Annotated in this window: 102 protein-coding genes, 3 tRNA genes and 1 other RNA gene (2 of these 106 cut by a window edge); 68 read left to right on the plus strand and 38 right to left on the minus strand. The window is 66.4% G+C overall.

Features of this window, described 5'->3' with window-relative positions; translation table 11 throughout:
* Positions 1–223, plus strand: the 3' end of a protein-coding gene (locus FHT19_RS07185) for a glycoside hydrolase family 68 protein (protein ID WP_169474422.1). It extends 938 nt beyond the left edge of the window; the window shows 223 of its 1161 coding nt (coding positions 939–1161); its start codon lies beyond the left edge, outside the window; the stop codon is at positions 221–223.
* A gap of 38 nt (positions 224–261) precedes the next feature.
* Here the strand turns inward: FHT19_RS07185 and FHT19_RS07190 are convergent, their stop codons facing one another.
* Positions 262–1308, minus strand: a complete 1047-nt coding sequence (locus FHT19_RS07190; RefSeq protein ID WP_168554893.1) for a LacI family DNA-binding transcriptional regulator — start codon at positions 1306–1308, stop codon at positions 262–264.
* Positions 1305–1541: a hypothetical protein gene (locus FHT19_RS07195; RefSeq protein WP_169474423.1), complete on the minus strand. Its 237-nt coding sequence runs from the start codon at positions 1539–1541 to the stop codon at positions 1305–1307. Before FHT19_RS07195 ends, FHT19_RS07190 begins: the two co-directional genes overlap by 4 nt.
* Before the next feature lie 13 nt (positions 1542–1554).
* Between FHT19_RS07195 and FHT19_RS07200 the strand changes: the two genes are divergently transcribed.
* Positions 1555–4029 carry a TonB-dependent receptor gene (locus tag FHT19_RS07200; protein WP_169474424.1) on the plus strand — a complete coding sequence of 825 codons (2475 nt, stop codon included), beginning with the start codon at positions 1555–1557 and terminating at the stop codon, positions 4027–4029.
* A gap of 122 nt (positions 4030–4151) precedes the next feature.
* Here the strand turns inward: FHT19_RS07200 and FHT19_RS07205 are convergent, their stop codons facing one another.
* Positions 4152–5096, minus strand: a complete 945-nt coding sequence (locus FHT19_RS07205; RefSeq protein WP_169474425.1) for an ROK family protein — start codon at positions 5094–5096, stop codon at positions 4152–4154.
* A 336-nt stretch (positions 5097–5432) separates the two neighbouring features.
* On the opposite strand from FHT19_RS07205, the gene zwf reads away from it, so the two are divergent.
* The 7 genes from zwf (at position 5433) to FHT19_RS07240 (ending at position 11565) form a co-directional block, all read left to right on the plus strand.
* Positions 5433–6881, plus strand: coding sequence for a glucose-6-phosphate dehydrogenase (zwf, locus tag FHT19_RS07210; protein WP_169474426.1), 1449 nt, complete (start codon positions 5433–5435; stop codon positions 6879–6881).
* Complete coding sequence (locus FHT19_RS07215) at positions 6874–7503, plus strand: 6-phosphogluconolactonase (protein ID WP_169474427.1); 630 nt, start codon at positions 6874–6876, stop codon at positions 7501–7503. Before zwf ends, FHT19_RS07215 begins: the two co-directional genes overlap by 8 nt.
* The gene (gene edd, locus FHT19_RS07220) at positions 7500–9323 is read left to right on the plus strand and encodes a phosphogluconate dehydratase (protein WP_169474428.1); all 1824 of its coding nucleotides are present in this window, start codon (positions 7500–7502) and stop codon (positions 9321–9323) included. Before FHT19_RS07215 ends, edd begins: the two co-directional genes overlap by 4 nt.
* Positions 9324–9351: 28 nt before the next feature.
* Positions 9352–10320 (plus strand): glucokinase, encoded by a 969-nt coding sequence (locus tag FHT19_RS07225; protein WP_169474429.1) that lies wholly within the window; start codon positions 9352–9354, stop codon positions 10318–10320.
* A 68-nt stretch (positions 10321–10388) separates the two neighbouring features.
* Entirely contained in the window at positions 10389–10760 is a 372-nt protein-coding gene (locus FHT19_RS07230; protein ID WP_169474430.1) for a tRNA-binding protein, read from the plus strand.
* A complete protein-coding gene (locus tag FHT19_RS07235; RefSeq protein WP_169474431.1) occupies positions 10757–11209 on the plus strand; it encodes a DUF488 domain-containing protein in 453 nt (150 codons plus the stop codon). Before FHT19_RS07230 ends, FHT19_RS07235 begins: the two co-directional genes overlap by 4 nt.
* Before the next feature lie 5 nt (positions 11210–11214).
* Positions 11215–11565, plus strand: coding sequence for an ankyrin repeat domain-containing protein (locus tag FHT19_RS07240; protein WP_248290383.1), 351 nt, complete (start codon positions 11215–11217; stop codon positions 11563–11565).
* 155 nt (positions 11566–11720) lie between these two features.
* On the opposite strand, the gene aroB is transcribed toward FHT19_RS07240, so the two are convergent.
* A complete protein-coding gene (gene aroB / locus FHT19_RS07245) occupies positions 11721–12827 on the minus strand; it encodes a 3-dehydroquinate synthase (RefSeq protein WP_169474433.1) in 1107 nt (368 codons plus the stop codon).
* Positions 12818–13399, minus strand: a complete 582-nt coding sequence (locus FHT19_RS07250) for a shikimate kinase (protein ID WP_168554903.1) — start codon at positions 13397–13399, stop codon at positions 12818–12820. Before FHT19_RS07250 ends, aroB begins: the two co-directional genes overlap by 10 nt.
* A gap of 59 nt (positions 13400–13458) precedes the next feature.
* Here FHT19_RS07250 and FHT19_RS07255 point away from each other — a divergent pair, with 59 nt between their 5' ends.
* Genes FHT19_RS07255 through FHT19_RS07270 form a run of 4 tightly spaced genes read left to right on the plus strand, consistent with a single transcriptional unit; the run spans position 13459 to position 17493 of the window.
* On the plus strand, positions 13459–13695 hold the full coding sequence (locus FHT19_RS07255) for a hypothetical protein (protein WP_169474434.1): 237 nt from the start codon (positions 13459–13461) through the stop codon (positions 13693–13695).
* Positions 13692–15581, plus strand: coding sequence for a hypothetical protein (locus tag FHT19_RS07260; RefSeq protein ID WP_169474435.1), 1890 nt, complete (start codon positions 13692–13694; stop codon positions 15579–15581). The genes FHT19_RS07255 and FHT19_RS07260 overlap by 4 nt, the downstream gene beginning before the upstream one ends.
* 56 nt (positions 15582–15637) lie before the next feature.
* The gene (locus FHT19_RS07265; RefSeq protein WP_348981774.1) at positions 15638–16495 is read left to right on the plus strand and encodes a tyrosine recombinase; all 858 of its coding nucleotides are present in this window, start codon (positions 15638–15640) and stop codon (positions 16493–16495) included.
* 50 nt (positions 16496–16545) lie between these two features.
* Positions 16546–17493, plus strand: a complete 948-nt coding sequence (locus tag FHT19_RS07270; RefSeq protein WP_169474436.1) for an acetyl-CoA carboxylase carboxyltransferase subunit alpha — start codon at positions 16546–16548, stop codon at positions 17491–17493.
* A 174-nt stretch (positions 17494–17667) separates the two neighbouring features.
* Here the strand turns inward: FHT19_RS07270 and FHT19_RS07275 are convergent, their stop codons facing one another.
* Entirely contained in the window at positions 17668–17850 is a 183-nt protein-coding gene (locus FHT19_RS07275; RefSeq protein ID WP_168554907.1) for a Flp family type IVb pilin, read from the minus strand.
* 98 nt (positions 17851–17948) lie between these two features.
* Positions 17949–18131 (minus strand): Flp family type IVb pilin, encoded by a 183-nt coding sequence (locus tag FHT19_RS07280; RefSeq protein ID WP_168554908.1) that lies wholly within the window; start codon positions 18129–18131, stop codon positions 17949–17951.
* A gap of 111 nt (positions 18132–18242) precedes the next feature.
* Between FHT19_RS07280 and FHT19_RS07285 the strand changes: the two genes are divergently transcribed.
* From FHT19_RS07285 to FHT19_RS07320, 8 genes are all read left to right on the plus strand, one after another.
* Positions 18243–18719, plus strand: a complete 477-nt coding sequence (locus FHT19_RS07285; RefSeq protein WP_169474437.1) for an NUDIX domain-containing protein — start codon at positions 18243–18245, stop codon at positions 18717–18719.
* A 50-nt stretch (positions 18720–18769) separates the two neighbouring features.
* A tRNA-Arg gene (locus tag FHT19_RS07290) sits at positions 18770–18846 on the plus strand.
* Positions 18847–18903: 57 nt separating this feature from the next.
* Positions 18904–18980, plus strand: a tRNA-Arg gene (locus FHT19_RS07295).
* Between the two features lie 73 nt (positions 18981–19053).
* Positions 19054–19130, plus strand: a tRNA-Arg gene (locus FHT19_RS07300).
* A gap of 534 nt (positions 19131–19664) precedes the next feature.
* Positions 19665–20675: a pyruvate dehydrogenase (acetyl-transferring) E1 component subunit alpha gene (gene pdhA, locus FHT19_RS07305; RefSeq protein ID WP_246866014.1), complete on the plus strand. Its 1011-nt coding sequence runs from the start codon at positions 19665–19667 to the stop codon at positions 20673–20675.
* A gap of 1 nt (position 20676) precedes the next feature.
* Positions 20677–22050 carry a pyruvate dehydrogenase complex E1 component subunit beta gene (locus FHT19_RS07310; protein WP_169474438.1) on the plus strand — a complete coding sequence of 458 codons (1374 nt, stop codon included), beginning with the start codon at positions 20677–20679 and terminating at the stop codon, positions 22048–22050.
* Between the two features lie 23 nt (positions 22051–22073).
* Entirely contained in the window at positions 22074–22640 is a 567-nt protein-coding gene (locus tag FHT19_RS07315) for a hypothetical protein (protein ID WP_169474439.1), read from the plus strand.
* Positions 22641–22719: 79 nt separating this feature from the next.
* Complete coding sequence (locus FHT19_RS07320; RefSeq protein ID WP_168554913.1) at positions 22720–23193, plus strand: hypothetical protein; 474 nt, start codon at positions 22720–22722, stop codon at positions 23191–23193.
* 13 nt (positions 23194–23206) lie between these two features.
* Here FHT19_RS07320 and FHT19_RS07325 read toward each other — a convergent pair whose 3' ends face one another.
* From FHT19_RS07325 to FHT19_RS07345, 5 genes are read right to left on the minus strand one after another with little or no spacing between them, the layout of a single operon-like run.
* Positions 23207–24055 (minus strand): HAD hydrolase-like protein, encoded by an 849-nt coding sequence (locus FHT19_RS07325; RefSeq protein WP_248290304.1) that lies wholly within the window; start codon positions 24053–24055, stop codon positions 23207–23209.
* Positions 24052–25524: a biotin carboxyl carrier protein gene (locus FHT19_RS07330; protein ID WP_169474440.1), complete on the minus strand. Its 1473-nt coding sequence runs from the start codon at positions 25522–25524 to the stop codon at positions 24052–24054. Before FHT19_RS07330 ends, FHT19_RS07325 begins: the two co-directional genes overlap by 4 nt.
* Positions 25521–26873, minus strand: a complete 1353-nt coding sequence (locus FHT19_RS07335) for a biotin carboxylase N-terminal domain-containing protein (protein ID WP_169474441.1) — start codon at positions 26871–26873, stop codon at positions 25521–25523. The genes FHT19_RS07330 and FHT19_RS07335 overlap by 4 nt, the downstream gene beginning before the upstream one ends.
* Before the next feature lie 12 nt (positions 26874–26885).
* Entirely contained in the window at positions 26886–27347 is a 462-nt protein-coding gene (locus FHT19_RS07340; RefSeq protein ID WP_211184757.1) for a biotin/lipoyl-containing protein, read from the minus strand.
* Between the two features lie 19 nt (positions 27348–27366).
* A complete protein-coding gene (locus FHT19_RS07345) occupies positions 27367–28614 on the minus strand; it encodes a Tm-1-like ATP-binding domain-containing protein (RefSeq protein WP_169474442.1) in 1248 nt (415 codons plus the stop codon).
* Between the two features lie 123 nt (positions 28615–28737).
* On the opposite strand from FHT19_RS07345, the gene FHT19_RS07350 reads away from it, so the two are divergent.
* The 13 genes from FHT19_RS07350 to FHT19_RS07410 all read left to right on the plus strand — a co-directional run bounded on the left by FHT19_RS07350 (position 28738) and on the right by FHT19_RS07410 (position 42267).
* Positions 28738–29625 carry an IclR family transcriptional regulator C-terminal domain-containing protein gene (locus FHT19_RS07350; protein ID WP_168554916.1) on the plus strand — a complete coding sequence of 296 codons (888 nt, stop codon included), beginning with the start codon at positions 28738–28740 and terminating at the stop codon, positions 29623–29625.
* 90 nt (positions 29626–29715) lie between these two features.
* Positions 29716–30729 (plus strand): NAD(P)-dependent alcohol dehydrogenase, encoded by a 1014-nt coding sequence (locus FHT19_RS07355; protein ID WP_168554917.1) that lies wholly within the window; start codon positions 29716–29718, stop codon positions 30727–30729.
* 138 nt (positions 30730–30867) lie between these two features.
* Positions 30868–31440: a VOC family protein gene (locus FHT19_RS07360; RefSeq protein ID WP_248290305.1), complete on the plus strand. Its 573-nt coding sequence runs from the start codon at positions 30868–30870 to the stop codon at positions 31438–31440.
* Positions 31437–32714: an MFS transporter gene (locus tag FHT19_RS07365; protein ID WP_169474443.1), complete on the plus strand. Its 1278-nt coding sequence runs from the start codon at positions 31437–31439 to the stop codon at positions 32712–32714. Before FHT19_RS07360 ends, FHT19_RS07365 begins: the two co-directional genes overlap by 4 nt.
* 31 nt (positions 32715–32745) lie before the next feature.
* Positions 32746–33675: a helix-turn-helix domain-containing protein gene (locus FHT19_RS07370; RefSeq protein WP_169474444.1), complete on the plus strand. Its 930-nt coding sequence runs from the start codon at positions 32746–32748 to the stop codon at positions 33673–33675.
* 148 nt (positions 33676–33823) lie between these two features.
* Positions 33824–36385, plus strand: coding sequence for a TonB-dependent receptor (locus FHT19_RS07375; protein WP_168554920.1), 2562 nt, complete (start codon positions 33824–33826; stop codon positions 36383–36385).
* Positions 36386–36441: 56 nt separating this feature from the next.
* On the plus strand, positions 36442–36975 hold the full coding sequence (locus FHT19_RS07380) for a 2,4'-dihydroxyacetophenone dioxygenase family protein (protein WP_168554921.1): 534 nt from the start codon (positions 36442–36444) through the stop codon (positions 36973–36975).
* Positions 36976–36991: 16 nt separating this feature from the next.
* Entirely contained in the window at positions 36992–37528 is a 537-nt protein-coding gene (locus tag FHT19_RS07385; protein ID WP_168554922.1) for a 2,4'-dihydroxyacetophenone dioxygenase family protein, read from the plus strand.
* Positions 37529–37538: 10 nt separating this feature from the next.
* On the plus strand, positions 37539–38072 hold the full coding sequence (locus FHT19_RS07390; protein ID WP_168554923.1) for a 2,4'-dihydroxyacetophenone dioxygenase family protein: 534 nt from the start codon (positions 37539–37541) through the stop codon (positions 38070–38072).
* A gap of 16 nt (positions 38073–38088) precedes the next feature.
* Complete coding sequence (locus tag FHT19_RS07395; RefSeq protein WP_169474445.1) at positions 38089–39180, plus strand: aromatic ring-hydroxylating dioxygenase subunit alpha; 1092 nt, start codon at positions 38089–38091, stop codon at positions 39178–39180.
* A gap of 29 nt (positions 39181–39209) precedes the next feature.
* Positions 39210–40049: an SDR family NAD(P)-dependent oxidoreductase gene (locus tag FHT19_RS07400; RefSeq protein WP_169474446.1), complete on the plus strand. Its 840-nt coding sequence runs from the start codon at positions 39210–39212 to the stop codon at positions 40047–40049.
* Positions 40049–41056, plus strand: a complete 1008-nt coding sequence (locus tag FHT19_RS07405) for an alcohol dehydrogenase catalytic domain-containing protein (protein ID WP_169474447.1) — start codon at positions 40049–40051, stop codon at positions 41054–41056. Before FHT19_RS07400 ends, FHT19_RS07405 begins: the two co-directional genes overlap by 1 nt.
* A gap of 77 nt (positions 41057–41133) precedes the next feature.
* Positions 41134–42267 (plus strand): ThuA domain-containing protein, encoded by a 1134-nt coding sequence (locus FHT19_RS07410; protein ID WP_169474448.1) that lies wholly within the window; start codon positions 41134–41136, stop codon positions 42265–42267.
* Here FHT19_RS07410 and FHT19_RS07415 read toward each other — a convergent pair whose 3' ends face one another.
* Positions 42268–42996 carry a glutamine amidotransferase gene (locus FHT19_RS07415; RefSeq protein WP_169474449.1) on the minus strand — a complete coding sequence of 243 codons (729 nt, stop codon included), beginning with the start codon at positions 42994–42996 and terminating at the stop codon, positions 42268–42270.
* A gap of 20 nt (positions 42997–43016) precedes the next feature.
* Positions 43017–45338 (minus strand): aminotransferase class III-fold pyridoxal phosphate-dependent enzyme, encoded by a 2322-nt coding sequence (locus FHT19_RS07420; protein ID WP_169474450.1) that lies wholly within the window; start codon positions 45336–45338, stop codon positions 43017–43019.
* A gap of 171 nt (positions 45339–45509) precedes the next feature.
* Here FHT19_RS07420 and FHT19_RS07425 point away from each other — a divergent pair, with 171 nt between their 5' ends.
* On the plus strand, positions 45510–46805 hold the full coding sequence (locus FHT19_RS07425; RefSeq protein WP_169474451.1) for an MFS transporter: 1296 nt from the start codon (positions 45510–45512) through the stop codon (positions 46803–46805).
* On the opposite strand, the gene FHT19_RS07430 is transcribed toward FHT19_RS07425, so the two are convergent.
* Positions 46771–47703: a LysR family transcriptional regulator gene (locus tag FHT19_RS07430; RefSeq protein ID WP_169474452.1), complete on the minus strand. Its 933-nt coding sequence runs from the start codon at positions 47701–47703 to the stop codon at positions 46771–46773. The genes FHT19_RS07425 and FHT19_RS07430 overlap by 35 nt on opposite strands.
* 100 nt (positions 47704–47803) lie before the next feature.
* Here FHT19_RS07430 and FHT19_RS07435 point away from each other — a divergent pair, with 100 nt between their 5' ends.
* Positions 47804–48916, plus strand: coding sequence for an S-(hydroxymethyl)glutathione dehydrogenase/class III alcohol dehydrogenase (locus FHT19_RS07435; RefSeq protein WP_168554932.1), 1113 nt, complete (start codon positions 47804–47806; stop codon positions 48914–48916).
* A gap of 79 nt (positions 48917–48995) precedes the next feature.
* Here the strand turns inward: FHT19_RS07435 and FHT19_RS07440 are convergent, their stop codons facing one another.
* A complete protein-coding gene (locus tag FHT19_RS07440; protein WP_169474453.1) occupies positions 48996–50060 on the minus strand; it encodes an aromatic ring-hydroxylating dioxygenase subunit alpha in 1065 nt (354 codons plus the stop codon).
* 98 nt (positions 50061–50158) lie between these two features.
* On the opposite strand from FHT19_RS07440, the gene FHT19_RS07445 reads away from it, so the two are divergent.
* A complete protein-coding gene (locus FHT19_RS07445; protein WP_169474454.1) occupies positions 50159–50827 on the plus strand; it encodes a TetR family transcriptional regulator in 669 nt (222 codons plus the stop codon).
* Here FHT19_RS07445 and FHT19_RS07450 read toward each other — a convergent pair.
* Positions 50817–53126 carry a TonB-dependent receptor gene (locus tag FHT19_RS07450; protein ID WP_248290306.1) on the minus strand — a complete coding sequence of 770 codons (2310 nt, stop codon included), beginning with the start codon at positions 53124–53126 and terminating at the stop codon, positions 50817–50819. The genes FHT19_RS07445 and FHT19_RS07450 overlap by 11 nt on opposite strands.
* 108 nt (positions 53127–53234) lie before the next feature.
* Here FHT19_RS07450 and FHT19_RS07455 point away from each other — a divergent pair, with 108 nt between their 5' ends.
* Both FHT19_RS07455 and FHT19_RS07460 read left to right on the plus strand, forming a co-directional pair.
* Positions 53235–54167, plus strand: coding sequence for a LysR substrate-binding domain-containing protein (locus tag FHT19_RS07455; RefSeq protein ID WP_169474455.1), 933 nt, complete (start codon positions 53235–53237; stop codon positions 54165–54167).
* 43 nt (positions 54168–54210) lie between these two features.
* Positions 54211–54678 carry a hypothetical protein gene (locus FHT19_RS07460; protein ID WP_169474456.1) on the plus strand — a complete coding sequence of 156 codons (468 nt, stop codon included), beginning with the start codon at positions 54211–54213 and terminating at the stop codon, positions 54676–54678.
* 22 nt (positions 54679–54700) lie between these two features.
* Here the strand turns inward: FHT19_RS07460 and putA are convergent, their stop codons facing one another.
* From putA to FHT19_RS24745, 6 genes are all read right to left on the minus strand, one after another.
* Positions 54701–58363 (minus strand): trifunctional transcriptional regulator/proline dehydrogenase/L-glutamate gamma-semialdehyde dehydrogenase, encoded by a 3663-nt coding sequence (gene putA, locus FHT19_RS07465; RefSeq protein WP_169474457.1) that lies wholly within the window; start codon positions 58361–58363, stop codon positions 54701–54703.
* A gap of 104 nt (positions 58364–58467) precedes the next feature.
* Complete coding sequence (locus tag FHT19_RS07470) at positions 58468–58818, minus strand: RidA family protein (protein ID WP_169474458.1); 351 nt, start codon at positions 58816–58818, stop codon at positions 58468–58470.
* Positions 58819–58844: 26 nt separating this feature from the next.
* Positions 58845–59262, minus strand: an RNA gene (gene rnpB, locus FHT19_RS07475) — RNase P RNA component class A.
* Between the two features lie 10 nt (positions 59263–59272).
* Entirely contained in the window at positions 59273–59977 is a 705-nt protein-coding gene (locus FHT19_RS07480; RefSeq protein ID WP_168554939.1) for an N-acetylmuramoyl-L-alanine amidase, read from the minus strand.
* Between the two features lie 15 nt (positions 59978–59992).
* Positions 59993–60634 (minus strand): histidine phosphotransferase family protein, encoded by a 642-nt coding sequence (locus FHT19_RS07485; RefSeq protein WP_168554940.1) that lies wholly within the window; start codon positions 60632–60634, stop codon positions 59993–59995.
* 75 nt (positions 60635–60709) lie between these two features.
* Complete coding sequence (locus tag FHT19_RS24745) at positions 60710–61519, minus strand: Mov34/MPN/PAD-1 family protein (RefSeq protein WP_348981751.1); 810 nt, start codon at positions 61517–61519, stop codon at positions 60710–60712.
* Positions 61520–61577: 58 nt separating this feature from the next.
* On the opposite strand from FHT19_RS24745, the gene FHT19_RS07500 reads away from it, so the two are divergent.
* Both FHT19_RS07500 and rpoH read left to right on the plus strand, forming a co-directional pair.
* The gene (locus tag FHT19_RS07500) at positions 61578–62522 is read left to right on the plus strand and encodes an RluA family pseudouridine synthase (protein WP_169474459.1); all 945 of its coding nucleotides are present in this window, start codon (positions 61578–61580) and stop codon (positions 62520–62522) included.
* 115 nt (positions 62523–62637) lie between these two features.
* A complete protein-coding gene (gene rpoH, locus FHT19_RS07505) occupies positions 62638–63552 on the plus strand; it encodes an RNA polymerase sigma factor RpoH (RefSeq protein ID WP_229814998.1) in 915 nt (304 codons plus the stop codon).
* A gap of 117 nt (positions 63553–63669) precedes the next feature.
* Here rpoH and FHT19_RS07510 read toward each other — a convergent pair whose 3' ends face one another.
* The 4 genes from FHT19_RS07510 to FHT19_RS07525 form a co-directional block, all read right to left on the minus strand.
* Positions 63670–66846 carry an error-prone DNA polymerase gene (locus FHT19_RS07510; protein ID WP_169474460.1) on the minus strand — a complete coding sequence of 1059 codons (3177 nt, stop codon included), beginning with the start codon at positions 66844–66846 and terminating at the stop codon, positions 63670–63672.
* The gene (locus FHT19_RS07515; RefSeq protein ID WP_169474461.1) at positions 66843–68441 is read right to left on the minus strand and encodes a DNA polymerase Y family protein; all 1599 of its coding nucleotides are present in this window, start codon (positions 68439–68441) and stop codon (positions 66843–66845) included. Before FHT19_RS07515 ends, FHT19_RS07510 begins: the two co-directional genes overlap by 4 nt.
* Positions 68326–69081: a hypothetical protein gene (locus tag FHT19_RS07520; protein ID WP_169474462.1), complete on the minus strand. Its 756-nt coding sequence runs from the start codon at positions 69079–69081 to the stop codon at positions 68326–68328. Before FHT19_RS07520 ends, FHT19_RS07515 begins: the two co-directional genes overlap by 116 nt.
* A gap of 159 nt (positions 69082–69240) precedes the next feature.
* Positions 69241–70743 carry a CoA-acylating methylmalonate-semialdehyde dehydrogenase gene (locus FHT19_RS07525; protein ID WP_169474463.1) on the minus strand — a complete coding sequence of 501 codons (1503 nt, stop codon included), beginning with the start codon at positions 70741–70743 and terminating at the stop codon, positions 69241–69243.
* Positions 70744–70846: 103 nt separating this feature from the next.
* Here FHT19_RS07525 and FHT19_RS07530 point away from each other — a divergent pair, with 103 nt between their 5' ends.
* Both FHT19_RS07530 and FHT19_RS07535 read left to right on the plus strand, forming a co-directional pair.
* Complete coding sequence (locus FHT19_RS07530; protein ID WP_211184755.1) at positions 70847–71737, plus strand: LysR family transcriptional regulator; 891 nt, start codon at positions 70847–70849, stop codon at positions 71735–71737.
* Between the two features lie 74 nt (positions 71738–71811).
* Entirely contained in the window at positions 71812–73854 is a 2043-nt protein-coding gene (locus FHT19_RS07535; protein WP_169474464.1) for a M3 family metallopeptidase, read from the plus strand.
* Positions 73855–73929: 75 nt separating this feature from the next.
* Here the strand turns inward: FHT19_RS07535 and FHT19_RS07540 are convergent, their stop codons facing one another.
* The 7 genes from FHT19_RS07540 to cyoA all read right to left on the minus strand — a co-directional run bounded on the left by FHT19_RS07540 (position 73930) and on the right by cyoA (position 80922).
* Positions 73930–74523, minus strand: a complete 594-nt coding sequence (locus FHT19_RS07540) for a response regulator transcription factor (RefSeq protein ID WP_169474465.1) — start codon at positions 74521–74523, stop codon at positions 73930–73932.
* A complete protein-coding gene (locus FHT19_RS07545) occupies positions 74523–75827 on the minus strand; it encodes an ATP-binding protein (protein ID WP_246865910.1) in 1305 nt (434 codons plus the stop codon). Before FHT19_RS07545 ends, FHT19_RS07540 begins: the two co-directional genes overlap by 1 nt.
* Positions 75824–76537 carry an SURF1 family cytochrome oxidase biogenesis protein gene (locus FHT19_RS07550; RefSeq protein WP_169474466.1) on the minus strand — a complete coding sequence of 238 codons (714 nt, stop codon included), beginning with the start codon at positions 76535–76537 and terminating at the stop codon, positions 75824–75826. The genes FHT19_RS07545 and FHT19_RS07550 overlap by 4 nt, the downstream gene beginning before the upstream one ends.
* Before the next feature lie 2 nt (positions 76538–76539).
* On the minus strand, positions 76540–76947 hold the full coding sequence (cyoD, locus tag FHT19_RS07555) for a cytochrome o ubiquinol oxidase subunit IV (RefSeq protein ID WP_168554949.1): 408 nt from the start codon (positions 76945–76947) through the stop codon (positions 76540–76542).
* Complete coding sequence (gene cyoC / locus FHT19_RS07560) at positions 76944–77606, minus strand: cytochrome o ubiquinol oxidase subunit III (protein ID WP_169474467.1); 663 nt, start codon at positions 77604–77606, stop codon at positions 76944–76946. The genes cyoD and cyoC overlap by 4 nt, the downstream gene beginning before the upstream one ends.
* The gene (gene cyoB / locus FHT19_RS07565; protein WP_168554951.1) at positions 77603–79648 is read right to left on the minus strand and encodes a cytochrome o ubiquinol oxidase subunit I; all 2046 of its coding nucleotides are present in this window, start codon (positions 79646–79648) and stop codon (positions 77603–77605) included. The genes cyoC and cyoB overlap by 4 nt, the downstream gene beginning before the upstream one ends.
* 71 nt (positions 79649–79719) lie before the next feature.
* The gene (cyoA, locus tag FHT19_RS07570; protein ID WP_169474468.1) at positions 79720–80922 is read right to left on the minus strand and encodes a ubiquinol oxidase subunit II; all 1203 of its coding nucleotides are present in this window, start codon (positions 80920–80922) and stop codon (positions 79720–79722) included.
* Positions 80923–81089: 167 nt separating this feature from the next.
* Here cyoA and FHT19_RS07575 point away from each other — a divergent pair, with 167 nt between their 5' ends.
* Positions 81090–82403, plus strand: a complete 1314-nt coding sequence (locus tag FHT19_RS07575; protein ID WP_168554953.1) for an MFS transporter — start codon at positions 81090–81092, stop codon at positions 82401–82403.
* A gap of 178 nt (positions 82404–82581) precedes the next feature.
* On the opposite strand, the gene folD is transcribed toward FHT19_RS07575, so the two are convergent.
* Both folD and FHT19_RS07585 read right to left on the minus strand, forming a co-directional pair.
* Complete coding sequence (gene folD, locus FHT19_RS07580; protein ID WP_168554954.1) at positions 82582–83433, minus strand: bifunctional methylenetetrahydrofolate dehydrogenase/methenyltetrahydrofolate cyclohydrolase FolD; 852 nt, start codon at positions 83431–83433, stop codon at positions 82582–82584.
* 449 nt (positions 83434–83882) lie between these two features.
* On the minus strand, positions 83883–85520 hold the full coding sequence (locus tag FHT19_RS07585) for an FAD-dependent protein (protein WP_169474469.1): 1638 nt from the start codon (positions 85518–85520) through the stop codon (positions 83883–83885).
* 92 nt (positions 85521–85612) lie between these two features.
* Between FHT19_RS07585 and FHT19_RS07590 the strand changes: the two genes are divergently transcribed.
* From FHT19_RS07590 to FHT19_RS07680, 19 genes are all read left to right on the plus strand, one after another.
* A complete protein-coding gene (locus FHT19_RS07590) occupies positions 85613–86812 on the plus strand; it encodes a dipeptidase (RefSeq protein WP_169474971.1) in 1200 nt (399 codons plus the stop codon).
* Between the two features lie 69 nt (positions 86813–86881).
* Positions 86882–87076: a hypothetical protein gene (locus tag FHT19_RS07595; RefSeq protein WP_169474470.1), complete on the plus strand. Its 195-nt coding sequence runs from the start codon at positions 86882–86884 to the stop codon at positions 87074–87076.
* The gene (locus FHT19_RS07600) at positions 87073–88437 is read left to right on the plus strand and encodes an AtzE family amidohydrolase (protein WP_169474471.1); all 1365 of its coding nucleotides are present in this window, start codon (positions 87073–87075) and stop codon (positions 88435–88437) included. Before FHT19_RS07595 ends, FHT19_RS07600 begins: the two co-directional genes overlap by 4 nt.
* A complete protein-coding gene (locus FHT19_RS07605; RefSeq protein ID WP_169474472.1) occupies positions 88434–89759 on the plus strand; it encodes an NCS2 family permease in 1326 nt (441 codons plus the stop codon). Before FHT19_RS07600 ends, FHT19_RS07605 begins: the two co-directional genes overlap by 4 nt.
* Positions 89756–90718 (plus strand): 5'-methylthioadenosine/S-adenosylhomocysteine nucleosidase, encoded by a 963-nt coding sequence (locus FHT19_RS07610; RefSeq protein WP_248290307.1) that lies wholly within the window; start codon positions 89756–89758, stop codon positions 90716–90718. The genes FHT19_RS07605 and FHT19_RS07610 overlap by 4 nt, the downstream gene beginning before the upstream one ends.
* Before the next feature lie 5 nt (positions 90719–90723).
* Positions 90724–92313, plus strand: coding sequence for a gamma-glutamyltransferase (locus tag FHT19_RS07615; RefSeq protein WP_169474473.1), 1590 nt, complete (start codon positions 90724–90726; stop codon positions 92311–92313).
* Positions 92307–93536 (plus strand): allantoate amidohydrolase, encoded by a 1230-nt coding sequence (locus FHT19_RS07620; protein ID WP_169474474.1) that lies wholly within the window; start codon positions 92307–92309, stop codon positions 93534–93536. Before FHT19_RS07615 ends, FHT19_RS07620 begins: the two co-directional genes overlap by 7 nt.
* Positions 93537–93579: 43 nt before the next feature.
* Entirely contained in the window at positions 93580–94773 is a 1194-nt protein-coding gene (locus FHT19_RS07625; protein WP_211184830.1) for an alanine--glyoxylate aminotransferase family protein, read from the plus strand.
* Positions 94770–95666: an allantoinase PuuE gene (puuE, locus tag FHT19_RS07630; RefSeq protein ID WP_169474476.1), complete on the plus strand. Its 897-nt coding sequence runs from the start codon at positions 94770–94772 to the stop codon at positions 95664–95666. The genes FHT19_RS07625 and puuE overlap by 4 nt, the downstream gene beginning before the upstream one ends.
* Complete coding sequence (gene hpxZ / locus FHT19_RS07635) at positions 95663–96043, plus strand: oxalurate catabolism protein HpxZ (RefSeq protein ID WP_169474477.1); 381 nt, start codon at positions 95663–95665, stop codon at positions 96041–96043. The genes puuE and hpxZ overlap by 4 nt, the downstream gene beginning before the upstream one ends.
* Positions 96040–96480, plus strand: a complete 441-nt coding sequence (uraD, locus tag FHT19_RS07640; RefSeq protein ID WP_169474478.1) for a 2-oxo-4-hydroxy-4-carboxy-5-ureidoimidazoline decarboxylase — start codon at positions 96040–96042, stop codon at positions 96478–96480. Before hpxZ ends, uraD begins: the two co-directional genes overlap by 4 nt.
* On the plus strand, positions 96477–97931 hold the full coding sequence (locus tag FHT19_RS07645) for an NAD(P)/FAD-dependent oxidoreductase (RefSeq protein ID WP_169474479.1): 1455 nt from the start codon (positions 96477–96479) through the stop codon (positions 97929–97931). Before uraD ends, FHT19_RS07645 begins: the two co-directional genes overlap by 4 nt.
* Positions 97928–98254, plus strand: coding sequence for a hydroxyisourate hydrolase (gene uraH, locus FHT19_RS07650; protein WP_169474480.1), 327 nt, complete (start codon positions 97928–97930; stop codon positions 98252–98254). The genes FHT19_RS07645 and uraH overlap by 4 nt, the downstream gene beginning before the upstream one ends.
* Before the next feature lies 1 nt (position 98255).
* Positions 98256–99686, plus strand: a complete 1431-nt coding sequence (gene xdhA, locus FHT19_RS07655; RefSeq protein WP_169474481.1) for a xanthine dehydrogenase small subunit — start codon at positions 98256–98258, stop codon at positions 99684–99686.
* Positions 99679–101994 carry a xanthine dehydrogenase molybdopterin binding subunit gene (xdhB, locus tag FHT19_RS07660; protein WP_169474482.1) on the plus strand — a complete coding sequence of 772 codons (2316 nt, stop codon included), beginning with the start codon at positions 99679–99681 and terminating at the stop codon, positions 101992–101994. Before xdhA ends, xdhB begins: the two co-directional genes overlap by 8 nt.
* On the plus strand, positions 101991–102944 hold the full coding sequence (gene xdhC / locus FHT19_RS07665) for a xanthine dehydrogenase accessory protein XdhC (RefSeq protein WP_168554968.1): 954 nt from the start codon (positions 101991–101993) through the stop codon (positions 102942–102944). The genes xdhB and xdhC overlap by 4 nt, the downstream gene beginning before the upstream one ends.
* Positions 102937–104247, plus strand: a complete 1311-nt coding sequence (gene guaD, locus FHT19_RS07670; protein ID WP_248290308.1) for a guanine deaminase — start codon at positions 102937–102939, stop codon at positions 104245–104247. Before xdhC ends, guaD begins: the two co-directional genes overlap by 8 nt.
* Positions 104240–105253, plus strand: a complete 1014-nt coding sequence (locus tag FHT19_RS07675; protein WP_248290309.1) for an adenosine deaminase — start codon at positions 104240–104242, stop codon at positions 105251–105253. The genes guaD and FHT19_RS07675 overlap by 8 nt, the downstream gene beginning before the upstream one ends.
* Positions 105237–106343, plus strand: a complete 1107-nt coding sequence (locus FHT19_RS07680; RefSeq protein WP_169474485.1) for a nucleoside hydrolase — start codon at positions 105237–105239, stop codon at positions 106341–106343. Before FHT19_RS07675 ends, FHT19_RS07680 begins: the two co-directional genes overlap by 17 nt.
* An 8-nt stretch (positions 106344–106351) precedes the next feature.
* On the opposite strand, the gene FHT19_RS07685 is transcribed toward FHT19_RS07680, so the two are convergent.
* Together FHT19_RS07685 and FHT19_RS07690 are read right to left on the minus strand one after the other, a co-directional pair.
* Entirely contained in the window at positions 106352–106873 is a 522-nt protein-coding gene (locus FHT19_RS07685) for a phosphoribosyltransferase family protein (protein ID WP_168554972.1), read from the minus strand.
* Between the two features lie 94 nt (positions 106874–106967).
* Positions 106968–107885 (minus strand): LysR family transcriptional regulator, encoded by a 918-nt coding sequence (locus FHT19_RS07690; RefSeq protein WP_168554973.1) that lies wholly within the window; start codon positions 107883–107885, stop codon positions 106968–106970.
* Positions 107886–108095: 210 nt separating this feature from the next.
* Here FHT19_RS07690 and FHT19_RS07695 point away from each other — a divergent pair, with 210 nt between their 5' ends.
* From FHT19_RS07695 to FHT19_RS07715, 5 genes are all read left to right on the plus strand, one after another.
* Entirely contained in the window at positions 108096–109166 is a 1071-nt protein-coding gene (locus FHT19_RS07695; RefSeq protein ID WP_211184753.1) for a purine nucleoside permease, read from the plus strand.
* Entirely contained in the window at positions 109163–110752 is a 1590-nt protein-coding gene (locus tag FHT19_RS07700) for an adenosine deaminase (RefSeq protein ID WP_211184752.1), read from the plus strand. The genes FHT19_RS07695 and FHT19_RS07700 overlap by 4 nt, the downstream gene beginning before the upstream one ends.
* A 109-nt stretch (positions 110753–110861) precedes the next feature.
* Positions 110862–113354, plus strand: coding sequence for a TonB-dependent receptor plug domain-containing protein (locus FHT19_RS07705; RefSeq protein WP_168554975.1), 2493 nt, complete (start codon positions 110862–110864; stop codon positions 113352–113354).
* A gap of 68 nt (positions 113355–113422) precedes the next feature.
* Positions 113423–114544, plus strand: a complete 1122-nt coding sequence (locus FHT19_RS07710) for a purine nucleoside permease (protein ID WP_248290310.1) — start codon at positions 113423–113425, stop codon at positions 114542–114544.
* Positions 114541–114621, plus strand: the 5' portion of a protein-coding gene (locus tag FHT19_RS07715) for an 8-oxoguanine deaminase (RefSeq protein WP_169474486.1). It continues 1272 nt past the right edge of the window; 81 of the gene's 1353 nt are visible here — the first part of the coding sequence; it begins with the start codon at positions 114541–114543; its stop codon lies beyond the right edge, outside the window. Before FHT19_RS07710 ends, FHT19_RS07715 begins: the two co-directional genes overlap by 4 nt.

A 114621-nucleotide genomic window follows, 5' to 3' on the forward strand; every position in this document is an offset into this window, starting at 1 on the left:
CGGCAGCGGCCTGGTTGCGCCCAATCCGGCCGGAGAACCGGGCCAGACCTATAGCTGGTGGGTGACCGGCGAAGGCACCGTGTGGAGCTTCATCGACTATTGGGGCATGGCCGGGCGCAAGCTGGCCGACCATCCCGAACTGCTGCGCGCGCAATTCGGCGGCACGCCGGCGCCGGTGTTCGCCCTGGTGTTCGAGGGCGATCGCGTCACGGTCGCGCCATAAGGCGGGGCAGGGTGCCCGGGCTGGGCTCTTTGAACTGGTCAGGCGCTCTCGCGCACGACCAGTTCGGGGGCCATGATGGTGGAAGGGGTTTCCACCCCGGCAATGCGCTGGGTCAGCAGATCGACCATTGCGCGGGCACCGCCGGCAATATCCTGGCGCACGGTGGTGAGGCGCGGAACGGTCTGCGTGGCGATCGGCACATCATCGAACCCGGTTACGGCCACGTCTTGCGGCACGCGCACGCCGCGTTCGTGCAACAGGCGCAACGTGGTCATGGCGATCACGTCTGATGCGCAGACGATGCCGTCGATGCAGTTGCCCAGTTCGTCGAGATGCCCGGCCACCTGCTCGGGAATTTCGTCATTGGACAAGTGGGTGGAGCATGCGCGCATTTCCGGCGCATCGGCGCAGGCCGCCACGGCATCGCGCGCACCGGCCAGGCGATCGGCAATTTCCGGCGCGCCGGTATCGCCAAAGAACACCAGCCGCCGCTTGCCCTGGTCGAGCAGGCGTTGCGCCGCCAAGTGGCCACCCAGGCGATTGTCGGTGCCCACGGTGCAGTGGATCTGCCCCTCGCGGTGGCTGCCCCACACCACCATCGGCAGATAGCGCTCCGCCACCTTTTCGATCGCGTCCATCTGGTTGGACTGGCCGATCACCAGCGCGCCATCGAGCATGCCGGAATCCACGATGCGGTCGAGCCATTCATCGTCGCCGGGGATGACGCGCGAAAGCATCAGGTCGTGCCCGCTTTCGGTCAGCGCATCGGCCAGATGGCCGAACAGCGTCATGAAGAACGGATCGGAAATGTGCTGGCGCCGCTCGTGGCCCAGCGGAATGACCACCCCGATCACCCCGGTCTGCTGGGTGCGCAGGCGCCGCGCCATCTGGTTGGGGCGAAAGCCGTGTTCGCGGGCAATCGCCTGGATGCGTTCGCGCGTTTCGGCATTGACCAGGCTTTTGCCGGCAAGTGCGCGCGAAACGGTGCCCGCCGAAACCCCTGCCATGCGCGCAAGTTCCGCGATGTTGCGGATCCTGGGTTTGCTTCCCTCTCTTGCGGGCTTGTCGTTGGACGTTTCTGTCATGGCGATGCTTTTAACTGGGCAACCTTTGAAAGCAAGGTGCAGGGCATAATTCCGGCATGGCGCAGCAGAAAGCATAAGGGGAGCCACTGATGCAGCCATGCCACAGCTTGCAGCAAAGTGTCAGCTGGCGATGCAATCCTTTGCATATGTCCAAAATCGGCATTGCAAACGATTGTAGTGCTGCTTATCACACAATCCATCGATTCCCGCGCCGCATGCGGGAACGTGTTCATGGGAGAGTACCTGATGAAGCCGTCCGCCTATCTGTCGTGTGCGTCTGCTGCCGCCCTTGCCGGCGCGCTGATCGCTGCGCCTGCCCTGGCCCAGGATGCCCAGCCGGCCGCCGCGCCCGCCGATGACGCCGCCGATGTGGCGCCGATCGTGGTGACGGCCGCTGCCGGTGGCAAGTCTGCCCAGCTTTCGTCGATCTCGGTTTCGCAGATCAACCAGGAAGCGGTGGCCAATTTCACCCCGCGTTCGCAGGCCGAAGTGCTGCGCACGATCCCCGGCCTCAACGTGCAGGACACCGCCGGTCCCGGCGGCAACGCCAACATCGGCGTGCGCGGCATTCCCGTGTCGACCGGCGGTTCGGAATATGTCGGCCTGCAGGAAGATGGCCTGCCGGTTACCCTGTTCGGCGATATCCAGTTCGGCAACAACGACTATTGGGTGCGCTTCGACAACAACGTGAACCGCGTGGAAGCGGTGCGCGGCGGTTCGGCCTCCACCTTCTCCAGCCAGGCGCCCGGTGCCGTGATCAACTACGTGTCGAAGACCGGCGAGCGTGACGGCGGGGAAATCGGCCTGAGCCAGGCGCTCAACTATCGCGAAACGCGCGTCGATTTCGATTACGGCGGCCACCTGTCGGACAGCGTGCGCTTCCACCTCGGCGGCTATGCCATCGACGGCAACGGCCCCACGCACCTGCCCTACAAGGCGCAGAGCGGCTATCAGATCAAGGGCAACATCACCAAGGACTTTGACGACGGCAAGGGCTACATCCGCTTCAACTTCAAGCGGTTGGACGACAAGGAGCCGACCTTTACCTCGATGCCCAGCCTGGTCACGCTCTCGGGCAACAAGATCACCGGCTACAGCACGTTCGACGGCGTCGACGCGCGCAAGTATGCCTCCACCGGCATCTACAACCAGAATTTCCAGATCCTCGATGCCAACGGCAACGTGCGCACCGTGGCGATGGAAGGCATCCATCCGGTGGCAACCGCGCTGGGCGGCGAATTCCACTATGAATTCACCCCCGCCTTCACCGTGACCGACAAGGCCCGCTGGACCTCGATGAGCGGCACCTTCGCCAACCAGTGGACCGGCGAAGCGACCACCGCCTCGGTCGCCGGCAGCGGCACGCTGCGCTATGCCGCCGGCCCCAATGCCGGGCAGGTCTACACCGGCCGCTTCGTCAGCAACAGCGCGCAGGCCTATGTCGACATGAAGGACGTGGGCAGCCTGGTGAACGACCTGACGTTCAGCGGCAAGTTCGACGTGGGCGACAACGCCAAGATCAAGGCCAACGCCGGCTGGTTCCACATGCGCCAGACCATCGCGATGGATTGGCGGATCAACAACGTCACCCAGTCGCTCAACGGTTCCAGCAACCCCGTGCCGCTCGACCTGTTCGATTCCTCGGGCAACCAGCTCACCGCCAATGGCCTCACCGGCTTCAACAACCAGTGGGGCGGCTGCTGTGGCGGGCGTTCTTACGACGTCAGCTATACCGACGATGCGCTCTATGGCCAGTTGGAAGGGCAGATCGACCGCCTGAACCTCGACGCCAGCGTGCGCTATGACAGCGTCAAGGCTTCGGGCGCCGCCTATGCGCCCGAACAGGTCGCCAACGTGACGGTGACCGATGCACTCGGTTCGGCCTCGATCCCGGCCTACAACACCAGCTCCACCCCGGCTAACCTGCTCAACTACACCAAGGGTTATGTCAGCTGGTCGTTCGGTGCGCTCTACGAAGTCAGCAGCGATACCAGCGTGTTCGTGCGCGTCAGCCGCGGTGGCCGCTTCAACGCCGACCGCCTGCTTTACAACAACGCCAATTTCACCGCCGATGGCAAGCTGACGGCGGGCGGCGATCACCTGTCGGTCAACTATGTCAGCCAGCAGGAACTGGGCCTCAAGCAGCGCGGCAACGTGGCGGGCGGGCGCTATCACGCCGAAGTCACGCTCTATCGCGCGCAAGTGAAGGAAAGCAATTACGACTTCACGGCGCCCTCGCGCGGGGAAAGCCCGTTCATCGACGCGATCTACCACTCTTATGGCGTGGAAGCATCGGCCGGGGTTTCGGCAGGCAAGTTCTCGCTCGATGGCTACGTGGTTTATACTCACGCTGAAAACGTTGGCACCAAGACCACCCCGGTGGCCATGCCCAAGTGGACCTGGCTGGTTTCGCCCAGCTATGACGCCGGGGTTGCGGCCGTGGGCTTCTCGGCCAGCGGTCAGTCCAACTTCCTGGTTTCGGGTGGCTACACCGCGCCGGGCCGCACGTTCGTGAACAGCTTCGTCAAGGTGCGTCCGGCCGACAAGCTGGAAGTGAGCTTCAACGTCAACAACCTGTTCAACACGCTGGGCTATCGCGCCAACAACGGTTCGATCGCGGTGGCCGCCGGCACCGGTGGCCTGGCCGCCAACCAGGCGATCTTCGACAACAGCGCCATGCTGGGCCGCACGATGACCGCGGCGGTGCGCTACAAGTTCTGACGGGATGTGGTGGGGGCCGGGCTCAATCCCGGCCACCACGATCTCGATCGGGTCGCAAAAAACCCGGCAAGGTATCTGACCTTGCCGGGTTTTTCATGTTCTGGCGGCGGGCGCCCGGTTTGTCAGCCGGGCAGCGCCACGTCCAGCGCCTGGCAGCCCAGCGCGATCGCGCCGGTGATGCCGGCATCGTCGCCAAGCCCCGGCGTGACGATATAGGTGGCCAGCCCGGCATCAAGGCGCGGATGGCTTACATAGCCGTTGAGCTTCGCCTCGGTCTGCCGGCGGACGGATTCCACCAGGCCGGGTGCCTTCATGACACCGCCGCCGAAGATCAGGCGATCGGGCATATGCAGAAGCACCAGCGTGGCCGCCAGATGCGCGATATAGCCGCCGATCAGATCGACGGCCGCGCGGTCGCCGGCCAGTTGATCCAGGCTCTTGCCCCAGCGTTTTTCGATCGCCGGGCCGGACGCCAACCCTTCCAGGCAATCGCCGTGATAAGGGCACGATCCGGCAAAGGGATCGGCGGCGCGATCGCGCGGGGGCAGGATATGCCCGCTTTCGAAATGCGAAATGCCCATGAGGGAGCGGCCATTGCTGACCACGCCAGTGCCCACGCCGGTGCCGATGGTGGTATAGGCCAAAGTGCGGCAGCCTTGCCCGGCGCCCTTCATCCATTCGCCCAGGCAGGCGCCGTTCACATCGGTATCCACCACGATCGGCGCGCCGAACTGGCCCAGCACATCGTGGAAGCGCGCACCCTGCCAGCCCGGCTTGGGCGTGGTGGTGAACGTGCCATAGGCGGGCGAGGCCGGATCGATGTCGATCGGGCCGAAACTGGCGACGCCAAAGGCGGCGACCGGGCCATGTTCTTCTTGCGCTTGGGCAAAGAAATCAGCCAGCGCGGGGAAGCAGGTTTCGGGTGTCTGTGTAGGAATGCGCGTGCGCGCCAGGATTTCACCTTCGGGCGTGGCCAGGGCAGCGATGAACTTGGTGCCGCCGGCCTCAATCGCGCCGATCAGCGGGGCACCAGCCACGGGGGCGCCAATCTGGGGGGCAGCAGGCATCGTTTCTCCCTTTTGGAACACGCACAGGCGACAATCCGTGCACCGGGTCCTTGAAGGTGGGATGCCAGCATGGTCAACCTCTTTGCAATCGAATTATCTCGAAAATGGAAGTGCCCTGGCGCCACTTTGCGGTGGGCAGCGAAATTGCGCGCGCTACCACCGTCGCGGACGGAAAGATGCTTTGCAGGCCGCTTCCCGCTTGCATACTTATGCGACGTGCATCCTGGGTCTTGAGCGACTAGGGCATGCATCGACAAGGACCCATTCCAAGGGGTCGCACGTTGCCCTGCATGAACGCATGGGTATGCGTGATGCGAACGATAAGGAGATCCGCCGATGGCCGACAGCAGTTGTTCTGCGCTTTTGCTTTTTGGCGCGACCGGCGACCTTTCCCGCCGGATGCTGTTGCCCTCGCTTTATGCCCTGCACGAAGACGGGCTGATCGATCCGGGCCTGCGTATCGTCGGCACCGCGCGTTCGGAACACCAGGACGAGGATTTCCGCGAATTTGCGCACCAGGCGCTCGACGAATTCCTGCCCGAAGATCGCAAGGACGAGACCAAGCTGGCCAGCTTCCTGGCGCGGCTGGAATACCAGACGCTCGATGCCTCGAACGTCGATGGTTTTGCTGCCCTTTCGGAAAAGCTGGGCGATACCAGCTGTGGGCTCTCGATCTTCCTGTCGACCGCGCCCGCGCTGTTCGAACCCACCATCGAGGGCCTGCGTCGCGCTGGCCTGGCCCATGAAAATGTGCGCATCGGCCTGGAAAAGCCGCTGGGCAACAACCTGGAATCGAGCCGCCGCATCAACGATGCCGTGGCCGCCGGCTTTGCCGAAGACCAGATATTCCGCATTGATCACTATCTCGGCAAGGAAACCGTGCAGAACCTGATGGCGCTGCGTTTTGCCAACATGATGTTCGAGCCGCAGTGGAACGCGGGCAATATCGACCACGTGCAGATCACGGTGAGCGAAACCGTGGGCCTGGAAGGCCGCAAGGGTTTCTACGACGATACCGGCGCGCTGCGCGACATGGTGCAGAACCATATGCTCCAGCTTCTTGCGCTGACGGCGATGGAGCCGCCGCGCGATTTCGACGCCACCTCGATTCGCGATGAAAAGGTCAAGGTGCTGCGCGCGCTGCGCACGGTAAAGGCCGAGGAAATGGTGCGCGGCCAGTATCGCGCCGGCGCGGTGAAGGGCGGCGGCGTGGCCGGCTATCAGGAAGACCTGGGCCAGGCATCGGACACCGAAACCTTCGTGGCGATCAAGGCGCATATCGACAACTGGCGCTGGCAGGGCGTGCCGTTCTATCTGCGCACGGGCAAGCGCCTGGCCGAGCGTCGCTCGGAAATCGTGGTGCAGTTCAAGCAGGTGCCGCACAACATCTTTTCCGAACGCGGCGGCAAGCTGCGCGCCAACCGCATGGTCATCCGCCTTCAGCCCGAGGAATACGTGCGGTTGCAGGTCATGGCCAAGGAGCCGGGGCTGGATCGTGGCGGCGTCGTGCTGCGCGAGGTGAACCTCGACCTGTCGCTCACCACGGCCTTTGCCAAGGCGCGCCGCCGGATTGCCTACGAACGCCTGCTGCTCGACCTGATCGAGGGCGAGCAGACGCTGTTCGTGCGCCGCGACGAAGTGGAAGCGCAGTGGAAGTGGGTCGATGCGATCCGCGCCGTCTGGGCCAGCGAAGACATGGAGTGCAAGCCCTATGCCGCCGGCAGCTGGGGCCCGAACGCGGCCATCGCCCTGACCGAGCGCGACGGGAGAAGCTGGAATGACTGAGGCAGCAAGCGCGCGCGTAAAGTGGGCCAAGCCCGGCGATGCTGCCGCCGTGGCCGACCGCATCGCCGCCGAACTGGCACGGCCGGGGGCCAAGCGCCTGGCGATGACCGGCGGCTCCACCCCGCTCAAGGTCTTTGCCTTGCTCAAGGATCGCGGCCTTGACTGGAGCGGCACCACCCTGGCGCTGACCGATGACCGGCGCGTGCCCGACGATCATCCCGCCAGCAATTTCGGCAAGCTTTTTGCCGCGTTGGGTGACAGCGGTGCCAGTTTCGAGCGCCTGGAAGAGGGCGCCCCGGTGGCCCCGTTCGACCTGGTGTGGCTGGGCATGGGCGAAGACGGCCACGTCGCCTCGCTGTTTCCAACCATGCAGGCGCTGGTGCGTCCCGGCGCCACGGTGATTGCCACCACGCCCGTCCCGCTGCCGCCCGAAGCGCCGTTCGACCGCCTGACGCTGACGGCGCGCGCCCTCAAGGCGACGAAGGAGATCATCCTGGTCGTCACCGGTGCTTCCAAGAAGGCGCTGATCGAAGACGTGCTGGCGGGCAACGCCGATTATCCTGTTTCCGATTTCCTGCGCGGTGCCGATGGCCCGCCGGTTACCATTTACTGGAGCGAATGATGGCCCTTCATCCCACGCTGGCCAAGGTCACCGACCGTATCGTGGCGCGCAGCCGCGATAGTCGCGCCGCTTATCTCGACCTGATCGACCGCGCGCGCGATGCCGGCGTCAACCGCCCTCAGTTGACCTGCGGCAACCTGGCCCACGGCTTTGCCGCGGCCGGGGATGACAAGTCCACGCTGCGCGATGGCAAGGCGCTCAACATCGGCATTGTCACCGCCTTCAACGACATGCTTTCGGCGCACCAGCCCTATGGCCGCTATCCCGAACAGATCAAGGTCTTCGCCCGCGAAGTGGGGGCCACGGCGCAGGTGGCGGGCGGGGTTCCGGCAATGTGCGACGGGGTGACGCAGGGCCAGGATTCGATGGAACTGTCGCTGTTCAGCCGCGATACCATTGCCATGAGCACGGCCGTGGGCCTTTCCCACGGTATGTTCGAAGCCGCGCTGTTCCTGGGGATTTGCGACAAGATCGTGCCCGGCCTGATCATCGGCGGCCTGCGCTTTGGCCATCTGCCCACGATCCTGGTGCCGTCGGGCCCGATGCCCTCGGGCCTGGCCAACAAGGAAAAGGTGCGCATCCGCCAGCTCTATGCCGAAGGCAAGGTGGGGCGCGAGGAACTGCTTGAATCCGAAAGCGCCAGCTATCACTCGGCCGGCACCTGCACGTTCTATGGCACGGCCAATTCCAACCAGATGATGATGGAAATGATGGGCCTGCACATGCCGGGTTCCAGCTTTGTCTTGCCGGGCACCAAGCTGCGCCAGGAATTGACGCGCGCTGCCGTGCACCAGGTGGCCAAGATCGCCTGGAATGGCGACGATTATCGCCCGCTTGGCCACTGCGTGGACGAAAAGGCCATCGTCAATGCTGTCGTCGGCCTGCTCGCCACGGGTGGCTCGACCAACCATGTGATCCACATCCCCGCGATGGCCCGCGCCGCTGGCGTGCAGATCGACTGGGACGACATGGACGAGCTTTCGCGCGTGGTGCCGCTGATCGCCAGCGTCTATCCCAACGGGGCGGGCGACGTGAACTATTTCCACGCCGCCGGCGGCATGCCCTATGTCATCCGCGAGCTGCTGGATTCGGGCCTGGCCCATGGCGATATCCGCACCGTCTATGGCGCCTCGCTGGCCGAAGGCGCGCAAGAGCCGGTGATGGATGGCGACACGCTCAAGTGGAACCCGGCGCCGGTGAAAAGCAGCGACGACAGCATGCTGCGCCCGGTCTCTGCCCCGTTCCAGCCCGAAGGCGGCCTGCGCCTGCTCCAGGGCAATCTCGGGCGTGGCACTATCAAGCTCAGCGCGGTGGACCGCTCGCGCTGGACGATCGAAGCGCCCGCGCGGGTGTTTTCGGACCAGAACGATGTGCTGAAGGCGTTCAAGGCCGGCGAGCTCGAACGCGACGTGGTGGTCGTGGTGCGCTTCCAGGGGCCGGCGGCCAATGGCATGCCCGAACTCCACAAGCTGACCCCGCCACTTGGCGTGCTGCAGGATCGCGGCTTCCGCGTGGCGTTGGTCACCGACGGGCGCATGTCGGGCGCTTCGGGCAAAGTCCCGGCCGCCATCCACGTTTCGCCCGAAGCCAAGCTGGGTGGCCCGCTGGCCAAGCTGCGCGATGGCGACGTGGTGCGGGTCTGCGCCGATACCGGCCGGCTTGAAGCGCTGGTCGATGCCGATGAATGGGCAGCACGCGAAGAAGTTGCCGCCCCGGCCGAAGCGATGGGCGTGGGTCGCGAACTCTTTGCCCTGATGCGCCATCATTCCGATCCGGCCGAACGCGGCGGTTCGGCGATGCTGGCCGCAGCCGGCCTGTAACGCCTTGGCGCATTTGGGGGAGGATACCATGGAACTCGTAGCCGTCGACATCGGCGGGACGCACGCGCGCTTTGCCTTGGCCACTGTGGAAGGGGGCCGCGTCACGCACCTGGGCGAAGCGGTGACGCTCAAGACCGCCGAACATGCCAGCTTCCAACTGGCTTGGGAGGAATTCGCCCGCCAGAACGGCGGCACCGTGCCCAAGGCCTGTGCCATTGCCGTGGCCGGGCCGGTGGGGGGCGAGGTGATCAAATTCACCAACAACCCCTGGATCATCCGCCCGGCACTGATCCCGGAAAAGCTCGGTGCCGATCGCTATGTCGTGGTCAACGACTTTGCCGCCGTGGCCCATGCTGTGGCCCAGGCTGATAACGAGCATTTCATCCACTTGTCCGGCCCCAATGTGCCGCTGCCCGAACAGGGCGTGCTCAGCGTGGTTGGCCCGGGCACCGGCCTTGGCGTGGCGCAGCTCTGGCGCCATGCCCAGGGCTATCAGGTGCAGCCCACCGAAGGCGGGCATATCGACTATGCCCCGCTCGACGGGATCGAGGATGCCGTGTTGGCGCGCCTGCGCAAACGGCATCGCCGGGTTTCGGTGGAGCGGGTGGTGGCCGGCCCCGGCATCGTCGATATCTACGAAACCCTGGCTCTGATCGAAGGCGCGCCGTTCATCCCGCGTGATGACAAGGCGATCTGGACCCTGGGCAGCAGCGGCGAAGACAGCCTGGCGGCCGCCGCGATCGACCGCTTCTGCCTGTCGCTGGGCAGCGTGGCGGGCGATCTGGCCCTGGCGCATGGCGCCTCGGCGGTGGTGATGGCCGGTGGCCTGGGCCTGCGCATCAAGGATTGCCTGGTGCGTTCGGGCTTTGCCGAACGCTTCCGCGCCAAGGGCCGGTTCGAGCAGATCATGGCGCAAATGCCGGTAAAGCTGATCACGCACCCGCAGCCCGGCCTGTTTGGCGCGGCGGCCGCCTTTGCCCAGGCGAACAAGGACTGACCGGCAAGGACTGATTTGCTGCCCCGGCCGCCTTGCACAAGCGGGGCGGCCGGGGCACAATCGGCGCCATGCATGTCATTCACGATCCCACCAGCGAACCGGAAGAAACCATTGCCTTCAGCGATTTCCTGAAGGTGGATATCCGCATCGGCACGGTGCTTTCCGCAGAAGAATTGGTGGGCGCGCGCAAGCCCTCGATCCGGCTGGTGATCGATTTCGGCCCCGGCGTGGGGCACAAGAAAAGCTGCGCGCAAGTGGCCGCGCTCTATGATCCGGCCGGGTTGGTCGGGCGGCAGGTGGCCGCCGTGGTCAACTTCCCGCCGCGCCAGGTGGGCAAGGCGATGTCCGAAGTGCTCACCCTGGGCTTTGCCGATGCGGAGGGCCGCGTGGTGCTGGCCAGCCCCGAACGCCCGGTGCCCAACGGCGCGCGCCTGCTGTGAGCGCGCCGACGATCTGGACTATCGGCTATGAACAGGCGACGCTAGATAGCGTGATCGGCGCCTTGAAGGGGGCAGGGGTGGAAGTGCTCGCCGACGTGCGCGCCCTGCCGCTCTCGCGCCGCCCCGGCTTTTCCAAGACGGCGCTGGCCGGCGCGCTGGCGCAGGCCGGCATCGCCTATGTCCATTTCAAGGCCCTGGGCACGCCAGCCGATGGCCGCGCCGCCGCGCGGGCGCACGATCACGTGGCGCTGGAACGCATCTATGCCGGCCAGCTCGAACTGCCCGAGGCGATTGCTGCCGGCGCGCAATTGCACGCGCTCGCCCAGGAAAAGCGCGTGGCGCTGCTATGCTATGAACGTGCGGCGCCCGAATGCCACCGGACGTTGCTGCGCCAGGCGATGCTGCCGGAATTTGCAGCGGTAGATCTTGAGCCGGCTAGTGGGGTTTGATTGAAATGGCCCCGGATCAACGCGCTTTCCTGCTCGATCGCTTGCGCGATGTTTTTCTATTGGATGAAGCGCCTGATAATCTACTGAACTATCGGCTGGCCGATGATGACAGCCTTCTTCACGCGGCGGCGTGGCGGCGCGACATAGAAAGTGCCAGAATTCTGTTGGAGGCGGGCTTGGACCCCAATGTCCGTGGCGACATGGGCCAAACGCCGCTGCATGTTGCAGTCAGCCAAAATGACCCGGCCATGTTCGCGTTGATTCTGTCGTTTGGCGGGCAAACAGACATCGAGGATGAGTTCGGATGCTTCGCTCGCTTTGAAGACCGCGACGATCTGGCCGCAGAAAAGCGCTAGTCGTCACCGGAGAGTTGGTTCTCGGCTTGCTTTAAGGCCTCGCCCCTCCACCAGCCTGCGGCTGGCCCCCCTCCCCACAAGTGGGGAGGACCTTCTAGATTCTTCCCATGAAATGGGGAGGGGGACCGCCGGCGAAGCCGGGGGTGGAGGGGCGCCTAGCGCGCCAGTTCCTCGTCCAGAAACGCCGCCACGTCGGCCAGGTCCACGTCCTTGGCCAGGAACGTCTGCCCGATTCCGCGCATCAGCAGGAAGGGCAGGGTGCCCGCGTCCATCTTCTTGTCGTGGAGCATATGGTTCTTGAGCGTCTGCCCGTCGCAGTCCATCGCGAGCGCCTTGAGCGAGGCGGGCAGGCCGACGGCAGCAATATGGGCGGCCACGCGCTCGGCATCCTGGCCGCGCATCAGGCCGATCCGCGCCGAATAGCGCGCTGCCAGGATCATGCCCAGTGCCACGCCCTCGCCATGCAGCAGCCGGTCGGAAAAGCCGCACTGCGCTTCCAGCGCGTGGCCGAAGGTGTGCCCCAGGTTGAGCAGGGCACGCACGCCGGTGGTTTCCTTTTCGTCGGCCGCGACGATGCGCGCCTTGGCGGCGACGCTATGGGCGATGGCGTGTTCGCGCGCGTCGGCCTCGCCGGCCAGCAGGCGCTGCGCGTTGGCTTCGCACCAGAAGAAGAATTCGGCGTCGTCGATCAGGCCGTATTTCACAACTTCGGCATAGCCGGCGCGCACGTCGCGCAGCGGCAACGTGTCGAGGCTGAGCGGATCGGCCAGGACCAGGCTGGGCTGGTGAAACGCGCCGACCAGGTTCTTGCCCATGGGCGTGTTGATCGCGGTCTTGCCGCCCACGCTGGAATCGACTTGCGCCAAAAGCGTGGTGGGCATCTGGATGAAGCCGCACCCGCGCTTGAGCATCGAGGCGGCAAAGCCGGTCAAGTCGCCGATCACGCCGCCGCCCAAGGCGACAACGTTATCCTTGCGCTCCACTTCCTGGGCCAGCAGCCAATCGACCACGCGGGCCAGGCTTTCCCATGATTTGGTCGCTTCCCCGGCAGGCAGCACCAGCCACTGGCTGGCAATGCCCTGGGCGGCGAAGCTGGCCGTCACCGTCTCGGCCCAGGCAGCGGCAACATTCTCGTCGGTCACCACGGCCACGGTGTTCTTGCGCAGGAACGGGCGGCACAGCGCACCGGCGCGGGCAAGCGCGCCTTCCTCGATCACCACGTCATAGGGGGCGCCGGCAATGGCGACGGGAATTACAGCCATGCGTCTATCGCTTTCAGGATGCGGCTGGCCGTCACGCCGTGGGGCAGGTTGCCGCTGGTAATGTGGATCGCGGCCTGTTCATAGGCCGGCCGCCGTTCGTCGCGCAGGCGAGTGAGGATTTCGCGCGGGTTGCCGCCGCGCAGCAAGGGGCGGTTGTCCTTGCGGCCCACGCGCTCCACCAGGGTGTCGATATTGCTGTCGAGCCAGACCGACACCGCCTTGTCGAGAATCAAGGCCCGCGTCTCGGGATCGACGAAAGCGCCGCCGCCAGTGGCCAGCACTTTGCGCCGGGCGGGCGTGACGCCATCGAGCAGGCGCGCGATCACGCGGCGTTCGCCGCTGCGGAAATAGGGTTCGCCATAAGTGGCGAAGATTTCGGGGATCGGCATCTGCGCGGCGCGCTCGATCTCTTCATCGGCGTCGATGAACGGCACGTCGAGCAGGCTGGCCAGCTTGCGGCCCACGGTCGTCTTGCCCACGCCCATCATGCCCACCAACACCACCGGCCGATCGAGCCGGCGGGCGATGCGGGCGATTTCCGCCATGGAAAGAGGAGCGCTGTCGTGGTCCATTGCCGCGCCGCCTATACTTGCGCTAGGGCCAAGCGCAAGCGCCGTGGCAGCGAGGCAACGTGAACAATCAGGGTTCGATGCAAAGAGGCAAGCCGGAGACGGAAAAAGAGCGCCTGCCATGGCCGGCGATCGGCGGCGGACTGGTGGCGGCCGTGGCCCTGGCGCTGCTGGTGCTGGCCTGGAAACTGGGCGGCCCCCGTCGCGCCGATTGGGTCGAACAGCCCGTCGCGGCGCCTGCCTCCGCATCAGCCCCTGCCTCTGCCACCACGGGCGTCAATTCGGGAAGCAAGCCATGACACCGCGCCTTTTCCGCCATGCCCTGCTGGGCTGCGTTGCCGTGGCCGGGATGACCGGCGCCCTGCTGGCGCAGGAATCACTGCTGCCGCCCGGGTTCGACAAGCCGGTGAGCCAGCCGGCCCGGCCCAAGCCGGCCACGCCGGCGGCCAAGCCTGCCGCCGCGCCCGCGCCGCGTCCCGCAGCACCAGGTGCCGCCGCAAAGCCCGCCAATCCGGCGCCGGCTGCCACGTCTTCGCCGGTGATCCAGCCTCTGCCGCTCGATGACAACGCCGATGTGATCGCCGGCCCTGCCGATCCGCTCGATTCGATCGATCCGGCCACGCTCGATGCGCTGATCGCCAAGGCCCAGCCCAAGTACGATATTCCGCCCAGCGCGCAGCGCAGCCTGGCGCGAGTGGGCGTGATCGACCAGGTGGATGGTGGTTTCCCCGCCACGTCCACGCACTATCTCAACGGCGCGTTCGTGGAACAGCTCCTGGGCCGCATGCGCGGGCCGATGGTGTCGCGCTGGGGCCACATCCTGGTGCGGCGCGCGCTCGCCAGCCGGATGGATACCCCGGTGGGGATGAACGGCGCGGATTGGGCGGCGCTGCGCGCGGGCCTGCTGCTGCGCATGGGCGAGGCGGATGCCGCGCGCGCCATGGTGCAATCGGTGGACAGCGGCTTTTTCACGCCGGGCCTGGAAGATGCGGCGATGGGCGCATTCCTGGCGACGGCCGATCCGGTGGGCCTGTGCCCGATCACCGCGCTCACCGCTGCCGGGCGCCAGGGGGCCCAGTGGGACCTGACCCGCGCGATCTGCTCGGCCTTTACCGGCGATGGCCCGCCGGCCATGGCCCAGCTAGACCGCCTCATGCGCCGGGGCGGAACCGATAAGATCGATATCCTGTTGGCGCAGAAGCTGGCTGGTGCCACCTCGGCCACCCGCCGCGCGGTCAACATCGAATGGAAGGATGTCGACCAGCTCACCCCGTGGCGCACGGGCCTGGCCTTTGCCGTGGGGCTGGAGCCGCCGCAAACCCTGCGCGAACAGGCCTGGGCGGACTATGCCGTGCTGGCCGTGCGTGCGCCGATGCTGCCTATCCCTGCGCGCTGCGCCGCGGCCGACGTGGCGGCCGGGCGCGGCATTCTGTCGAGCGCGGCGATGGTCGATCTCTATAGCCAGCTCGCCGAAATCAACGCCCAGGACGGCGCCGATCAGGACAAGACCTGGGGACCGCTGGCCGACAAGCTGCGCACCGCCTATACCGCAACCGACGCCGCCGATCGGCTCGCCGCGATCAAGGGGCTGTGGGGCACGGCCGATGATCCCGATCGCGCTTATTCCCGCCTCGTGCTCACGGCCTATGCCGCGGCGCGCATGATGCCCAGCCCGGATATGGCGGGCGATGCGGGCGGGCTCATCGCCTCGATGCTGACCGCCGGGCTTGATGCCAATGCGATGCGCTGGGGCACAGTGGTGCCGGTGGGCAGCGAGCCCTGGGGGCTCATCGCACTGGCCGCCCCGGTCAAGACCGCTGCGATCGGCGGGGATGCGCTGGACACGTTCCACAAGGATGATGACAGTTCCGGCGCCCTGCGTTCGCAGTTCCTGCTTGCCGGGCTGATGGGCCTGGGCCGGGTGGACGATGGCACTGCAGGCGCCTTTGCCGGCAAGCTCAAGATCGACATGGGCCGCCAGACGCGCTGGACCCGCGCGATCGACGATGCGGCCGAATCGAACAATCCCGCGCTGGTGGCGATACTCGCCGGATTCGGCATGCAGGCGGCCAGCTGGGACAAGATGACCGCGGTGCATCTCTACCATATCGTTTCGGCGCTGCGCCGCGTGGGCCTGGATGGCGAAGCGCGGATGATCGCGGCCGAAGCGGTGGCGCGGGTGTGACCAAAGGCCGGGCCCGGGGCCAGCCCAAACCTGGGCCCGGCCCGGCTTCCCCGGCGGTGGCGGCGTTCCTGGCGATGATGGCGGCCGAACGCGGCGCGGCTGCCAATACCCTTGCCGCTTACGCCCGCGACCTGGCGGGGGCGGAAAGCGTGGTGGGCGATCTCCTGGGCGCCGATGGCGATGCGCTCACTGGCCTGGCGCAAAGCTGGGCAAACCTGGCGCCGGCCAGCCAGGCGCGCAAGATCTCCGCGCTGCGCCAGTTCATGGCCTTTGCCCAGGACGAAGGGTTGCGCGCCGACGATCCTTCCACCGCGCTGGTGCGTCCGCGCGCCCGGCGTCCGCTGCCGCGCCTGCTCGATCATGCCGAAATCGGCCGTTTTCTGGAAACGGCGGAAGCCGATGCCGCCGCCGGCACGCCAGAGGGGTTGCGCCTGCTGGCGCTGGTTGAACTGCTCTATGGTTCGGGCCTGCGTGCCACCGAACTGGTCTCACTGCCGCTGGCGGCCTTGCCGCGCGACGTGCCGTTCCTGGCGATCACCGGCAAGGGCGGGCAACAGCGGCTGGTGCCGGTGTCCACCCGCGCGCTCGCCGCGCTGCGGCGCTGGCTGGCGGTGCGGCCGGGCGGCTCGCGCCATCTCTTTCCATCTCCGCGTGGCGGGCATCTGACGCGCGTCAGGCTGTTCCAACTGGTGCGCGATCTGGCCCTGCGCGCCGGAATCGATCCCGAAAAGGTCAGCCCGCATGTGCTGCGCCACGCCTTTGCCACGCATTTGCTGGAGGGCGGGGCGGATCTGCGCGTCTTGCAAACCCTGCTGGGCCATGCCGACATTGCCACCACCGAGATCTATACCCACGTCGATGCCGCGCGGCTGGTGGCGCTGGTCAACGAAAAGCATCCCCTGCGCCATCGCTGATCCGCGCGCGACCATTGACCAAACGCGCGCGTGTCCCTAGCGCAGGCGCCATGATTTCGTACCTCGAATTCGAAAAGCCGGTCGCCGCCCTGGAAGCCCGTATCGCCGAACTGCGCGATACCGCCGCCGCCAGCGGTGAACTGGACATCGCCGCCGAGATCCGTCGTCTTGAAACCAAGTCGGCCGAGCTTCTGGCCAGCACCTATCGTGCGCTGACGCCCTGGCAAAAGACCCAGGTGGCCCGCCATCCGGCACGGCCGCACTTCCGCGACTATGTGGAGCGGATGTTCACCGGGTTCATGCCGCTGGGCGGGGACCGCCTCTATGGCGAGGACCAGGCGATCATCGGTGGCTTTGCCCGCCTGGGCAACCGCCGGGTGATGCTGATCGGCCATGAAAAGGGCAACGACACGCAAAGCCGCATCCGCCACAATTTCGGCATGGGCAAGCCCGAAGGCTATCGCAAGGCGGTGCGCCTGATGGAAATGGCCAGCCGATTCGGCTTGCCGGTGGTGACCCTGGTGGATACCTCGGGCGCGTTTCCCGGTGTTGAGGCCGAAGAACGTGGCCAGGCCGAAGCCATTGCGCGGTCTACCGAAGCGTGCCTGGCGCTGGGCGTGCCGATGGTGGCGACGATCGTGGGCGAGGGCGGCTCGGGCGGGGCGGTGGCGTTGGCCAGTGCCGAACGCGTGCTGATGCTCGAACATGCCGTCTATTCGGTGATTTCGCCCGAAGGCTGCGCCTCGATCCTCTGGCGCACGGCCGAAAAGGCACCCGACGCTGCCGAAGCGATGAAAGTGACCGCGCAGGACCTGCTTTCGCTGGGCGTGATCGATCGCATCGTGCCCGAACCGGTGGGTGGTGCGCATCGCGACCCGGCGGCGGCCTGCACCGCTCTCTCCGCAGCGATCGGCGAGGAACTCGATCACTTGGCCGGCAAGAACGCCGATGCGCTGCGCGCGCTGCGCGCCGAACGGTTCCTGCGCATCGGCGCCTGATTCGACAGCGATACAAGGAAAAGGCCGCCGGACAGCGCATGTCCGGCGGCCTTTTCCGTTGCGCGCCATGCGGCGTGCCAGTGGCCAACGAGAAAGGGCGGAAAAAGGCCCCCGCCTTCTTCCGCCCATTCCGTTTTGTTCGCCCAGCCTGTTTTCGCCGGGCGGCGGCGCCTCTTAGAGGTGGCCGTCCTGAGCGTTGTTCATGTCGTTCGACACGAGGTTGAAGGTGCCCGAGAGCGAGTTGCCCAGCGCGCCCATGGCGGTGATGGCAGCAACGGCGATCAGCGCAGCGATCAGGCCGTATTCGATGGCGGTGGCGCCTTCTTCGTTGCGGAACAGGTCACGGATGAGCTTCATAATTGGTCTCCTGAAGAGGTCTTCTTTTCCCGGCCCGCACCGGCGTCTTGTCTCGCTGCGGACGACTTGGGATCTAGGCAAAAAAACCTAAGATGCGCTTAATGCGCCTGCTGCGCATTTGTGCTGGCCTGGTCGATAATGTGCCAAAGCCGGTAGAGTTGATTGGTAAACGCGTTGAGGCCAAAGACGATCGACAGCCCCAGCACGCCAACCAGCAGGCCGTATTCCACGAACGTCATCGCGTCGCTCTCGCGCACGATCTTGCGCAGGAAATTCTTCATCGAACGGCCCCATCCACCTATGCGTCTTTCCGCATAGCCGCGGCTAACCTAAGAAACCGTTGCACGCCGGCTTGCCGCCATGCCCTATTTCCTGCCGGAACGGATTGATCGATGTCTGCATCTCTGCCTGCTCTTGCCGTTGCCACGCCTGCTCCGCTGCTGGTGGTGGCGGCCGCGCTGGTGGCGGGTGAAGGGCGCGCGGCGCGCCTGCTGCTGCAGCAGCGGCCGCTGGGCAAGCATCACGGTGGCCTGTGGGAGTTTCCCGGCGGCAAGGTGGAACTGGGAGAAACGCCGTCGCTGGCCCTGGCGCGCGAACTGGCCGAGGAACTGGGAATCGCAGTTGCCCCGTCCGATCTGGCACCGCTCACCTTTGCCGTGCGCGAGGCTGGGAGCGCCGATGGCGGCGGGCGTGACCTAGTCCTGCTGCTCTACCGTTGCGACGCCTGGGAGGGTGTCCCCAGGCCAGAGGCGGGCGCCGCGCTGCAATGGGTGGACGGCCCGGGGCTGCGCGCGCTGGCCGTGGAAGAGACAATGCCACCGCTCGATATTGCCTTGTGCATAACTGCGCAAAATCTGCTCGAGCCCTGAACAAGGTGCTTGCCAACCTGCGCAGTCTGACATAGAGGCGCGGCTCCCCGGCACCCGTAGCTCAGCTGGATAGAGCATCAGACTACGAATCTGAGGGTCGGACGTTCGAATCGTTCCGGGTGCGCCATTCCCTTCAAGGGTGTGGGGCAGGGGAAAGGCTCCTTACCGGGCCACACATTGGCAGGCACCCGTAGCTCAGCTGGATAGAGCATCAGACTACGAATCTGAGGGTCGGACGTTCGAATCGTTCCGGGTGCGCCATTGCCTCCTGCGGGCTGCTGGCCCTAAGGCAGGCCGCCCGCGCGTTCATCGCACCGGGCACAGACATCGGCAGGCACCCGTAGCTCAGCTGGATAGAGCATCAGACTACGAATCTGAGGGTCGGACGTTCGAATCGTTCCGGGTGCGCCAGTCGCTTTTCCACGCTTCCATCATCGATCTGACATCAGGCGGGCGCCGCAATGGGGCGTCGCTTTCGCGTTTCCGCTGTCCATCGGCGCGCCACGATGGCGCGGTGCCGTGGGTTTGGCGTTGCGGGCGCGCGGTCTGCGCGGGTAAAACGGTGCCGGCATCTGGGCTTGGCAATCCTGCCTTGAGCGCCCCGGCCGGCGGTGATTTTGGGTGCACCGCAATGCCGCAATGCAGCACTTTTGCGTTATACTAGTATAAACACCGATGATCTGTGTTCCCTGCGTATCATTTATCATCTTGGCATGCGTTCGGCGTTGCGAAAGCCGCGATGATGGTTCAATGGGAAAGCCGGTTTTGCGAATACGCAGAGCCTTGAGGCAGCCAGAATAAGGATATTGAGACTTGGCCAAGTCCGCCAGGCCGCGTGCCGCCAATCCCCGCTCCTCCGCCCCCAAGCCTGCTGCCGTGGCCGCGTCGGTTCCCGACGTTTCCGCCGCGCTGAGCAGCCCGGTCGAGGACGATGCCACTTTCGCCCTGCGCAGCCTTCAGCAGGCGCACGCGAACAACAAGCGCTATGACGCCTCGGACGCCGAGCTGCTCAAGTTCTACGAGCAGATGGTGCTGATCCGCCGCTTCGAGGAAAAGGCCGGCCAGCTCTATGGCCTTGGCCTGATCGGCGGCTTCTGCCACCTCTACATCGGCCAGGAAGCCGTGGCGGTGGGCCTGCAGTCGGCGCTCAACGAAGGGCACGACAGCGTCATCACCGGGTATCGCGACCATGGCCACATGCTGGCCTATGGCATCGATCCCAAGGTGATCATGGCCGAATTGACCGGTCGCGGTGCGGGGATCTCGCGCGGCAAGGGCGGGTCGATGCACATGTTCTCGACCGAGCATAAGTTCTTCGGCGGCCACGGCATCGTCGGCGCGCAGGTCTCGCTCGGCGCGGGCCTGGCCTTTGGGCACAAGTACCGCGATGATGGCGGCGTGTGCATGGCCTATTTCGGCGATGGCGCGGCCAACCAGGGCCAGGTCTACGAAACCTTCAACATGGCCGCGCTGTGGAAGCTGCCGATCGTGTTCGTGGTGGAAAACAACGGCTATGCCATGGGCACCGCGGTCAAGCGCGGTTCGGCCGAAACCCACTTCTATCGCCGTGGCACCGCGTTCCGCATCCCCGGCATGCCGGTCAACGGCATGGACGTGCTCGAAGTGCGCCAGGCGGCTGAAGTGGCGCTGGAATATGTGCGCGGCGGCAATGGCCCGGTGCTGATGGAACTCAACACCTATCGCTATCGCGGCCACTCGATGTCCGACCCGGCCAAGTATCGCAGCCGTGAAGAAGTGCAGGAAATGCGCGAGAAGCACGATCCGATCGAAAGCGCCAAGCAGGAACTGCTCAAGCGCGGCGTGACCGAAGACGCGATCAAGGACATCGACAAGAAGATTCGCCAGCAGGTGGCCCAGGCCGCCGACTTTGCCGAAAGCTCGCCCGAGCCGGACATGGCAGAGCTTTATACCGACGTGCTGGTGGAGAAGTACTGAGATGGCAATTGAACTGAAGATGCCCGCCCTCTCCCCCACGATGGAAGAGGGTACGCTGGCCAAGTGGCTGGTCAAGCCCGGCGACACCGTGAAGTCGGGTGACATCCTGGCCGAAATCGAAACCGACAAGGCGACGATGGAATTCGAATCCATCGACGAAGGCACGATCGGCGAACTGCTGGTTGCCGAAGGCACCGAAGGCGTGAAGGTCGGCACCGTGATCGCCACGCTCCAGGGCGAGGACGAGCCTGCCGCGCCGGCCCCCGCGCCTGAAGCGGCCCCGGCCGCTGCTGCCGAACCGGCTGCCGATCCCAAGGCCCAGGCCGCCGCCGCCATCGCGCCCAAGCACGATGCCAAGCCGGCTGCCGATCCGGAAATTCCGGCCGGCACCACGATGGTCCCCACCACCGTGCGCGAAGCCCTGCGCGATGCCATGGCCGAGGAAATGCGCGCCGACGACGGCGTGTTCGTGATGGGCGAGGAAGTCGCCGAGTACCAGGGCGCCTACAAGGTGACGCAGGGGCTGCTCGAGGAATTCGGCCCCAAGCGCGTGATCGACACGCCGATCACCGAATACGGCTTTGCCGGCATCGGTGCGGGCGCGGCGATGGGCGGGCTCAAGCCCGTGATCGAGTTCATGACGTTCAACTTCGCCATGCAGGCGATCGACCACATCATCAACTCGGCCGCCAAGACCAACTACATGTCGGGCGGCCAGATGCGCTGCCCGATCGTGTTCCGTGGCCCCAATGGCGCAGCCGCGCGCGTGGGCGCGCAGCACAGCCAGAACTATGGCCCGTGGTATGCCGCGGTTCCTGGCCTGGTGGTTATCGCGCCGTATGATGCTGCCGATGCCAAGGGCCTGCTCAAGGCCGCGATCCGCAGCCAGGACCCGGTGGTCTTCCTCGAAAACGAACTCGTCTATGGCCGCACCTTCGATGTGCCGCAGCTTGACGATTTCGTGTTGCCGATCGGCAAGGCCCGCGTGGTGCGCGAAGGCAAGGACGTGACGATCGTGTCGTACTCGATCGGCGTGGGCTTTGCGCTGGATGCGGCCCAGCAACTGGCCGATGAAGGCATCGACGCCGAAGTGATCGACCTGCGCACGCTGCGTCCGCTCGACAAGGAAACCGTTCTGGCCAGCCTTGCCAAGACCAACCGCATGATCGTGGCCGAGGAAGGCTTCCCGGTCTGCTCGATCGCGTCGGAAATCATCGCCATCGCCATGGAAGACGGCTTCGATCATCTCGATGCCCCGGTCCTGCGCGTGTGCGACGAAGACGTGCCGCTGCCTTATGCCGCCAACCTCGAAAAGGCCGCGTTGATCGACGCGGGCAAGATCGTGGCTGCGGTGAAGAAGGTCTGCTACCGCTGAGACGCGGTGGCTGATCGTTCTCCATGCAGGATATGATCGATGGCTTGCCGCCGCTGGAACGGTTGGCGGCAAGCTATGCCCCGGCGGCCACGCGCCCGTTGTGGATCGGCTATTTCGCGCTGGAACAGCGCCTGGCCGATGCCGCGCGGGAAGGGCGCGATGCGATCATGATCCAGTTGCGCCTCGCCTGGTGGCGTGATCGCCTGGGCGAGGATGCAGCCCGCTGGCCCAAGGGGGAGCCCTTGCTGGCCGCCCTTGGCCCCTGGAACAGCGCGCGTGATGCGCTGGCCGGCCTGGTCGACGGCTATGAAGCGCTGCACGTGGGCGAAGAAGGCACGGCCGCGCTCGATGCCGCCCGCGTGGGCGTGATGGCCGCGCTGGCACAGCTTTCCCACGTTACCGATATTGCCCCGGTGGAACAGGCGGCGCGCGAATGGCGCGGGCTGGTTCCCCCGTCCTTGCCGGCACCGGGCTTGCCCCGCGCGATGCGGCCACTGGCGCTGTTGCGCGGCATGGCCTTGCGTGAAGATGGCGCATCGCCCTTGCGGCGTTTTCTGGCGGCCATGCGCCTGGGCCTGCTCGGCCGCTGATCCTGCCAAATCGGTCTCGCTTCCCTCTATGGAAGCGCCCCGCGCAAACGTAAAATTACGTAACGCGAGGGGGATGGCAATGAACAGGACATTGGTGGGCGCGCTGGGTGCATTGATGCTGGTGGCCGCGGGCGTGTTCTGGTGGCAGGGCCACGCCGCCGTGCAGCGTAGTCAGGCCGTTGCCGCCGTCCCCACCGGCAGCCCACCATCGGGTGCGGCGGAGGACGAGAGCCTGCCAACCGCCGATGGCGATGGCCTGCAGGGCGCTGCCCTGCCGCATGCGAGCGAGGCGACGCGCGAGCAACGCCGCTTCGACCGGTTCGACAAGGATCGCGATGGCCGCATCACCCGCAACGAGATGCTCGCCCCCCGCGCCAAGGATTTCCGCAAGCTCGATACCGATGGCAACAACTTGCTCAGTTTCGAGGAATGGGCGGTGAGCACCGACAACAAGTTCAAGGCCGCCGATGCCAATGGCGATAGTGCCCTGACGCGCACCGAATTTGCCACCACCAAGCAACAGGCGAAAAAGCCCGCCTGCAAGTGCCATTGATGGCTGCGCGTGATCAGCGCAGCGCGGCAAGCACCGGCTCGAGCGTATCGAGCAAAACGGTGGGGGCATCGCGCGGCGCCAGGTCTGCGCCGGTCTTCATGATTCCGGTGGTCAGGCCCAGGGCCATGGCGCCAACGCTGTTGGCCATGCGCATTTCCAGGGCCGGATCATCGCCCACCACCACCATCGACCGCGCGGCGCTGCGCGGCAGGCCCATGACATCGCGCGCGACATCGAACGCGACGCGCGCCGGCTTGCCCAGGATGCGCGCGCGCTTTCCGCTCATGGCGGTCAGCATGGCATTGATCGCAAAGCTCGATCCGATGGCGCGCCCCGTGGCCGTGGCAAAGAACGGCACGTTGCTGGCGGTAAACAACCGCGCGCCGTGCCACAGCGATTCGCACGCGGCCTCCAGCGCGGCGAAATCGAATTCGCGAAACCAGCCGGTATAGACGGCGTCCACTGGACCGGCCGGCTCTGCCGGATCGATCACGTCGAGGCCCAGCGCATGCAACGGCGCGGCGCACCCGGCGTTGCCCAGTACGCGCACGCGGCGAAGGCCTTGCGCCGCAAACCACGCCGCTGCGGTGGCCGAAGGCGTGAGCATCTGATGGTCTTCCACCGGAAAGCCGGCCCCGCGCAGCGATGCTGCATAGTCAGCCGGAGCCTTGGCCGTGCCATTGGTGAAGACCACGTAGGGCGTGCCGCGCGCTTTCAACGCTTCAAGCAAGGCGATCGCATGGGGCAGGGCCTTGTGCCCCCCGCTCTTGGCATCGCCCAGCGCAATGGTGCCGTCCATGTCAAAGATAAAGCCGGCGGCATCGCGCAGGCGGGCGGCATGATCGGGGGAAAGCAGGCTCACAGGCTGGCTCCGGCATGAAGGGCAAGGCGAAATCCGGGGCGCTCCACCACCAGGTTGCGCGCGTGCGGTTGCGCCGCGAGTTGGCGCAGCAGGGAAAGCAGGGGCGCAGCCTCGGGCGTGTAGGTGGCGCGCGATGGGCCGGCCGCCAGCATCGCGTCCACCTGTTCCCCCGGCATGACCGCGCGCAGCAGGAATTCCTCGTCGGGCAAGTGGTGGCCGAACTGGCGGCGCAAGTCCGCCAGGGCGGGGAATGTGGGTTCGTTTTCCAACTCGCGCGCGCGGGGGCGGTCCATGATCGTGGCGAGCACGGCAGGGTCGATGGGGGAGGTCGGCTTGCCGAACTTGCCCAGGCAATAGCGGATCACCTGGTCGGAAACCTGGGCATAGCGATGCGTGCCGATCACGTTGAACAGCGCCTGGCTCATGACCATCTGCGGAAACGGCGTGACCATGATCGGATAGCCCAGTTCCGCGCGCACCTGCCCGGTTTCGGCAATCACCGCGTCGAGCCGGTCGGCCAGGCCCAGTTCGGCCAACTGGCGCGCGGTGGTGGTCATCACCCCGCCGGCAATCTGGTGGCGCAGGAAACTCGCATCGAAGTTCTGCGGCGCGCCGGGCGGCAGCCCTTCGGCCAGGGCCACGCGCTGCCAGTAATGCGTCAGCCTTGCGAGCGCAGCCTTGTCGATTTCCACGCTGTGGCCGGCGGCTTCCAGGTTGGCCACCATGCGGTTGGCCTCGGGCAGCGACGAGCCGTCGCCTCCTGGCCCGACGCCCACGTGCACCGCGGCAATGCCCAGCTTGGCCGCTTCCAGGCTGGTCAGCATGCCTTGGCCGATGGTGGTGTGGGCATGGATTTCCAGTGGCTTGGCGCCGATCACGGCCTTGACCGCCGGTACCAGCGTGCGCACCCGGTCCACCGAAAGCAGCCCGCCCGGGTCCTTGATGTAGAACAGGTCGATATCCGGGCACTGCGCCAGAGCGCGGGCGAATTCGGCATAGAATGCGTCGGTGTGGATGGCCGAGAGCGTAAAGGTCAACGCAGCCATGACCTGGGCGCCGCCTTCCTGCTTCACCAGGCGCGCCGCCTCGATCACCGCGGGCACTTCATGCATCGGATCGAGCAGCACGAAGCGGCCCACGCCGTTGACCTGCAACGCGCGATAGACCAGCCGCATGAATTCCGGATCGGCCTGCTGCCAGGCGATGAAGCGCAGCCCGGTGGTGATGAATTGCAAAGGCGTGCTGGGCATGGCGGCGGCCATGCGGCGCAGGCGCTCCCACGGGTTGTTGCGGAAATAGCGGACGGCCACGGCCATGTGGCTCGATGAGGTAAAATCGATCGCGGCAAACCCGCAGGCCTGGGTAAGCGCGGCAGCCTGCAGCATGTGCGCCGTGTGGAGGCCGGTGGCGCCCCACAGGCTCTGGTTGCCATCGCGCATGGTCACGTCGACAAGGCGGATCGCGGTCATGGGTTTGATCCTGTTGGGTTAAGGCCTGCAAGAAAGCCGGTATCGACACCGCCCGCGACAAAACGGGGATCGGCCAGGATGCGGCGGTGAAGCGGGGTGGTCGTGGGCAAACCCTCGATTGCCAGGTGGCGCAAGGCCGCGTCCATGCGCGCCACCGCCTCTGCGCGGGTGGCGCCGTGTACGATCAGCTTGCCCACCAGCGAGTCGTAGAACGGTGGCACTTCGCCGCCATTGGCAATGTGACTGTCGACGCGGATGCCCGGGCCGGCCGGCCAGGCCGCGCGGCGGACGGTGCCGGGGGAAGGGCGGAAATCGGCATCGGGATCTTCGGCATTGATGCGCACTTCGATGGCGTGGCCGTGCGGGCGCACCATGGCTTGCGTCAGCGTCAACCGATGGCCCATCGCCACCAGCAGTTGCTGCTCCACCAGATCAACGCCGGTGATCGCCTCGGTCACCGGGTGCTCCACCTGGATGCGGGCGTTGAGTTCGAGGAAATAGAACGAGAAATCATCGGCATCGACCAGGAATTCGGCCGTGCCCGCGCCGCGATAGGCAATGTGGCGCGCCAGGCGCACGGCGGCCTGCTCGATGGCGGCCCGCGCTTCCTCCGGCATGGCCGGGGCGGGGGCTTCCTCTACCAGTTTCTGGAAGCGGCGCTGGATCGAACAATCGCGCGTGCCCAGGTGGATGGCATTTGTGCCATCGCCCAGGATCTGCACTTCCACATGGCGGCCGCGCGCCACGAACCGTTCGACATAGACTGCGGGATTGCCGAACGAAGCCTGCGCCTCGGCCCGCGCCATGGCCAATGCCGCATCGAGTTGGTCGGGCGCGTCCACCCGGCGCATACCCTTGCCGCCGCCGCCCGCGACGGCCTTGAGCAGCAAAGGATAGCCTGTCTGCGCGGCACGGGCAGCCACGTCCTGCGCCGTTTCCGCGTCTCCGCCGGGCAGCACGGGCAGGCCGGCCGCCAGGGCCAGCGCGCGGGCGGCCAGCTTGTCGCCCATCCCCTCCAGCGTTTCCACCGCCGGACCGACGAAGACCATGCCTGCCTGCGCCACCGAGCGGGCAAACGCGGCGTTTTCGGACAGGAAGCCATAGCCGGGATGCACGGCGTCGCAGCCCTGCGCCTTGGCCGCGGCCACCACCGTTTCGATGGCGAGGTAGCTTTGCGCCGAAGGCCCGGGGCCCAGCAGCACCGTGGCACCGGCAAGCTGCGCCGGTAGCGAAGCACTGTCCGCCTCGGATACCCCGAGCACGGTCTCGATCCCCATCTTGTGGGCCGTGCGCAGCACGCGCAAGGCGATCTCGCCGCGATTGGCGATGAACAGGCGCTTGATTGTCATGGGTTTTCGCTTTCAGCAGAGGCGTAAGAGCGGCGCACCCTTGGCCACCAGCGCGCCGTTGGCGGCCAGCACCGCCGCCACCGTGCCGGCGCGCCCGGCATGGACCGGGTTCATCAACTTCATGGTTTCCACGATGCCCACCACGGTGTCGGGTGTCACCGCATCACCCACCGCAACGAACGGCGGCGCGCCAGGCTGGGGCGCATGATAGAATGTGCCGGGCAGGGGGCTGGCCACCACGTCGGGATCGGCAGCCGCTTCGGCAGCGGTCTCGCTGCTGGCGGCAGGGGCATTGCCGGCCCATTGCCATTCCTGCGTCATGCCTTCCTCCGCCCCCGCTTCGCTACCTTGCGGGCGTGACACGCGCAGGCGGAAGCGGCGGGTGGCCAGGTCCATCTCGCGATAGCCCGAATGCGCCAGGATTTCGGCGATCTCGGCAACGTCCTCGGCAGTCAATGGCAGGTCTGCGGTCATGTCGGTCCCTTCGGGCGGATCAGGCCGCGCACGCGGCGGTTTGGGCCAGCAAGGCGCGGGCAGCGGCGATCACCGCATCGGAAAAGGCTTCGTCATTGAAATGGGCGTCCACCACGTTCACCGGCACGTGCGCAGGCATCACCTCGCGCAGGTATTGCGCAAAGGGCGGCGGCACGGACGGGTCCATGATGTGGCCGGCCGGGCTGTCATGGCTGGAAAAGCCATGCAGCGGCGTGATCACCTGAACCGGCCCCTGGGCCGCGCGCACGTTGGCGGCCAGGTGATCGGCCAGCACCTTGAGGTCGTCCAGCGTGGTGCGCACGGCGGTAAGCTGAGGATTGTGTTCGTGATAGCGGCGGCCCGGGAACTGGGTGCGTGCCACGTCGATCGGCCCGGCGATGATGAAATCGGCGTTGCCGGGCGCCAGGATCGTGGGGATGCCGCGCGCCAGCGCCGCCCGCCCACGATCGGGCCCACTATCGGCCAGGCCGCCCATCAGGTGATCGAGAATCTCGGTCTGCGAGAGATCGAGCACCAGCGCCACGTCCTTGGCCTGGGCCAGGCCGTCGAGCGTCGGCCCGCCCGCGCCGGACGAATGGAACACCATGACTTCGCAGCCATCGCTTTCCAGCGCCTGGCGGATGCGGCGGACCGAGGCCTCGGTCGTGCCCAGCGTGGTGATCAGCACCAAGGGCTTTTCGGCCGGGGCATCGCGATCGAAACCCAGTGCCATGCCGGCCACGGCGCGGGCCGCGTTGCGAAACACATCGCGGCTGATGGTGTTGAGGCCGGAAATATCGGTCACCGCGTTCATCATCGCGATGTCCTTGATGCCCATGTACGGCTTGGTGAAGCCCGAGGCCATGGTCGAGACGATCAGCTTGGGCAGCCCATAGGGAAAGCTCTGCATCAGGGCACCGGCCAGGGCCGAACCCATCGAGCCGCCGATGGCCAGGATGCCCGAGATCGGCTCGCGCGCGTCCCAGGCATGGGCCGCGGCGATGGCCCCCTTGATCATCGCGGCCTGGCATTTCCCCTCATGCCCCAGCGCGCGCACGTCCTCGATCGTCAGGCCGGCCGCCTGCGCCACGTCTTCCGGGCTGATTTCCGCCCCGCCCACGGTGCGCCGCACGCTGGGATCGAGATGTACCACCCGCACGCCGGCCGATTCGAGCGCGGCACGGGTAAAGCGGGCCTCTTCCTCCTTGGTATCCTGCGTGATCACGAGCAGCACGCTGGGCGCCTTGGCTCCCTGGCTTTGGTTCATGGTCGTTTTCCTCTCCCTCGCCATGATGTTGCGCCAACGGATTTGACTTTGCCACTGGCTGCGCCATTCTTCCGTTTCACAAGATGAAACCATAACGAGCCGCGCATGCGGCCGGGGGACGGGATGCAGGATCGGAAGGTAAAGACCGTCCGCGCGCTGGAGCGTGGACTCGATGTCTTGCTACAGGTGCAGGCGCGTCGCGCGGCCAGCCTGCATGAAATGCACATGGCGCTGGGCCTGCCCAAGGCCACCTTGCTGCGCATGCTGCAAACACTCGGGCAGAAAGGGTTGATCTGGCAACGGCTTGCCGACGGCGCCTATCTGCCGCACGTGGACGCGCGGGCGCGCTCGCAGGCACTGACGCTGGAGCATGTGGCCGAAGTCGCCTCACCCTGGCTCAAGGCCTTGTCCACGCGGGTGTCCTGGCCCTCGGTGCTGGCCATGCCGCGGCTTGATCACATGGAGATCGTCGAAACCAACAGCCCGCTGTTCCGCCTCGATTCGGCCACGCTCGGTCCGGTGGGGGTGAAGCTCTCGTATATCCACACCGCCACCGGCCGCGCCTATCTTGCCGCTTGCCGCGAGGAAGAGCGCGAGGCGATCATCGCCCGCCTGCGCCCGCGCCATCCGCAAGAGGGCAGCGAGGCGGATCTGCGCACGATTCTCGCCGAAACCCGCGCACGCGGCTATGCCACGCGCGAGCCGCTGCATCCCTGGCCCGACCGGTCGCGGCAATTGGTCCTGCGCGACGGGCGCCGGTCGATGGCCGTGCCGATCCTGCTCGACGGCGTGCCCGTGGCCTCGATCAACATCACCTGGCCGGCCAAGCGCGGGACCGACGATGCCGTGATGCTGCGCCACTTGGGCGCGCTCAAACACACCGCGCGTGAGATCGCGATGGCGATCGAACGGGCTGCTCTCGCCGCGGAAGGGCGTGCGCCCGCTGGCGCCGTAATCGCCCGTTTTGCCGGCGCGGCGGTGGAAAGCGTTTCACCCAGTGAAAATAGTTAGTGTAGCTGATTAATTTGCGCGTCGGCTGTGTCATGATCGGCAACAAGGCGTAAGAACATACCAGATGCCTTGGGGGAGATGGACGGCTGTATGCGGCAATGGCTTATTCGCAAGGGCGCGCAATCGCTTGACGACATGGCTTTGGCCCAGGTGCCACAGCCACGGCCCGGCCCCGGCGAAGTGGCAGTGCGGGTTCACGCCTGTTCGCTCAACTATCGCGATCAACTGATCCCGCTCGGGCACTATTTCGGTGGCGCTGTCGATCGGGATACTGTGCCGCTGTCCGACGGCGCGGGAGAGATCGTCGCGCTGGGTGAGGGGGTGGCGGGCCTGGCCGAAGGCGATCGCGTCGCGGGCCTGTTTTTCCAGAATTGGCAGGATGGGCCGCCCAATCCAGGCGCTGGCCCGGCCCTGGGGGCGCCGCCTGCCACCGGCATGTTGCAGGACGTGGTGATCCTGCCGGCGCATGGCGTGGTCAAGCAAGCACAAAGCCTGTCGTATGATGAGGCCGCCTGCCTGCCTTGTGCCGGCGTGACCGCGTGGAACGCACTGATGGAAGGGCCGCGTCCGGTCGGGCCGGGGCGATCGGTGCTGGTGCTGGGCACGGGCGGCGTGTCGCTGCTCGCCGCGCAGATTGCGTTGGCTGCCGGCGCGCGCGTGATCGCCACGTCGTCCTCCGATGAAAAGCTGGAGCGCGTGCGCGCCTTGGGCGTGCACGAAACGATCAACTACAAGACGACCCCGGATTGGGGCGCGCGGGCTGCCGAGCTGGCCGGGGGCGGCGTCGATCACGTGGTCGAGGTGGGCGGCGCGGGCACACTGGCGCAAAGCATCCAGGCGGTGGCTTTTGGCGGCGAAATCGCGCTGATCGGGGTGCTGACGCGCAGCGGTGACACCAGCCCGCACGGACTGATGATCAAGGGCGCGACCTTGCGGGGGATTTTCGTGGGGTCTGCCGCCATGGCGCAGCGGTTGCATGCGTTCATCGATGCGCACGGGATCAAGCCGGTGATCGACCGGCGCTTTGCCATGGAAGAGGCCCAGGACGCCTGGCGTTATCAAGCCTCGGCAGGATTGTTCGGCAAGGTCGTCATCACGCTGTGATGGGCGGTTTGCTGCAAGACGCGTGACACGGCCCGCCAGCGGCCGGCACGCACGAAGGGAAGAGGATGTCGCGGGGCAGGGCCCGGCGCCGGGTGTCCGGCGACGCCCCTGCACGCGCAAGGGAAAGGACAACGTGCCTTGGACAAGGTAACGCCAACCGCCACGCGCCCAGCCATGCTGGGCTATGGCCAGCCGATCGGGGGGATCTGCCAGACGGCGTTCGTGGTGCGCGATATCAACGCGGCCATCGATCACTTCATTCGCGATTGTGGGGCGGGGCCGTTTTTCCTGCTCCCCCATTTCCTGACAGAGGGCCAGATCTATCGCGGCACGCCTTCGAATGCCGACGTGGCGATCGCCATGGGCTTTGCCGGGCACATGCAGATCGAACTGATCCAGCCGCTCGACGATCACCCCTCCGTCTACCGTGAAACGGTGGAGGCGCGCGGCTATGGGTTTCATCATGTCGGGATTGCCTGCCTCGACGTGGATGCCGTGCTGCCCGGCTATCTGGCGCGCGGCTATACCCTGGCTTTTCGCGCCCCGGTGCCGACCGGCGGCGCGGTGGCCTACCTGGAAGGCGGCCACGATGCGGCCCCTGGTTTTGTCGAACTGATCCCGGCCACCGCCGGCATGGACAGCCACTTCACCGCCATGTGGCGCGCGGCCTGCGATTGGGACGGCCGCGATCCCGTAAGGCCGTTCCTGTGAGCCCGGCCCCCTTGGCGGGCAAGGCCCGCGCCGGCAGCGGCTATCAGGTATGGGTTACCGGGCTTCTCAGCCTCAACTTCGGTATCCTGTTCTTCGATCGCAACGCGCTCAACTTTCTCATGCCCTTCGTGCAGCCCGACCTGGGGCTGACCAACACGCAAGTGGGCCTGTTTTCCTCCGCGCTGTCGCTCACCTGGGCGCTGTCGGGCTTTGTCGTCGGCCGTGTGTCAGACCGGCTGGGCGCGCAAAAAGCGGTGGTCGTGGTGGCGACCCTGGCCTTCTGCCTGTGCTCGGTGGTGTCAGGCTTTGCCACGTCGTTCCTCATGCTGCTGGGCGCGCGTTTGCTGATGGGCGCGGCCGAAGGCGGGGTAATGCCGGTCAGCCATGCGATGATCGTGGGCGAAGTGGCGCCAGAGCGGCGCGGCCTGGCCATGGGCGTGGCGCAGAACCTGGGATCGAATCTGCTGGGATCGGGCCTTGCCCCGATCCTGCTCGTCCCCCTGGCGGTGGCCTATGGCTGGCGCGAAGGGTTTTATCTGGCTGCGGCGCCGGGCGTGATCACCGCCGCGTTGATCTGGTTCACCCTGCGCGAACCACCTGCAGTGCACCATGATGGCGATGCGCCGCGCGTCACGCTGCGCCAGGCCTTTGCCCACCGCAACGTGGTGCTTTGCGCGCTGATCGCGATCCTGCTGGTGTCGTACCTGGTGGTGTGCTGGGCGTTCATGCCGCTGTTCCTGACCAAGGGGCGTGGCTTTGATCCGGGCACGATGGGCTGGCTGATGGCCACGCTCGGCATTTCTGCCGGGATCGGCAGCTTCGCCGTGCCCGCGCTGTCCGATGCGATCGGGCGCCGCCCGGTGATGATCGGGTTCTCGTTCCTCGGTGCGATCCTGCCGCTCGGCGCGATCCATTATGGCGGATCGGCCTGGGTGCTGGGCGCGATCTTCTTCTTCGGCTGGGCGCTGAATGGCCTGTTCCCGATGTTCATGGCCACGATTCCCGCCGAAAGCGTCGATCCCCGCCTTACCGCCACGCTCACCGGCGTGGTCATGGGCATCGGTGAAGTGCTGGGCGGCGTGCTCAGCCCGTTCCTCGCCGGGGCGCTGGCCGATGCCTATGGCCTGGCCGCGCCGGTCTGGCTGATGCTGGGGTTGTGCCTGCTGGCCGGAATTCTTGCGTTGGGCCTCAAGGAAAGCGCGCCGCGCGTGGTGGCCCGGCGTGCCAATCGTGCCTTCCCCGCTCCTGCGGCGGAGATCGGCTTGCGGACCTGAAGTTTCGTTTTCGTTGGGGGAGTTCACGCTGATGAATGTCGTGCAACGCTACGCCACCGATGCCATCGCGCCCGACCAGCGCCTGGCCTATTGGAACGACTTGGTCGATCGGATCTACACCGGCACTTACGTGAACACGCAAGGGCGCGATTTCACGGGCGAAATGTGGTCGTGGACGGTGGGCGACCTGGCCATGATCCGGCCCCGCTCCACCGCCTCGTTCGTGGGGCGCCAGGGGCATGACGCTGCGCAGGAGCGGCTCATCCTGCACCTGCAATGCCGGGGGCGCAGCCTGCATCGCCAGGGCCAGGCCGAAAGCTTGCTGGAAGCGGGCGATTTCGTGATCGGATCGCCACACCAGGCCTATACGCTCGATCTTTCCGCGCACGAACTGCTGGTCGTGGAATTCCCGCGCGCGCCGCTGGCCGAGCGGGTGCCGGGGCTGGACGACATGCTCAGCCGCCGCCTGTGCGGGGCAAGCCCGGGGGGGCGGGTGTTCCACGATTTCCTGCGCTCGCTGTGGCACCAGGGGGACCAGAGCGGACAGGACCCGCAATGGCAGCAGGGCGTGAGCGGTGTGTTCTTCGATCTGGTCGCCCTGGCCATGCGCGGCGCCACCCGGCCCGAAGAACGGGTGACCGACCATGCGCTGCGTGACAAGGTCTTGGCCCTGGTCGACGCGCATCTGGGCGATCCGGCGCTGCGCACGCTGACCTTGGCGGATGCCTGCCACACGTCCGTCCGCACGATCCAGAACCTGTTTGCCACGATGGGCACCACGCCCAGCGCCTATATCCTGGAACGCCGCCTGGTCCGCGCGGCCGAGCGCATCACCGGCAACCCTGCCGCCAGCATTACCCAAGTCGCGTTCGAGATGGGCTTTAACGACAGTGCCTATTTCGCCCGCTGCTTCCGCCAGCGCTTTGGCGTGGCGCCGCGCGCATGGCGCACGCGCAACTGACATCTTTTTCGGGGCGCTTTGCGCGAGAATCCTGATCGGATTGCGCGCCAATGCAAGCGCGGGCGGCCCCGAAAGCCTAGCATCGACCACAGCGGAACAGGTGTCAGGGGCACTTGTGACAAACCGCACCAAAAAAGGGAGAGAGTCCATGAAGTTCGCACCGGTATCGGTGGGCGCGCTGGCCATTGCGCTGGCCAGCCCGGCGATGGCGCAACAGGCGCCGCAGGCCAACGCCGCAGCCCAGGGGGAGGCTCAGGCCAGCGGCAACGGCGGCATCCAGGAAATCGTGGTGACCGCGCAGAAGCGCGCGGAAAACGTCCAGGACGTGCCGATCGCGATCAGCGCCTTCACCGCGTCTGCGCTGCAAGAACGCGCGGTGACCAGCGTGTCTTCGCTGTCGAACATCGCGCCGAACGTGACGCTGGACGCCGGCACGCCGTTTTCGGGTTCGAGCCAGGTGCTGGCCGCCTATATCCGCGGTATCGGCGCCAACGATTTTGCCTTCAACATCGATCCGGGCGTGGGCATCTATCTCGACGGGGTCTATCTAGCCCGCTCGGTGGGCGCCAACCAGGACCTGCCCGACGTTGACCGCGTCGAAGTGCTCAAGGGCCCGCAAGGCACGCTGTTTGGCCGCAACACCATCGGCGGCGCTATCTCGATCGTCACGCACGATCCGGGCGACAGCTTCCGTTTCGTCGGGTCGGCGATGACCGGCAGCTACAGCCTGTTCAGCGCCAAGGGCACGGTCGACATGCCGCTGGCCGACAAGCTGTCCTCCTCGGTCAGCTTTGCGATCACCAAGCGCGATGGCTACCTGCACCGCATTCCCTATCCCGGCGCCAGCAACTATGCCTTCGATCCGATCACCTCGCTCAAGGCGGCCGGCTATGGCAACCAGGGTTATGGCACCGAAGGCGGTGACAACACCTGGAACCTGCGCGGCAAGATCCGCTACAACGGCGTCGGTTTCAAGGCGACGCTGACCGGCGACTACAGCAAGACCGATACCTCGCAGATCGCCAACAAGGTGATCACCACGTTCCCGGCGGTCTTTGCCGGCACCTATAACTGCGCGATCGCCGGCAATCCCACCGTCACCGTGGGCGGGGTGAGCGGCGCATGCGACAGCTTCATCGGTGGGCCACCCTCGGCGGCATTCCTCTATCGTCGCGGCGGGCTCAACTCGATCCTCGATCTGCCTGCGATCTATGGCGTCAATGCCGACAACAACCCCGACAACAACCGGCTGCCCTATGACAACCGGTTCGTGACCAACAACATCGACACCTCTTATGCCAACGGCAACAACTTCAACAAGTTGAAGCAGGGCGGCGCGGCGCTGACGCTCGATTTCGATCTGTCCGACACGGCCTCGATCAAGTCCATTACGGCCTATCGCGAACTGCACTGGGTGGTCGGGATGGATCTCGACAACTCGCCGCTCAACTTCCTCCACACCAGCTTCTCGATGAATCAGAAGCAGTTCAGCCAGGAGCTGCAGCTCACCGGCACGGCGATGGAGAAGAAGCTCAAGTACGTGCTGGGCGCCTATTACTTCCGCGAAAGCGGCGACCTGCACGACTATGTGACCTTTGCCGAAGGGCTGCTTCAGGTTGACGGGCCCAACACCCTCGCCACCAAGAACTATGCGTTCTACGGCCAGGTGGACTATGCCCTGTCAGACCTGCTGGCCTTCACGGTGGGCGGCCGCTACACCCACGAAGACAAGGAGTTCGAAGGGTTCCAGTCCGACGCCAACGGCCTGAACTACAAGCTGGCCAACTATTTCGGCGATCCCAACTGCGCTTCGCTCAATCCGATCAGCGATGCCTGCCGGGTGGACAACGGCTTCCCCAACGCCGGCCAGCCGCTGCGCTATTACGTGGCGGGCGTGCAGCACAAGAAGTTCTCCAACTTCTCACCCAAGATCGGTGTGCAGCTGCACCCGAACGACGACGTGATGATCTACGCCAGCTGGTCCAAGGGCTACAAGACCGGCGGCTGGACCACCCGCCTGTCCAACCCGCTGCCCTATGCCCCCGGCTTTGGTGAGGAAAAGGCCACGACCTGGGAAGCGGGGCTCAAGTCCGAACTGCTCGATCGCCATCTCCAGATCAACGGCGCGGTGTTCCTCACCGATTACAAGGGCATCCAGCTCAACTTCCAGCAGGGCGTTTCGCCCACCATCCAGAACGCGGGCGATGCGCGGATCAAGGGCTTTGAAGTGGAAGTGGTGGCCGCGCCCGCGCGCGGGCTCACCGTCACGGGTTCGCTGGGCTTTACCGATGCCAAGTACACCAGCGTCGATGGTCCCGCACAGGTGGCCGCTTCCACGCTCCAGGCTGGCGTGCGCGAAGGGGTGACCCTCCCCAAGACGCCCAAGTGGAAGTTCAACGTCTCGCCCCGCTACCAGGCTGACCTGGGCAGCCACGGGACGGTGGTGTTCCTGGCCGATGTCACGTTCACCAGCACGATGAAGAACGATACCGAAGGCACGTTCCTGCTCGATCGTCCCAGCACCACGGTGGTCAACGGCTCGGTCACCTATCGTGCGCCCGGCGGTGTGTGGGAACTGACGGCCGGTGGCACCAACCTCACCAACGAGCGCTATCTTACTACCGGCCAGGCGCAGCTTGCCGGCGGCCAGATCTACGGCACCTACAGCCGCCCGGCCGAATGGTATGCCCGCGTTGGCGTGAAGTTCTGATCTTTCGCACCGGGCGGCCACCCCTGGCCGCCCGGTGTACCCCCTGGAGAGCGACGATGCCCGAAGCCGCACACACCGAATTCTGGAAAGACATCAAGCCGGTGGAGAAAGTCTTCCGCGATGGTGGCTTGCCCGAAGTCTACCTGCCCAAGATCGCCGAGGGCGACGAACGCTATTGGGTGCCGATCAGCGAAACCGTGTTTTCCAAGCCGGTGTGGATCAGCCCGGCCAAGAACATGTGGGCCGACGTGCTGATGAGCAAGCAGGCCGGCCTGGTCAACCGCCACTATCACCCCCACCCGATCTGGGCCTACACGATCAGCGGGAAATGGGCCTATCTCGAACATTCCTGGACCGCCACGGCCGGTGATTTCGTCTACGAGACGCCGGGCGAGAGCCACACCCTGGTCTGCTATGAACACGAAGACCCGATGAAAGTGTTCTTCGTGGTTTCCGGCCCGCTGATGTGGCTGGACGAGGCGGGCAACACCATCGGCCACTATGACGTGTTCGACTATATCGCCGCCGCCCGTGCGCACTATGCCGCCGTCGGCATCGGCGCCGATTACGTCGATACCCTGATCCGCTAAGCCAACGGAGCCCCCCATGACCGTTATGACAGCCCCTCCGTCCGACAAGGCGGCCATCGTTGACGTGAAATTCCCGCACAAGGCACTGGTCGAACGGCTCAGCCCCGGCGGCCGCTATATCGATGCGGCCACCGATGTGGACAGCCCCTGGGTGCCGTTCGGCGACAATGCCGCGATCAAGCACCTGGCGTTCGATGTGCGGCAGAACCTGTTTTCCAACATCCTGTGGGTCAAGGCGCCGGGCGTGATCGGCACGCATTTCCATCGCGGCACGATCACGATGGTCTGCCTCGAAGGATCGGTTCGCTATCTGGAGTATGACTGGGTGGCAACGCCAGGCGGGCTGATCCTGGAAACGCCGGGTGAAAGCCACACGCTGGTCACCGACCACCCGCAGGGGTGCAAGCTGTTCGGCTGGATGCAGGGCCCGATCGATTTCTACGACGCGGACGCCAACCTGGTCGATACCACCGACGTGTGGTGGTTCATCAACCACTACGAAACGCATTGTCGGGCCCACGGCATCCCGATCAACCCCAAGCTCTATCTGTAAGGCGCCCACCATGGCATCGATGAAAGCACCGCCGTCTTCGGCCTATGAAATCGTCCAGGTTCCCGAGCTTTACGGTGACCTGATCCGCGCACGCGGCGTGGAAGGGACTTATATCGGCGCCAGCGAAGCGGAAAGCCCGTGGGTGCCGTTCGGCGACAACGCGGCGATCCGCCACCTGGCGTTCGACGTGCGCGAGAACGTCTACGTCAACATCCTGTGGATCAAGGGGCCGGGTGTGATCGGCACGCACAAGCACCGTGGCCGCGTCTGGGCGATCGGGCTGGAAGGCTCGTTCCGCTACCTGGAATACGATTGGGTCTGCCGGCCCGGTGAATTCATCACCGAAACGCCTGGCACGGCCCACACCCTGGTGACCGACGATCCCAACGGCATGAAAGCGCTGTTCCACATGCAGGGCGCCAACGAATTCTTCGACGCCCAAGGCAACCACGTGGAAACGCTGGATGTCTGGTGGTTCATGAACCACTACGAAAGCTACTGCCGGGAACACGGCATTGCCATCAACAAGCAGCTCTACCTCTGATCGCAGGGGCGGTGTGATGCAGGCGCCCTCGCTTTCGCTTCCCGTCCTCGGCGGGCCGCCCCGCGGCACGTACTTGCGTGATTGCTGGTACGTGGCCGGCTGGGCCGATGCCTTGGACGAAACGCCGATCGACCGCGTTTTCCTGGAAGAGCCGGTTGCGCTGTTTCGTGACGAGGCGGGCGCGGCGCATGCCGTGGGCGGGCGCTGTCCCCACCGCTTTGCGCCGCTGGGGCAGGGCAGGGTGGTTGAGGGCGCCCTGGCCTGCCCCTATCACGGGCTGCGTTTCGATGGCAGCGGTGCCTGCGTCTTCAATCCCCATCCCGGTGGCCAAGTGCCCGCCGCGCGGCTGCCGGTCTATCCATTGGAAGAGCGGCACGGCTTGTTGTGGATCTGGATGGGCGCGCCCGATCGGGCCGATCCCGCGTTGATCCCGGATTTTGCCTGGCTGGTCGATCCGGCCTGGGCGGTGGTACGCGGCGCCACCCGGGCCGAGGGTCACTATGAACTCTACAGTGACAACATCCTCGATCTCAGCCACGCCAATTTCGTCCATCCCGCGCTGGTCGCCCGCGCCTTTACCGAAGGCGAGCGGCGGTTCTGGCAGGATGGGGAAACCGTCCACGCCGAATATGTGCGCCTGAACGATACCCTGTCCGACGGGATCGGCGCCATGCTGGGTCGGGTGGGCCAGCCGCAGGATTTCTATGGCGAAGTCACCTGGCATGCGCCCGCGGTCTTGCGCTTCGACTATATCGCCGGTCCGCCGGGCACGCCGCGTGCGCAGTGCACGCTGCTGCCCTCGCTCCATGCCTTCACGCCCGAAACGCCCGACACCACGCATTACATCTGGGCCACCGGCCGCGATTTCGCGCTGGACGACGCAGGTTTTTCCAAGGCCATGCAGGCCGCGCTGGAACACGCGTTCGAGCGTGAGGACATGCCGATCATCCGCGACAGCCACCGCCTGATGCGCGGGGCCGATTTCTGGGACTTGAAGCCCCTGGTGCTGGGCGGCGATGGCGGTGGCATCCGCGCCCGCCGCCTGTTGCAGCGCCTTATCGCGCGCGAACGGGGATCAGCCCCGGCCGAACACGAAGCCGCCGTCTGAACGGCGCGCCCCCCTTGGAGAGGAATATCATGGCCATTCTCGATCGTTTCAGCGTTGCCGGCCGCAGCGCGCTGGTCACCGGCGCTGCCAGCGGCATCGGCCTTGCTTATGCCCAGGCCATGGCCGAAGGCGGTGCGGCGGTAACGCTTGCCGATATCGACCTGGAGGGCGCCGAGCGCGAGGCCGCCCTGCTGCGCGAGGCCGGGCACGATGCGCGCGCCGCGCACTGCGACGTGTCCAGCTTCGAGGCCGTGGCGGCCGCGTTCGACGATCACGCCACGGCCTTTGGCGGGCTCGACATCTGCTTTGCCAATGCCGGCATCGATGCCGGCGCCGGCTTCTGGAACCCGGCGGGGCATCGCAATCCTGAAGGACAGGTCGATACTTATGACCCCGCGCGCTGGGACAAGTCGATCGCGGTCAATCTCAACGGCGTGTTCTACACCATCTCCAACGCCGTGCGCATCATGAAGCAGCCGGGCCGCGCCAATGGGCGCAGCGGCGGCTCGATCATTTGCACGGCGTCCAACGCCGGCCTCGTTACCGAACCGATCGTGGGCCTGCCCTATATGCCCGCCAAGGCCGGCGTGCTGCACATGGTGCGTGCGCTCGGGCTGGAACTGGCCGAGTTCCGCATCCGGGTGAACGCCATTGCGCCCGGCCCTTTCGTCACCAACATCGGCGGCGGCTGGCTCAAGAAAGACCCGGTGGCCCGCGCCGCCTGGGACGCGATCGTCCCGCTGGGCAAGCTGGCCGAAACCGAACAGATCAAGCCGCTCGCCCTGCTGCTGGCTTCTGACGCATCGGATTACATGACCGGCAGCCACGTGGTGATCGACGGCGGCATGATGCTGGGCAAGTACCAGTAATGCGTGCGGTCGTGATGCAGGGGCTGCACAAGCCCCTTGCCGTGGAAACCGTACCCGATCCCGTGCCGCACGAGGGCGACCTGGTGGTGCGGGTGGGCCGCTGCGGCATCTGCGGCTCTGACCTGCACATGACGGAGGACGCCGCCTATGGCCAGGGCGCGGGATCGATCCTGGGCCATGAATTTGCCGGCGAAGTGGTGGCGCTCGGTCGGGGCGTGGAAGGCTGGCAGATCGGCGATCGCGTGGCGGTCAGCCCGCTGAAAAGCTGCGGCACCTGCCCTGCCTGCGTGGCCGGCGAAGTGCAGTGGTGCGATGCTTTCGGCCTTCAGGGCGGCGGCTATGCCGAATATGCGCTGACCCGGCCCAACCAGTGCGTGCGCCTGCCGCAAAGCGCCAGCCTTGCCGATGGCGCGATCATCGAGCCGCTGGCCGTCGCGCTCCATGGCTTGGGCCTTTCCGGCCTGCGCCGCGGAGACAAAGTGCTGGTGCTGGGCGCAGGCCCGATCGGCCTGGCCGTCGCGTTCTGGGCGCGCCAGTTGGGCGCCGGGCGCGTGGTGGTGCAGGACATTGCCGATTGGCAGCGCGATCGCGCGCTCGCCATGGGCGCGCACGATTTCGTGGTGGCGCCCGATGATCCGGTGGGCGCCGCGCACCGCGCGCTGGGCGGGCCGGCCGATCTGGTGTTCGAATGCGTGGGCGTGCCCGGCCTGATCGCGCAAGGCGTCAGCCAGGTGCGCAATCGCGGCACGATCGTCCTGCTGGGCCTGTGTGCCCGGCCAGACACGCTCAACACCTTTGCCATGCTGTCAAAAGAAGTGCGCCTCGTCACCTCGGCCTTCTTCACCCGCCAGGAATATGAAGCCGCGCTCGATGCGCTCGATCGCGGGCTGGCGCAGCCCCGCTTGCTGGTGACCGACACGATTGCTTTGGCGCAAACCCCCGATGTGTTCGAAAGCCTGCGCCACCGCACCCACCAGTGCAAGGTGCTGATCGAACCGGGCGCCTGACGCTCTTTCGCCCGCCCCGCTTTGCCGCTATGTCTTTGGCAAGCCTGCTTCCAGCCAGGCGGCAAAGGGGGCAAGCGATGGGCATGAAACGGTATGGCCGCACCTGGATGGCAGCCCTGGGCGCTGGGTTGGCGGCTGCCGCGCTGCTGGTACCGGCGGGCGCTGCGGCTCGTGCGCCGCTCGACTGCCCGATGCGCGATGCGCCATTTTCGGCCGATCTGCCGCTGATCGATGTCCTGGCGGATCCCGCTGCGGCCGCGATCCTGCGCGGCCAGGCAGGCGCGCAGTTGGACAAGGCGCCACCCGGCTTTCTGAGCACCACGGCGCCCAGCTTCGCCGCGATCCTTTCGGTTCGCCAGGGTGGGCCATTCCTCGGGCTGGAGCCCGCCGCAATCGCCCGCATCGATGCCGCCTTGCGCAAGCTGCCGGTGACTGCGCAGACCAAGGTCGCCCGCTGTGCCCGTTATGACGCCACGCCGCTGGGCGCGGTGCCCCAAGGCCCGCACCCGCGCGTTCTGGTGTTTGAAAAAATCGACGGGTTCAAGGACAAGCCCAGCGTAGATGCGGCGCATGCTGCGCTGCTCGATCTGGCCAAGGCGCATGGCTGGACCATCCTTGCCACCGACCGGGGCGGCGCGTTCACGCTGCCCACGCTGCGCCATTTCGATGTGGTGGTGTGGAACAACATTTCGGGCGACGTCCTCACCGTGTCGCAGCGCAAGGCCTTTCGCCAATGGCTGCAGGCGGGCGGAGCGTACCTTGGCATTCACGGCAGCGCGGGTGATCCCGTTTGGTTCTGGCCGTGGTATGCCGATACCTTGCTCGGCGCACGCTTCATCGGCCACCCGATGACGCCGCAGTTCCAAGCCGCGCGGATCGCGATCGAAAGCGATGATCCGGTGCTGACCGCCGGCTTGCCCAAGAGCTGGACCTGGACCGACGAGTGGTATTCGTTTGCCAAGAGCCCGCGCACCACGGGCGCCCGCATTCTCGCCACCTTGGATGAAAGCACATACGATCCCAAAGGCATGCACGGCGAAAGTCTGGCAATGGGCGATCATCCCATCGCCTGGACGCGGTGCATCGGCCGGGGGCGGATGTTCTATTCCGCGATCGGGCATCGGCCCGAAAGCTATGCCGATCCGCGCTATCGCACGATGTTGGCCAATGCGGTGGCCTGGGCAGCGGCGCCGGCCAGCTGCGCGCGTTGATCAGGCGCCGTCGGCCGCGGCCATGAACGCGCGCAGCAACTGCTGCCCGTGCGCGCTGTCGGCATTGGCGGCGCGCAGATCGGGCACCGAAAAGCCCGCGCGGCCAATCGCGTCGGCATAGACGTCATAGCTGCCGGCCATGATCTGCGCGTCGAATTCCGGGTGGAACTGCACGCCCCAGGCATTGGCGGCATAGCGCACCGCGTGGTGCGGATCGTGGCGGCTGGTCGCCAGCACGTCCGCCCCGGCCGGCAGCGACAGCACCGACTGGAAATGGAACACCATCATTTGCGCCCGGTCGGGCAGGGGGGCAAACAGCGGGTCTTGCGCGCCCGCCGGCGTGCGCGCCACATCCACCGTGCCGAACATCGCCCCGCGCGGATTGTCGGCCACCGTGCCGCCCAGCGCATGGGCCAGCAACTGGTGGCCAAAGCACACCCCCAGGATCGGTGCGCCTTGTGCCATGGCCGTGCGCGCCCAGGCGGCGGTGCGCTCGATCCACGAGTGGCCATCGGTCACCATGTCGATCGCGCCGGTGATGATCGTGGCGCGCACGTCTGCCGGATCGGGCAGGGGCGCATCCTGATAGACTTTCACCGACAGGATCTCGTCGGGCGCTACGCCACAGCCGGCGCCGAACCACGCCAGTTCATCGCCGCGCAGGGCGCAGACGGCGGGCATGTCGTCATAGGATGTGGCGGGCTGGATGATCAGCAGCGGCTTGGCCAAGGCTCAGGCTCTTTCGTCGGTCAGAGGGATTGCAGGCTCTGGCGCAGTGCGTCCACGAAGAACGCCACTTCGCCTTCGCTCCAGGTCAGCGCGGGGCGCAGCTTGAACGCGGCGCGGTGTGGCCCGGACGTGCCCACCAGCACGCCGTTCTCGCGCATCCGCTCCACCAGCAGGCGGGCCTGGGTGGTGGCAGGGCTGCGGGCGGCCGGGTCGTTCACGAATTCCAGCCCGGTCAGCATGCCGCGCCCGCGCACATCGCCGATCAGGGGAAAGCGGCGGCCCAGTTCCACGAGTTCGGCGCGCAGCAGGTCGCCCACGCGATTGGCTCGGGCGAGCAGGTCCTCGCGCTCGATCACGTCGAGCACCGCTTGCCCGGCGGCGCAAGCCACGCTGTTGCCGCCAAACGTGCTGAACACTTCCACCTGGGCATAGAATGCCTGCCACAAGTCCCGCCGGGTCAGCACCACGCCCAGCGGATGGCCATTGCCGACCGGCTTACCCAGCGTGATCACGTCCACGCTGTCCAGCCCCTGCACGGCAAAGCCCCACCAGTCGCCCAGTCGCCCCAGGCCGGCCTGAACTTCGTCGGCAATGACCAGGGCGCCGTCGGCGCGGGCGGCGCCGGCCAATCCTTCCAGATAGCCCGGTGCCTGGCGTGGCACGCCATTGCTGGTGAGCGCGGCGTCGATCATCAGGAATGCGGGCTCATGGCCGGCCCTGGCCAGTTGCGCGCGGGCCGCCGCCCAACTTTCGGCGGGATCGGGTGCCACGCCGCGATAGAGATCGGGCGCGGGCAGGCACGCCACTTGGGCTGGCGCCACCTTGGTCAGCGGCGAAAGATCGACCGTCGCCGCCGTGATCCCGTGATAGGCGCCTTCCATGACCACGGCACCCTGGCGGCCGGTGGCAAAGCGCGCGATCTGGCTGGCGAGGTCGTTGGCCTCGCTGCCCGAATTGACGAAGGCGCACACATCGAACCCCGGCGGCGCGCGGTCCAGCAGCGCCTGGGCATAGGCGCCCGCGCTGTCGGTCAGGTAGCGCGTGTTGGTGTTGAGCGCCGCAGCCTGCCGCGCGATCGCGCGCACGACGTGGGGGTGCGAATGGCCCACCTGCGGCACGTTGTTATAGGCGTCGAGATAGCGCGTGCCATCCGCGCCGATCAGCCAGGCGCCTTCGCCGCGCGTGATGTGCAGCGGCGCGTGATAGAAATGCCAGATACGGCCCATCGTAGCCTCGCGCTGGGCCACCAGCGTTTCGCGCGTCGCCACCGGATCGGGCGCCAGGGCGGGCACCGGAAAGCCACAGGCGCGGCGCAGCGCGCGGGTTGCCTCCGCACGCCCCAGGGCCATCAGCCTGGCCAGCATCGCGCCATGCTTGTGCCCGCCGCCAAGGTGCGCATCGGGCGCTTCGTCGGCCGGGTCACGCCTGGCATTGGCCACCAGCACGGTGTTGGCCAGGCGCAGGCAGCACATGTCGTAGACCAGGTCGATCTCGGCCTCTTCCAGCGGGCACACGGCGTCAAACCCTTGCGTCACGTGCGTCAGGATCGCCAGTGGGTCAGCGTCCGCATCGGGAAAGCAGTCGGCCGCCGTGACCAGGTCGGCCAGCAGGCTGCCATGCAGCATATCGCCAAAATCGATCACGCCCACGATGTGCGTCGGGGCGGCCGGGTCGCACAGCAGATTGCCCATGTGCGCATCCTGATGCACCACCTGGTGGCGGGTGCGCGCAAGGGCCGGGTATATGCGGCTGTCCGCCTCGGCCAGGACCTGGCCGCACAACGCGCGCAAGGCGGGATCGGCAATGCGCGGCAGCGCCGGGCGCAGCGCCGTCACGCGCGACAGGTCCCAATCGTGCCGATTGCTGCCCGCGTGGCTGTGGAAATAGCCGCGCAGTGCCAGGGCCAGCCGCGCCACGAAGCCGCCGATGGCCCGGCGCAAGGCAACCGGATCGGGGCAAGACGGCACCACATCCTGCACGATCGCGCCGTCCAGGTAGGTCAGCAGGCGCAGGATATGCGGCGTACCATCGGCCGCGCGGATCGTGGTGCGCCAGGCGCCGTCATGCGTGGGCACCATGCGCGGCACCGCCAGATCGGGATCGACCTGCGCGATGTGGGCGAGCGCGCCGATCTGGAAATCCACCGTGCCTTCCTGCTCGTCGCGATGCGACAGCTTGACCACATAGCCCGGCCCGTCGTCGCATGTGAGATGCCAGGTCTGGTCACGCTCTGATCGCACCGGGCGCCAGTGTCCTGCCAGGCCCCACTGCGCCAGCACGCATTCCTGCACCTGATCCAGCGCAAAATCGGGCGGATCGGCAGAAATGGTGGCTGGTTCCATCAGTCTGTCCGCCATGCCTGTCACGCCCCGCCTGGTCTCACCGCCACCACTCTAAATGGCCATATCGCTGCATCGGCTGAGATCGCAAGAGCATTGTGGTTGCAGGCCCTCGCCAGCGGGTTAAAGCTGCGGTCAAAGCCAGCCCTATCGCATCGAGGAAAAACGCCGGACATGGCCAGTCACCACAACGAGGGCACTGCCGCCGCGCTATCCGATGGACAGCGCCTGCGTGCGATCCTGGCCGGATCGGCCGGCAACCTGATCGAATGGTACGATTTCTACATCTACGCCTTCACCGCGCTCTATTTTTCGGCAGAGTTCTTTCCGGAAAGCGATCCGCTGGTCCAGGTCATGGCCACCAGCGGGATCTTTGCCGTGGGCTTTTTGCTGCGCCCGATCGGCGGGTGGTATTTCGGGCGTTTTGCCGATCGCCACGGGCGGCAGCGGGCCATGGTCGTGTCGGTCCTGATGATGGGGCTGGGCGCGCTGCTCATCGCGATCTTGCCCACGTACGCCCAGGTGGGCGTGGTGGCGCCGGCCTTGCTGTTGCTGGGCCGGATGCTCCAGGGCTTCTCCACCGGCGGGCAATACGGCACCGCCGCCACGTACCTGAGCGAGATTGCCGGGCGCGGGCGGCGCGGGTTCTGGTCCTCGTTCCAGTATGTCACGCTGATCGGCGGGCAGTTGCTGGCGACGCTGGTGATCCTGGCCTTGCAGCACGGCTTGGGAGAGACGGCGATGAAGGCCTATGGCTGGCGCATCGGCTTCGTGCTGGGTGCTGGCGGCGCGGCGCTGATCCTGTGGCTGTCACGGCACATGCATGAAACGGGGCAGGCCGCGCAGGGGCAGGCTGGCGCTGGTTCCTTGAAGGAGCTCTTCGCGCACCACACGCGCGCGTTCCTGCTGGTCATGGCGCTCACCGCCGGTGGCAGCCTCTCGTTCTACACCTTCACCACCTATATGCAGAAATACCTGGTCTTGACGGTCGGCATGACCAAGCCCGATGCCACCTTGCTGATGACGGTGGTACTGGTGGTGTTCATGGTGATTCAGCCAGCCATGGGCGCGCTGTCCGATCGGATCGGGCGGCGCACCAACATCATCCTGTTCGCCGCGCTGGCCATGCTGCTTACCGTGCCGATCCTGACTGCGCTGGCCGCCGCACCGGATGTCTGGGCGGCGGGGCTGCTGGTCACGGCGGGCCTGGTGATCAACAGTTTCTACACCTCGGTCAGCGGGCTGTTCAAGGCAGAGCTGTTTCCGATCCACGTCCGCGCGCTGGGCGTGGGGCTGGCTTATGGCGTGGGCAATGCGCTGTTCGGCGGCACGGCCGAGAACGTGGCCCTGGCATTCAAGAACATGGGCCATGAAAGCGGGTTCTATTGGTATGTCACTGCGCTGGCCGCGGTGGCGCTGGTCGCCGGCCTGATGCTCAAGGACACGCGCCGGGAAGATCCGCTGGGTTAGCGGAAATCGCTCCCAGGCCACCGGCCATGGCGCCCGGCAGTTCGGCCGCCAGCAGAGCAATGAAGTCTGCCACCTTGCGCGGCACCAGGCGGCGCCGCGGGTGCATGGCCCAGACGGCTTCCTCGGTGGCGCGGAACGCTTCCAGCACCGGCTCCAACTGGCCTTGCGCCAGGGCGCGCGCGGCATAGAAATCGGGCACCTGGCAGATGCCCAGGCCGGCCACCGCTGCGGCGGTCACCGCCGGCCCGTTGTTGCAGCGCCAGCGCCCTTGCGGCTGATAGGTGGTTTCGGCACGATTGCGGCGGAAATGCCAAAGCTCCGCCGATCCCACCAGGCAATCGTGGCTGTCCAGTTCCTCGATCTCCTCCGGCCGTCCGCGCTGGGCCAGATAGGCCGGCGCCGCGCAGGTCACCAGATTGCGCCCACCCAGTCGGTGCGCCGCCAGCCGCAGGTCGCTTTGCGGGCCGGTGCGGATCGCCACGTCGAACCCTTCGGCCACGATGTCGACCACGCGGTTGCTGAAATCGAGTGTCACGTCGAGCGAGGGATTGGCCATGGCATGGCGCAAGGCCAGCGGGGCGATGAAGTATTCGCCCAGCGCCGTGGGACAGGTAATGCGCAACGATCCGCGCAGGCCAGGATCGCCACTCGCCACGGCCAGCGCCGCGTCACGCTCGTCGATGATCCGTCGCCCGCGCTCGGCCAGTTCGCGTCCCGCCGCGGTCAGCGAAACCTGGCGCGTCGTGCGGTGCAGCAGGGTGGAGCCAATGCGGTGTTCGAGCTGCGCGATCGCGCGGCTGACATGCGAGGTGGAACGGCGCAGCTTGCGCGCAGCGGCCGCGAATGTGCCGTTTTCGGCAATGGCGACAAGTTCTTCCAGACCGGTCCAGTCCGACATGGCATTATCCCAGGCAGGCAATAAACTTTTGCGCAAATGCGCTCTTTGTGCCTGCCATGCAATGATGTAGGCCACCCTGATCGATAAGGAGGAAACTTCGATGAAGACCCGTGCCGCCGTGGCTTTCGAGGCCAAGAAACCGCTTGAGATCGTGGAACTCGATCTCGAAGGCCCCAAGGCGGGCGAAGTGCTGGTGGAAATCATGGCCACCGGCGTGTGCCACACCGACGCCTACACGCTCGACGGGTTCGACAGCGAAGGAATCTTTCCCTCCGTGCTCGGCCACGAAGGCGCCGGCATCGTGCGCGAAGTGGGGCCGGGCGTCACCAGCGTGAAGCCGGGCGATCACGTGATCCCGCTTTACACCCCCGAATGCCGCCAGTGCAAATCGTGCCTTTCGGGCAAGACCAACCTGTGCACGGCGATCCGCGCCACCCAGGGCAAGGGCCTGATGCCCGATGGCACCACGCGCTTTTCCTACAAGGGCCAGCCGATCTATCACTACATGGGCTGCTCCACGTTCTCCAATTTCACCGTGCTGCCCGAAATCGCGGTGGCCAAGATTCGCGAAGACGCCCCGTTCCAGACCAGCTGCTACATCGGCTGCGGCGTCACCACCGGCGTGGGCGCGGTGGTCAACACCGCCAAGGTCCAGGTGGGTGACAATGTCGTGGTCTTCGGCCTGGGCGGCATCGGCCTCAATGTGATCCAGGGCGCGCGCCTGGCCGGCGCGGGCAAGATCATCGGCGTGGACATCAACCCCGATCGCGAGGAATGGGGCCGCCGCTTCGGCATGACCGACTTCCTCAATTCCAAGGGCCTCAGCCGCGAGGAAACCGTGGCCAAGGTCGTGGAAATGACAGACGGCGGCGCCGACTACACCTTCGATGCCACCGGCAACACCGAAGTGATGCGCACCGCGCTGGAAGCCTGCCATCGCGGCTGGGGCACCAGCATCATCATCGGCGTGGCTGAAGCGGGCAAGGAAATTGCCACGCGCCCGTTCCAGCTGGTGACGGGGCGCAACTGGCGCGGCACCGCGTTCGGCGGGGCCAAGGGCCGCACCGACGTGCCCAAGATCGTCGATTGGTACATGCAGGGCAAGATCGAGATCGACCCGATGATCACCCACGTCATGGGCCTGGAAGAGATCAACACCGCGTTCGACCTGATGCACGCCGGCAAGTCGATCCGCAGCGTGATCGTGTTCTGATCGCCCGATCAGGATCGAAACAAGGGGGCCGGTCCGCGCAGGACACGGCCCCTTTTTTCGGCGTGGTCAGGCCGAAGTCTCACGCAGCCAGAGCTTCGGCCTCGCTGCGGATCTGCGCTTCGAGCAGGCGCCTGACAAGCAATGCGCCGTTGTCCACGCGCGCACTCACTTCACGCGGCAAGGGCACGTCGCTGCGCAACACCGCCTCGATCGCGCTGATCGCCTCGACGTCTTCGGGCTGGATGCGGGTGCCCATGGCAATGTTCATCGCGCCCAGGGCCGGATTGTCGTGCCCGAAATCGCGCGCCGTCGCGACGAAGTAGTGCAGCCGCCCAGGCGCCGCCGGGGTGATCATGTGGATGAAATTCTGCGTGCCGAGCGGCCTTCCGCTGGCATGGTCGCTGATCGTACCGCCGGTGCGGATCAGGGACGGCCCCATGTATTGGGCATCGAATTCCTGGTCCACGAGCCCTTCCTGATCGGGAAACTGCAGTTTGATCAGCGGATTGGGCGCGATGCCCACGGCCTTGCGGGCCACGGTCAGGCCCGCGCCGTGAGTCTGCACCGTCACATCCAGCGCGGCGACTTTCTCGCCCGAAGGGATCGTGGCGGCATGGATGAAGGTCACATGGCTCAGGTCTAGCAGGTTCTCGATCAGCAGGGTATAGCGTGCTTCCACCGTGGCCAGCGCATGGATTTCCACCGTCCAGCCTGGTGCATCGAGGCCGATTCCCGCCAGATCGGGCAGTAGCGCCGGATCGGCCAGGGCGTCTTCACCCGTCCAGATCCACAGCACGCCACCACGCTCCACCAGCGGATAATGGCGCAGCGCCGCGCGCTGCGGCACGCCGGCCTGGCTGGGTACGCGCTGGCACGCGCCATCCGCGCCAAAGGTGAAACCGTGATAGCTGCATTGCACGCTGTCGCCCACCAAACGGCCCTTTTCCAAGGGAAAGGCACGGTGGGGACAGATGCCCGAAACCGCTACGGCGCTGCCGTCCTCCTTGCGATAGAGCAGCACGCGCTCGCCCAGGATGTCGCGCGCCATCAGGCTGCGGCCCACTTCGGCTGCGGTGGCGGCCGCCCACCATTGCCGGCGGGGATAGGGTTGTTCGGTGGTGAGTGGATAGCTGGCATGGGCCATGGCCCGGTCTCCCGAAGTTGTTCTGCGCCATGTTTGTCGCACGACAAAACATAGTTTGTCAATTGACCAAGATGGCGCCGCCGGGCATGACAGCCGCCATGACCGTTTCCGCCGCCAAACCCGCCAGGACGCGCCGCCCGCAACGCTATGACGGGGCAGACAATCGCCGCGCCGTGCTGGATGCGGCGCTCACCGTCTTTGCCGATCTGGGTTTCGAGGCGGCCAGCACGCGCGCCATCGCGGCGGCTGCGGGGCTGGAGCAGGGGCACTTGGCCTATTACTTCCCCTCCAAGGCGGCGCTCTGGCAGCAGGTGGTGGAAGCCTTTGCGCGGGAAGGGGAGGAAGTGCTGCGTGGCCTGCTTGCGGGCGACGACCTTGCCGATCCTGAACGGACGGCGCAGGCGGTGCTGCCCGAACTGCTGCGCGTGTTTGCCCGCAATCCGCGCCTCACGCGCTTGATGCTGCAGGAATTCTCGGTCAATTCGCCGCGCCACCAATGGGTGGTGGACACGTTCGGCGCGCCGGTGTGGCGCTTGCTGGAGCCGTTGTTCGGCGCCCTGCGCGACAAGGGGCTGCTGTCGGGGGCGCCGCCCGCCGTTGCCTATTTCAACCTAGTCGGCGCCGCACTCATCACCTTTGGCAACCAGGCGCTGATCCTGCGTCTGGCCGGGTGCGATACGGCCGAACCCGGCACGGTCGATGCCGTCATCGCCTATATCCTGGGGCCGGTGCTGGCACCGGCCCCCTCGTCACTGCTCAGAACTTGAGCGTGCCGCGCACGCCATAAGTGCGCGGTGGGCGGATCTGGTTGTAGATCACGCCAGGCTTGCCCGGGCTTTGCGAGGAATTGGCAAAGACCAGGGCATTTTCCAGGTTGTTGACGAAGCCTGTGATCGCCAGCGACCCCGGCGCGTTTTCCCAGGTCAGCCGCGCGTTGGACATCATGTAGCTGCCCTGCCGGCCCAGATCGAGATAGTCGATCGAGAGATAGCGCGAACTTTCGATCCGCGTATCGGCTGCAGCCACGACGCGGCCGGCGCTGCCCAGGTCGAACGTATGGTCATACCCCGCATTGACCACCCAGCGCGGCGCGTTGACCAGCGGCTTGCCCGAGCAATCGACGTTATAGATCCGCGCCGCCGCGCTTGCCCCGATCAGCGCCGTGGGCGTGATCGCGCAGCCCACCACCGGGGCCGGGCCCGTGGTGGAATAGGCCTGGTACTTGAGGTTGTCATAGCTGGCGTGCAGGTATTGCACGTTGAGCGAGAACAAGTCGTTGCGGGTCGGCTGCCACAGCACTTCGGCTTCTGCGCCATAAAGCTTGGCCGCGCCCGCGTTCTCCGTGGCAAAGACCGGCCCATAGATCGCCCCGCCGGGGGTGGAAGCCACCTGCACCGGCGCCAGGTGCGAGATCTGCTGGTCCTTGTAGTCCCAATAGAACCCTTCGACGTTGACCTGCAAGGTATTGCCGAAGAAACGGTTCTTGGTCCCGATCGTATAGGCCGTCAGCCGTTCGGGGCGCGAATAGTTCTGCCCCAGGGCGGAAAACAGGATGCCCGATTTGAACCCGGTGGAAACCGTCGCATAGAGCAGCGAGTGCGGCCCGGCGTCGAATTCCATCCCCGCCTTCCACGTGAGCTTGCTGAAGCCGACATCGCTGGTGGCGTTGGTCTTGAGATCAAGGATGATCGGGATGAAATTGGGAAACGCCGGCGGCACGAAGCCCACAAACGGATAGGTGTGCGCTTCGGTGATCTGCGTCTTGGTGTCGTGGGTATAGCGCAGGCCGCCGGTCAGCCGCCAGCGCGAGGTCAGCGAATAGGTCGCCTCGCCAAACGCGGCATAGCTGTCGGTGTTGAGGTTGGAATTGATCCGCGTGCCGTTGCTGCCCTGGTCGAAGAACTGCCGCGCCTTGACGCTCTCGGTGAAGTAATAGCCGCCCAGCACCCATTTGAGCTGCGCGTTCTGGTTGCCCAGCCGCGCTTCCAGCGACATCTGGTCGGATTTCTCGGTCACGTCGATGAGGAAGCTGGAGGAGTAGTTGACGAAATCCAGATCGGTGCGGCGCCAGGCCGGGATCACCGTCAGCTTGGCAAAGCCCAGGTCGGCGTTGACCGTCACCATCGCGCCGTAATACTTGTTGTTCTGATAGCCATCGCCGCGCGCCACGATCTGCGGCACCGGTGCGGTGGGCGTGCGCGAAAGATATTCGGCCAGCACGCGCGGATCGCTGGGCCCCAGGCGGTTCTTGCCATCGAGCAGCGGCATGATCGTGCCACCCGAACCCTTGCCGCCGACATCGCCATAATCGACCATCAGGTTGGCGTTGAAGCCATCGCCCGTATCGAACCGCAGTTGTCCGCGCACGGCCGTGGTGTCTTCATCGTCGTAACCGTCGCTGAAATAGCCGTCATGCTGCGCGTGCTGGGCCGAAATGCGCAAGGCCGCCTGGCTGCCGAGCGGCAGGTTGATCGCGCCCGATGCCTTGATCGCGTTGTAGTTGCCATATTCCCCGGTGACGAAGCCCGAGCTTTCGCCCAGTTTGGGCTTGGCCGTGATCACATTGACCGCGCCGCCCGTGGCGTTGCGGCCATAAAGCGTGCCCTGCGGCCCCTTGAGCACTTCCATGCGTTCCAGGTCATAGAACAGCGCGGCTGGTGCTGCCGGGCGCGAGAGGTAGACGCCATCGAGGTTGAACGCCACGCCTTGCTCGGCAAAGGCATTGGCCCCGAACGTGCCGATCCCGCGCAGATAGATCTGCGTGAACGAGGCGGCCGGCGCCACCTGCAGCGCGGGCACCAGCCGGGTGAGATCGTCGGCGCGCGTCACGCTCTGCTTGGTCAGCACGTCGCCCGCCACGGCGCTGACGGGAATGGCGGCGCGTTGCAGGTTTTCGGTGCGGCGCTGCGCCGTCACCACGATTTCGGCAAGGCCGGCGGGCGGCTGTGCCTGGGCGGGCGCTGCCTCGGCGGTGGGGGCCTGTTCCTGGCCGTGGGCGATGGTCGGCATGGCAAGTGCCGTGGCAAGCGCGGCAAGCGATGCAACCGGGGTAAAATTGGAACGCAAGATGCCTCTCCCTTTTATTTGATTATGGATTGCAACATCCCGATCCATCGGCATAATGGAAATGATTTGTTTTTATCGGTTTCAATTTGATTGAATTATGGTGACGGGATGCGATTCAAAGGGCTCGACCTTAACCTGCTCGTCTGCCTCGATGCGCTGCTGGATTTGCGCAACGTGACCAGGGCTGCCGAGCATCTCAGCCTCAGCCAACCCGCCATCAGCGCCGCATTGGCCCGGTTGCGCACGTTCTTTGCCGATCCGCTGCTGGTGCAGAACGGCAAGCGCATGATGCCAACGCCTTTTGCGCTGCGCCTGCAGCCGGCGATCCGCGCCATTCTGGAGGATGTGGACGGGTTGGTGGGCAGCTCGCCCCACTTCGATCCCGGCAGCAGCACGCGCGATTTCCGCATCTGCCTGTCCGATTATCTCGCCAGTGTCCTGCTGGCGCCGTTGCTGCGGCACATGGCGCAGGTGGCGCCGGGCGTGCGGATCGACATGGTGCCCTTGAGCGATGACGCCACGCAGCGGCTCGATCGGGGGGAAATCGATCTGCTGCTCACGCCCGAAAGCTATGTCAGCGACGAACACCCGTCGGAATTGCTGTTCGAGGAAGAACACGTCGTGGTGGGCTGGCATGGCAACCCCGCCATGGCCGGCCCGATCGACGTGCCCACATTTGCCGCTGCGGGCCATGTGGCGGTGGAAATCGGCCGCTTCAACCGCGTGTCCTTTGCCGAAAGCTATATGCGCGCGCAGGGGATCGAACGCCGGGTGGAAGTGCGCGTGGCTGCGTTCACGATCATCCCCGAACTGCTGGAGGGCACGCATCGCCTGGCGGTGATGCACCGGCGCCTGGCGGAAAAGGCCGCCCGGCATTTCCCGGTGACGGTGGCACCCTTGCCGTTTCCCATCCCGCCGATGCGCGAAATGGTGCAGTTTCACCGGGCCCGCGCCGAAGATGCCGGGCTGCGCTGGATGATCGATGCATTTCACGCCGTGGCCCGCAGCGAAGGGGATGGACCCGGCAAAGCGTTGGTATAAGACCACCCGCAATATCGAAAACACCCGCTTGGAGAGTGACCCGATGAACAGCGCCGACCTGCATATCCGCCGCGAAGTGGCCGTGAGCATGGCGATCAACACTGTGTTCAGCGGGGCGTTCTTCCTGGCGGTGTTCGGCCTGGGCGGGCCGGTGCCGGTCTGGGGGCTGGGGCACTATGTCTTCGATTTCGGGCCCCAGGCCTTTGCCGTGGCGTTCATGAGCACGCTCGTTCCCAGCGCGCTTTCGCGCAAGGCGCTGCGTGCCGGGCGAGTGGCGCCGCGCCCATCGTCCCTGCGCCTGCCAACGCATCTTTTGCTGCGCGCGCTGGTCCTGGCGGCGCCTGCCGCTGTCGTGGCGCTGGCGGGCGCTGCCGCCGCGTTTGCCGTGCTGGGCGTGGCCGTGCTTGGCTGGGGCGTCGCCCTTGCGATCAAGCTGGCGGTGGGCGCGGGGCTGGCCCTGGTGATCACCAACTTGGCCCTGCGCGCCACGTTGGCCGAACACGTGGCCTAAACGCGTCGCGCCGGTTCGCGGCTTAGACCATCGCCATCAGGCTGGCATTGCCGCCGGCGGCGGTGGTGTTGATCGACAGGCTCACTTCCTCCAGCAGCAGGTCCAGCGGATAGGCGCCGTTATCGTCGGCGGCGTGCAGCGCCACGATCATGCCCTCGCGTGCGGCCAGGTCTTGGGCGGCATGCATGGCCAGCACGCGTGCCTGATCCTCGCCATCCAGCTCGACGAGCGCGGCGGCCAGATCGGCCTTGGTGCCATCGGCAAAGATCACGCGCGTGGCAAGCGCTGCGGGGAAGCCGGCAGGCAATGCCCGGATCGGCACACCGGGCAGGATCACCGCGTGGTTGCCGGTGGCCAGCACCGCGCCAAGCTGCCGCCACAGCCCGTCGGCTGTCGTCGCGTAAAGGGCGATCGCGCCGCGCGGCGCCAGGCGATAGCGATTGCTTTCGCCCACCGGCCCAGGCAGCGCCACCTCGATCCCCAGGCGGCTGCGGGTGGCATCGGCGCGCACGGCCTGGGCAGTTGCGCCGTGGCCCTGGCTTTCCAGCCAATCGGCCAGCATGGCAACTGCCGGATCGGCCACGGCGCGTGCACCGGCCAGGGCCGGGGGCGTGGCCACCGTGCCGCGCGCCAGGCGCGCCAGGTAAAGCGGGCCGCCAGCCTTGGGGCCAGTGCCGGAAAGCCCGCGCCCGCCAAAGGGCTGAACGCCCACTACGGCGCCGATCGTGTTGCGGTTGACATAGAGGTTGCCCGCTTCCACCGCGCGCGTCACCCGCGCCACGGTTTCGTCCAGGCGCGTGTGCAGGCCAAACGTGAGGCCATAGCCGGTGGCATTGATCGCCGCGATCAGCCGATCGAGATCGCGCGCGGCATAGCGCACCACGTGCAGCACCGGCCCGAACACTTCGCGGCCCAGCGCCTCGATACCGGGAATTTCAATCAGGGTTGGCGCCACGAACGTGCCGTGCACGCACGATGCGGGCAGGGGCAGGCGGTGGATGCGTGCACCGCGCGCGGCCATGGCCTCCACGTGCGCTTCGATCCCGTCGCGCGCCTGGGCGGTGATCACCGGGCCGATGTCGGTCGCCAGCGTATCGGGGTTGCCCACCGCCAGTTCGGCCATCGCGCCGCGCAGCATTGCCAGGGTGCGGTCGGCCACGTCTTCCTGCAGGCACAGCACGCGCAGGGCCGAGCAGCGCTGCCCGGCACTGTCGAACGCGGAGGCGATGACATCGGCCACCACTTGTTCGGCCAGTGCCGAGGAATCGACGATCATCGCGTTCTGGCCGCCGGTTTCGGCGATCAGCGGGATGGGGCGGCCCATGGGGTCGCTGCGCGTGGCCAGGGTGCGCTGGATGATGCGCGCCACTTCGGTCGATCCGGTGAACAGCACCCCGGCCACGCCGGGCGCTTCCACCAAGGCGGCACCGATCGCGCCGTCGCCGGGCACGAGTTGCACGACATCGGCCGGCACGCCGGCCTGGTGCAACAGGGCAACCATCTGCGCGGCGATCAGCGGGGTTTCCTCGGCCGGCTTGGCCAGCACCGGATTGCCCGCCACCAGGGCAGCGGCCACCTGTCCGGCAAAGATCGCCAGCGGGAAATTCCACGGCGAAATGCACACGACCGGGCCGAGCGGGCGGGTATGGGCCAGGCCACTGCGGGCCTGCACCGCGTAATAGCGCAGGAAGTCGACCGCTTCACGCACTTCGCCCACGGCGTTGGCGGCGGTTTTCCCCGCTTCGCGCATGATCAGCCCCAGCAAGGCGCGGCCTTGTTCTTCCAGCAAGGTGGCCGCGCGCTCCAGCATGGCCGCCCGCGCGGCCACGGGCGTTGCTGCCCACACCGGCGCGGCACCTTGCGCGCGCGCCACTGCGGCGGCCGCCGCCTCGGGCGTGGCTGGCCAGACATGCCCCACCACGTCGCGGCGATCGGCAGGGTTGCACACGGCCTCGCCGCCGTCCTGGTCGGCCGGGGTGCCGGCCTGCCAGGCCTGCCTGGCCGACGCGTCCAGGCGGGGCGCCAGGTCGGCCAGCACCGCTTCATCGGCCAGGTCCAGCCCAGCCGAATTGCGCCGATCGGCAAAGAGGGCAGCGGGTAGGGCCACCGCTGGATGCGGCGCGCCGGGATCGGCACTGGCCGCAACCAGCGCCACCGGATCGGCAGCGAGTTCTTCCACCGACACCGCCGGATCGTTGATGCGGTTGACGAACGAGGAATTGGCCCCGTTTTCCAGCAGGCGCCGCACCAGATAGGCCAGCAGCGTTTCGTGCGTGCCCACGGGGGCATAGACGCGGCACGGGCGGTTCAGCTTGTCCGCGCCCACCACCTGGTCATAAAGCCCTTCGCCCATGCCGTGGAGGCACTGGAACTCATAATCGCCGATGGCAAAGTCCGGGCCGGCCAGGTGCAGCACCGTGGCGACCGATTGCGCGTTGTGCGTGGCAAACTGCGGAAACACCACGTCGCGCGCCGCCAGCAGCTTGCGCGCACAGGCCACATAGGCAAGATCGGTATGTACCTTTTGCGTGTAGACCGGGAAATCGGGCAGGCCATCCACTTGCGCGCGCTTGATTTCCGCGTCCCAATAGGCGCCCTTGACCAGCCGCACCATGATGCGCCGGTCGCTGCGCCGCGCCAGGTCCACGATCCAGTCGATCACGAAGGGGCAGCGCTTCTGATAGGCCTGCACCACAAAGCCCAATCCGTTCCAGCCAGCAAGGTCGGGATCGAGCGCCAGCGCCTCCAGCAGATCGAGCGAGAGTTCCAGCCGGTCGGCCTCTTCCGCGTCGATGTTGAGGCCGATGTCATGCCCCTTGGCCAGCAGGCACAGTGCCTTCACGCGGGGCAGCAGTTCCGCTTTCACCCGCTCCACCTTGGCGCGGGCATAGCGCGGGTGCAGGGCCGACAGCTTGATCGAAATGCCCGGGCCGGCGTGGATGCCGCGCCCGGCGCTGGCCTGGCCGATCGCCGCGATCGCCTGCTCGTAAGATGCGTTGTAGCGGTCGGCATCGGCCGCCGTCATCGCTGCTTCGCCCAGCATGTCATAGGAAAAGGCAAAGCCCTTGGCCTCACGCGGCGCGGCGCGGCGCAGCGCTTCCTCGATGGTTTCGCCGGTCACGAACTGCTCGCCCATCATGCGCATGGCCGCGTCCACCGCGCGGCGGATCACTGGCTCGCCCATCCGCGCGATCAGCCGCGTCAGGCTGGCACCCAGGCCTGCCTCATCCTCGGCCTGGACCAGACGGCCCGTCACCAGCAGGCCCCACGACGCCGCGTTCACGAACAGCGGGCGGTCTTTGCCCACGTGGCCGCGCCAATCGCCCGGCGCGATCTTGTCGCGGATCAGCGCGTCGCGCGTGGCCACGTCGGGGATGCGCAGCAGCGCTTCGGCCAGGCACATCAACGCCACGCCTTCCGGGCTGCTCAGCGCATATTCCTGCACCAGCGACTGCACGGCGCCCGGTCGCGCGTCGGCGCGCAAGCTGGTGATCAGCGCAGAAGTGGTCGCCGCGATCGGCGCTTCCAATCCGGCCGGCACGCGCGCCTGTGGCAGCAGCGCGGCCACGCAGGCGCGCTCAGGCCGGCGCGTGGCAGCCGTGATCGCCGTGGAAAACAGCGATTGTCCGGCAAGCGGCGGGGCAAAGCCGGCAAAGGGGCGGGCGGCAGGCGCGGTCTGATCCATGGCGCCATGGTATCACGGTGCTGGCAGGCCATTGGCCTTATTTCGTGCTCGCACCAATCCAGTTAGCCTGAAAATGGCGGGTCAAACAGACCGCCTGCGCGCGTTCAGGCAACCGCCGCGGTCACCACGATTTCCACGCGCCAGGCCGGATCTGCCAGGCTCGCCTGGCCCGTGGCACGGGCAGGGGGCGGCACATCGGCGACAAAGGCATCCCAGGCGCGGTTCATTTCGTCGAAATCAGTCATGTCGGCCAGCCAGATCATGGCTGACAGCATGTGCGCCTTGGTGCTGCCGGCCAGGATCAGCAGCCGTTCGATCTCGGCCAGGGCGGTGCGCGTCTGGTCGAACACGCTATCGCCAGCTTCCCCCACTTGGCCGGCCAGATAGACGGTGCCGTTGTGCACTACGGCCTCGCTCATGCGGGGGCCCGGTTCGATGCGGATGATGGTGGACATGGCTGCGGCCCCTTGAACAAATGATACGCGCCGGGAAGCCTGTAAGCCGGGTTCTGTCGCACCGACGGTATCCCACTGGTGGACCGTATCGGCGCGGGCAGCCATTCCTCTCGGCGGCCTGTTGCCAGGCCGCTCCAGCAACCAACCCGGGCAACTGGCGCGAAACCCGCCTGCATCCTTTCAGATGCGCGTTGCCCCTATTCGGTCTTGCTCCGGGTGGGGTTTGCCATGCCGCTTCCGTTGCCGGTCGCGCGGTGCGCTCTTACCGCACCCTTTCACCCTTGCCCGGGGCCCGAAGGCCCCGTCGGCGGTTTGCTCTCTGTGGCACTTTCCCTTGCCCGGTTTGCACCGGGCCGGCGGGCGTTACCCGCCACCCTTGTTTCGTGGAGCCCGGACTTTCCTCGGCATCAGACGAAGTGATGACGCGGCTGCCCGGCTCCCCGGCGCGAGGCGGTCACCTAGCATGGCCTAGATCGCGCGCCAACAGCAGTTCGAATAACAATGCGCCGATTTGTCCGTCCACCTGGCCATCGATCTTGTGCGGACGCCAGCGCCGCTGGAATGCCGCGACTGCGGCTTCCTTGTCGGTCACGTCATAGCCAAAGCGTTCCAGTGCCAGGAAAAATGCGCCTTCGTTGTCATAGAGCAGGCGCATCTTGGGGCGCGGGCGGGGCAGGGTGAGGTTGTAGCGCGCCAGCATGTCCCAATCGAACAACTCACCCGGATCGGTCTTGCGCGCCGGCGCCACGTCGGAATGGCCGACCACGTTGGCGCGGGGAATGTCGTGCCGGCGCACGATATCGCCCAGCAGTGGCACCAGCGCTTCCATCTGCGCATCGGGAAAGGGGCGATAGCCGAACTCGTGCCCAGGGTTGACCAGTTCGATCCCCACGCTCGCCGAATTGACGTCGGTGATCCCGCGCCAGAAACTGCGCCCGGCGTGCCAGGCGCGCTTGGCTTCATCGACCAGGCGCACCACCGTGCCGTCTTCGTCGATCAGATAGTGCGCCGAAACTTCGGCTGTCGGGTCCTTCAGCCGCTCCAGCGCTTCAGCCCCGCTTTGCATGCCGGTATAATGCAGCACGACCATGGACACCGGCAGCCGCCGTTCGTTGAAATTGGGCGACGGTTCTTCGCGATGGACCAGCCAGCGGTTCATGCCTGCCTGATGCGCTCAGCGAACCGGCAGCACCGCGCCCAGCACCAGGGCATCGGCCGCAACGTGGGTCTGGAAGCCGCCGCCCAGGCCCTGCGCCAATTGGTAGAGCATGGCGGCTGGCGCCGTGCGGCTGGAAAGATCGGCCGGGGCCAACGTTCCGGCCAGGGCCTGGCCGACCAGCGGATCGAAGGCGATGCGCGGCCCGCTCGCGCGGATCACCAGTTCGGTCGCGCCACCTCTTACTTCGCCCGCAATGTCCAGGTTGCCACCGCGCACCAGCGCCTCGATCCCGATCAGCGACAGGTTGAGCAGCGTCTTGACCGCAGCCTTGGGCAGCATGTCGTCGGCCAGCGCCCAAGCCACTGAAATGCGCGGGTTTGCCGCCACCAGCGCGTCAACCAGCGCGCGCGGTTCGTTCACCGGCACCATCTCGCCAAAGCCACCCGCCGCGCCGAATGCCAGGCGGAAAAAGCGCAGCTTGTTGGCCGAACTCGTCGCGCTTTGTTCCAGCAATTCCATGCACTTCTGGCGCATTTCCGGGTCGCGTTCCTCTGCCAGCAGTTCCAGCCCGTTGGTGAGCGCGCCCACCGGGCTCAACAGGTCGTGGCAAAGCCGCGAGCAGAGCAGGCTGGCAAGATCGAGGGTGGCGATGGTCATGGAACGTGGACAAGCCTTTACCAGATATGTGCGCGGGATCACGTGCCTGATGCACCCTCTCCCCGGCCAATCGCCTTAACCGTCTGCGACGCGATAGGAAAGCGCTTGAAATGCGGATGGCGCATCCCGCCACAACGTCACTTGCGCACCGGTCACGATTGCCCAGATCCGCCCATCGCCAGCCCGGCTTGCAGAATCGGTGGCAGAAGGTCTTTCTAAGCCATTGGGGTGACTGTGAAAATAGCCCAATATCGCGGGCCCTCCGGCGCGCGCCGTGCGGTGCGCGGCGATCAGCGCCAAGGGATCGATCTCGAAATGATGCAACGGATCTGGTGCCACATTGGTGCATTCCTGCGCCAGGCCGATGTGCAGGCCGGTGCCCAGCAAGAGGCCGCACGCCTCGCGTGGGTGGGCCTGCGCCGCCGCGGCGAGCATCGTCGCGTGGGCGGCGGGCGAAAGGGTGATGTCAGGCGTTGCGCTGGCGCCCTTCGACAGGCTCAGGGCGAACGGAGGTTGGGACGCAGAAGAGGCAGACGGTTTCCCATCACTCCCACCCTCTCCGTTCGGGCTGAGCTTGTCGAAGCCCCCTCGCGCGCCGGCGCCAGCTTGCCGATTGCGCGCCAAGACCGTCAATCGATCCCAATCCCCATCGATCAAGGCCTGCTTTTTCGCCCGAGACCAGCCCTTGATTCGCAATTCGGCCGAAAGCGCTTCCTCCCGCGTGGCAAAGTCCTGCTGCCACACCAGCCGAACCGGACGGCGTTTGGCGGTAAAGCCGCCGAGCTGACCACTTTCGTGCTGCGCCATCCGCCGGGTCAGGTCATCGGTGTGCCCCGCATAAAACGATCCATCGGCGCAGCGCAGAAGGTAGGCATGGAAGGCCATCGGCCAGGCAATACACCCCCTTGTCGGGCGCCGCAATCGTTCCCATATCGGCCTTCCAATGGGGGGAACCGACGACATTCTGACTGGCACGATCGCCGCGCCCGGCCGCCTCGACAAGGCACTGGCCGACGCCAGCGGGCTTTCGCGCGAGCGGGTCAAGGCGCTGCTCGAAGAGGGGCGCGTGACGCTCGATGGTCAGGGCGTGCGCCAGGCCTCGCTCAAGGTTGCGGCCGGCGCCGCGTTTGCCGTGCAGGTTCCGGCGGCCGTTCCGGCCGAGGCCGTGGCGCAGGACATTCCGCTGTCGGTGACGTATGAAGACGATGCGCTGATCGTGGTGGACAAGCCGGCCGGCCTGGTGGTGCACCCGGCGGCGGGCAATCTCGATGGTACGCTGGTCAATGCCTTGCTGCACCATTGCCGCGGCCAGCTTTCCGGCATCGGCGGGGTGGCACGGCCGGGCATCGTGCACCGGATCGACAAGGATACCTCGGGCCTCTTGGTCGTGGCCAAGAGCGATGCCGCGCACGAAGGGCTGGCGCGCCAGTTTGCCGACCATTCGATCATCCGGGCCTACAAGGCGGTTACGGTGGGGCAGCCGATCCCGGCCGCCGGCACGATTACCGGCGCCATCGCCCGGTCGGTGCATGACCGCAAGAAGATGGCGCTGGTGGCCGATGGGCGGGGCAAGCACGCCGTCACCCACTATCGCACGCTCGCGCGCCTCGATGGTGCGGCCCTTGTGGAATGTCGATTGGAAACAGGCAGAACCCACCAGGTGCGCGTTCACCTTGCATCAATCGGGCATTCGCTATTGGGTGATCCTGTCTATGGACGCGCGCCCGCCAAAATTCGCCCTATCCTCGCCCGGATCGGCTTTGCCCGACAGGCGCTGCATGCGGCAGAATTGGGTTTCATTCACCCGATCAGCGGCGAAGCGCTCCATTTCACCAGTTCGACGCCCGTCGATATGACGGAACTGATTGTCGAACTGGGCGGTTCTTGAGTTCGATCATGGTATAAATCGATTACTGTGTATCAAAAGGATGTGTGGCCCCACCGGGGAATGCTCGCTAGAGGTTCTCCATCGGGGAACTGACGCGACGAAAGGATGTGTTCAGGTGAGCAACAAGACAGCAGTGGCCAAAGCCCCCGCGACCGTTCCGGCCCTGGGCGGGGAAGCCAGCCTCAACCGCTATCTCTCTGAGATTCGTAAGTTTCCGGTGCTGACGGCTGAGCAGGAATACATGCTCGCCAAGCGCTACCAGGAACATGCCGATCCCGAAGCCGCCGCCCAGCTGGTGACGAGCCACCTGCGACTCGTGGCCAAGATCGCCATGGGTTATCGCGGCTATGGCCTGCCCGTGTCCGAGCTGATTTCCGAAGGGAACATCGGCCTGATGCAGGGCGTCAAGAAGTTCGAGCCCGATCGTGGCTTCCGCCTGGCTACCTATGCCATGTGGTGGATCAAGGCCTCGATGCAGGAATTCATCCTGCGCTCGTGGAGCCTGGTCAAGATGGGCACCACCGCGGCGCAGAAGAAGCTGTTCTTCAACCTGCGGCGCATGAAGAAGAACCTCGAGGCATTCGAGGATACCGATCTTTCGCCTGAAGACGTCCGCAAGATCGCAACCGACCTCGGCGTTCCCGAGCAGGAAGTGATCAACATGAACCGGCGCATGATCATGGGTGGCGATGCCAGCCTGAACGTGCCGCTGCGCGAAGACGGCGAAGGCACCTGGCAGGATTGGCTGGCCGACGATCGTCCGCTGCAGGACGAAACCGTGGCCGACGCCGAGGAAGCCCATTTCCGCCACGACATGCTGGTGGAAGCCATGGGCAGCCTCAACGAGCGTGAGCGCCATATCCTGACCGACCGCCGCCTGGTGGACGATCCCAAGACCCTGGAAGAACTGAGCCAGGTCTACAACGTCAGCCGCGAACGCGTGCGCCAGATCGAAGTGCGCGCCTTTGAAAAGCTGCAAAAGGCGATGCAGCGCATCGCCGGTGAACGGCATCTGCTGCCGGCGGGTTGAGTTCTTTACCTTGAAAGCAAAAGCCCGGTTATCCAGCAGGATAGCCGGGTTTTTTGTTTGATGTTTCAAGAAGCGGGACCCTGGACGTGATCCGGGGGCCCACGCAACGCTTACCCCTCAATGAAAATCCCGCGAGCGCGGCAACACCCGCACTTGGCGCGGATGGCGGGCCATGGCCGGATCGGGCGTGGGCGCCGCGCCATCCTCGTGCAGCTGCGCCAGGGCCTCGCTGGCATCGTGTACCAGCGCGGCCATCAAGTGCACCACGCCTTCCTTGCTGCGCTGCACTTCGCCTTCGATCACCATGAGCCGCGCAGCCATGACCTGGCGCCGCTGTTTCTCGAAATCGCGCGCCCACAGCAGCGCATTGACCACGGCGGTCTCGTCTTCCAGCGTGATGAAAATCGCATTGCCCTTGCCCGGCCGCTGGCGCACCAGCACCACGCCGGCCACGCGCACTTTCTGCCCATCCTTGCCGGCATTGACCTGCGCGCACGATAGCACCCCCTGCGCCGCTAAACGCGCGCGCAGGAATTGCATGGGGTGGCCTCTGAGCGAAAGCCGCTGGGTCTGGTAATCGGCCACCACTTCCTCCGCCAGCGGCATGGCAGGCAGGGCGGCATCGGGCTCTGCCGCCAGTTCCGGCGCATCGAGCGCAGCGAACAGCGGCAATTGCCGGGGCGGCACGCGGCGCACGTCCCATCCCGCCTGGCGCCGGGAGCGGCCCAGCGATCCCATGGCATCGGCATCGGCGAGCAGAGCCAGCGCGCGCGAGGGCAGTTCCGCCCGCCGCGCCAGGTCTTCGGGAGAGGTGAAAGGCCCATCGATCCGCGCCCGTACGATGGAAGCGGCCCATTCTTCATGGAACCCGTCGATCAGGCGCAGGCCCAGGCGCAGCACGCGCTCTTCATCCAGCGTGCAATCCCACCAGCTGGCATTCACATCGGCGCCATGCACGTGCACGCCATGTTCACGCGCATCGCGCACCAATTGCGCCGGGGCATAGAAACCCATGGGCTGGCTATTGAGCAGGGCGCAGGCAAACACGCCGGGATAATGGCATTTCAGCCATGACGAGACATAGGCCAGCCAGCCGAACGCCTGCGCATGGCTTTCGGGAAAGCCATATTCGCCAAAACCCTTGATCTGTTCGAAGCAACGCTCGGCAAAGTCTTCCGGATAGCCGTTTTTCACCATGCCACCGATGAACTTCTCCTGATAGTTGGTGACAGTGCCGTGGTTGCGGAACGTGGCCATGGCGCGGCGCAGGCCATCGGCCTCTGGTGGGGAAAAACCGGCGGCCACGATGGCCAGTTTCATTGCCTGCTCCTGGAACAGCGGCACGCCCAGGGTCTTTTCCAGCACGCTTTTCAATTGGCCTTCAGGGCCAGGGAAAACCACCGCCTCTTCGCCATTGCGGCGGCGGAGGTAGGGGTGGACCATGCCGCCCTGGATCGGGCCGGGCCGCACGATCGCCACCTGGATCACCAGGTCATAGAGCTCGCGCGGCTTCATGCGCGGCAGCATGGCCATCTGCGCGCGGCTTTCCACCTGGAACGTGCCTACGCTGTCGCCCTTGCACAGCATGTCGAACGTCGCCTTGTCCTTGCGCGGCACGGTGGCCAGCGAGAAACGGCCCAACTTCAGCCGCTCCATCAGGTCGAAGCTCTTGCGGATGCAGGTGAGCATGCCGAGCGCCAGCACGTCCACTTTCATCAGTTGGAGCGTGTCGATGTCGTCCTTGTCCCATTCGATGAACGTGCGATCGGGCATGGCGGCGTTGTGGATCGGCACCAGTTCGTCCAGCCGGCTTTCGCACAGCACGAACCCGCCGACATGCTGCGACAAGTGGCGCGGAAAGGTCAGCAGCCGGTCGACCATCTCGCGCAGCCGCGCGATCTCGCGGTTCTCAGGATCGAACCCGGCCTGCGACAGGCGCTCCTCGGGCAGCGAGCCGCGCCCCCAACTGCCCCAGACCGTGCCGGAAAGCCGCGCCGTCACGTCTTCGGAAAGGCCCAGCGCCTTGCCCACGTCGCGGATCGCGCTGCGCTGGCGATAGTGGATCACCGTCGCCACGATCCCGGCGCGCGCCCGGCCATAGCGGCGATAGATGTATTGCATCACTTCCTCGCGCCGCTGATGCTCGAAATCCACGTCGATATCGGGCGGTTCATGGCGCTCTTCCGACAGGAAGCGGGAGAACAGCAGGCGTTCCTGCACCGGATCGATCGGGGTGATGCCCAGCAGGTAGCAGACCAGCGAATTGGCGGCCGAGCCGCGCCCCTGGCACAGGATCGGCGGGGAAAGGCTGCGGGCATAGTGCACCACATCGTGCACGGTGAGGAAGTAATAGGCGTAATTTTTCAGTTTGATGAGGCGGAACTCCTCATCCAGAATCTTACGATAGCCCTCGGGCAGGCCAGCGGGAAACTGGCGGCCCGCGCTTTCCAGCACCAGGTGCTCCAGCCAGCCCTGCGGGGTCCAGCCGGGCGGGACGGGCTCGTGCGGATACTCGTACTCGATCTGGTCGAGTGTGAAAGTGATGCAATCCAGCCAATCTTGCCCCGCCATCAGCGCCTGCGGGCACAGGGCAAACAGGCGCGCCATTTCGGCCGGCGGCTTGATATGCCGCTCGCCATTGGCGGCCAGGCGGCGCCCGGCGGCGCGCACCGTGGTGCCAAGGCGCGTGGCGGTCAGCACGTCGTGCAGGGGGCGGTCTGCGGGCACGGCGTAAAGCGGGTCGTTGCTGGCAATCAGCGGCACCCCGGTTTCCTGCGCCAGGGCCATGCGCCGGGCCAGTTCGCGTCCGTCGCGCCCGGCGCGGGGCATCGTGGCGGCCAGCCACAGATGCGGCGTTGCCGCGCGCAGCCGCTCCAGCAGATCGGCGCTGCCGTCCATGGCAATCAGGGCCAGGCCCTGCGCATGGTCCAGCAGATCGGGCAACGTGAGGTGGCAATCGCCTTTTTCCACGCGGCGATTGCCCAGCGTAAGCAGGCGGGTCAGCCGCCCCCAGGCCGCGCGCGTGGTGGGATAGGCGGCAATATCGGGCGTGCCATCGGCAAAGCACAGCCGGGCGCCCACTTTCAGGGCAAAGCCGTTCGCCCGCCCGCCCACCTTCCGCCAGGCGGCATGGGCGCGCACCACGCCGGCCACGCTGTTCCTGTCGGCAATGCCGATGCCTTTCAGGCCCAGGGCATGGGCGCGCGCGACCATTTCGGCCGGATGCGCCGCGCCGCGCAGGAAGCTGAAATTGGTGGCCGCCACCGGTTCGGCAAAGAACGGCGTGTCGCTCATGGAAACAGCCCATGGACATACCAGGACGGCGCGTTTTCCATGCCGTCATAAAGCCCGCGCCGAAACACCCACAGACGGCGGCCGCGCGCATCCTCGATCCGGTAGTAATCGCGCGTGGTGCGGGTGGCGCCTTCGCCCATGTGGCCGCCGCGCTGGCGCCACCATTCGGGTGCAATGCGTTCCGGCCCTTCGGCGTGGATCACTTCATGCACTGCGCCGCGCCAGCGCAGGCGCAGCGGCGGGCCATCGGGCACCCCGGCAATCACTTCGATCCCCTGCGGCGGATCGAACAGCAGCAGGGGGCGTGGCATGGCCGGAAGATGAAATGAAACGGAGCTGTTCAATTCTGCGGCAGGCAGGCTGACTTGTGCAGCTTCGGGCATGTGCCGGTCGGCCGGGGCCAGACGCAAGACGGCATCCTGGCCCAGGCGCACGCCCAGCCGGTCGATCAGCGCCTGCAGGCTGTCTTGCGTTTCCTCGCTCTGGTCCAGCCCGGTCTGCCGCGCGTCCAGCGGATCGGCCCGCTTGACCGACAGCGTGATGGCATCGAAGCCAAAGCCGGGATCGATCGGGTCGGCCAGGCTGTCGATCCGCTCGCGCAATAGGCGCACCACCAGCGGTGGATCGCGCGTGGGCTGGCCGGTTTCCACCAGCAGGCGCCGCCGCGCGCCATCGCTGCGATGCAGAGTCAGGGCAAAATGGCGCCCGCCCAGGCGGCGCTGCTCCATCTGCGCGGCCACCTGGCGCAACAGATCCTCGGCCACTTCCAGCACGTCGTCAGTGCGGGCGATGGGTTCGGCAAAGCGCGCTTCGGCCCGGATCGGGGCCTGCACCGGCTGCGGCGCCAACGGCGCAGCCACATCGCCCATCACCTGGCGCAGGCGCAGCACCAGCCCTTCGCCAAAGCGGGCAGCGAGTGTTGGCGCCGGGCGCGTGACCAGGTCACCCAGCCGCTTGAGCCCGGCGCGGCGCAAGGCGGTGGTGGCGGCCTCGCCCAGGTCCAGCGCGGAGACGGGCAGGGCGGCCACGTCTTCGGCGCGGCGCTGGGCCGGGGTGCCATGGCGGGCGAGGGCACGCGCTGCCGCCGGATTGCCGGCCAGCGCATGGATTGTGGAAAGGCCTGTAATTTCAGTTGCCTTTGCCACCATCTTCGCTTCCGATCCGAAGAAATGCGCGCAGCCGCTGATATCGAGCAGCAGGCCATCGGGCGGATCGGGCGTGACGCTGGGGGTCAGCGCGTGCATTGCCTTGGCCAGGTGCGTCAGCAGCGCAGCATCAGCGGCCGGATCATGGGGCAGGGTGGCCAGATCGGGACAGCGGGCGCGGGCATCGGCCAGGGTCATACCCGGCGCCAGGCCATGGCGGGCGGCATCGCGCTCCACCGCCATCAGCCGCAACGCCTGCCCGTTGCGCGCCACCAAGGCCAGCGGTGCGCCTTCGGGCAGCGGGTCTGTTGCTGTGGCTCTAACCCGTTCGCCCCTAACCCGTTCGCAGGGCAGCCATGGGAAGTACAGCGCCAGATGGCGCCGTCCTTGCGTTTTCGTTCCGGTTGGGGGTGCCGCCAAGGGACCCGGTGGTGTCCCGGAAACCGCCATGTTGTTCATCCCATTGCAAATGCCACGTCTGCCCCGCTGGCCCACCCCGCCAGCGCAGCGCCTCAACCGCGATCATCGGCAGGCCGGGCGGGCGCACTTGCGCGCCGGGTGGCGCCTCCAGCGGCAGGGATGGCGCGCTTGCCACTTGCCAGCGGGTGTGCGCCGCACTGGGCTGCGGCCTAGCCGCATGGCGCAGCAAGACCAACGGCGTCTGCGTGCGTTCGGCGGCCAGCACGAAGCGGCGGCTGGCGGTCAGGTCATAGCCCTTGAGCGGCCCTTCGCTTTCCAGCAGGACCAGCGCCAGGCCGGGGCAACGCGCCCCTTCCAGCCCGGCGCGCAGCAGGGCCGCGGCATCGCGCGCTTCCACCAGCAGCAGCCGCGCGGGATCGATACCCAACCGCGCCAGCCCTTCGCCATAAAGCCCCAGCCCTTGGCGCAAGGCCCCGCGCACCACCAGCACCGCGCCTTGGCGATTCGCCGTGCCCAATCCCAGGGCAAAGGCCAGCCCCGCCGCGCGATCATCGCCTTCCCCATGCACTTCATGCACTTGCCCCGCCGCCAGCACCGGCATCGGCCGGCGCAAGGCCGGCCTCAGACGCCAGGTGGGCGAAGAGAGGATTGGGGCGGAAGGCGTTTCCATGTTCCTATTATGTTCCATTTTGCCTGCCCTGTCGAGGCTGGCCGTTGGAACAGGTGGGGACAGCAGGATGCCTTGCCGCCCATGGCGCCGGCCAGGATCACGCAAAAAAGGCCGCACGACCATCTGGTTGTGCGGCCTTTTGTCACATGGGAGAACGGCTCACTTCATCGTGGGGATCACGAAGCTCTGGTCCACCACGCCGCCCGATGTGCTGGGCCAGCGCTGGGTGACGGTCTTGGTGCGGGTGTAGAAGCGCACGCCGTCCATGCCGTATTGGTTGAGATCGCCAAAGCCCGACCGCTTCCACCCGCCAAAGCTGTGATAGGCCACCGGCACCGGGATCGGCACGTTGATGCCGACCATGCCCACTTCCACCTTGGCGGCGAAATTGCGGGCGGCCGCGCCGCTGCGGGTGAACATCGCGACGCCATTGCCATAGGCGTGGTTGGTGGCGAGCGCGATGGCCTGGTCCACATCCTGCGCGCGCACGATCTGGAGCACCGGGCCGAAGATCTCTTCCTGGTAGCTGCGCATTTCGGGCGTCACCCGGTCAAACAGCGTAGGCGCCAGGAAATAGCCGTTTTCATAGCCTTGCAGCGAGAAGCCACGGCCATCCACCACCAGTTCGGCGCCTTCATCCAGGCCCATCTGGATGTAGCTTTCGATCCGCGCCTTGTGCTGGGCGGTCACGACCGGGCCATAGTGCGCGGCTTCGTCGGTGGAAATGCCCACCTTGAGGCTGGCGATCCCGTCGATAAGGCGGGCGCGCAGTTCCTCGGCGGTTTTGTCGCCCACCGGCACCACCACGGGCAGCGCCATGCAGCGTTCCCCGGCCGAGCCATAGGCCGCGCCGAGAATGTCGCTGACGACTTGGTCGAAATCGGCATCGGGCAGCACGATGCCGTGGTTCTTGGCGCCGCCCATGCACTGCATGCGCTTGCCCGCCTGGGCGCCGCGCTGGTAGACATAGTTGGCGATGTCGGACGAGCCGACGAAGCTGACCGCCTTGATGCGCGGGTGGTCGAGAATGGCATCGACGGCCACCTTGTCCCCATGCACCACGTTGAACAGGCCCACCGGGCCGCCGGCTTCGAGGAACAATTCAGCCAGCATATTGGGCACCGAGGGATCGCGTTCCGACGGCTTGAGGATGAAGGCATTGCCGGTGGCGAGCGCCGGGCCGCTCATCCACAGCGGGATCATTGCGGGGAAATTGAACGGGGTGATCCCCGCCACCACGCCCAGCGGCTGGCGCATCGAGAACACGTCGATCCCCGGCCCGGCGCCTTCGGTATATTCGCCCTTGAGCAGGTGGGGGATCGCGCAGACGAACTCGATCACTTCCAGCCCGCGTTGGATATCGCCCTTGGCATCGGCAATCACCTTGCCGTGTTCGGCCGACAGCGCGTGGGCCAGCTTGTCCATGTCGCGTTCGATCAGGCGCTTGAATTCGAACATCACGCGGGCGCGGCGCTGCGGGTTGAGGGCGGCCCATTCGGGCTGCACGGCCGCGGCGAGCGCCACGGCCTGATCGACATCGGCCTCGCTCGCCAGGCCGACCTGCGCCTGGACTTCGCCGGTGTTGGGATCGAAAACGTCGCTCTTGCGGCCAGAAGTGGCGGCAACGGCGGCGCCGTTGAGGAAATGGTCGATCTGGCGCATGGCAACTCTCCCGGCAAAGTTTGATGCCTGCTTGTAGCCCGTGCGCAAATATCCTGATACTGGCATTTTCGCCAAACAGGCCGTGCAAATTTGCAGGAACACCATGCGCATTCGCCAGTGGGACGACTTGAGGATATTTCTGGAAGTGGCGCGCCATGGCCGCCTGACCGCCGCGGCCCGTGCGCTGGGGCTGGACCATTCCACTGTCTCGCGCCGGCTTGATGGGCTGGAAAGCGGGCTGGGCGCGCGATTGGTGGACCGTTCGCCCAGTGGCGCGCGGCTGACCGAGGCGGGCCGTGCCCTGCTGTTGCATGCCGAGCGGATCGAGGCGGAAACCCATGCGGCCGACAGCGCACTGGGCGGGGTGGACACCGAATTGACCGGCACGGTGCGGGTGGCGACGCCGGCGGCTTTTGGCACATACCTGGTGGCGCCGCGCATGCCGCTGTTCATGGCCCGCCACCCGCGCATCGTGCTGGAACTGGCGCCGGAAACCCGCGCCGTCAGCCTCTCGCAACGCGAGGCAGACCTGGCCGTGACGCTCAAGCGGCCGCCGCGCGGGCGGCTCTATGCCCGGCAACTGGCGCCCTTCACCGTGGGCTTCTATGCCGCGCCTGCGTATCTGGAGCAGCACGGCACCCCCGAAAGCGTGGACGATCTTTCGCGCCACCGGCTGATTTCCTATATCGACGACCTGATCGACTGGCCCGAGCTGCGCTATCTGGATGAAGTGGCGCCGGGCATGCAGGCGCAGTTCCGCTGCACATCGGCCACGGTGCAATTGGCGGCGGTCCAGGCGGGCGGGGGCATCGGCCTGTTGCACACCTTTGCCGCCGATGGCGATCCCACTCTGGTGCGGGTTCTGCCTGAAGTGGCGGTGCCACGCGCCTATTGGCTGGTGATCCACGCCGAATTGCGCCGCTTGCCGCGCGTGCGCGCCGTGGCGGAATTCCTGGAGGAAGCGGCGCAGGGCGCGGGTCTTCACACAAAATAAGCCGCTGCCGGGGCAGACAATCACGCCACGCCTTCCTATCTGGATGGGCAACGACATCTTGCCGGAGCGCCCCTTTGACCGATACCGCCACGCTCGACGCCAAGTTTCCCCTGCTTGCCGCGCATGACCAGCCACCCTTTTCCGCAATCCATGCCGACGACATCGTGCCGGCGATCACGGCCGCGATTGCCACGCACCGGGACGCCATGGCGCAATGCGTGGCCCGCGCCGGAGACCCGGCGATGCTGGCCTTCAAGGAAGAGGCCGACCGCCGCATCGGCGAGGCCTGGGGTGTGATCGGCCATCTGCTGGCCGTGACCAACACCCCCGAACTGCGCGCCGCCCATGCCCAGGCGCAGCCGCTGATCGCCGCGCACTTTGCCGCCGTGGGCCAGGACCGCGCGCTTTACGAAGCGATCCGTGCCATCGACCCGGCGGCGCTGGATTCGCTGGCGGCCCGTGCGCGGGAACTGGCGCTGCGCGATTTCGAGCTTTCGGGCGTGGCGCTCGATGGGCAGGACGCCAACGATTTTGCCGAGAACCAGGTGGAGCAGGGGCGCCTTTCCACCGAATATGCCAATGCCGTGATGGATGCGACCGAAGCCTGGAGCCTGCACGTGACCGACCCGGCACGGCTGGCCGGCGTACCCGAGGCGGATCTGGCCGGCATGGCCGCAGCAGCGCAGGCCAAGGGGCATGGAGAAGGCTGGCTGATCACGCTGCACGCCCCGGTGGTGGTGGCCGTGCTGACTTATGCCCAGGACCGCGCGCTGCGCCAGGAAGTGAGCCGCGCCTATGCCACGCGGGCATCGGACCAGGGGCCGAATGCCGGCCAGTTCGACAACGGGCCGCGCATGGCCGCACTGCTGGCCCTGCGCGCCAGGGCGGCGCAGCTGCTGGGGCAGGGCGATGCCGCCAGCCTGTCGCTGGCCACCAAGATGGCCGAAAGCCCGGCGGCGGTGGAAGCATTCCTGACCGACCTGGCCGCCCGCACCCGGCCGCTGGCACAGGCCGAACTGGCCGATCTGGCCACGTTTGCCCGCGATGAACTGGGCATCGAGACGCTGGAGCCGTGGGACATGGGCTTTGCCACGGAGCGCGCGCGGCTGGCGCGTCATGCGCTCGATCAGTCCGAAATCCGCCGCTACCTGCCGCTGGACAAAGTGCTGCCCGCGCTGTTCGGCCATGTCGAGCGGCTGTTTGGCGTGACCTTCCGCGAAGTGGCGGGCGAGGGGTTGTGGCACGAGGACGTGCGCCGGTTCGACCTGTTCCGCGCTGGCCAGGATGCGCCGTTCGCCCGGCTTTACGCCGATTTCTTTGCGCGCGAAGGCAAGCGCGGTGGGGCGTGGATGAACGTGTGCCGCTCTCCCAGCCGCGCGGCGGAACAGGCGCAGATGCCGGTGGCCTATCTGATCACCAATTTCGCCAAGGCGGCGCCGGGCAAGCCCGCGCTGCTCCAGCATGCCGACATGGTGACGCTGTTCCATGAAATGGGCCACTGCCTGCATCACCTGCTGGGCGAGGGCGACTTGCCCTCCATCGGCGGGATCAGCGGGGTGGAATGGGATGCGGTGGAACTGCCGAGCCAGTTCCTGGAAAACTTTGCCTATGATGCGCACGTGCTCAAGGCGGCTTCGGCCCACGAGGAAACCGGACAGCCGCTGCCCGATGACCTGATCGTGCGCCTCAACGCCGCGCGGGGCTTCATGGGGGCGCTCGCCGTTTTGCGCCAGATCGAGTTCGCGCTGTTCGACATGCGCCTGCATCGCGCCGCGGCCGATGCGCCCGATGTGCAGGGCCTGCTCGATGCGGTGCGGGCCGAAGTGGCGGTGATGCGCTATCCGGCGTGGAACCGCTTTGCCCACGCGTTCAGCCACATCTTTGCCGGTGGCTATGCCGCGGGCTATTATTCCTACCTCTGGGCAGAGCTGCTTTCGTCCGACGCCTATGAGCAGTTTGCCCAGGCACCGCAGCGCCAAGGCGAGCTTGGCGCGGCATTCCGCCGCGAAGTGCTGTCCCAAGGCGGCGGACGCGCAGCCATGGACAACTACGTGGCGTTTCGCGGGGGCGCGCCCGATCCGGGTGCGCTGCTGCGCGTGCGCGGGCTGGCGGCCTGAGTGAAGGCGTGGTTTAGCAAATACATATGAAGTGCTCGCCACCCCGGACTTGATCCGGGGTGGCGAAGAATGAAGTCAGCGCAAAGGTCGCTTTTCCAGCTTTCGCGCCAGGGTGCGGCGGTGCATGCCCAGGCGTCGCGCGGCTTCGGAAATGTTGAAATCGCATTCGACCAGGGTGGAGTGGATATATTCCCATTCCACCGTCTTGATCGAGGATTTGCGCGTGTCGAGTGGCACCGTAGGGTCGCCGCCGACGCGGCCGAAGGCTTCCTCGATATCGTCGGTGTTGGCGGGCTTGGCCAGGTAGTGCGCCGCGCCCAGCTTGATGGCTTCCACCGCCGTGGCGATGGAGGCAAAGCCGGTGAGCACCACGATCCGGGTTTCGGGATCACGTTCGGCCAGCATGTGGACGCAAGTGAGGCCTGAACCGGTGCCGAGCTTCAAGTCCACCACGGCGAACTGGAAATCGTGGTGCTCCAGCAGCGCTTCGAGTTCGTCGGGCGTGGCGGCATGCTCCACGGCATAGCCGCGCCGTTCGAACGAGCGGCGCAGGGTGCGGGCAAAGGCGGGATCGTCTTCCACGATCACCAGCGGCAGGGCTTCGTCCTGCGCGGCCAGGATCAGTTCGCCCGGGGTCAGTTCAGGTGGCGTCGGTTCGGGATCGGTCATCAGGGTTCCCCCGTACGATAAGCCAGCGAGGCCATCGGGATTTCCAGGCGCACCATGGCGCCGCGCGCGGTGCGGTTCTTCACGTCGACCCGGCCGCCCAGCTTGCGCACGACGTTGACGACCAGGAACAGGCCAAGGCCACCGCCGTCACGGCCCTTGGTGGAATTGTAGGGGCGGCCGATCGATTCCAGCATTTCCGGGGCGAAGCCGGGGCCAAGATCGAGCACGGTCAACACGATATCGCCGCCGGACATTTCCGCGCGGATTTCCACGAAATCGGGCGAGACTTCCAGGGCGTTGTCGATCACGTTGCCGATGATCTGGCGCAGCGCCGGATCGGCCACGATCGGGCGATCGGTCTGCACCATGTTGCGCAGGCGGATCGCGCCGTGGCCGCGCGCGTTCCATTCGGCCGCAATGGTTTCAAGGAATTCGCTCAGCGTGGTGATCTGCGGGTTTTCGCCCCGCGCTTCCCCGGCGCTGAGCAGGATGCCCGAAAGGATCGATTTGCAGCGCTTGAGTTCGGAGGCCATGTCCTGCAACTCGTCGCGCAAGTCGGGATCGGCGATGATCGCCGGGTGGCGCTGCCAATCGCCCAGGATGACCGACATCGTCGCCATCGGCGTGCCCAGTTCATGCGCCGCGCCCGAGGCGAGCAGGCCGAGGCGGACGATGTGCTGTTCCTCCGTCGCCTGCTGGCGCAGCGCGGACAGCGCGGTTTCGCTCTGCCGGCGGTTGCGGTCCATGCGGATCACGAAGAACACCAGCAGCGCCGCGACCAGCACGAAGCAGACGAGGTTGCCCAACTGGAACAGCTCGATTGTGCCGTCGAAGGTGCCGGCGGGCAGGTCGAGCGGGCGGTGGACGAAGGCGAGGCGAGCGACGATCAGCCCGGCCATGACGGCCACGATCGCGCTCCAGTTGGGCGGCAAAAGGATCGCCGCGATCACGATCTGCATCAGGAACAGGAAGGTGAACGGGTTGGACGTGCCGCCGCTGAAATAGAGTTGCCAGGCCAGCGCCAGCATATCGAGCGTGAGCGCGCCGAGCAGTTCGACATGGCTATAGCCTTCGCGCCCGCGATCGAGCAGCAGGGTAAGGCCATTGATCACCACCATCAGGATCGGCACGGCCACCAGCGGCGCCACGTCGAGCCTGACGCCCAGGACCTGAACGCTGACCCAGATGGCCACCAGCTGGCCCGCCGCCGCGATCCAGCGCAATTGCACCAGCAGCGCCATGTTGCGCGCGCTGGCAGCGGGGTAGATCGGGCGGGTGGGTGACTGGGTCTGGGTCGCGTTCATCGCGCCTTGCGCCATACCATGATTGCCGCGCCAAGCGAGAGGGCGCAAAGGGCAAACCAGGTGAGCGCATAGGACAGGTGGTTGTTGGGAAACGCGATCACGGTCAGGCCCGGCACCGGCACCGGGGCGGCGGTGGGCCGTGGCGTTTCGCTTTGCGCATCGAGGAAATAGCGGGTTTCGCTGGCAACACCGCGCCGCGCGGCCATGACCGGCAGATCGCGGGCATACCAGCGTTCGGCTTCGGGCCGGTTGGCGCGCAGGAACGTGCCATGCGGTTCGTTGGGGCGGACGAGGCCGACGATGGCCACCGGCCCGGCCTGCACGGCAGCGCGGGCCGTATCCAGGCGGGTGCCCAGCGGCACGAAGCCACGGTTGATCCACACCGGGGCGGCGCCAGGCGCGGTCAGCGGGACCATCACCCAATAGCCATTGCCCAGGCTGCTGGTGGCCGTGACGAGCACGGTGGCGGCGGGCAGGAAGTGGCCCGACAGGGTGACGCGGTGATAGGCGAGTGGCGCGATATCGCCCGCCGGAATGGCCGTGGGCGCGATGGGCGCGGCGTGCAGCGCGCGGTCCACATCGGCGATCAGCGCTTCTTTCCAGGCGAGGCGCTTGACCTGCCACACGCCGAGCGCGGCAAAGGCCAGGGCCAGCACCAGCAGAATCGAAACGGGCAGCAAGCGCCGCCTGCTGCCCGTTTGCGGTGTCATGATCAGTCCATCTGCTCGGCGTGCATCGGCATCATGTTGGCGTTCATGTGGTACATCACCCACATCGAGCCGGAGATGACGATCAGCACGACCACGCCGGTAAAGATCAGGGCCAGCATGTTCCAGCCCCCTTCGGCCTTGCCGTTCATGTGCAGGAAGTAGACCATGTGCACGATGATCTGCACCACGGCGAAAGCCGCGATGACCAGGGCCGTGGTGGTCTTGTCGGCAATCGCGCCGCTCATCACCAGCCAGAACGGAATGGCGGTGAGCACCACCGAAAGCACGAAGCCGATGACGTAGTCGCGCAGCGAGCCGTGCGCTTCCTCGCCATGGTGGCCGATGGCATGGGGATTGGCGTCCCCATGCGCGTGGGCATGGGCCAGGTCGTTGTAGTTCTTCGCGCTCATCGCAGCATCCCCATCAGGTAGACGAAGGTGAAGACGCCGATCCACACGACGTCGAGGAAGTGCCAGAACAGCGACAGGCACATCAGGCGGCGCTTGTTGGCCTGGATCAGGCCCTTGCGCGAAACCTGCACCACCAGGGTGAACAGCCAGACCAGGCCGAACGTCACGTGGAGGCCGTGGGTGCCAACCAGCGTGAAGAAGGCCGAAAGGAACGCGCTGCGCTGGGGCGTGGCGCCTTCGTGGATCAGGTTGGCGAATTCATAAAGTTCGATCGACAGGAACGCCGCGCCGAACACGGCGGTGACCAGCAGCCACATCTGCGTCTGGCTGACCGAACCGCGCTGCATCGCCAGCATGGCAAAGCCATAAGTGATCGACGAGAACAGCAGCATCGAGGTGTTGAGCGCCACCAGCGGCAGCTCGAACAACTCGCGCGGGCCGGGCCCGGCGGCATAGTTGCCACCGAGCACGCCGAACGCGGCGAACAGCATCGCGAAGATGAGACAGTCGCTCATCAGGTAGATCCAGAAGCCCAGCATGGTGCTGTGGCCTTCGGGATGGTCGTGCTCGTTCAGGTCCCAGAACTTGCCCAGCTTGGCCAGCGAGGCCGAAGCGATGGAATCGGGCAGGGGCGCCGACGAATGGGTGGCATCGCTCATGCGGCGGCTCCCTGGGTCTGGCCAAGGCGTTCCAGCTGGGCCGTGCGCTGCGCCTCGACGGCGGCAACGTCCTCGGCCGGGATGTGGTAATCGCGCTTGTAGTTGAAGGTGTGGATGATCGCGCTGGCGATCAGACCCACGAACGAAATGCCGGCCAGCCACCAGATGTGCCAGATCAGGCCAAAGCCAAGCACGGTGCTGATGCCCGCCAGGATCACGCCCGCGCCGGTGTTGCTGGGCATGTGGATCGGGCGATAGCCATCGAGCGGGCGGCCGACGCCGGCGCGCTTCATGTCTTCCCAGGCGTCCAGGTCATGGACGATCGGGGTGAACGCGAAGTTGTAGGCCGGCGGGGGCGAGCTGGTGGCCCACTCCAGCGTGCGGCCGTGCCACGGATCGCCGCTTTCGTCCTTGAGCTCTTCCCGCTTCCAGATCGACACGCCGTACTGCAGCACCATCGCGCCGATGCCGGCGGCGATCAGCACTGCGCCCAGCAGGGCCACGACGAAGAAGGGCTGGAGGCTGGGATCGTCGAACACGCGGGTCCGGCGGGTCACGCCCATCAGGCCCATGATGTAGAGCGGGGTGAAGGCGATCCAGAAACCGGGCACCCAGCACCAGAAGCTGACCTTGCCCCAGAACTGGTTGAGCTTGAAACCAAAGGCCTTGGGCCACCAGTAGTTGATCGCGGCGAACACGCCGAACACCACGCCGCCGATGATCACGTTGTGGAAGTGCGCGATCAGGAACAGCGAGTTGTGCAGCACGAAGTCGGCCGGGGGCACGGCGAGGAGAACGCCGGTCATGCCGCCGATGGTGAAGGTGAGCATGAACGCCACGGTCCACATCATCGGCAGGTCGAAGCGGATGCGGCCGCGATACATCGTGAACAGCCAGTTGAACAGCTTGGCACCCGTCGGGATCGAGATGATCATCGTGGTGATGCCGAAGAAGCTGTTGACGCTGGCGCCCGAACCCATGGTGAAGAAGTGGTGCAGCCACACCAGATACGACAGGATGGTGATCACCACGGTGGCGTAGACCATCGAGGTGTAGCCGAACAGGCGCTTGCCCGAGAAGGTGGAGGTGACTTCCGAGAACACGCCGAAGATCGGCAGGATCAGGATGTAGACTTCCGGGTGGCCCCAGATCCAGATCATGTTCACGTACATCATCGGGCTGCCGCCGAAGTCGTTGGTGAAGAAGTTGGTCCCCACATAACGATCGAGCGAGAGCAGCACGAGCACGGCGGTCAGCACCGGGAAGGACGCGACGATCAGCACGTTGGTGCACAGCGCGGTCCAGGTGAACACGGGCATGCGCATCAAGGTCATGCCCGGCGCGCGCATCTTGATGATCGTGGCGATCAGGTTGATGCCCGAAAGCGTGGTGCCCACGCCGGCCACCTGCAGCGACCAGATGTAATAGTCCACGCCGACCCCGGGGCTGTAGGCACGGCCCGACAGCGGCGGGAACGCCAGCCAGCCGGTCTGCCCGAATTCACCCAGGAACAGCGAAGCCATGACCAGCACGGCGCCGCCCGTGGTCATCCAGAAGCTGAAGTTGTTGAGGAACGGGAACGACACGTCGCGCGCGCCGATCTGCAGCGGCACGACATAGTTCATCAGGCCGGTGACGAAAGGCATCGCGGCAAAGAAGATCATGATCACGCCGTGGGCGGTGAACACCTGATCGTAGTGATGCGCGTTGAGATAGCCTTCGCTGCCGTTGAACGCGATGGCCTGCTGGAGGCGCATCATGATCGCATCGGCAAAGCCGCGCATGAACATCACCAGGCCCAGGATCATGTACATGATCCCGATCTTCTTGTGATCGACGCTGGTGAACCATTCCTTCCAGAGATAGCCCCAGAGACGGAAATAGGTGAGCGCACCCACCAGCGCGATCCCGCCAAGGACCACGCCGGCGAATGTTGCCGCCACGATCGGTTCGTGGAGGAAGGGTAGCTGCTCTAGGGAAATGCGTCCCAGGAGCGGGGACCACTGCGGCGGGGCAGTGGCTGGAAGGGGGACAGCGGTCATCGCGGTATCCATCGATCAGAAGAACAGGACTGGATCAAATCTGGTACGACTTGAGAATTCGGCAATCTGCCTCAAGAGGCAGGCTGCAGCAGCGGACCAGCCAGGCTGATCCGGGGGCCGCTTGCCTGGTTGATGCCAGCGCCGCGCAGGCGGTCCAGCGTCTTGGGTGGGGCGGTTTCGGCGCTGGGGGCAGCCATCGGGCGGTTGTCGCTGCAATAGGCCTTCACGAAGCGGTCGGTCTGGGCAATCACGCTGCCGGGCAGGACCGGGGTTTCGGTGGCGCGGCCGCTCTTGTCATAGGTGAGCGCCGCAACGTTGAGGCGGGCCGCTTCCTTGGGCACGCCGCCCTTGGCATCGAGCATGGCCATCTGGCTGGCGCAGATCTTGCCCGGTTGCACGCACAGGTCGACCACGGCGTTGAACAGGTCGGGCGCGACAGAGGTATAGTGGTGCACGGGCTCGGCAATGCTGGGCTTGTCGAGCTGGAGATAGCTGTCGCGGGTCAGTGCGCCATCGTTCTTGCCGGCCTTCACGCTGGCCACCCACTGGGCAAACTGCTGGTCGGACACGGCGCGCGTGGCAAAGTGCATGTGCGAGAAGCCGGCGCCGCTATAGTGTGCGGAAATGCCCTGGAACGAGCCTTCGCTGTTGAACACGGCGTGCAGCTTGGTTTCCATGCCGGGCATGGTGTAGATCATGCCGGCCAGCGCCGGGACATAGAAGGTGTTCATCACGGTGGACGAAGTCAGGCGGAAGCGCAGCGGGCGACCCGCCGGCACGACCAGTTCGTTGACCGTGGCGATGTTCTGTTCAGGATAGATGAACAGCCATTTCCAGTCCATCGACACCACTTCGACATCGAACGGCTTCTCGTTCGAAACCAGCGGCGTCTGGGAATCGATGCGCGAAATCGCGCGGTAGGGATCGAGCAGATGGGTGCCCACCCAGGTGACGGCGCCCAGCGCGATGATGATCATCAGCGGCGCGGCCCAGATCAGCAGTTCCAGCTGGGTGGAGTGGTTCCAGTCCGGATCGTACTTGGCCTGCGTGTTGCTGGCGCGATAACGCCAGGCAAACAGCACGACCGTGGCCATGACGGGCACCACGATCAGCAGCATGAGCAAGGTGGCCACGATGACCAGGTCGCCCTGCTGGCGAGCGACGTCGCCCGCGGGGTTGAGCACAACCCAGTCGCAGCCGGCAAGCGGCAGGGCCAGGAGCGGGACGATGGCGCAGCGCAACAGGCGCGCCCGATTCAGGAGGTTCGCACGCATGGTGCGCACCTAGAAGCGGTGGCCTGTGCAAACGATAGGACATTTTGTCCAATCCCCTTCGCGGCTGCACAATTCCAATAGGGTATATCACAGGCAGGCTGCGCATGCGGCCGGCCATTCGGCGCGTTTGCGAGAAATGCGCGGAAGCCAAGGAGTTTGTGTCAGCCATGACTGCTGCCGTAGTCGATTACAACGCAGAGCTGGGGAGCGATTCCCACGCCGGACACGGCCCGATTTCCCCCGGCGAGATCGCCATCGGCGTGATCATCGGGCGTACGTCGGAGTTCTTCGACTTCTTCGTCTATGCGATCGCATCGGTGATCGTGTTCCCGAAGGTGTTCTTCCCGTACCTCGATCCGCTCAACGCCACGCTGGCTTCGTTTGCGGTGTTCCCGCTGGCGTTCATCGCCCGCCCGGTCGGCTCGTTGTTCTTCATGTGGCTCGACCGCGCCTATGGCCGCGGCTTCAAGCTGACGGTGGCGCTGTTCGGCCTGGGTGGCTCGACCGCGGCGATCGCATTCCTGCCCGGCTATGCCGATCTGGGCCGCAATGCCGTGCTGCTGCTGGCGCTGTTCCGCCTTGGCCAGGGTTTTGCCCTGGGTGGCACATGGGATGGCCTGGCCTCGCTGCTCGCGCTCAATGCCCCCGAAGGCCAGCGCGGCTGGTATGCCATGATCCCCCAGCTTGGCGCGCCGCTTGGCCTGATCGTGGCCAGCCTGCTGTTCGCGTTCTTCACCTCGTCGCTGCCGGCCGAAGACTTCCTTTCGTGGGGCTGGCGCTTCCCGTTCTTCGTGGCTTTCGCGATCAACGTGGTGGCGCTGTTCTCGCGCCTGCGCATCGTGGTCACCCCCGAATTCCAGCGCCTGTTCGAGTCGCGTGACCTGGTGGCCGAAAGCCCGCTCGTCACCATCCGCGAACAGTGGAAGACGATCCTGATCGGCGCCTTCGCCCCGCTCGCCAGCTTTGCGCTGTTCCACATGGTCACCGTGTTCCCGCTGTCGTGGGTGTTCATCTTCACCAGCGAAGAACCCACCCGCTTCCTCACCATCGAAGCCGGCGCTGCGGCCTTGGGCGTTGCTGCCATCGTGATTTCGGGCCTGGTGGCCGATCGCGTGGGCCGCCGCACCCTGCTGGGCTTCTCGGCCGCCGCGATCGCCGCGTTCTCGGGCTTTGCCCCGCAGTTGCTCGGCATCGGCGTGGCGGGCGAGATTTCGTTCATGCTCACCGGCTTCCTGCTGCTCGGCGTTTCGTTCGGCCAGTCTTCGGGCGCCGTGGCCGATGCGTTCGAAACCCGCCACCGCTACACCGGCTCGGCCCTGACGGGCGACTTGGCCTGGCTGCTGGGCGCGGGCTTTGCGCCTTATGCGGCGCTGTGGCTCTCGGCCAACTATGGCCTGCTTGCTTCGGGTGCCTACCTGCTTTCGGGCGCGGCCGGCACGATCTTCGCGCTGTGGGCGAACCGGACGGCGGCCACCCGCTAAATCGCGGTCGCAAGACACACAAAAAGGGCGGTTCGGACAGGCTCCGAACCGCCCTTTTTTGTCTCTATCTCCCCCTCCTCTTCAGAGGAGGGGGGCGGGGGGTGGTGGAAGCCTTGCGCTACCCATCGCACCACCCCCAAACCCCCTCCTCTGAAGAGGAGGGGGCTTTGTTCGCAGGTCAGGATTGTGCGGCTTGCACGGTGTTGGCCAAGAGGCAGGCGATGGTCATCGGGCCAACGCCGCCGGGCACTGGCGTCACGGCGCGGGCGTGGTCCATTTCGTGCGCGGCGCAGTCGCCCACCAGGCGGGTGGTGCCATCGGGCTGGTTCACGCGGGTGATGCCCACGTCGATCACCACGGCACCGGGCTTGACCCAATCGCCCTTGACCAGTTCGGGCGCGCCGGCGGCAGCCACCACGATATCGGCCTTGCGCACGATGTCGGGCAGGCCCTGCGTGGCGATGTGGGTGACGGTAACCGTGCATTCGCGTTCCAGCAGCAGCATGGCCACCGGCTTGCCCACGATGTTGGACTTGCCGATCACCACGGCATCGAGCCCGCGATAGTTGTCGATCACGGTATCGAGCAGCATCATGCAGCCCAGCGGGGTGCAGGGCACCAGGCCGCCGGTGCCGGTGGAGAGACGGCCGACGTTGACCGGATGGAAGCCGTCTACGTCCTTGGCCGGGTCGATCGCATCGAGCACCTTGCCGGCATCAATCTGCGCCGGCAGCGGCAATTGCACCAGGATGCCGTGCACCGTGGCATCGGCATTGAGCGCGGCGATCAGGGCGAGCAGATCGTCCTGCGCGGTATCGGCTGCCAGGCGATGCTCGATCGAATGGATTCCCACTTTGGCGCATTGGCTGATCTTGCGGCCGACATAGACCTCGCTCGCCGGATCGTTGCCCACCAGGACGACGGCCAGGCCAGGCGTGGGCAAGCCATCGGCGACCATCTGCGCCACGGCCTGGGCGGTGGTGTTCGAAAGCGCGCGGGCGATTGCCTTCCCGTCGATAAGCGTAGCCATGTTCTCTCCCCTGGCAGTTGCGGTTTGCGGCTCTTGTCGGCCCAGCCCATAGCGTAAATATTGTATGTGTTGCATACAATATTTACGTGAACGCATGGCGCGCGGACAAAAAAAGGGCCGGTCGGAAATCCGATCGGCCCGGGAAGTTTTGGGAGAGGATGCCTGAAAGGCCTTATCCGAATGACCCATTCAGAGCCGGCAAGCAAATGCGTTTCGCGCAAGGAAACATGCATTTTTTGCAATCAAAGCCCCGGAAACGTTGGATTGACAGCGGCCGCCAACATTTGCCGGTAAAAATGCAAACGATTTTATAGGTTTGTGCAGCAGTATGGTGTTAGCGCTATCTCGGGCCGGCGATAATACCAATCGCAAATGCATTGGTATGCACCTTGTTCAACGCGCATCGTTGCCACCACCGGCGTGGGCGGCAACCCCGGTTTTTGCGCGAATCACCCGGCGAGCAGGTCTGCCGCCAGCGCTTCGGCCACGCGAATCCCGTCCACTGCCGCCGAAAGAATGCCGCCGGCATAGCCAGCGCCTTCGCCGGCGGGATAGAGCCCGCGGGTGTTGAGGCTTTGCAGGTCCTTGCCCCGCGTGATCCGCACGGGAGAGGAGGTGCGCGTTTCAACCCCGGTCATCACCACGTCGGGGTGATCATAGCCAACCATCTGCCGGCCGAACACGGGCAGCGCCTCGCGCAGCGCGTCGGTGACGAAATCGGGCAGGCATTCTTCCAGCGCCGTGAGGTGCACGCCGGGCTGATAGGATGGGACGATGCTGCCGAATTCGCTGCTGGGGCGGCGGGCCAGGAAATCGCCCACTTTCTGCCCCGGCGCCTGGTAGTTCGATCCGCCGGCCACGAAGGCGCGCTCTTCCCAATGGCGTTGCAGGGCAATGCCCGCCAGCGGATGGCCGGGAAAATCGCGTTCGGGCGTGATATCCACCACCAAGCCCGAATTGGCGTTGAATTCGGCGCGGGAATACTGGCTCATCCCGTTGGTCACCACGCGGCCTTCCTCGCTGGCTGCGGCCACCACGCGCCCGCCCGGGCACATGCAGAAGCTGTAGACCGCGCGGCCATTGCTGGCCTGGTGCGCCAGGGCATAGGCCGCCGGGCCGAGCACGGGGTGCTTGGCGCAGGCGCCATAGCGGGCCTGGTCGATCAGGCTTTGCGGATGCTCGATCCGCACGCCGATGGCAAAGGGCTTGGCCTCGATATGCACGCCGCGATTGTACAGCACCTCGAAAGTGTCGCGCGCGGAATGGCCCACGGCCATGATCACGCGGCGGGCGGGCAGGAATTCCCCGTTGGACAAGTGCAGCCCGGCCAGGCGCCGCTCGCCAGCGGCGTCGGTCTCGACGGCGAAATCGTCGACGCGGGTGCCGAAGCGGTATTCCCCGCCCAGCTTCTCGATCGTTTCGCGCATCGACATGACCATGGTGACCAGGCGGAAGGTGCCGATATGGGGGTGCGCCTCGGTGAGAATGTCGTCAGGCGCGCCGGCCTTGACGAATTCCACCAGAACCTTGCGGCCCAAGTGGCGGGGGTCCTTGATCCGGCTGTAGAGCTTGCCATCGGAAAAGGTGCCGGCGCCGCCTTCGCCGAACTGCACGTTGGATTCCGGCGTCAGCACCGACTTGCGCCACAGCGCCCAGGTGTCCTTGGTACGCTCGCGCACGGCCTTGCCGCGCTCCACGATGATGGGTTTCAGGCCCATCTGCGCCAGGATCAATCCGGCGAGCAGGCCGCACGGGCCCGCGCCGATCACCACGGGGCGCTCGCCTTCGCCGGCGTGCCAGCCTTCCGGCGCCTTGACCGGAAAGCGATAGGTGGTGTCGGGCGTGGGGCGTACGTGGCTGTCGCCGGCAAGGCGCGCCAGCACGTCGGCTTCATCCGCCTCGCTCAGCGTCACGTCCACCGCATAGACCAGTTGGATCGCGTTCTTGCGCCGCGCGTCGTTGCCACGCTTGGCCACGGCAAAGCGCACGACCGCGCTTTCCGCCACGCCCAGGCGCGCGGCGATGGCGGGCAGCATGGCGGCGGGATCGTGATCGAGCGGCAGCTTGAGTTCGGTAAGACGCAACATGGGGTGCGCCTCTAGCCCTTGCGCGGCGCGAGGGAAAGCCGGATGAAGGGTCCATGCGTTTCCCCCGTCCCGCCGTTGCCGCGCTCGTCGCCATGTCCATGGCATCACCGGCCCTGGCCGATGCGCCGCTGCCCACTAAGACCGAGCGTGCGGTGCACGAGCGCGCGCTGACGCTTGACACCCATCTCGACACGCCGGCCTCGCTCGTGCTGCCGGGCTGGTCGATCACCCAGCGCCACAGCGTGCGCGACGATTATACGCAGGTGGACGTGCCGCGCATGGTGGCTGGCGGCCTCGATGGCGGGTTCTGGGCGATCTATACGCCGCAGGGGCCGCTCGATCCGGCCAGCACGCGCGCGGCGCGCGATTATGCCTTGCGCCGTGCGGTGGCGATCCACGCCATGGTGGCGGCGCACCCCGATGCCTTTGCCCTGGCGAGCAAGGCCGCCGATGCCGCGCCGATCGCCGCGGGTGGGCGCCGCGTGGTCTATCTTTCCATCGAGAATGCCTGGCCGCTGGGCGATGACCCCACCTTGCTCCAGTCCTTTTATGCGTTGGGCGTGCGGATATCGGGCTTTGCCCATTTCAAGACCAACCAGTTTGCCGACAGCAGCACCGATGCGGCCAAGTGGGATGGCTTGAGCCCCGCAGGCGTGCAGCTTCTGGCGGAAATGAACCGGCTGGGCGTGGTGCCCGATCTCTCGCACAGTTCCGATGCCGCGCTCGACGATGCGCTGCGCCTGTCGAAAGCGCCGATCATCCTGAGCCATTCGGGCTGCAAGGCGGTCTATGACCATCCGCGCAATATCGACGACGCGCATTTGCGCGCGCTGGCGGCGCAGGGCGGGGTCATCCAGATCAATTCGGTCTATGTGAAGAAGCTGGCGCAAAGCCCGCAGCGCAAGGCCGCGCTCGACGCGCTGGAGCAACGCTTTCCCGAAGACCGCGTGCTGACCGTGGCGGAGCGTGCCGATTACCTCGCTGCGCGCCAAAAGATCGACCGCGAATGGCCCGAACAGCGCGCCGGGTTCGACGATGTGATGGCCAACCTGCTCCACGCGTTGAAAGTGGCCGGGGTGGACCACGTCGGCATCGGCTTGGACTGGGATGGCGGCGGCGGGGTGTCTGGCCTTGAGGACGTGGCCGACCTTCCGCGCCTGACCACCGCGCTGCTGCGCGCCGGCTATAGCGAGGCGGACGTGGCGAAGATCTGGTCGGGCAATGTGCTGCGGGTTTTGGCCGCGGCAGAGGCTGAGGCAGCGAAGGAGCAGGGCGCACCACACCTGCTCTAATTTTTGCAACCATCCGTTCCGATCATTGCGTTGGATCGATAGGGGGGTGGTCGCTATCATCGCCCCATCATGGTCGATCAGCCCCAGCTATCCCTTCCCATCTTGCCGCCAGAGGCCTTGGCACTGCCCGCCACAGAGGTTGAGGCCCAGGCCGCTGCCCAGCGCGATGGCTGGCAGATTCCGCCGGCGTGCGTGCCGGGCGTTATGGGCAACCTGGCGTTGCTGGCGCGCCATGCCGCGATCTTTGCCGGAAACGCCGCGTGATGTCCGCGCTCGAACAGGCTGCTGCTGTCCGCACTGGCAAGGCGAGCGCGGTGGACCTGGCGCAGGCCGCGCTCGCGCGTCTCGCGGCAGACCCGCATGTCGCGGTCACGCGCCTGTTGCCCGCGCGCGCGCTGGATGAAGCCGCGCGGGTGGACGCCATGGTGGCGCAAGGGCGCGATCCGGGGCAGCTCGCCGGTGTGCCCTATGGCGTGAAAGACCTGTTCGACGTGGCGGGCGAAGTGACCACGGCCGGCTCGGCCGTGCGCGCCGATGCCGCGCCGGCTGCCACCGATGCGGAGGCGGTGCGGCGCTTGGCTGCGGCGGGCGCCGTGCTGGTGGCGACGCTCAACATGGACGAATTCGCCTATGGCTTTGCCACGATCAACGCGCGCCATGGCACCACGCGCAATCCGCACGATCCCGCGCGGCTGGCCGGTGGCTCTTCGGGCGGATCGGCGGCGGTGGTGGCGGCGGGCGCGCTGGCTTTTGCCCTGGGGTCCGACACCAATGGTTCGATCCGCGTGCCGGCCAGCCTGTGTGGGCTCTATGGCCTGAAACCCACGCACGCCGACCTGCCGCTCGACGGCACGTTTCCGTTCGCCCACAGCTTTGACGACATCGGACCATTCACCGGCAATCTGGCCGATCTGCGCGCGATCTGGGCCGTGCTTTCCGGGCGCGCGGATGCGGCGCCCACCGCGCTGCACCTGGGTGCACTGGGCGGCCGGTTTGCCGAAAACATCGATCCAGCACAGGCCAGCGCCATTGCCGCGATCGTGGGCGAGGGACCGTGGCTGACGCTGCCCGATCTGGCGCGCTATCGTTCGGCGGCGTTCCTGATCACCGCCTATGAGGGCGGCAACCTGCACCGCGCCGACCTGGCGCGCGCCGCGATGGCGTATGACCCGGCGGTGCGCGACCGGCTCATTGCGGGCAGCCTGCTGCCCCGCGCGCTCTATGATGCCGCGCAAGACTTGCGGGCCGCGGCGCGCGACCATGTCGATGCGCTGATGGACCAGGCCGGGGTGGATGTGCTGCTCGCGCCGGCAACGCCCTGTACGGCGCCGCTGATTGCCGATCCGCGTATCCTGATCGACGGCGCCATGGTGCCCGCGCGCGCGGACCTGGGCATTCACACCCAGCCGATCACGTTCCTGGGCCTGCCTTCGCTTTGCGTGCCGCTGCGGCGGCCGGGACAACTGCCGCTGGGCTTGCAACTGATCGGGCGCCGTTTTGGCGAAACGGCTCTTTTCGCGTGTGCACAAATGCTGGAAGAACGGGGCGTGGTCGGTGCAACTGCGCCGGGGGCAATCGCGCCGCAAGACATCGCGCCACAAGAAATTTCAGGGGAATTGCAATGACAGAGGGCGTGGCGCAGCGGATCGGCGCCTATTTCGATTTCGCGGGGCGCGGCACCAGCATGCGCACCGAAGTGGTGGCGGGCGCAACCACGTTCCTGACCATGGCCTATATCGTGCTGGTCAACCCTTCCATCCTGGGCCAGGCGGGCATGCCGGTGGCGGCGGTGGCGGCGGCCACGTGCTTTGCCGCTGCGTTCGCCTCGATCCTGATGGGCGTGGCGGCCAACACGCCGCTGGCGCTCGCACCGGGCATGGGCCTCAACGCCTATTTCGCGTTCACCGTGGTGGGGCAGATGCATGTGCCCTGGCAGGTGGGCCTGGGCTGCGTGATGATTTCGGGCCTGGTGTTTCTGATCCTGACGCTCACGGGCGTGCGACAACTGATCGTCTCGGTCATTCCCAATTACCTGTTCGCGGCGGTCGCCGGGGGCATCGGCCTGTTCATCGGTTTCATCGGGTTGAAGGATGCGGGCATCGTGGTGGGCAACCCGGCCACGCTGGTGGCGCTGGGTGACCTTAAGAGCGCCGGGCCGGCGCTGGCGCTGCTTGGCCTGCTGATCATCGGCGTGCTGTCGGTGTGGAACGTGCGCGGGGCCATGCTGCTGGGCATTGTCGCCACCACGCTGGTCGGCTGGTTTTCCGGCATGGTCCACGTCGCGCCGCAGCCCTACTCGCTCGACGCGCTCACTGCCACGGCGTTCCAGCTCGATCTGCCCGGCGTGCTCAAGCTGTCGGGCGGGGTGATCGAGATCGTCTTCGTGTTCCTGTTCGTCGATCTGTTCGACAATATCGGCACGCTGGTCGCCGTCACCAAGCGCGCCGGGCTGATGGACAAGGCGGGCCGCATTCCCGGCCTCAACCGCATCCTGATCACCGATGCCGTGGCAACGATGGTGGGCGCCCTGGCCGGCACCAGCACGGTCACGTCCTATGTGGAAAGCGCGGCGGGCGTGCAGGCGGGCGGGCGCACCGGCCTGACCGCGATTGTCACGGGCCTGCTGTTCTTCGCCACCATGTTCGTGGCGCCCTATGCCCAGCTCGTGCCGCTGGCGGCGACGGCCCCGGCGCTGATCATCGTGGGCGGGCTGATGCTGTTGCCGCTGACCGAGGTGGAGTGGGAAGACCCGATGGCGGCGATCCCGGCGTTCCTGACCGTGGCGATGATCCCGCTGACCTTTTCCATCGCCAATGGCCTGGCGCTGGGCATCACTGCCCACGCCGTGCTCACCCTGTTGCGTGGCCGCGCGCGCAAGAGCGACTGGTTCCTGTTCGTGCTGGCGGCGCTGTTCGTGGCGCGGTTCGTGTGGATGGGAGCGGCATGATGGGCAAGTTCAAGGCAATCCTGGCCGCAGCGGCAGCGCTGGTGGCCATTCCCCAGGCCGCGCAGGCCGCTGCCGTCACGCTCGATCCCACGCCGCGCACCTTGGTGCTAACCGCCTATGCCCCCGAATGGGAGGCCATGGCCGCCGTCATCACCCATGGCCGCCGCGTGAAAGTCAACGACCGCGAGATCGTGCTGGGCACGCTGGCCGGGCGGCCGGTGATCCTGATGTCGAGCGGCGTTTCCATGGTCAACGCGGCGATGAACACGCAGCTGGCGATCGACCATTTCAAGGTCAAGCGGATCGTCTTTTCCGGCGTGGCCGGCGGGGTGGACCCGGCGCTCAATATCGGGGACGTTTCGGTGCCCGAGCAGTGGGGCCAATATCTGGAAGTGATGTTTGCCCGCCAGACCGAAAGGCCGGATGGTACGAAGGGCTGGCAGACGCCCTCGCCGAGCCCCGCTGGCGCGCCGGAAAACTGGCAGTTCATCTTCCCCAACGGCACCCGCGTGGGCAACGCCGTGGAACCGGCGAAGAACCATATCCTGCTGCCCGCCGATCCGGCGCTGGTTGCCCTGGCGCGCAAGGTGACGGCGGGCCTGACGCTCAAGCGCTGCGTGGCGCCTTCGGCCGGGATGAGCGCGGAAGCCAAGCTGTGCCTGCCGCACGATCCTAAAGTGGAAGTGGGCGGCACCGGGGTTTCGGCCGGCGTCTATGCCGACAATGCGCAGTTCCGCGAATATCTGTTCCGCGCGTGGCACGCCCGCCTGCTCGACATGGAAAGCGGCGCGGTGATCCAGGTGGCCTATGCCAACCGCGTGCCGGCCATCGTGTTCCGCTCGCTGTCCGACCTTGCCGGTGGGGACGCGGATCGCAACATGGAATATGTGTTCGATCACGTCGCTTCGGTCAATTCGGCCACCGTGGTGCGCGCGTTCATCGCCGCGCTGCCGGATTGAGCGCGATGGCGGGCACGCTTCATACGGTGCGCGGGGCGGGCGGTATCGTCACCGCGCCGCACCATCTGGCCGCGCAGGCGGGCCTGGATGTGTTGCAGGACGGCGGCAGCGCGGCGCAGGCGACGATTGCCGTCGCCGCGACGCTGGCGGTGGTCTATCCGCATATGACCGGGATCGGCGGCGACGGCTTCTGGCTGATCCGCGAGGCCGATGGCCGCGTCCATGCCGTGCATGGTGTGGGCGGGGCGGCGCAGGCGGCGACGCTCGATCGCTATGCCGGGCATGCCGCCGTGCCCTGGCGCGGGCCGCTGGCGGCCAATACCGTCGCGGGCACGCTGTCGGCCTGGGAAGCGGTGCTGGCCACCGAGCCTTCGCCCCTGCCGCTGTCTCGCCTGCTGGCGCCCGCGATTGCCCATGCCGAAGCGGGCGTGGCGGTGACCGCCGGGCATGCCGCGCTCGCCGTCGCCAAGGGGCCGGAACTGCGCGCGCAGCCCGGCGCCTATGCCCAGGTGTTCGAACCCGAAGGTCGCCCCTTGCAGGAAGGCGACGTGCTGCGCCAGCCTGCGTTGGCGGGAACCCTGCGTCGCTTGGCCGAAGCGGGGATTGCCGATTTTTACAGCGGCGCGCTGGCGGCGGACGTCGCGGCGGACCTCGCCGCGCTGGGCAGCCCGGTTGCCGCGGCCGATCTGGCCGCGCATCGCGCCACGCGGCCCGCGCCGCTGGCGGTCGAAACGCAGGCCGGCACGCTCTACAACAGCGCACCGCCCACGCAGGGCGTGGCGTCGCTGCTCATCCTCGCCCTGGCCGAGCGCGCCGGGCGCAGCGCGGGAGAGGGCTTTGCCCATGTCCACGCGCTGGTGGAAGCGACCAAGCAGGCGTTCCTGTGGCGGGACGCGCATTGCGGCGATCCGGCCTATATGACCGTGGCGGCGCAAGACCTGCTGGACGATGCCAAGGCGCTCGATGCCATGGCCGCGCGGATCGACCCGGCGCGGGCGCTGCCCTGGCCGCAGCCCTCGCAATGGGGCGATACCTGCTGGTTCGGGGCGGCCGATGCGCAGGGGCAGGTCGTTTCCGCCATCCAGAGCACCTATTTCGAATTCGGATCGGGGCTGGTGCTGCCGCAGACCGGGATCACCTGGCAGAACCGGGGCGCTTCGTTCCGCTTGGCCGAAACCGGCTGGAATGCCTTGAAGCCGGGCCGCAAGCCGTTCCACACGCTCAATCCCGCGCTGGCGGCGCTGCACGATGGCCGCGTGATGGCCTATGGCACGATGGGCGGGGAAGGGCAGCCGCAGACGCAGGCCGCCGTGTTCAGCCGCCATGTGTGGCACGGGATGGATTTGCAGGAGGCGATTTCCGCGCCGCGCTGGCTGCTGGGCCGCACCTGGGGCGAGGATAGCACCACGCTCAAGATCGAGGACGGCTTTGCGCCGGAAGTCTATGCCGCGCTGGCAGCGGCGGGGCATGTGGTGGAGCGCGTCGGGCCGCTGACTGCGATGATGGGCCATGCCGGGGCGCTGGTGCGCCATCCAGATGGCGCGCTGGAAGGCGCGACCGATCCGCGCAGCGATGGCGGAGTGGCGGCATGGTGACGGGCGGTACCCGTGCGGTGGAACGGTGCAAGGCGCTGGGTCGTGCGCCTTTTTCCGACATGGAGGATGGACTTTATCGCGGCTGGCTTTCCCCGGCACACCGCGCCAGCGTGGCGCAAGTGGCGGCGTGGATGGCGCACGCCGGGATGGCCACGCGCATCGACGGCGCGGGCAATCTGATCGGGCGCTATGAAGGCGCCGAGTATGGCCTGCCGCTGATCATCGCCAGCCATATCGACAGCGTGCGCGATGGCGGGTTCTATGATGGGCCGCTGGGCGTGATGCTGGGCATCGAATGCGTGGCCGCGCTCCATGCGCAGGGGCGCCTGATGCCCTTCGCCATCGAAGTCATCGCCTTTGGCGACGAGGAAGGCAGCCGTTTTCCTGCCGCGATGCTGACCAGCAAGGCGGTAGCAGGGCTGCTAGACAGAGTGCCTGAGATGGCCGATGCCAGCGGTACTTCCCTGGCGCAGGCGCTGGGCGAATGGGACCTTTCGCCCGAAACGCTGCTGGCCGCCCGCCATCCCGGTGCGCTCGCCTATCTCGAAGCGCATATCGAGCAGGGGCCGGTGCTGGAGGCCGAAGGGCTCGCGCTGGGCGTGGTGACAGGCATTGCCGCGCAATTGCGCTATGAAGTGGACGTGGCGGGCCTCGCCGGCCACGCCGGCACCAGCGCCATGCCGCTGCGCCGCGATGCGCTGGCTGGTACGGCGGAGATGATCGTGGCGATCGAGCGGATCGCCCGCGCCGATGCCAGCGATCTGGTGGCGACGGTGGGCCGGATCGAGGCCTTGCCGGGGGCAGCCAACGTGATTGCCGGGCACGTGCGCTTTACTATTGATGTGCGGGCGGGCGAGGCGGCGCGACGGGACCGTGGGGCCGGTGCGATCCTGGCCGAAATCGCCACGATTGCCGCGCGGCGCGGTCTGTCGCTGAGCCATCGTCTGGTTCACGATCTGCCGCCATCGCCCTGCGATCCGGCGCTGATGGACAGCCTGGAAGCCGCGCTGGTTGCCGCTGGCCACCCGGCGCACCGGCTGGTTTCCGGGGCGGGGCACGATGCCATGAACCTGGCCCATCTATGCCCCACGGCCATGCTGTTCATCCGCTGCCGCGAGGGCGTCAGCCACAATCCTGCCGAACATGTCGAACCGGCCGACGCCCAGGCGGCGCTGGCGGTCATGCTCGGCTTCATCGAAAATCTGGGAGCGTCCTGTGCTTGACCCCTTGCTCTTTGGCGAAATCGATCCGCCCCAGCGCCTGTTGATGGGGCCGGGGCCGGTCAATGCCCATCCGCGCGTACTGCGCGCGATGAGCGCCGATCTGCTGGGCCAGTTCGACCCGGAAATGACCGGCTATATGAACCAGGTCATGGCGCTCTATCGCCCGATCTTCGGTACGGGCAATCACTGGACCATGCTGATCGACGGCACAGCGCGCGCGGGGATCGAGGCATCGCTGGTCGGCCTGATCCAGCCCGGCGAAGTGGCCCTGGTGGTGAATTTCGGCCGCTTCGGCCTGCTCCTGCAGGAAATTCTCACGCGGATCGGCGCAAAGTTCGAAACCGTGGATGCGCCGTGGGGCGAAGTGGTGCCGATGGAAGCGATCCGCGCGGCCGCGCTGCGCGTGCAGCCGCGCCTGATCTGCACGGTGCATGGCGATACGTCCACGACCATGGCCCAGCCGCTTGACGGCATTGGCGCGGTGGCGCGCGAAGTGGGCGCGCTGGTCTATGTCGATGCCACGGCCACGCTGGGCGGTATGGACATTGCTGCCGACCGCTGGGGCGCCGACGTGATCACCGGCGGCTTACAGAAATGCCTGGGTGGGCCATCGGGCAGCGCGCCGATCACCATTTCCGATGCCGCGGCAGAGGCGATCTTTGCCCGCCGCCACGACGAGAAGGGCATCCGCGCCACCGATGCGGTGGACGGCACGGGGCCGCGCATCCCGTCCAACTATTTCGACCTCGCCATGATCATGGATTACTGGAGCGACAAGCGCCTCAACCACCATACCGAGGCGACCACCATGCTCTATGGCGCCCGCGAGTGCGCGCGGGTGGCGCTGGGCGAGGGGTTGGACGCGCGCTATCGGCGGCACAAGGCAGCGGGCGCGGCGATGAGCGCGGGGCTGCGCGCCATGGGCCTGACGCTGTTTGGCGACGATGCGCACCGCATGACCAACGTCACCGGCGTCTATATCCCGCAAGGCGTGGACGGCGAGGCGGTGCGCCGGGCGATGCGCGAGCATTTCGAGATCGAGATCGGCACGGCGTTCGGGCCATTGATCGGCAAGATCTGGCGCCTGGGGGCGATGGGCTACAACGCGATGAAGCACAAGGTCTTGCTCACGCTCGGTGCGCTGGAAGCCTGCCTGGCGGCGCAGGGCGTGTCGCTGCCGCTGGGCGCCGCCGTGCCCGCTGCGCTGGCGGCGTGGGACGCGGAGATCATGGCATGACGCGCGATCTCGTCGGCTATGGCGCCATGCCGCCCGCTGCCCAATGGCCGGGCGGGGCGCGCGTGGCGGTGAACTTCGTGATCAATTATGAGGAAGGCGCCGAAAACAGCGTCTTGAATGGCGACGAACTGTCCGAAGGGTTCCTGTCCGATATGGTCGGCGCCGCGCGCCATCCGGCGCGGGCCATGGCGATGGAAAGCCTCTATGAATACGGCAGCCGGGCCGGGTTCTGGCGGCTGCATCGCCTTTTTGCGATGCGCGGCGTGCCGGTGACGGTGTTCGGCGTGGCGAGCGCCTTGGCGCAGAACCCGGCGGCGGTGGACGCCATGCTCGAGGCCGGGTGGGAAGTGGCGAGCCACGGCTTTCGCTGGATCGACTACCAATACGTGCCGGAGGACGTGGAGGCCGCGCATATCGCCCAGGCCATTGCCCTGCACACGCAGCTGACCGGCAGCCGCCCGCTCGGCTGGTATCAGGGCCGCACCAGCCCGCAGACCGCGCGGCTCGTGGCGCAGGAGGGCGGGTTTGTCTATGACGCCGACAGCTATGCCGATGACGTGCCCTATTGGGACGCGCAGCATGGGCGCGCGCAACTGATCGTGCCCTACAGCCTCGATGCGAACGACATGAAGATGGTGGCGCTCAACGGCTTTACCGAGGGCGAGCAGTTCTTCCGCTATCTGCGCGATACTTATGACCAGCTGGCCGAGGAAGGCGGGCGGATGATGAGCGTGGGCCTGCATGGCCGCATTGCCGGGCGCCCGGCGCGCGCGCGGGCCGTGGCGCGGTTTGTCGATCATGTGCTGGCCGACGGGCGCGGCTGGGTGGCGACGCGGCTCGACATTGCCCGCCACTGGATCGCCACGCACCCCTTTGGAGGGCCGGCGGCATGACCATCGACGATCCCGTGGCGCTGGCCGAAGTGGAGGCCGCCTTTGCCGCATACGAGCGCGCGCTGATGGCCGACGACATTCCGGCAATGGATGCGCTGTTTCACGATGCGCCCACCACCAACCGCTTTGGCGTGGGCGAAGTGCTCTATGGCATCGACGCGATCCGTGAATTTCGGAAAGGGCGCGGCGGCTCGCCGCAGCGCAAGCTGGGGCGCGTGGCGATCACTGTCTATGGCGAGAATTTTGCCACCGCCGATGCCGAATTCTTCCGCGAAGGCTCGGCCCGGCGTGGGCGGCAGAGCCAGGCCTGGGTGAAATTCGCCGATGGCTGGAAAGTCGTTTCGGCCCATGTCAGCCTGGAAGGGGACAGCCATTGACCGCCCTGTTCGAACATTCGCCCTGGGTGGAAGAGCGCGCCGATGCCGCGCCATCTTCGGGCGATCGCCATGCCGATCTGATGGCTGTGGTGTACGCCGCGACGCGCGCGGAGCAACTGGCGCTGATCCGCGCGCACCCCGAACTGGCGGGCAAGGCGGCTGTCGACGGCACGCTGACCCAGGCTTCCGCCGCCGAGCAGGCCTCGGCCGGGCTGGACCGGCTGACGCCCGAGGAATTCGCGCGGTTTCATGCGCTCAACGCCGCCTATCGCGCGGCGCATGACATGCCTTTTATCATCTGCGTGCGGCTGACCGACAAGGCCGGCATCCTCGCGGCGATGGCAGCGCGCGCGCAGAGCGACACCGAAACCGAAATCGCCACGGCGCTTGCCGAAATCGGCAAGATCACCCGGCTCCGACTGGAGGATATGGCATGAGCACGCTGCAACCCGTCGATACCGCTGCCCTGGCCGCGCTGGAAGCGGACCTGGCGCGCCAACTGGCGCTGGTGGACAGCTTCGGTCCGGACTGGACGCGCCCGCGCACGCACCCGGACGGCCCCGTATATGACGTGGTGATCGTGGGCGGCGGGCAGAGTGGCCTCGCCACAGCGTTCGGCCTCAAGCGCGAGCGGATCAACAATATCCTGGTGCTGGACGAGAACCCCGCAGGCTTTGAAGGCCCGTGGGAAACCTATGCCCGGATGATCACGCTGCGCACGCCCAAGGGGCTGACGCCGATCGACTATGGCATTCCCGCGCTGACGCCGCAGGCCTGGTTCACCGCGTGTTTTGGCGCGGCGGCGTGGGAGGCGCTCGACAAGATCCCGCGCGGGGTATGGATGGACTATCTGCGCTGGTATCGCCGCGTGCTCAACCTGCCGGTGCGCAACGATGCCAGAGTGACTGGGATCACCCCGGCGGGCGAGGGTATCTACAGCGTGGCCTTGGCCGATGGCGAAACGGTGCTGGCGCGCAAGGTGGTGCTGGCCACGGGCATCCAGGGCGGCGGCGAATGGCATACCCCAGCGATGATCCGCGAAAACCTGCCGCGCCACGTCTATGCTCATACCAGCGAGCCGATCGATCTCGCCGCGCTGAAGGGCAAGCGCATCGGCATCCTGGGCGGCGGCGCCAGTGCATTCGACAATGCCAACCATGCCCTGGCGCAAGGCGTGGGCGAAGTGCACGTGTTCATGCGGCGCAAGGTGCTGCCGCGCATCAACCCGATCCGCTTCATGGAGCGGGTGGGCTTCACCGCGCGCTATCCCGCGCTGAGCGACGCGGAAAAGTATCGCGCGATGGCCGCGTTCCTCTCGCACAACCAGCCGCCGACCAACGACACGTTCAACCGCGCGGCAAGCTGGCCGGGTTTTGGCCTGCACCTGGGCAGCCCGTGGACTGCCGTGGCCTTCGAGGATGGGCAGGTGATCGTGACGACGCCGCACGACCGCTTTGCGTTCGATTTCGTGATCCTCTCGACCGGCCTCATATCCGATCCGCGCCTGCGGCCCGAACTGGCCGGGCTGGCCCCGCATATCGCGCTGTGGGGTGACAAGGTGGCCATGCCCGAGGCGGAGCGCAACGCGCTGATCGACGCGCATCCCTATCTGGGCGAGGCGTTCGAGTTCACGCCGCGTACGCCGGAAGCCGCGCCGCTGCTCCACGGCCTGTTTGCATTCAATTATTCCGCGCTGATCAGCCTGGGGCTGTCCGCCTCGGCGCTGTCGGGCATGAAGAACGCGCTGCCCCGCCTGGTGCGCGGGATTGCCGACCAGCTGTTCCTCGATGATCGCGAAGCGCTGCTGGCGCAGTTCATCGCCTATGACGAGCAGGAGTTCGTCGGGGAATGGCCGCGCCCGGCCTCGGCAGTGGAGGTGGCGGCATGACCACGCTGTCCACCCATGTGCTCGATACCACCAGCGGCCGCCCCGCAGCGGGCATGCGGATCATGCTGTGGTCTGCCGATAGCCTGCTGGCCGAAGGCGAGACCGACGCCGACGGGCGCCTGCGCGATTTTCCCGCGCTGGAACCAGGCGCCTATACCCTGGCGTTTCATGTCGCCGAATACTTCCGTTCGGCTGGGCATGAACTGCCCGAGCCGCCGTTCCTGGACGTTGTGCCGATCCACTTCGGGGTGGCGGACGGCGGGCATTATCATGTCCCACTGCTCGCCTCGCCCTATGCCTATTCCACCTATCGGGGCAGCTGACATGGCCTTGCGATTTGTCTGCGATGGGGAATTGGTGGAACTCGACGGCGTGGCACCGGGCGATACCGTGCTCGATTTTCTGCGCGGCCGGCCTGGCAAGACCGGCACCAAGGAAGGCTGTGGTGAAGGCGATTGCGGGGCCTGCACCGTGCTGGTGGGAACGCCAGTACCGGGCGCGGACCGCCTGGACTGGCGCGCGGTCAATGCCTGCATCCAGTTCCTGCCGATGCTGCATGGCAAGGCCGTGCTGACGGTGGATGGGCTGGGCGAGGGACTCAATGCCCTGCAACAGACCATGGCCTGCAACGGCGCATCGCAATGCGGGTTCTGCACGCCGGGTTTCGTCATGTCGTTGCAAGGGCGGGCGATGGGCGCGGTGGGTTGCGATCTGCCGGTGGGCGATGTGCTGGCCGGCAACTTGTGCCGCTGCACCGGCTATGGGCCGCTGCTGGAAGCGGGCGCGCAGCATCCCCCGGCGGGGCGCGACGATGCGCCCTTGCTGGCCATGCTGCGCGGCGCGACGGGGCCGGCCTGTGGCCATGCCACCCTGCCCGATGGGCGCACCGCGCGCTGGTTCATCCCCGACAATGCCGATGCCCTGGCCACGCTCTTGGCGCAATATCCCGGCGCGCGGATCGTGGCCGGCGCCACCGACGTGGGCCTGTGGGTGACCAAGAAGCTGGTCGATTTGGAAACCGTGATTTTTGTGGGCGACGTGCCCGAACTGGGCATAATCGAGGATGGAGCCGAGGGCGTGACGCTTGGCGGCGCGGTGCGCTACGCCGATGCCCATGCCGCGCTGGCGCGGTTGAGCACCGAGCTTGGCGAACTGGTGCGCCGGCTGGGTGGCTTGCAGGTGCGCAATGCCGGCACGGTGGGCGGCAACATCGCCAATGGCTCCCCCATCGGCGACGGACCGCCGGCGCTGATCGCGCTGGGCGCCACGCTGACGCTGCGCTCGGTGCGCGGGCGGCGGACGATGCCGCTGGAGCAATTCTTCATCGCCTATGGCCAGCAGGACCGCGCCGCCGACGAATTCGTCGAAAGCGTGTTCGTGCCGCGTCCGGGCGGGCAGGATGTGGTGCATATCTCCAAGCTGTCCAAGCGGTTCGACAGCGACATTTCGGCGGTCTGCGGCGCGTTCCGCCTGACGGTGGAGCAGGGCACGATCACCGCCGCGCGCATCGCGTTTGGTGGCATGGCCGCCACCCCACGCCGCGCCGCGCAGGCCGAAGCGGTGCTGACGGGCGCGCCGTTCACGGCCGAAACCATGGCCACCGCAGCCGAGGCGATCCGCGCCGATTTTGCCCCCTTGAGCGATGTGCGCGGCAGCGCGGCCTATCGGCTGGAAGCAGCCGGCAATCTGGTCTGGCGGCTGTGGCACCAGGCGCAGGGCCAGGCGGTGCGCGTGCAGGAGGTGGCCCATGGCTGACACCCTGACGCAGACGCCTGGCCCGCTCGTGGGCGCTGGCTACCGACACGACAGCGCGCACCTGCATGTGGCGGGTAAGGCAAGCTATATCGACGACGAGCCCGAAGCGCCGGGCCTGCTGCACCTGGCGTTCGGCGTGTCGAGCGAAGCGCGCGCGCGGATCGTGGATATGGACCTTTCCGCCGTGCGCGCCGCGCCGGGCGTGGTGGCGGTCTATACCGCCGCCGACATTCCCCATGCCAACGATGTCTCGCCCGTGGCGGGGGACGATCGCCTGCTGGCCGATGGCGAAGTGGTGTGGCTGGGCCAGCCGGTGTTCCTGGTGGCGGCCACCAGCCGCCGTGCCGCGCGGCAGGCGGCCCGGCTGGGCAAGATCGCCTATCAGCGGCAGGACCCGATCCTTACGGTTGCGCAGGCACGCGCCGAACAAAGCCTGATCGAGCCAACGCAGCGCATGGCGCGGGGCGATGCCAATGCCGCTCTGGCCGCCGCGCCGTATCGCCTGGCGGGCCATCTGGCCATGGGCGGGCAGGATCACTTCTATCTCGAAGGGCAGATCGCGCTGGCCCGGCCGCTGGAAGACGGGCAAGTCCATGTGCTGTCTTCCACCCAACATCCCAGCGAAGTGCAGCATCTGGTGGCGCACATGCTGGGCCTTTCTTCGGCCGACGTGACCGTGGAAGTGCGGCGCATGGGCGGCGCGTTCGGCGGCAAGGAAAGCCAGGCCGCGCTCTATGCCGCTGCTGCTGCGCTGGTGGTCTATCACACCGACCGCCCGGCCAAGTTTCGAGCCGACCGCGACGACGACATGGTGCAGACCGGCAAGCGCCACGATTTCCTGGTCGATTACGACGTGGGCTTCGATGCGGATGGGCGGATCGAGGGGCTGCGCCTCGGCCTGGCCTCGCGCTGCGGCGCCACGGTCGATCTTTCGCCCGCTATCAACGACCGGGCGATGTTCCATGCCGACAATGCCTATTTCCTGCCCGCCGTGGAAATCGTTTCGGAGCGGCTGAAGACCAACATGGTTTCGGCCACCGCGTTTCGCGGCTTTGGCGGGCCGCAGGGGATGCTGGCGATCGAGCGGGTGATGGATGCCATCGCCGGGCACCTCGGGCTCGATCCACTGGCGGTGCGCGTAGCCAATCTCTATGGGCCGGGCCGCGATGTGACGCCCTATGGCATGACCGTGGCTGACAATATCGCGCCCGAACTCATCGCCCGCCTGCGCGAGGATGGCGATTATGAGGCGCGCCAGGCCGCCGTGGCGCGGTTCAATGCGGAGAATGCGATCTTCAAGAAGGGTCTGGCGCTCACTCCGGTGAAGTTCGGGATCAGCTTTACCACCACCCATCTCAACCAGGCTGGCGCGCTGCTGCATGTCTATGCCGATGGCTCGATCCAGATCAACCACGGCGGCACCGAGATGGGGCAGGGCCTCTATACCAAGGTGGCGCAAGTGGTGGCCCAGGCCTTTGGCGTGGGGCTGGAGCAGGTGCGGATCACCGCCACGCGGACCGACAAGGTGCCCAACACTTCGGCCACGGCGGCTTCATCGGGGGCAGACCTCAATGGCATGGCGGCGCTGAACGCGGCGCAGACCATCCGTGCGCGCCTGGCCGAGTTCTGCGCGCGCACCTTTGGCGGCGCGGCCGAAGATGTCGTGTTTGCCGGGGGGCAAGTGCGCGCCGGCGGCGAAGCGATGCCCTGGCCGGTGCTGTGTCGCCGGGCGCACATGGCGCGGATTTCGCTGTCTTCCACCGGATACTACGCCACGCCCGATCTGCATTATGATCGCGACGCCCACCAGGGCCAGCCGTTCTATTACTTCGCCTATGGCGCGGCGCTCGCCGAAGTGGTGATCGACACGCTGACGGGCGAACATCGCGTGCTGGCCGCCGACATTCTCCACGATTGCGGCCAGTCGCTGAACCCGGCGATCGACAAGGGGCAGATCGAAGGCGGCTTCATCCAGGGGCAGGGCTGGCTGACCAGCGAGGAACTGGTCTGGGACGATGCGGGCAAGCTGCTGACCCACGCGCCTTCCACCTACAAAATCCCCACCGCCAACGACCGGCCCGACCGGCTGACCGTGACGCTGTGGAACGGGACCAACCACCGGCCCACGATCCACCGCTCGAAAGCGGTTGGGGAGCCGCCGTTCATGCTGGCCAATGCGGTGTTTTCCGCGCTCGGCGCGGCGGTGATGGCCTGCAACCCGGCGGCGGGGTGGCCGACGCTCGATGCCCCGGCCACGCCCGAGCGACTGCTGGCTGCGGTCGCCCGGCAACGGGGCGGCGTGTCATGACGTGGTGGGAAACGGCGCGGGCCTGGGCGGCAGACGCGCCGGTGGCGATGCTTTCCGTGCTGGCCAGCGAAGGTTCTGCACCGCGCGGGCCAGGCACGCGCATGCTGGTGGGCATGGGGCGCACCTGGGGTACGATCGGCGGCGGCGCACTGGAATTCCAGGCGATCGAACAGGCGCGTCGCACGCTGGACCTGGCCCCTGGGGCCTGGCGCATCCAGGACTATCCGCTTGGCCCCCTGCTGGGTCAGTGCTGCGGCGGGCGGGTGCGCCTGCTGGTGGAGCACCTCGATCCGCAAACCCTGGCTCCGTTGCAGGGCATGGAGGAAGGCGCGCTGTTGATCAGCCACTTTGCGCCGCACCGGATCGACCGGCACTGGACGGCAGAAGGCCAACCTTCCGCGCTGTCCGCCCGGGGCGACAAGCCCGAAGCCGGCACCCGCATTCTGGAACCGGTGGGCCAGTGGCGCCGCCCGGTCTATCTGTTCGGCGCCGGGCACGTCGGCCAGGCCATCGCGCGGCACAGCCATGGCCTGCCGCTGCGGCTGTGCTGGTTCGACACCCGGCCGATGTTCGAAAGCATCGACGGGGTTACCATCGTGCCCGACGACGCAATCCTTTCATGCGTGGCACAAGCCCCGCCGGAGGCTGCAATCGTGATCCTCACCCACGATCACGCACTCGACTATCGCCTCACCCGCGCCGCGCTGCAACGGCCGGCGGGTGGCTTTGTCGGCCTGATCGGCTCGGCGACCAAGCGCGCGCGCTTCGTTTCGCGCTTGCACGGCGATGGGCTCGATGCCACGGCGCCCGGCCGCCTGACCTGCCCGATCGGCGTGGCCGGCATCGGCGGCAAGGAGCCTGACGTGATCGCCATCGCCGTCTTGGCGCAATTGCTGCAGTTGCCAGCAGATGTGGCGGAAACAACAGAGAAAGTTTCGATCCTTGGGTAAGTTGCGTGCCTTTCGCGGCGAAATCCTGTCGGTGGGGGAAGACCCGCTCCAGGCAGGCGACGCGGTGGAATACCAGGCCGATGGCCTGCTGGTGGTGGAAGACGGCGTTATCGTGGCGCGTGGCGATCATGCCGATCTGGCGCCGCACTTTGCCGATGTGCCGGTTACGTCGCTGGGCGGGCTGATCGTGCCCGGCTTTGTCGATGCGCATATCCACTATCCGCAAATGGATCGCATCGCATCGCATGGTGAGCAGTTGCTCGATTGGCTGGAACGGCACATCTTTCCCGCCGAGAAGGCCTTCGCCGACCGCGATCATGCCGATGACGTGGCGCAGGCGTTCCTGGCCGAACTGCTGCGCCACGGCACCACGTCGGCGCTGGTCTTTCCCACCGTGCACGAAGGCTCAGTCGACGCGCTGTTCCAAGCGGCGCTCGCGCGGAACATGAGGCTGGCATCGGGCAAGGTCTTGATGGACCTGGGGCCCGAGGGGCTGAGTGACACCGTGGAGGCGGCGCGGGCGCAGACCCAGGCGCTGATCGCACGCTGGGCCGGGCGCGGGCGGCTGTCTTACGCCATCACGCCGCGCTTCGCGCTGACATCTTCGGACGAACAGCTTGCGCTGGCCGGGGAACTGCTGGCTGCTCATCCCGAAGTGCTGCTACACACGCACCTGGCCGAAAACCGCCACGAATGCGCGGCGGTGGCGGCGCGCTTTACCGAAGCGGCCGACTACCTCGACGTTTACGACCGCTTTGGCCTGGTGGGCGAACGCAGCGTATTTGCCCATGGCATCCACCTGTCGGACCGCATGGGCGCGCGCCTGGCGCAAAGCGGCGCCGGGATTGCCGTGTGTCCCTCGTCCAACCTGTTCCTGGGATCGGGCTTCTTCCACTTTGGCCAGGCAGACCGCCTGGGCGTGAAGCTGGGGCTGGGGACGGACGTGGGCGCAGGCACCAGCTTTTCGATGCTCTATACCCAGGGGCAGGCCTATCAGGCCGCCCTGGCGCGCGAGGAGCGGCTCGATCCGTTCCGCGCGCTCTATCTCGCCACCACGGGCAGCGCGCGGCTGTTGCATATCGCGGACAAGGTGGGCGCGCTCGCCGTGGGGCAGGAGGCCGATTTCGTCGTGCTCGACAGCGCGGCAACGCCCCTGCTGGCGCGGCGCTGTGCCGGGGCGAGCCTGGCCGAGCGGCTGTTTGCCATGCAAATCCTGGGTGATGATCGGGTGGTTGCGCAAACCTGGATCATGGGCGAATGCGCCTGGGACAAAGACAGCGCAAAAGGAGCGAATTGTGGTTGATTTGGAAGCCTTTGTGCGCGGCCTGCCCAAGGCGGAACTGCACCTGCACATAGAAGGCAGCCTTGAGCCGGAACTGATGTTCGCGCTCGCCCATCGCAACGGCGTGGCGCTGCCCTATCCCAGCGTGGAGGCGGTGCGCGCGGCCTATGCCTTTTCCAACCTCCAGGATTTTCTCGACATCTATTACGCCGGCGCGGGTGTGTTGCTGACCCGGCAGGACTTTCACGATCTCGCCATGGCCTACTTCGCACGCGCGGCCGCCGACGGCGTGCGCCATGCCGAGATCATGTTCGATCCGCAGACCCACACCGATCGCGGCGTGCCCTTTGCCGAAGTGATCGAGGGGCTGTTGTCTGCCATGGATGAGGCGAAGGCGCGCCATGGCATGACCAGCGCCCTGATCCTGAGCTTCCTGCGCCATCTGTCTGAAGATGCGGCCTTTGCCACGCTGGCCATGGCCGAACCGTGGCTCGATCGCATTGCCGCGGCCGGCCTCGATTCTTCGGAAGTGGGGCATCCGCCAGAGAAGTTCGCGCGGGTCTTTGCCGCTGCTGCGGCCAAGGGGCTCAAGCGCGTGGCCCATGCCGGGGAAGAGGGGCCGCCGGCCTATGTGCACGAGGCGCTTGACCTGTTGCAAGTGGACCGCATCGACCATGGCAATCGCGCGCTGGAAGATGAGGCCCTGGTTGCCCGTCTGGCGGCAGAGGGCATGACGCTGACGGTCTGCCCGCTGTCCAACCACAAGCTCTGCGTGGTCAACGATCTGGCCGATCATCCGCTGGACAGGATGCTGGATCTGGGCTTGGCAGCCACGGTCAATTCCGACGATCCGGCCTATTTCGGCGGCTATGTCGCCGATAATTATCTGGCCGTGGCGCGGGCACGTGGGCTTTCGCAGGATCATCTGGTGCAATTGGCCCGTAACAGCTTCACCGGCTCTTTCCTGCCAGCTGAAGCCATTGCCCGCCATCTGGAGGATATCGAGGCTTATGCTGCGGCACATTAAGCTCTTGGCCGTGGCGGCGCTGCTGGCGCTGTCTGCCACGGCGCAAGCGGCGCCGGAAAAGCGCCCAGATGCACGCAAGGTGATCATCGACGACGATGGCTTTGGCCTGATGCAGGTGATGCTGCTGTCTTCGCCCGATGTGGAGGTGCTGGGTCTCACCACGGTTTCGGGCAATGCCTGGGAAAACCGGGTCAGGGCGCAGGCGCTGCGTGGGCTGGAATGGATCGGGCGCACCGATGTGCCGGTGGTTCCGGGCGCCACGTTCCCACTGCTCAATTCCGAAGTGCTGACGGAGCGGTGGGAGAAGGACCACGGGCCCCTGGTGTTCAAGGGCGCGTTCATGAAGCGCTGGGTGGAAGACACCCAGCAGGCGCCGCCGCCCTATCACGGGCCCAACGATCCGGTAGACCTGCCGGGTGGCAACCCCACCACGCACGCTGTTGACGAGATCGCCGCCAATTTCCTGATCCGCATGGTGCACAAGTATCCCGGCCAGATCACCATCGTGGCCTGCGGGCCGATGACCAACCTGGCGCTGGCGCAGCGGCTGGACCCGGCGTTTGCCGGCCTGGCGCGCGAACTGGTCTACATGGGTGGCAGCCTGGCGCCGCGCCAGGTGATCGACAACCGCGCCGCCGCCGATTTCGCGCGGGAATTCGTCAACACCCCGCGCCGCGAATTCAACATCCGCTTCGATCCCGAGGCGGCCAGCATCATGGCCCGTGCGCCCTGGCGCAAGATCACGATGGTGCCGGTCGATCCTTCCACCGCAACGCAGCTCAGCCCCGCGTTGATCGCGCGGCTGGGCAAGGCCGCACGGCCGGGCGTGGACCGCTTCGTCACGGCGCTGGAGCCCGGTTTCCCGCTATGGGACGAGATTGCCGCCGCGGTCTGGCTCGATCCCGCGCTGGTGGCCACGCATTGCCGGCTGTATATCGATTTCGAAAGCCAGCAGGGCGCCGGCTATGGCGATACGCTCAGTTGGGACGAGGCCTATCACCCCGGCCTGGGCGAGCAGGCGCAGGACGTCATCCTGGCGATCGACGTGCCCAAGCTGGAAACGATGCTGGCGCGGCTGGTCGGGAAATAGAAGGCGGTTCAGGCCAGCCGTTCGGGCACTTCGTTGGCCTGGCCGGTCAGCGTTTCGGTGGTGGCGACCGCTTCCCACGGGAACACGAACCAGCGCTTGTCGGTGGTGCGGTCGATCGTCTGCACCGCATAGTCCACGGTTTCGAGCGACACCGCGTTGTTGATCATCACCGCAAAGCGCAGGTGGTCTTCCACCGTATCGTGCGCGCGCAGCAGGCGGCGCAACTGGGCGATGGTGCGGCCGGAATCGTTGATATCGTCGATGATCAGGATGCGCTGGCCGGCCTTGGTCATCGTGGCGAGCTTGACCAGCAGTTCGTCGGCAAAGCCGGGCACTTTGGCCGACTGGTCGATCGACAGCATCGGCACATCCAGGATCTGGCTCATGTAGACCGCCGGGACCAGCCCGCCGCGCCCGATGCCGACGACGAAATCGGGCTTCCAATCGCCCGCGCCCACGGTGTGCGACAGCGTGCGCACGATCGCCAGGAAATCGTCATAGGCGATATAATCGAAAACAGGCTGGGTCATGGCGCAGGTCCGCGTGGGATAGGGGAAAGCAGAAGGCGGGTGGCCACCCGTTCCGGCCAGTCCCGATTCGAAGTAGCCGCCCTTACAGGCTTGCTTAACTGGGGTCCATATAGTCGAGCGCGGTAAAGCTGTTCTGGATTTCCTGAAGCACGACATCGGCGGCATAGGACGTGGCGCGCGATGTGGCCGTGCACAGCGCCAGAGTCATCGGCTTGAGCACCGGGTCGGTAAGCGGGACGAATGCCAAAAGGCCGCCTCGCACTTCGTTGGCCACGTCGAGCGAGGTGAGCAGGCCCAGGCCCACGCCTTCGAGCACGAGCGACGTGATCATCTGGATATTGTCGGATGAAGCCTTGCGCTCCAGCGGCATTTTCGACGTGCCGGCCAGCACCTGGACCTGCTGCGCCACGGCCAGCGGCGGCGCGGGCAGGATCATCGGCATGCCGGCGCAGGCAGAAAACCGGGCCGAGGCGCGGGCGGCAAAGGGATGGTCTGCCGGCACGACGAAGCCCAGGCGGATATTGGCATAAGCCAGCACGGTAAGATCGCGAAAGGTCTGCGGATCGAAGCAGATGCCAAAATCGACCTCGCCGCTGGCGATGGCCCCGCGGATGTGCTCGTTGGCCATCACCCGCACGTCCACGGTGATCCCGGGATAGCGGTTCTGGATCGTGCGGATGCGCGCCGGGATGTAGCCCTTGGTGAGCGCGTCCATGATCGCGATGGTCACGTGCCCGCGCTTGAGCCCGCGCAAATCCTCGATCTGGGCGCGCACGTCGATCAAGCCTTTTTGCCAGCGCGTGCCGGCGGCCATCACGATTTCACCCGCAGCGGTCAGGCGCAGGCCCGTGGGCAGCCGCTCGAACAACGGCATGCCCAGTTCGGCTTCGGCATTGAGGATCTGGCGATCGATCGCCGAGGCCGAGACATTGAGTTCGTCGGCCGCCTTACGAATGGAGCCCAGCCGGCCAACGGTCATGAAGTAGCGGAGGAAGCGGGAGAAGGCTGGCATTTGGGGGCTCTCTAATTTTTGCAACGCTCTGTCAAATTCATTGTGATTGATTGCAACGCCATAAGTCTTTTAGCAAGCTTCAGACACAAAATATCATTCAGGGAACGTGTTTTGGGGCGCATAACGGCAGCGAGGCCCGGCAATCAGCCAGGGGCCATCAAAAGGCTTGTGACCACGGGCAGCGCGATGATCGCGGCGCTTGCACTTGCCATGCCGCTGTCTTCGCACGCGGCCGAACCCGCGCTGCCGGCCGTGCCGGCGGTGCAGGCGATCCCGGTCAAGGTCATGGTGATCGCCAATTTCGAGCCCGGCGCCGATACTGGCGACGCGCCGGGAGAATTCCAGCTTTGGGCAGAGCGCGAGCACCTGGACGAAGTAATCCCGGTGCGTGGCGCGCTGCATCCGCTGCGCCGCAACGCCGACGGGCTCTATGGCATGGTGTGGGGCGATGCCCATTCGCTGGTGGTCACGCCCGAAATCCAGTTGATGGCGCTGCTGCTCGATCCGCGCTTTGATTTCTCGCACACCTATTGGCTGTTTACCGGCATTTCCGGCGCGGATCCCAAGGCGGCCTCGGTAGGCAGCGCCGCCTGGGCGCGCTGGGTGGTGAGCGGCGACGCGCTGCGCGAGTTCGCCGAGGCCGATGTGCCCAAGGGCTGGCCTTATGGCCTCTTTGCCATTGGCGCCAAGGCACCGGGGCAATTGCCGCAATCGGCCGACAGCTTTGGCGGGATGACCGACACCAGCTCGCTGGGCATGGCCGTGCCGCTCAACCAGGGATTGGCGCAATGGGCCTTTGCGCTCAGCAAGGACACGCCGATCCCCGATACGCCCGCGCTCAAGGCCGCGCGGGCGCGGTGGAAAGGCTTTCCCCAGGCGCAGCGTCCGCCTTTCGTGCTGATGGGCGAAACGCTGGGTGCGCTGCGCTATTGGCACGGCGCCGGGCGCACGCAATGGGCACGCGATTGGGTCAAGCTGTGGACCCAGGGCCAAGGCCGCTTCGTGATGACCAACATGGAAAGCCAGTTGATGGCCGGCACCATGCTGGCTGCCAGCCGGGCGGGTCTGGTGGACATGAGCCGGGTGATGGTGCTGCGCAGTGCCAGCAACCCCTCGATGCCGCCACCGGGCCAATCGCCGCTGGCAAGCGTCGGGGACGAAGGACCGGGCCAGGTCGCCGCCTATGAAGCAAACTATCGCGTTGGCGCGGTGGTCGTGCATCGGCTGTTGGCGGATTGGCCGCGCTATCGCGACAGCGTACCGAGCGCGGGCCAGCCATGAGGCTGGGGGCTGCCAAAGCCGCGCTATTGGCGGGGGGGCTGGCCTTTGGCCTGGCCGGCGCTGCGCCGCTCTGGGGCAAGTCTGGCACGCCCATGTTGATGCATGCAAACGGGGCACGCGAAGCGGCCATGGGCGCGATCCTGGCCGAGGCCGCGCGCGATCCGGGTGAGTTGCGCCTGCTGCTGCGATCCTTTCCCAAGGGCGGCGACCTGCACAACCATCTGTCGGGCGCTCTCTATGCCGAAGACATGATCGGCTGGGCCGGGCGCAAGGGGCTGTGCGTGGCGGCGGATGGCGCCGGCTTTGCCTCTCCGCCATGCGCACCGGGCAGCGATGCGGCCAGCCTGGGGGCAACCCAGCCCGCGCTCTATGCCAGGCTGGTAGACAGCCTGTCCACGCGCGCCTGGCAATCCGGGGTAGGGGCGGGTGCCACCAGCGGCCATGACCAGTTCTTTGCCACGTTCGATCGTTTTGCACCTGCCTTGGTGGGCGAAGACGCCCAGGCCATGATCGCGGCGCGGCGCCAGGCGGCCCGCGATGGCCTGCTGTATCTGGAACTGGACCACAACCCGCCCGCGCTGCTGGGCGCTGCCCTGTCTGCCCCGGCCCAGTCGCTCGACATGGCTGGCCTGCCCGCTTTCCTGGCTCAAGAGGGGCCGCGCCTGGCCGCGCTGGTTCCGGCCATGCGCGCGCAGATCGATGCAGAGGAAGCCGAAGCCCGCGCTGGCATGGCTTGCGGCACGCCCCGTGCAGAGCCGGGCTGCGCGGTGGTGGTCCATTACCTGGCATGGGCGCTGCGCGACGTGCCGCCCGCGGCGGTGTTTCGCGCGCTGATCCTCGCCTTCGCCTTGGCCGAGCAGGACCCGCGCTTTGTTGGCGCCAATATCGTCCAGCCCGAAGACTGGCCCGTGGCCCGCGCCGATTACGATCTGCACATGGCGATGTTCCGCCTGCTGGAACAGCGCCATCCCGGCGTCGCCGTCTCGATGCATGCGGGCGAACTGGCATTTGGCCAGGTTCCGCCCGCAGACCTGGGCGATCATATCGAAAAGGCAGTCGCCTCGGGCGCGCGGCGCATCGGCCATGGTGTCGATATCGCCTTTGAAGACCACGGCCGGCAAACCCTGGCGCGCATGGCCCGCGATGGCGTGGCCGTGGAAATCAACCTCACCAGCAATGCCGTGATCCTGGGGGTGAAGGGCGCCGATCATCCGCTGGCGCTCTATCGCCGCTACGGCGTGCCGGTCGTGCTCGCCACCGACGACCAGGGCGTGCTGCGCACCGACCTTACCAACGAATACGTCCGGGCCGTGCGCGAGCAGGGCCTGGGCTATGCCGATCTCAAGGCCATCACGCGCGCCAGCCTGGAATACAGCTTCCTGCCCGGCGCCAGCCTGTGGCGCGCCCATGAGCCCGGCCAATGGGCCGCGCCCTGTGCCAACGCGGCACTGGCAACCGCCGCCTGCCAGGCCTTCCTTGCCGGCAGCGAAAAGGCCCGCCTGCAAATTGAACTGGAACGCAGGCTTGACCGGTTCGAGGCCGAAGAGATCGCACAAGCGACCCAAGTTTCGAAGAAAGCAGCATAATTACAAAGGCATAAAATCAAAGCCAGGCCCGGGAGGGGCGCGAAGGCGAAAAAACAGCAACGGACGGCGCGCCCACCGCGGCGCGGCCCGATCATGGGGGTTATTGAAAATGAGCAAGATGCAAGCACGGCCGCACCAACCCACACCCACGCGCGCCACATCCACGCGAGCAGGGCGCCGCGCCCTGGTGGCCCTGGCCCTGTTGGCCGGCACCGCCATGGCCCGTCCGGCCCTGGCCGACCAGGCCGCTCCAGCGCCGGAAGCCGATGGCGACAAGCCCGAAATCGTCGTGTCGGGTTCGCTCGGCGCGCTGCCTCTGAAGGACGTCGGCTCGGTCTTCGGGTTCGACAAGACCCTGGCCGAAACGCCGCGCGCGGCTTCGTCGGTCAGTTCCGAACAGCTTGAACGCTTTGGCATCACCCAGATCTACGATCTCGTCAGCCAGGTGCCCGGCACGTTCACCAGCTCGTTCTTCGGCACCGGCGGCGCGCTCGACATTCGCGGCACCCCCGGCGAAGTCTATTTCCGTGGCATGCTGCGCCTGGAAAACCCGGGCAACTATCCCACCCCGATCGCCGCGGCCGACCGCATCGACATCGTGCGCGGCCCCGCCTCGCCGATCTATGGTCCGTCCAAGACCGGCGGCTACATGAACTTCGTGCCCAAGACGGCGCGCGCCGCCAATGGCACCTATGCGCCCGAGGCGCACGGCTTCCTCAGCTATGACACAGGCAGCTGGGCGCGCAGCGTGCTCAAGGGCAGCGTGACCGGCCCCGGCAAGATCGGCGACCACCAGTTCGGCTACAGCCTCTATGCCGAAAACGAGGATTCGGGCAGCTATTACCGCAATATCCACCCGCGCAACCTGGTGCTTTCGGCGGCGTTCGACACCGACATCACCAGCAACCTGCGCACCGAATTCGGCGGCATGTACCAGAAGTTCCGCGGCCAGCAAAATGGCGGCTGGAACCGCCTGACGCAGGATCTGGTCGATAACGGCACTTACATCACCGGCAATGCCAGCACCTCGGTCGATACCAATGGCGATGGCCAGATTTCGCGCTCGGAAGCCTACGCCGCCAATGGTGGCAAGGGCTTGACCATCTTCGGTTCTTTCGGCTGCGGCGGCGGCATCGGCGCTTCGGGCTGGACCGACGCCTGCCTCAAGGCGAACTATCCCGATCTGGCGCTGGTCAACCCCGGCACCACCAAGCTGAGCAAGCGTGACACGCTGACCGGCCCCAACGACAAGCTCAACAACGACCAGAAGACGTTCTATTTCGACCTGATCTGGACCGGGCCGGGCAAGCTCGAGATCAAGAACCAAGTCTTCTACGACGGCACCAAGAATCTCAACGAGAACTATTACGGCTTCTCGCAGATGATCGATTCCTACGTGCTGGAAGACAAGGTGGTGATCAGCGACAGCTTCACCACCTCGGGCGCCAAGATCTCGGTCCAGGCAGCGCCCTCGCTGCGCTACACCAAGTTCAAGTTTGCCGACGACTTTGGCGTGGAGCTGTGGAACCGGCCCGATATCACCACCGGCTATACCGCCGCGTCCACGCGCCAGCTTTCGACCGATTGCGATTGCGATTATTCGGATTACCTGAAGGGCCACTATCTCGATGTCGGCCTCGCCGGCCTCGTCGATGTCGATTTCGATTTCGGGCTGGACCTGATCGGCGGCCTGCGCTGGGACCATGTCCACGCGACGTCCACCGCGATCGTGTCCAAGTATGACCCCACCGGCCTCCCCGCCGTGCCCAAGGCGACCGGCAACGACAGCGGCCTGTCGTGGAACGGCAGCATCTCCTATCGCACGCCGATCGGCCTGATCCCCTATTTCACCGCCTCGCGCCAATCGACCGTGGTGGCCGGGGAAGGGGCTGAAATCCAGCCGGCGGCAATCGCTTCGGGTACGTTCCTCTCGGCTTCGCGCCTCTATGAAGCCGGGGTTAAGGGCGAATTCCTCGACAAGCGGCTCTATGCGGCGGTCTCGGTCTACAAGCAGGAGCGCACCGACGTCGTTTCCGACAGCCCGCTGACCAACCAGTCGATCCGCACCAAGGGCGTCGAAGCCGAAGTGCGCTGGTCGATCGATCGCCACGCGCTGGTCACCGCCAACTACACCTATATCGACGTGGTCAATATCTCGGCGCTCTCCAGCGGCGGCTATTTCAACTACTTCGGCATCGGTGACCTGGTGAACGTCAAGGATGCCTCGCTCTATCTGGGCGGTAGCCAGATCGGCTACCTGTTCCCGAGCACCAATTCCGAGGCACGCCGCCCCGGCATTCCGCACAACGTGGTTTCGGCCACCGGCACTTATGCGTTCGACAATGGCCTCGCGGTCAATGCCGACGTCAGCCATGTGGACTCGGTGTTCTCGGGCTATAGCCAGAAGGTGCGCCTGCCGGCCTATTGGCTGGTCAATGCCGGCGCTTCGTTCACCACGGGGCCGTGGCTGTTCCGCGCCGTGGTCAAGAACCTCAACAACGCCCGCTATTTCCGCGCGGGTGGCCAGGATCTGTTCGGGGCCGACATCGCGCTGCCGCAACAGCCGCGCAGCTTCCAGGCGACCATTCAGTACAAGTTCTGATCCCTCGGGCAGGGCGGCGGAGTTCTGCCGCCCTGCCAACCTGTTATCGGATAAAGATGATGTTTGATATGAAGGGCCTGCTCCGCGCCGCCACCGCCTTGGCTTTGTTGGCAGGGGTTGCCGGCACCATGGCCCAAGCTGCGCCGACGCCTTCGGTGCCCCCCGCTGTCTCGGCCGCACTGCGCTGCGCACCCGGTGGGTCTTGCGCTGCCAAGATTCCGGTCAAGGTCGTGATCGTGACCATGTTCGAGGTTGGCCAGGACACCGGCGACGCGCCGGGCGAATTCCAGTTCTGGCGCGAGCGGCGCAAGCTCGACGTGCGTATTCCGTTTCCACAATCGCACCACGATCTCTATTACAACCCGCAGAGCCAGATCCTGGGCATGGTAACCGGCATGGGCTCGATCCGCTCGGCGACCGCCACGCTGGCCCTCGGGCTCGACCAGCGGTTCGATCTTTCCCACGCCTATTGGCTGGTGGCGGGCATCGCCGGGGTCGATCCACACCAGGCCACGATCGGTTCCGCCGTCTGGGCGCATTACCTCGTCGATGGCGACCTAGCGCACGAGATCGACGCCCGCGAAATTCCCGCCGACTGGAAAAGCGGCTACTTTGCGCTGCATTCCAATGGACCTGGTGACAAGCGTCCGCAGCAGGCGGACGAGGGCGAGATGTTTGCGCTTAATCCCAAGCTGGCGGATTGGGCCTATGGCCTGACCAAGGACATCAAGCTGGCCGACAGCGCCGAACTGGCATCGGCCCGCGCGCCTTATGCCGGCATGCCGCCCGCGCAATCGCCACCCAAGGTCATGACCGGCGACAACCTGGCGGCCATGACGTTCTGGCACGGCGCCAAGATGACCGACTGGGCGCACGATTGGGTAGACTTCTGGACCGCAGGCAAGGGCGTGTTCGTTACCTCTGCGATGGAGGAAACCGGCACGTTCCAATCGATCGACTATCTCGCGCGCATCGGCCGGGCCGATCGCAACCGGGTGATGGTGCTGCGTGGGGCATCCAATTTCACGATGCCGCCACCCGGTGAAGCGCCGGCGGAATACCTGCTCAAGGAAAACCAGAACTATTCGGGCATGCGCGCCTCGCTCGAAGCGCTTTACACGGTGGGCTCCAAGGTCGTCGACACGCTGCTGGCCGATTGGCCGCGCTATACCAAGGCGCCGCCGCAATGAGCAGTCTGGCCGTCATCCATGCCGATATCGTGGCCACGATGGATGATGCGGCAACGGAAATCGCCGATGGCGGCGTG

This window comes from Novosphingobium sp. SG919 (assembly GCF_012932495.1).
Lineage (GTDB): Bacteria > Pseudomonadota > Alphaproteobacteria > Sphingomonadales > Sphingomonadaceae > Novosphingobium > Novosphingobium rhizosphaerae.

Bases quoted from the DNA above. Each gene is read 5' to 3' on its own strand.
- cyoC (WP_169474467.1), bottom strand. From the start codon at position 77,606: ATGAGCGATGCCACCCATTCGTCGGCGCCCCTGCCCGATTCCATCGCT.
- FHT19_RS07525 (WP_169474463.1), bottom strand. From the start codon at position 70,743: ATGCGCCAGATCGACCATTTCCTCAACGGCGCCGCCGTTGCCGCCACT.
- FHT19_RS07225 (WP_169474429.1), top strand. From the start codon at position 9,352: ATGGAACTCGTAGCCGTCGACATCGGCGGGACGCACGCGCGCTTTGCC.
- FHT19_RS07610 (WP_248290307.1), top strand. From the start codon at position 89,756: ATGATGGGCAAGTTCAAGGCAATCCTGGCCGCAGCGGCAGCGCTGGTG.
- FHT19_RS07330 (WP_169474440.1), bottom strand. From the start codon at position 25,524: ATGACCGCGATCCGCCTTGTCGACGTGACCATGCGCGATGGCAACCAG.
- FHT19_RS07425 (WP_169474451.1), top strand. From the start codon at position 45,510: ATGGCCAGTCACCACAACGAGGGCACTGCCGCCGCGCTATCCGATGGA.
- FHT19_RS07350 (WP_168554916.1), top strand. From the start codon at position 28,738: ATGCAGGATCGGAAGGTAAAGACCGTCCGCGCGCTGGAGCGTGGACTC.
- FHT19_RS07385 (WP_168554922.1), top strand. From the start codon at position 36,992: ATGACCGTTATGACAGCCCCTCCGTCCGACAAGGCGGCCATCGTTGAC.
- FHT19_RS07705 (WP_168554975.1), top strand. From the start codon at position 110,862: ATGAGCAAGATGCAAGCACGGCCGCACCAACCCACACCCACGCGCGCC.
- edd (WP_169474428.1), top strand. From the start codon at position 7,500: ATGATGGCCCTTCATCCCACGCTGGCCAAGGTCACCGACCGTATCGTG.
- FHT19_RS07615 (WP_169474473.1), top strand. From the start codon at position 90,724: ATGGCGGGCACGCTTCATACGGTGCGCGGGGCGGGCGGTATCGTCACC.
- FHT19_RS07685 (WP_168554972.1), bottom strand. From the start codon at position 106,873: ATGACCCAGCCTGTTTTCGATTATATCGCCTATGACGATTTCCTGGCG.
- folD (WP_168554954.1), bottom strand. From the start codon at position 83,433: ATGGCTACGCTTATCGACGGGAAGGCAATCGCCCGCGCGCTTTCGAAC.
- xdhB (WP_169474482.1), top strand. From the start codon at position 99,679: ATGGCTGACACCCTGACGCAGACGCCTGGCCCGCTCGTGGGCGCTGGC.
- FHT19_RS07375 (WP_168554920.1), top strand. From the start codon at position 33,824: ATGAAGTTCGCACCGGTATCGGTGGGCGCGCTGGCCATTGCGCTGGCC.
- FHT19_RS07410 (WP_169474448.1), top strand. From the start codon at position 41,134: ATGGGCATGAAACGGTATGGCCGCACCTGGATGGCAGCCCTGGGCGCT.
- FHT19_RS07550 (WP_169474466.1), bottom strand. From the start codon at position 76,537: ATGACACCGCAAACGGGCAGCAGGCGGCGCTTGCTGCCCGTTTCGATT.
- FHT19_RS07575 (WP_168554953.1), top strand. From the start codon at position 81,090: ATGACTGCTGCCGTAGTCGATTACAACGCAGAGCTGGGGAGCGATTCC.
- FHT19_RS07520 (WP_169474462.1), bottom strand. From the start codon at position 69,081: ATGGAAACGCCTTCCGCCCCAATCCTCTCTTCGCCCACCTGGCGTCTG.
- FHT19_RS07230 (WP_169474430.1), top strand. From the start codon at position 10,389: ATGCATGTCATTCACGATCCCACCAGCGAACCGGAAGAAACCATTGCC.
- FHT19_RS07370 (WP_169474444.1), top strand. From the start codon at position 32,746: ATGAATGTCGTGCAACGCTACGCCACCGATGCCATCGCGCCCGACCAG.
- FHT19_RS07690 (WP_168554973.1), bottom strand. From the start codon at position 107,885: ATGCCAGCCTTCTCCCGCTTCCTCCGCTACTTCATGACCGTTGGCCGG.
- puuE (WP_169474476.1), top strand. From the start codon at position 94,770: ATGACGCGCGATCTCGTCGGCTATGGCGCCATGCCGCCCGCTGCCCAA.
- FHT19_RS07195 (WP_169474423.1), bottom strand. From the start codon at position 1,541: ATGAACACGTTCCCGCATGCGGCGCGGGAATCGATGGATTGTGTGATA.
- FHT19_RS07620 (WP_169474474.1), top strand. From the start codon at position 92,307: ATGGTGACGGGCGGTACCCGTGCGGTGGAACGGTGCAAGGCGCTGGGT.
- FHT19_RS07605 (WP_169474472.1), top strand. From the start codon at position 88,434: ATGACAGAGGGCGTGGCGCAGCGGATCGGCGCCTATTTCGATTTCGCG.
- zwf (WP_169474426.1), top strand. From the start codon at position 5,433: ATGGCCGACAGCAGTTGTTCTGCGCTTTTGCTTTTTGGCGCGACCGGC.
- cyoA (WP_169474468.1), bottom strand. From the start codon at position 80,922: ATGCGTGCGAACCTCCTGAATCGGGCGCGCCTGTTGCGCTGCGCCATC.
- aroB (WP_169474433.1), bottom strand. From the start codon at position 12,827: ATGGCTGTAATTCCCGTCGCCATTGCCGGCGCCCCCTATGACGTGGTG.
- FHT19_RS07205 (WP_169474425.1), bottom strand. From the start codon at position 5,096: ATGCCTGCTGCCCCCCAGATTGGCGCCCCCGTGGCTGGTGCCCCGCTG.
- FHT19_RS07320 (WP_168554913.1), top strand. From the start codon at position 22,720: ATGAACAGGACATTGGTGGGCGCGCTGGGTGCATTGATGCTGGTGGCC.
- xdhA (WP_169474481.1), top strand. From the start codon at position 98,256: ATGGCCTTGCGATTTGTCTGCGATGGGGAATTGGTGGAACTCGACGGC.
- FHT19_RS07530 (WP_211184755.1), top strand. From the start codon at position 70,847: ATGCGCATTCGCCAGTGGGACGACTTGAGGATATTTCTGGAAGTGGCG.
- FHT19_RS07260 (WP_169474435.1), top strand. From the start codon at position 13,692: ATGACACCGCGCCTTTTCCGCCATGCCCTGCTGGGCTGCGTTGCCGTG.
- FHT19_RS07540 (WP_169474465.1), bottom strand. From the start codon at position 74,523: ATGACCGATCCCGAACCGACGCCACCTGAACTGACCCCGGGCGAACTG.
- FHT19_RS07340 (WP_211184757.1), bottom strand. From the start codon at position 27,347: ATGACCGCAGACCTGCCATTGACTGCCGAGGACGTTGCCGAGATCGCC.
- cyoD (WP_168554949.1), bottom strand. From the start codon at position 76,947: ATGAGCGCGAAGAACTACAACGACCTGGCCCATGCCCACGCGCATGGG.
- FHT19_RS07240 (WP_248290383.1), top strand. From the start codon at position 11,215: ATGGCCCCGGATCAACGCGCTTTCCTGCTCGATCGCTTGCGCGATGTT.
- FHT19_RS07355 (WP_168554917.1), top strand. From the start codon at position 29,716: ATGCGGCAATGGCTTATTCGCAAGGGCGCGCAATCGCTTGACGACATG.
- FHT19_RS07485 (WP_168554940.1), bottom strand. From the start codon at position 60,634: ATGACCATCGCCACCCTCGATCTTGCCAGCCTGCTCTGCTCGCGGCTT.
- FHT19_RS07380 (WP_168554921.1), top strand. From the start codon at position 36,442: ATGCCCGAAGCCGCACACACCGAATTCTGGAAAGACATCAAGCCGGTG.
- FHT19_RS07315 (WP_169474439.1), top strand. From the start codon at position 22,074: ATGCAGGATATGATCGATGGCTTGCCGCCGCTGGAACGGTTGGCGGCA.
- FHT19_RS07430 (WP_169474452.1), bottom strand. From the start codon at position 47,703: ATGTCGGACTGGACCGGTCTGGAAGAACTTGTCGCCATTGCCGAAAAC.
- FHT19_RS07435 (WP_168554932.1), top strand. From the start codon at position 47,804: ATGAAGACCCGTGCCGCCGTGGCTTTCGAGGCCAAGAAACCGCTTGAG.
- FHT19_RS07680 (WP_169474485.1), top strand. From the start codon at position 105,237: ATGCTGCGGCACATTAAGCTCTTGGCCGTGGCGGCGCTGCTGGCGCTG.
- FHT19_RS07695 (WP_211184753.1), top strand. From the start codon at position 108,096: ATGCCGCTGTCTTCGCACGCGGCCGAACCCGCGCTGCCGGCCGTGCCG.
- FHT19_RS07480 (WP_168554939.1), bottom strand. From the start codon at position 59,977: ATGAACCGCTGGCTGGTCCATCGCGAAGAACCGTCGCCCAATTTCAAC.
- FHT19_RS07310 (WP_169474438.1), top strand. From the start codon at position 20,677: ATGGCAATTGAACTGAAGATGCCCGCCCTCTCCCCCACGATGGAAGAG.
- putA (WP_169474457.1), bottom strand. From the start codon at position 58,363: ATGGATCAGACCGCGCCTGCCGCCCGCCCCTTTGCCGGCTTTGCCCCG.
- FHT19_RS07710 (WP_248290310.1), top strand. From the start codon at position 113,423: ATGAAGGGCCTGCTCCGCGCCGCCACCGCCTTGGCTTTGTTGGCAGGG.
- FHT19_RS07445 (WP_169474454.1), top strand. From the start codon at position 50,159: ATGACCGTTTCCGCCGCCAAACCCGCCAGGACGCGCCGCCCGCAACGC.
- FHT19_RS07625 (WP_211184830.1), top strand. From the start codon at position 93,580: ATGGGGCCGGGGCCGGTCAATGCCCATCCGCGCGTACTGCGCGCGATG.
- cyoB (WP_168554951.1), bottom strand. From the start codon at position 79,648: ATGACCGCTGTCCCCCTTCCAGCCACTGCCCCGCCGCAGTGGTCCCCG.
- FHT19_RS07585 (WP_169474469.1), bottom strand. From the start codon at position 85,520: ATGTTGCGTCTTACCGAACTCAAGCTGCCGCTCGATCACGATCCCGCC.
- FHT19_RS07275 (WP_168554907.1), bottom strand. From the start codon at position 17,850: ATGAAGCTCATCCGTGACCTGTTCCGCAACGAAGAAGGCGCCACCGCC.
- FHT19_RS07700 (WP_211184752.1), top strand. From the start codon at position 109,163: ATGAGGCTGGGGGCTGCCAAAGCCGCGCTATTGGCGGGGGGGCTGGCC.
- FHT19_RS07345 (WP_169474442.1), bottom strand. From the start codon at position 28,614: ATGAACCAAAGCCAGGGAGCCAAGGCGCCCAGCGTGCTGCTCGTGATC.
- FHT19_RS24745 (WP_348981751.1), bottom strand. From the start codon at position 61,519: ATGGCCTTCCATGCCTACCTTCTGCGCTGCGCCGATGGATCGTTTTAT.
- FHT19_RS07270 (WP_169474436.1), top strand. From the start codon at position 16,546: ATGATTTCGTACCTCGAATTCGAAAAGCCGGTCGCCGCCCTGGAAGCC.
- FHT19_RS07510 (WP_169474460.1), bottom strand. From the start codon at position 66,846: ATGAGCGACACGCCGTTCTTTGCCGAACCGGTGGCGGCCACCAATTTC.
- FHT19_RS07395 (WP_169474445.1), top strand. From the start codon at position 38,089: ATGCAGGCGCCCTCGCTTTCGCTTCCCGTCCTCGGCGGGCCGCCCCGC.
- FHT19_RS07460 (WP_169474456.1), top strand. From the start codon at position 54,211: ATGAACAGCGCCGACCTGCATATCCGCCGCGAAGTGGCCGTGAGCATG.
- FHT19_RS07405 (WP_169474447.1), top strand. From the start codon at position 40,049: ATGCGTGCGGTCGTGATGCAGGGGCTGCACAAGCCCCTTGCCGTGGAA.
- FHT19_RS07440 (WP_169474453.1), bottom strand. From the start codon at position 50,060: ATGGCCCATGCCAGCTATCCACTCACCACCGAACAACCCTATCCCCGC.
- FHT19_RS07595 (WP_169474470.1), top strand. From the start codon at position 86,882: ATGGTCGATCAGCCCCAGCTATCCCTTCCCATCTTGCCGCCAGAGGCC.
- FHT19_RS07215 (WP_169474427.1), top strand. From the start codon at position 6,874: ATGACTGAGGCAGCAAGCGCGCGCGTAAAGTGGGCCAAGCCCGGCGAT.
- FHT19_RS07500 (WP_169474459.1), top strand. From the start codon at position 61,578: ATGGGGGGAACCGACGACATTCTGACTGGCACGATCGCCGCGCCCGGC.
- FHT19_RS07190 (WP_168554893.1), bottom strand. From the start codon at position 1,308: ATGACAGAAACGTCCAACGACAAGCCCGCAAGAGAGGGAAGCAAACCC.
- FHT19_RS07250 (WP_168554903.1), bottom strand. From the start codon at position 13,399: ATGGACCACGACAGCGCTCCTCTTTCCATGGCGGAAATCGCCCGCATC.
- FHT19_RS07420 (WP_169474450.1), bottom strand. From the start codon at position 45,338: ATGGAACCAGCCACCATTTCTGCCGATCCGCCCGATTTTGCGCTGGAT.
- FHT19_RS07285 (WP_169474437.1), top strand. From the start codon at position 18,243: ATGTCTGCATCTCTGCCTGCTCTTGCCGTTGCCACGCCTGCTCCGCTG.
- uraH (WP_169474480.1), top strand. From the start codon at position 97,928: ATGACCACGCTGTCCACCCATGTGCTCGATACCACCAGCGGCCGCCCC.
- hpxZ (WP_169474477.1), top strand. From the start codon at position 95,663: ATGACCATCGACGATCCCGTGGCGCTGGCCGAAGTGGAGGCCGCCTTT.
- xdhC (WP_168554968.1), top strand. From the start codon at position 101,991: ATGACGTGGTGGGAAACGGCGCGGGCCTGGGCGGCAGACGCGCCGGTG.
- FHT19_RS07455 (WP_169474455.1), top strand. From the start codon at position 53,235: ATGCGATTCAAAGGGCTCGACCTTAACCTGCTCGTCTGCCTCGATGCG.
- FHT19_RS07390 (WP_168554923.1), top strand. From the start codon at position 37,539: ATGGCATCGATGAAAGCACCGCCGTCTTCGGCCTATGAAATCGTCCAG.
- FHT19_RS07545 (WP_246865910.1), bottom strand. From the start codon at position 75,827: ATGAACGCGACCCAGACCCAGTCACCCACCCGCCCGATCTACCCCGCT.
- FHT19_RS07645 (WP_169474479.1), top strand. From the start codon at position 96,477: ATGAGCACGCTGCAACCCGTCGATACCGCTGCCCTGGCCGCGCTGGAA.
- FHT19_RS07400 (WP_169474446.1), top strand. From the start codon at position 39,210: ATGGCCATTCTCGATCGTTTCAGCGTTGCCGGCCGCAGCGCGCTGGTC.
- FHT19_RS07200 (WP_169474424.1), top strand. From the start codon at position 1,555: ATGAAGCCGTCCGCCTATCTGTCGTGTGCGTCTGCTGCCGCCCTTGCC.
- FHT19_RS07515 (WP_169474461.1), bottom strand. From the start codon at position 68,441: ATGGCGGTTTCCGGGACACCACCGGGTCCCTTGGCGGCACCCCCAACC.
- FHT19_RS07280 (WP_168554908.1), bottom strand. From the start codon at position 18,131: ATGAAGAATTTCCTGCGCAAGATCGTGCGCGAGAGCGACGCGATGACG.
- FHT19_RS07335 (WP_169474441.1), bottom strand. From the start codon at position 26,873: ATGACAATCAAGCGCCTGTTCATCGCCAATCGCGGCGAGATCGCCTTG.
- FHT19_RS07590 (WP_169474971.1), top strand. From the start codon at position 85,613: ATGTCCATGGCATCACCGGCCCTGGCCGATGCGCCGCTGCCCACTAAG.
- FHT19_RS07470 (WP_169474458.1), bottom strand. From the start codon at position 58,818: ATGTCCACCATCATCCGCATCGAACCGGGCCCCCGCATGAGCGAGGCC.